At 39.8% G+C, this 115343-nt stretch carries 77 protein-coding genes, 6 rRNA genes, 3 pseudogenes and 3 riboswitches; of the genes and pseudogenes, 67 read left to right on the forward strand and 19 right to left on the reverse strand.

Going from position 1 to position 115343, the window contains the following annotated elements:
* The first annotated feature begins 266 nt into the window (after positions 1-266).
* From JNUCC41_RS10645 to JNUCC41_RS10660, 4 genes are all read left to right on the forward strand, one after another.
* A complete protein-coding gene (locus JNUCC41_RS10645) occupies positions 267-2672 on the forward strand; it encodes an HsdM family class I SAM-dependent methyltransferase (protein WP_228467595.1) in 2406 nt (801 codons plus the stop codon).
* 2 nt (positions 2673-2674) lie between these two features.
* Entirely contained in the window at positions 2675-3403 is a 729-nt protein-coding gene (locus JNUCC41_RS10650) for a restriction endonuclease subunit S domain-containing protein (RefSeq protein WP_192207553.1), read from the forward strand.
* Positions 3404-3736: 333 nt separating this feature from the next.
* Positions 3737-4486, forward strand: coding sequence for a spr1630 family ClpXP-sensitive toxin (locus JNUCC41_RS10655; RefSeq protein WP_192207554.1), 750 nt, complete (start codon positions 3737-3739; stop codon positions 4484-4486).
* Positions 4487-4518: 32 nt separating this feature from the next.
* A complete protein-coding gene (locus tag JNUCC41_RS10660) occupies positions 4519-5700 on the forward strand; it encodes a spr1629 family repressor/antitoxin (protein WP_192207555.1) in 1182 nt (393 codons plus the stop codon).
* Between the two features lie 320 nt (positions 5701-6020).
* Here the strand turns inward: JNUCC41_RS10660 and JNUCC41_RS10665 are convergent, their stop codons facing one another.
* The 4 genes from JNUCC41_RS10665 to JNUCC41_RS10680 form a co-directional block, all read right to left on the reverse strand.
* Entirely contained in the window at positions 6021-6269 is a 249-nt protein-coding gene (locus JNUCC41_RS10665; protein ID WP_192207556.1) for a hypothetical protein, read from the reverse strand.
* Between the two features lie 409 nt (positions 6270-6678).
* On the reverse strand, positions 6679-8562 hold the full coding sequence (locus JNUCC41_RS10670; RefSeq protein WP_192207557.1) for a pLS20_p028 family conjugation system transmembrane protein: 1884 nt from the start codon (positions 8560-8562) through the stop codon (positions 6679-6681).
* Between the two features lie 76 nt (positions 8563-8638).
* On the reverse strand, positions 8639-9100 hold the full coding sequence (locus JNUCC41_RS10675; protein WP_192207558.1) for a hypothetical protein: 462 nt from the start codon (positions 9098-9100) through the stop codon (positions 8639-8641).
* Between the two features lie 27 nt (positions 9101-9127).
* Entirely contained in the window at positions 9128-9307 is a 180-nt protein-coding gene (locus JNUCC41_RS10680) for a hypothetical protein (protein ID WP_192207559.1), read from the reverse strand.
* 716 nt (positions 9308-10023) lie between these two features.
* On the opposite strand from JNUCC41_RS10680, the gene JNUCC41_RS10685 reads away from it, so the two are divergent.
* Positions 10024-10731, forward strand: a complete 708-nt coding sequence (locus JNUCC41_RS10685; RefSeq protein ID WP_192207560.1) for an SH3 domain-containing protein — start codon at positions 10024-10026, stop codon at positions 10729-10731.
* A gap of 2666 nt (positions 10732-13397) precedes the next feature.
* On the opposite strand, the pseudogene JNUCC41_RS10690 reads toward JNUCC41_RS10685, so the two are convergent.
* Positions 13398-14536, reverse strand: a pseudogene (locus tag JNUCC41_RS10690) (FtsW/RodA/SpoVE family cell cycle protein).
* A 742-nt stretch (positions 14537-15278) separates the two neighbouring features.
* Here JNUCC41_RS10690 and JNUCC41_RS10695 point away from each other — a divergent pair.
* From JNUCC41_RS10695 to JNUCC41_RS10710, 4 genes are all read left to right on the forward strand, one after another.
* The gene (locus JNUCC41_RS10695) at positions 15279-15518 is read left to right on the forward strand and encodes a hypothetical protein (protein WP_101225802.1); all 240 of its coding nucleotides are present in this window, start codon (positions 15279-15281) and stop codon (positions 15516-15518) included.
* 116 nt (positions 15519-15634) lie between these two features.
* The gene (locus JNUCC41_RS10700) at positions 15635-17827 is read left to right on the forward strand and encodes a transglycosylase domain-containing protein (RefSeq protein ID WP_228467596.1); all 2193 of its coding nucleotides are present in this window, start codon (positions 15635-15637) and stop codon (positions 17825-17827) included.
* Between the two features lie 1168 nt (positions 17828-18995).
* The gene (locus JNUCC41_RS10705) at positions 18996-19331 is read left to right on the forward strand and encodes a hypothetical protein (protein WP_192207562.1); all 336 of its coding nucleotides are present in this window, start codon (positions 18996-18998) and stop codon (positions 19329-19331) included.
* A 188-nt stretch (positions 19332-19519) separates the two neighbouring features.
* Positions 19520-19927 carry a hypothetical protein gene (locus JNUCC41_RS10710; protein WP_192207563.1) on the forward strand — a complete coding sequence of 136 codons (408 nt, stop codon included), beginning with the start codon at positions 19520-19522 and terminating at the stop codon, positions 19925-19927.
* Between the two features lie 98 nt (positions 19928-20025).
* On the opposite strand, the pseudogene JNUCC41_RS27425 reads toward JNUCC41_RS10710, so the two are convergent.
* Positions 20026-20659, reverse strand: a pseudogene (locus JNUCC41_RS27425) (DNA cytosine methyltransferase); the annotation flags it as partial.
* Between the two features lie 153 nt (positions 20660-20812).
* Here JNUCC41_RS27425 and JNUCC41_RS10720 point away from each other — a divergent pair.
* The 8 genes and pseudogenes from JNUCC41_RS10720 to JNUCC41_RS10755 all read left to right on the forward strand — a co-directional run.
* Entirely contained in the window at positions 20813-21385 is a 573-nt protein-coding gene (locus tag JNUCC41_RS10720; RefSeq protein ID WP_192207565.1) for a TetR/AcrR family transcriptional regulator, read from the forward strand.
* A 132-nt stretch (positions 21386-21517) separates the two neighbouring features.
* Positions 21518-22639: an ABC transporter permease gene (locus JNUCC41_RS10725; protein ID WP_192207566.1), complete on the forward strand. Its 1122-nt coding sequence runs from the start codon at positions 21518-21520 to the stop codon at positions 22637-22639.
* Positions 22639-23361 carry an ABC transporter ATP-binding protein gene (locus JNUCC41_RS10730; protein ID WP_192207567.1) on the forward strand — a complete coding sequence of 241 codons (723 nt, stop codon included), beginning with the start codon at positions 22639-22641 and terminating at the stop codon, positions 23359-23361. The genes JNUCC41_RS10725 and JNUCC41_RS10730 overlap by 1 nt, the downstream gene beginning before the upstream one ends.
* Before the next feature lie 589 nt (positions 23362-23950).
* Positions 23951-24136 carry a hypothetical protein gene (locus JNUCC41_RS10735; RefSeq protein WP_034306238.1) on the forward strand — a complete coding sequence of 62 codons (186 nt, stop codon included), beginning with the start codon at positions 23951-23953 and terminating at the stop codon, positions 24134-24136.
* Positions 24133-24639: a hypothetical protein gene (locus JNUCC41_RS10740; protein ID WP_192207568.1), complete on the forward strand. Its 507-nt coding sequence runs from the start codon at positions 24133-24135 to the stop codon at positions 24637-24639. The genes JNUCC41_RS10735 and JNUCC41_RS10740 overlap by 4 nt, the downstream gene beginning before the upstream one ends.
* A gap of 954 nt (positions 24640-25593) precedes the next feature.
* Positions 25594-27327, forward strand: a complete 1734-nt coding sequence (locus JNUCC41_RS10745) for an amidohydrolase (RefSeq protein WP_192207569.1) — start codon at positions 25594-25596, stop codon at positions 27325-27327.
* 217 nt (positions 27328-27544) lie between these two features.
* A complete protein-coding gene (locus JNUCC41_RS10750; protein WP_192207570.1) occupies positions 27545-27796 on the forward strand; it encodes a stalk domain-containing protein in 252 nt (83 codons plus the stop codon).
* Positions 27797-27956: 160 nt separating this feature from the next.
* Positions 27957-28040: pseudogene (locus tag JNUCC41_RS10755) on the forward strand (L-lactate permease); the annotation flags it as partial.
* A 498-nt stretch (positions 28041-28538) separates the two neighbouring features.
* Here JNUCC41_RS10755 and JNUCC41_RS10760 read toward each other — a convergent pair.
* The 4 genes from JNUCC41_RS10760 to JNUCC41_RS10770 form a co-directional block, all read right to left on the reverse strand.
* Positions 28539-30944, reverse strand: coding sequence for a M14 family metallopeptidase (locus JNUCC41_RS10760; RefSeq protein WP_192207571.1), 2406 nt, complete (start codon positions 30942-30944; stop codon positions 28539-28541).
* A gap of 869 nt (positions 30945-31813) precedes the next feature.
* Positions 31814-32056: an IS3 family transposase gene (locus JNUCC41_RS27255; RefSeq protein ID WP_353618324.1), complete on the reverse strand. Its 243-nt coding sequence runs from the start codon at positions 32054-32056 to the stop codon at positions 31814-31816.
* Entirely contained in the window at positions 32016-32909 is an 894-nt protein-coding gene (locus tag JNUCC41_RS10765; protein ID WP_192207572.1) for an ROK family protein, read from the reverse strand. The genes JNUCC41_RS27255 and JNUCC41_RS10765 overlap by 41 nt, the downstream gene beginning before the upstream one ends.
* 86 nt (positions 32910-32995) lie before the next feature.
* On the reverse strand, positions 32996-33427 hold the full coding sequence (locus JNUCC41_RS10770) for an AAA family ATPase (protein ID WP_192207573.1): 432 nt from the start codon (positions 33425-33427) through the stop codon (positions 32996-32998).
* 329 nt (positions 33428-33756) lie between these two features.
* On the opposite strand from JNUCC41_RS10770, the gene JNUCC41_RS10775 reads away from it, so the two are divergent.
* From JNUCC41_RS10775 to JNUCC41_RS10785, 3 genes are all read left to right on the forward strand, one after another.
* Entirely contained in the window at positions 33757-35673 is a 1917-nt protein-coding gene (locus JNUCC41_RS10775; protein ID WP_192207574.1) for a glycosyltransferase family 2 protein, read from the forward strand.
* Positions 35674-35776: 103 nt separating this feature from the next.
* Positions 35777-36193, forward strand: coding sequence for a hypothetical protein (locus JNUCC41_RS10780; RefSeq protein ID WP_192208361.1), 417 nt, complete (start codon positions 35777-35779; stop codon positions 36191-36193).
* A gap of 309 nt (positions 36194-36502) precedes the next feature.
* A complete protein-coding gene (locus JNUCC41_RS10785) occupies positions 36503-36706 on the forward strand; it encodes a hypothetical protein (protein WP_192207575.1) in 204 nt (67 codons plus the stop codon).
* 523 nt (positions 36707-37229) lie between these two features.
* On the opposite strand, the gene JNUCC41_RS10790 is transcribed toward JNUCC41_RS10785, so the two are convergent.
* Positions 37230-38288: a YkvI family membrane protein gene (locus JNUCC41_RS10790; RefSeq protein ID WP_192207576.1), complete on the reverse strand. Its 1059-nt coding sequence runs from the start codon at positions 38286-38288 to the stop codon at positions 37230-37232.
* A 133-nt stretch (positions 38289-38421) separates the two neighbouring features.
* On the reverse strand, positions 38422-39300 hold the full coding sequence (gene proC / locus JNUCC41_RS10795) for a pyrroline-5-carboxylate reductase (RefSeq protein WP_192207577.1): 879 nt from the start codon (positions 39298-39300) through the stop codon (positions 38422-38424).
* A gap of 304 nt (positions 39301-39604) precedes the next feature.
* Between proC and JNUCC41_RS10800 the strand changes: the two genes are divergently transcribed.
* From JNUCC41_RS10800 to gnd, 7 genes are all read left to right on the forward strand, one after another.
* A complete protein-coding gene (locus JNUCC41_RS10800; RefSeq protein ID WP_192207578.1) occupies positions 39605-39859 on the forward strand; it encodes a hypothetical protein in 255 nt (84 codons plus the stop codon).
* A gap of 499 nt (positions 39860-40358) precedes the next feature.
* A complete protein-coding gene (locus tag JNUCC41_RS10805; protein WP_192207579.1) occupies positions 40359-40856 on the forward strand; it encodes an LURP-one-related/scramblase family protein in 498 nt (165 codons plus the stop codon).
* A gap of 275 nt (positions 40857-41131) precedes the next feature.
* On the forward strand, positions 41132-41362 hold the full coding sequence (locus JNUCC41_RS10810) for a hypothetical protein (RefSeq protein WP_192207580.1): 231 nt from the start codon (positions 41132-41134) through the stop codon (positions 41360-41362).
* A gap of 253 nt (positions 41363-41615) precedes the next feature.
* A complete protein-coding gene (locus tag JNUCC41_RS10815) occupies positions 41616-42347 on the forward strand; it encodes a GntR family transcriptional regulator (protein WP_192207581.1) in 732 nt (243 codons plus the stop codon).
* Positions 42340-43884: a gluconokinase gene (gntK, locus tag JNUCC41_RS10820; protein WP_192207582.1), complete on the forward strand. Its 1545-nt coding sequence runs from the start codon at positions 42340-42342 to the stop codon at positions 43882-43884. Before JNUCC41_RS10815 ends, gntK begins: the two co-directional genes overlap by 8 nt.
* Positions 43885-43902: 18 nt before the next feature.
* Entirely contained in the window at positions 43903-45249 is a 1347-nt protein-coding gene (locus tag JNUCC41_RS10825; protein WP_192207583.1) for a GntP family permease, read from the forward strand.
* A 79-nt stretch (positions 45250-45328) separates the two neighbouring features.
* Positions 45329-46732 (forward strand): decarboxylating NADP(+)-dependent phosphogluconate dehydrogenase, encoded by a 1404-nt coding sequence (gene gnd, locus JNUCC41_RS10830; protein WP_192207584.1) that lies wholly within the window; start codon positions 45329-45331, stop codon positions 46730-46732.
* Positions 46733-46971: 239 nt separating this feature from the next.
* On the opposite strand, the gene JNUCC41_RS10835 is transcribed toward gnd, so the two are convergent.
* Positions 46972-47319, reverse strand: coding sequence for a hypothetical protein (locus JNUCC41_RS10835; protein ID WP_192207585.1), 348 nt, complete (start codon positions 47317-47319; stop codon positions 46972-46974).
* A 314-nt stretch (positions 47320-47633) separates the two neighbouring features.
* On the opposite strand from JNUCC41_RS10835, the gene JNUCC41_RS10840 reads away from it, so the two are divergent.
* Both JNUCC41_RS10840 and pbp4b read left to right on the forward strand, forming a co-directional pair.
* Complete coding sequence (locus JNUCC41_RS10840; RefSeq protein WP_192207586.1) at positions 47634-47834, forward strand: hypothetical protein; 201 nt, start codon at positions 47634-47636, stop codon at positions 47832-47834.
* Positions 47835-49152: 1318 nt separating this feature from the next.
* On the forward strand, positions 49153-50526 hold the full coding sequence (gene pbp4b, locus JNUCC41_RS10845) for a penicillin binding protein PBP4B (RefSeq protein ID WP_192208124.1): 1374 nt from the start codon (positions 49153-49155) through the stop codon (positions 50524-50526).
* A 95-nt stretch (positions 50527-50621) separates the two neighbouring features.
* Here pbp4b and JNUCC41_RS10850 read toward each other — a convergent pair whose 3' ends face one another.
* Positions 50622-50819, reverse strand: coding sequence for a hypothetical protein (locus JNUCC41_RS10850; RefSeq protein ID WP_192207587.1), 198 nt, complete (start codon positions 50817-50819; stop codon positions 50622-50624).
* A 381-nt stretch (positions 50820-51200) separates the two neighbouring features.
* On the opposite strand from JNUCC41_RS10850, the gene hutP reads away from it, so the two are divergent.
* The 3 genes from hutP to JNUCC41_RS10865 all read left to right on the forward strand — a co-directional run bounded on the left by hutP (position 51201) and on the right by JNUCC41_RS10865 (position 55005).
* Positions 51201-51650, forward strand: coding sequence for a histidine utilization transcription antiterminator HutP (gene hutP, locus JNUCC41_RS10855; protein ID WP_192207588.1), 450 nt, complete (start codon positions 51201-51203; stop codon positions 51648-51650).
* 115 nt (positions 51651-51765) lie between these two features.
* Positions 51766-53283 carry a histidine ammonia-lyase gene (gene hutH, locus JNUCC41_RS10860; RefSeq protein WP_192207589.1) on the forward strand — a complete coding sequence of 506 codons (1518 nt, stop codon included), beginning with the start codon at positions 51766-51768 and terminating at the stop codon, positions 53281-53283.
* Between the two features lie 324 nt (positions 53284-53607).
* Entirely contained in the window at positions 53608-55005 is a 1398-nt protein-coding gene (locus tag JNUCC41_RS10865; protein WP_192208125.1) for an amino acid permease, read from the forward strand.
* A 597-nt stretch (positions 55006-55602) separates the two neighbouring features.
* Here JNUCC41_RS10865 and JNUCC41_RS10870 read toward each other — a convergent pair.
* A complete protein-coding gene (locus tag JNUCC41_RS10870) occupies positions 55603-56556 on the reverse strand; it encodes an acetyl-CoA carboxylase carboxyltransferase subunit alpha (protein WP_192207590.1) in 954 nt (317 codons plus the stop codon).
* On the reverse strand, positions 56553-57350 hold the full coding sequence (gene accD / locus JNUCC41_RS10875; protein WP_228467647.1) for an acetyl-CoA carboxylase, carboxyltransferase subunit beta: 798 nt from the start codon (positions 57348-57350) through the stop codon (positions 56553-56555). The genes JNUCC41_RS10870 and accD overlap by 4 nt, the downstream gene beginning before the upstream one ends.
* A gap of 1918 nt (positions 57351-59268) precedes the next feature.
* Here accD and JNUCC41_RS10880 point away from each other — a divergent pair.
* The 11 genes from JNUCC41_RS10880 (at position 59269) to JNUCC41_RS10930 (ending at position 72913) form a co-directional block, all read left to right on the forward strand.
* Positions 59269-60474 (forward strand): quaternary amine ABC transporter ATP-binding protein, encoded by a 1206-nt coding sequence (locus JNUCC41_RS10880; protein ID WP_192207592.1) that lies wholly within the window; start codon positions 59269-59271, stop codon positions 60472-60474.
* A 4-nt stretch (positions 60475-60478) separates the two neighbouring features.
* The gene (locus JNUCC41_RS10885) at positions 60479-62206 is read left to right on the forward strand and encodes a glycine betaine ABC transporter substrate-binding protein (protein WP_192207593.1); all 1728 of its coding nucleotides are present in this window, start codon (positions 60479-60481) and stop codon (positions 62204-62206) included.
* A 691-nt stretch (positions 62207-62897) separates the two neighbouring features.
* Complete coding sequence (locus JNUCC41_RS10890; protein WP_192207594.1) at positions 62898-63179, forward strand: hypothetical protein; 282 nt, start codon at positions 62898-62900, stop codon at positions 63177-63179.
* A gap of 14 nt (positions 63180-63193) precedes the next feature.
* Complete coding sequence (locus tag JNUCC41_RS10895; protein WP_144553213.1) at positions 63194-63535, forward strand: thioredoxin family protein; 342 nt, start codon at positions 63194-63196, stop codon at positions 63533-63535.
* 362 nt (positions 63536-63897) lie between these two features.
* Positions 63898-65097, forward strand: coding sequence for an NAD(P)/FAD-dependent oxidoreductase (locus JNUCC41_RS10900; protein ID WP_428834119.1), 1200 nt, complete (start codon positions 63898-63900; stop codon positions 65095-65097).
* 50 nt (positions 65098-65147) lie between these two features.
* Positions 65148-66560 (forward strand): MBL fold metallo-hydrolase, encoded by a 1413-nt coding sequence (locus JNUCC41_RS10905; RefSeq protein WP_192207596.1) that lies wholly within the window; start codon positions 65148-65150, stop codon positions 66558-66560.
* A 238-nt stretch (positions 66561-66798) separates the two neighbouring features.
* Positions 66799-67974, forward strand: coding sequence for a MalY/PatB family protein (locus JNUCC41_RS10910; protein WP_192207597.1), 1176 nt, complete (start codon positions 66799-66801; stop codon positions 67972-67974).
* Positions 67975-68029: 55 nt separating this feature from the next.
* A complete protein-coding gene (locus tag JNUCC41_RS10915) occupies positions 68030-69475 on the forward strand; it encodes a sigma-54 interaction domain-containing protein (RefSeq protein ID WP_192207598.1) in 1446 nt (481 codons plus the stop codon).
* A gap of 181 nt (positions 69476-69656) precedes the next feature.
* The gene (locus tag JNUCC41_RS10920; RefSeq protein ID WP_192207599.1) at positions 69657-71135 is read left to right on the forward strand and encodes an amino acid permease; all 1479 of its coding nucleotides are present in this window, start codon (positions 69657-69659) and stop codon (positions 71133-71135) included.
* 91 nt (positions 71136-71226) lie between these two features.
* Complete coding sequence (locus JNUCC41_RS10925; protein ID WP_192207600.1) at positions 71227-71604, forward strand: RidA family protein; 378 nt, start codon at positions 71227-71229, stop codon at positions 71602-71604.
* A gap of 316 nt (positions 71605-71920) precedes the next feature.
* The gene (locus tag JNUCC41_RS10930) at positions 71921-72913 is read left to right on the forward strand and encodes a D-cysteate sulfo-lyase (protein ID WP_192207601.1); all 993 of its coding nucleotides are present in this window, start codon (positions 71921-71923) and stop codon (positions 72911-72913) included.
* Between the two features lie 371 nt (positions 72914-73284).
* On the opposite strand, the gene JNUCC41_RS10935 is transcribed toward JNUCC41_RS10930, so the two are convergent.
* Entirely contained in the window at positions 73285-73467 is a 183-nt protein-coding gene (locus JNUCC41_RS10935; protein WP_192207602.1) for a hypothetical protein, read from the reverse strand.
* A 379-nt stretch (positions 73468-73846) separates the two neighbouring features.
* Between JNUCC41_RS10935 and JNUCC41_RS10940 the strand changes: the two genes are divergently transcribed.
* The 7 genes from JNUCC41_RS10940 to essA all read left to right on the forward strand — a co-directional run bounded on the left by JNUCC41_RS10940 (position 73847) and on the right by essA (position 85272).
* On the forward strand, positions 73847-74761 hold the full coding sequence (locus JNUCC41_RS10940) for a nucleoside hydrolase (RefSeq protein WP_192207603.1): 915 nt from the start codon (positions 73847-73849) through the stop codon (positions 74759-74761).
* A gap of 580 nt (positions 74762-75341) precedes the next feature.
* Positions 75342-75632, forward strand: a complete 291-nt coding sequence (locus JNUCC41_RS10945) for a WXG100 family type VII secretion target (protein ID WP_034306171.1) — start codon at positions 75342-75344, stop codon at positions 75630-75632.
* A gap of 96 nt (positions 75633-75728) precedes the next feature.
* Positions 75729-75968: an ESX secretion system protein YukD gene (locus JNUCC41_RS10950; RefSeq protein WP_053537134.1), complete on the forward strand. Its 240-nt coding sequence runs from the start codon at positions 75729-75731 to the stop codon at positions 75966-75968.
* A gap of 71 nt (positions 75969-76039) precedes the next feature.
* A complete protein-coding gene (gene essB / locus JNUCC41_RS10955) occupies positions 76040-77371 on the forward strand; it encodes a type VII secretion protein EssB (RefSeq protein WP_192207604.1) in 1332 nt (443 codons plus the stop codon).
* Between the two features lie 30 nt (positions 77372-77401).
* The gene (essC, locus tag JNUCC41_RS10960; RefSeq protein WP_192207605.1) at positions 77402-81883 is read left to right on the forward strand and encodes a type VII secretion protein EssC; all 4482 of its coding nucleotides are present in this window, start codon (positions 77402-77404) and stop codon (positions 81881-81883) included.
* A complete protein-coding gene (gene esaA / locus JNUCC41_RS10965) occupies positions 81876-84803 on the forward strand; it encodes a type VII secretion protein EsaA (protein ID WP_192207606.1) in 2928 nt (975 codons plus the stop codon). The genes essC and esaA overlap by 8 nt, the downstream gene beginning before the upstream one ends.
* Positions 84790-85272, forward strand: coding sequence for a type VII secretion protein EssA (gene essA, locus JNUCC41_RS10970; protein WP_192207607.1), 483 nt, complete (start codon positions 84790-84792; stop codon positions 85270-85272). The genes esaA and essA overlap by 14 nt, the downstream gene beginning before the upstream one ends.
* An 837-nt stretch (positions 85273-86109) precedes the next feature.
* On the opposite strand, the gene JNUCC41_RS10975 is transcribed toward essA, so the two are convergent.
* Both JNUCC41_RS10975 and JNUCC41_RS10980 read right to left on the reverse strand, forming a co-directional pair.
* Positions 86110-87060 (reverse strand): ABC transporter substrate-binding protein, encoded by a 951-nt coding sequence (locus JNUCC41_RS10975; RefSeq protein WP_192207608.1) that lies wholly within the window; start codon positions 87058-87060, stop codon positions 86110-86112.
* Between the two features lie 3 nt (positions 87061-87063).
* Positions 87064-87609 (reverse strand): hypothetical protein, encoded by a 546-nt coding sequence (locus JNUCC41_RS10980; RefSeq protein ID WP_192207609.1) that lies wholly within the window; start codon positions 87607-87609, stop codon positions 87064-87066.
* A gap of 157 nt (positions 87610-87766) precedes the next feature.
* Positions 87767-87986: riboswitch (cobalamin riboswitch) on the reverse strand.
* 188 nt (positions 87987-88174) lie between these two features.
* Here JNUCC41_RS10980 and JNUCC41_RS10985 point away from each other — a divergent pair.
* The 17 genes from JNUCC41_RS10985 (at position 88175) to JNUCC41_RS11065 (ending at position 115310) form a co-directional block, all read left to right on the forward strand.
* A complete protein-coding gene (locus tag JNUCC41_RS10985) occupies positions 88175-89131 on the forward strand; it encodes an AAA family ATPase (protein ID WP_192207610.1) in 957 nt (318 codons plus the stop codon).
* Between the two features lie 32 nt (positions 89132-89163).
* Positions 89164-90324 carry a DUF58 domain-containing protein gene (locus JNUCC41_RS10990; RefSeq protein ID WP_192207611.1) on the forward strand — a complete coding sequence of 387 codons (1161 nt, stop codon included), beginning with the start codon at positions 89164-89166 and terminating at the stop codon, positions 90322-90324.
* The gene (locus JNUCC41_RS10995) at positions 90321-92513 is read left to right on the forward strand and encodes a DUF4129 domain-containing transglutaminase family protein (protein ID WP_192207612.1); all 2193 of its coding nucleotides are present in this window, start codon (positions 90321-90323) and stop codon (positions 92511-92513) included. The genes JNUCC41_RS10990 and JNUCC41_RS10995 overlap by 4 nt, the downstream gene beginning before the upstream one ends.
* 36 nt (positions 92514-92549) lie before the next feature.
* Positions 92550-92651: riboswitch (purine riboswitch) on the forward strand.
* Between the two features lie 142 nt (positions 92652-92793).
* Positions 92794-94350 carry a glutamine-hydrolyzing GMP synthase gene (gene guaA / locus JNUCC41_RS11000; protein WP_286182404.1) on the forward strand — a complete coding sequence of 519 codons (1557 nt, stop codon included), beginning with the start codon at positions 92794-92796 and terminating at the stop codon, positions 94348-94350.
* 227 nt (positions 94351-94577) lie between these two features.
* Positions 94578-94679: riboswitch (purine riboswitch) on the forward strand.
* 106 nt (positions 94680-94785) lie between these two features.
* Complete coding sequence (locus tag JNUCC41_RS11005) at positions 94786-96117, forward strand: NCS2 family permease (RefSeq protein WP_063235528.1); 1332 nt, start codon at positions 94786-94788, stop codon at positions 96115-96117.
* A gap of 153 nt (positions 96118-96270) precedes the next feature.
* Complete coding sequence (gene glcT, locus JNUCC41_RS11010) at positions 96271-97113, forward strand: glucose PTS transporter transcription antiterminator GlcT (protein ID WP_192207613.1); 843 nt, start codon at positions 96271-96273, stop codon at positions 97111-97113.
* Between the two features lie 215 nt (positions 97114-97328).
* A complete protein-coding gene (gene ptsG / locus JNUCC41_RS11015; RefSeq protein ID WP_192207614.1) occupies positions 97329-99398 on the forward strand; it encodes a glucose-specific PTS transporter subunit IIBC in 2070 nt (689 codons plus the stop codon).
* 362 nt (positions 99399-99760) lie between these two features.
* Positions 99761-101311, forward strand: a 16S ribosomal RNA gene (locus JNUCC41_RS11020).
* Between the two features lie 177 nt (positions 101312-101488).
* Positions 101489-104419, forward strand: a 23S ribosomal RNA gene (locus tag JNUCC41_RS11025).
* Positions 104420-104482: 63 nt separating this feature from the next.
* A 5S ribosomal RNA gene (gene rrf / locus JNUCC41_RS11030) occupies positions 104483-104598 on the forward strand.
* A 509-nt stretch (positions 104599-105107) separates the two neighbouring features.
* A 16S ribosomal RNA gene (locus tag JNUCC41_RS11035) occupies positions 105108-106658 on the forward strand.
* Positions 106659-106835: 177 nt separating this feature from the next.
* Positions 106836-109768: ribosomal RNA gene (locus tag JNUCC41_RS11040) — 23S ribosomal RNA — on the forward strand.
* A gap of 63 nt (positions 109769-109831) precedes the next feature.
* A 5S ribosomal RNA gene (gene rrf, locus JNUCC41_RS11045) occupies positions 109832-109947 on the forward strand.
* The 16S, 23S and 5S rRNA genes sit together here, the layout of an rRNA operon.
* Before the next feature lie 898 nt (positions 109948-110845).
* Entirely contained in the window at positions 110846-112057 is a 1212-nt protein-coding gene (locus JNUCC41_RS11050) for an MFS transporter (protein WP_192207615.1), read from the forward strand.
* A gap of 59 nt (positions 112058-112116) precedes the next feature.
* Positions 112117-112878: a type I 3-dehydroquinate dehydratase gene (gene aroD, locus JNUCC41_RS11055; RefSeq protein WP_192207616.1), complete on the forward strand. Its 762-nt coding sequence runs from the start codon at positions 112117-112119 to the stop codon at positions 112876-112878.
* A gap of 60 nt (positions 112879-112938) precedes the next feature.
* On the forward strand, positions 112939-113823 hold the full coding sequence (locus JNUCC41_RS11060; protein WP_192207617.1) for a quinate/shikimate dehydrogenase: 885 nt from the start codon (positions 112939-112941) through the stop codon (positions 113821-113823).
* A 278-nt stretch (positions 113824-114101) separates the two neighbouring features.
* The gene (locus JNUCC41_RS11065) at positions 114102-115310 is read left to right on the forward strand and encodes an MFS transporter (protein ID WP_192207618.1); all 1209 of its coding nucleotides are present in this window, start codon (positions 114102-114104) and stop codon (positions 115308-115310) included.
* The last annotated feature ends 33 nt before the right edge of the window (positions 115311-115343 follow it).

Genomic DNA, 115343 nt, shown 5'->3' on the forward strand with positions numbered 1-115343 from the left:
CTTGATTAAAAAACCAAGATCCTTTCTTTATTTTAAAAGTCAACTAATTAAAGAGTTGATGGAAAAGACACTTCCTATTTAACAGGAAGTTTTTTTGTGAATTGATATTTTTTAGCATTAATAAAATTTTTTATTAGAAAAATTCACAAACAATATTAAAGGAAGAATTAAAAATTGTTTACTTTTAAATTTCTTATTTTTTAACTATAAAATTTACCTTTGCAGAAAATTAAATTATTTCTACTTAAGGGAAAGGAAAATGAGCTATGCCTCTTACAGAAAAGGATTTAACTTGGTATATACAAAAAATAGAACAAATAGATCCGGAAGAAAAGGTCGTTAAGATTGAGGGTGAATTAATAAAATATTCTAATTTATTGCGTTCTGATGAAAGCTCATCAAAGTCTCTAAATCCGGAAGAAATGGTTCACGCTTTGGCAATAGCACTCCTAAGTAGTGAAAAGTATAAATATGATGTCAATTATTTATATCATGAGCAATACTTTGCACATGGTAGTTCAGGTTCTTTATCCGATGAAGTTGATTTAATGATATCAGATGAAGATGGTCTTCCTTATGCGTTATGGGAATTTAAAGCGGCAGATAAATACATTGGGCAACAAGAAAGAACAATACAATATCAATTATTTGGAACTGCCCCGCTAACGAAAGGCCCTAAGCTTCTAGTATATGCAACTATTCTACCTAATGGAAATGAACCTAAATTGACGCTTAAATGCATCGATTATACAAAATATAAATCATATGAAAGTTGGGTTGATGCAGGAAGACCGTATTCAGATGAATTTCCTGTTGATTATCAAGATATTGACTACAAACCATATGTGAATTCTGGAGAGAAAGATTTAAAACTAGATTGTACTCAAGCCGATTTTAGAGCAGTCGCCTCGAGTTTCCATAATGAATTTTTCGGTGAGCATCCTGATAATTCCTTGTTTGTTAACTTGGTTAAATGTCTGTTAGCAAAAATTTATGATGAACGAACTACTAAAAAGGGAGAAGAATATAGCTTTCAGGTTTTGTATAAAAATGGAAAAGCTCTAAATGCTGATAGAGTCTTTGAAGGTGTTAATGAACTTTATAAAAAAGCTTACTTAAGATATATCGATCCAAATAGTACTCAAGCAGACGAAATAGACCCCAAAGAGTTTTCGAAGGAAAAGGTTAAGTCAGTGGTAATGTCCTTAGAAGTAATGTCTCTCACTAGAGGGGCTGCACTACATGGGGATATTATTGGTGCTTTTTTTGAAGAAATACTAAGAGTTGGATTTAAACAAGATAAAGGAATGTATTTTACGCATTCAAATATCGTTAAGTTTATGATAGAAGCAATCGGTTTAGAGTCCCTAACTAAAGAAATTTGGCAAAAAGCTACTCATCCAGAAAATAGGTTGCCTTATATAATTGACCCATCATGCGGGTCAGGCACATTTTTACTTCATTCTATGCACGCCGTAACACAAGCGATAAAGAAAAATGAGGAAGAACTTGTCGATGATGATGATTCAAAACAGTTTTATAATGCCCGTATGTCAAATACAACACCAAATTATTGGGCAGAAAATTTCATTTATGGATTTGATCCGAAGTTCATTATGGCTATTACTGCAAAAGTAAATATGGTTTTGCATGGTGATGGTGCAGCACATGTTCTTAAAGAAGATGCCTTTAATTCTCTTTCAAAGTATTCTGATACAAAATTAAGAATTGCCGGTGAAAAGATTAGAAGTATTGACAAGTTAAACTACGAAATGGATATTTGCGAGACTTTTGATGTGATTTTGTCAAACCCGCCGTTTGGGGTAACATTATCAAATGAAGTAACAAGGGCTTTATCAAAAACTTTTTTACTTCCTCAAACTTTGCCTAGTGAAGCCCTTTTTATAGAAAGATGTTTCCAGTTATTAAAACCCAACGGAAGATTAGGGCTTGTACTTCCTGAGTCAATTTTTAATGCAATTGATTTAATGCCGGTAAGAATCTTCCTTTATAGAATGTTTGAAATTAAAAGTATTGTTGCGCTACCAAGAAATGTTTTTATTGACACTCCTACTTTAACTAGTCTCTTATTTGCAAGGAAAAAAACTGGTGCTGAAATATTGAGTTGGGATAAAGAATGGAAGAAATATAATGAGTTTGCATACGAAAAGGTTAATCAAGCTAAGTCTTATCTTACTAAAAATGCTATAAAATCTTTTTCTAGTCCCGAAAAGTTACAAGAAGCAATTTTAACCGAAATCAAACCAATAATTCCTGAAAATGAATGGATAATTAAGAAAGGTAAGAATGCAGAGATTATCCCTTTATTATATCAAGGCAGTGATGTTTCTTTCGAAAATATAGTAAATCACTATAAAGCAATATTTAAATCTTCAGGCATGTCTAAGTATATTGTTCGATATGTTTTTCAAGAAACAGTTAAAAAATTTAATTATGAGTATCCAACCTTCAATGTAGAGGAAGTTGGATATAAACTAAGTAAAAGAAAAGAAAAGAATAAACCGAATCAATTGTCTCTATTTAGAGGAGTACAAACTGGAGAAGAAATAAGTAACTTACATTTATGTGCTGAAGATTATGAAGTTGTTATTGATAAGGAAAACCCTAAAACAGTTTTAGATTATATATCTAAAGAAGTGAGTTGGAGCTAACTATGTTCGAGAAACAAAAATTTCCTTTTTATAATAAAGCTAGCTTAATGAAAATTGCCTCTTCTCACTCACTACGTTGTGACTCTAAGCAATTCGAAGAGCGCTTTGAGAAGCTTGATAATTTACTCAACAAAAATGAAACATTTTATCTTGGAGAACTTTTACCGGATCCTTTGATTAAAGGTTCTCAGCCTGTCTATATAGAAGGTACTGAAGGGGTGCCCGTAATTAACACTTTGTCGATTCAAAACATGGAAATTAATACTAAGGATTGCAGATATATTTCTGATGAGGATTACACCGTGGTATCAGAAAATAGAAAACTTATATTAAATGATGTTCTGCTTACAATGGATGGAGGTACTTCGATAGGAAAAGCAGCTCTTTTTAACAAAGAAGGAGATTTTACTGTAGATAGCCATGTTGCTATATTGAGACCGAAAGGAATATCCCCAAAGGCACTTGTTTATTTATTAGCATCTCCGATAGGACAATTACAATTTCAAAGAGCTGAGTCAGGTGCAAGTGGACAAACGTCTGTAATCGAAGAGGATTTAAGAAGATTTAAATTCCCCAAAAGTTTATTAGATAAAATTGGTGATATTGTAGAAGAACTTGATAAGAAAAATAACAAAATAAAACGAATAAAAATAAAACTACAGCACCAAGAGAAGAAAATATGGGAAGATTTTTCATTTAAAGCATTAGGTATTGAGGAAACAGAAAATTGAGGATAAACTGGTGACAACCTTTACGGAAATGATATCAGTATTAACCTCTACTTATAAAAACCCTTACATGTTTTGAACACAGAACATCGGGCCCTCAACTTGTTGAGGGTCTTTTTTATCATATAAAAATGCTATTAACCACCTCAATTCTTTTGAAACTTTTCAGCAATAGGGAACATATAGATTAGTTTGTCATTATTTCTTTTAGATATTTTTCAACATCTATTTATCTAAGGAAAATGGGAAATTATCTTCCATTTATTACATATTTTATTTAAGATATAGTGTAAAATTAACTAAAACTTTTATTTTATAATGAGATGGGGTAATCATATGGAAAACTTTAAATTTTCAGATGAACTTAACTTAAAATTAGTAAGAGGAATTGAAAAGGGCTACAGCAGTTATGCAGAAGAAAGAAGAGCAAAAAGAAAAGAAATGAAAATTAGCTCTGCGTACGCTTGGGTTAAAGGAAATCATATAGATCATCATGTTGCTGAAGAGCTTGAGGAAATCGAAATAGACTTTATAAAATCAAAAGCAGGCTATACTTGGGGTTATTTACAATTTAATGATTCCAAAGAAAAAAATTTATTTTTGATAAAGAATGCTAATGTTATCAAAAATAAGTTAGGAAGACATTCCTTAGATACGCAAAATTCTGATCATTATATTGTTAAACTAACACATGTAAATACGAACGTTGATTTCAAATATTTAAAAAAAGAAGAGCAAGGGGCATTAGAGTTTCTCGATCTCTCACCGGTTATTAAATCCATTGATGACTTAGAGGTGGAAGAACTAAAAATGAAATTCAATAAATTTTACATTCTAACTTACTCAATAGATGATGAGAACCGCATGTTGTCTGACATTAGTCTGTGGATGCCTGAGTTTCAAGGAGATAGCAAAGTAGAATTATATAAAGTTGATTCTTTGAATGATTATTTAGGTAATAGTGGTATTTCTGTTAATGAAGAAGCAATTAAAGAGCTTCAAGATATACCTGAGGAAGAGTTTTCGGGTAATGCTGAGCAATTTGGGTATACTGTTATTGATGGATTAAAGGAAAATGAAGAATAAGATAGATTTTTCATCAGAAAGAGGGGTGTATTATGTTTGTTGGGAAGAAATTAACAGACATTCGATTACTCCATGGATATTCAAGAAATGAGTTGGCTCAGATATTAGAGGTAAGTGAACAGTCAGTTTGGCAATATGAGAATAACTATAATGGACCTAAACTTGAAATTGCAAACAAACTAAAAAATATTTTTAACGTTAAAACTAAGTATTTTTACAACGAAAAAGAATTCAAATCAAATATTGAAGCTGATTTAGTTGCTTATAGATCTAAAGAAATAAATAGTACTGTAACAACGAAGTATGAGGCAGTTCATTTAGAGTTTATAGAGGGTCTTTTAAATATATTTGAAAAATATATTGTCTATCCCGAGAATAAGCTTTTATCCATGAGAGAATATAGCATTAATTATATTATTGAAAATAACGAATCTTTAAGTAGGAATGAACTAATAAACCATCTTGCTATATTTGCGCGAGAACAACTGGGATTAGGAAAGAATAATCAAAAACTTTTATTTTCATTGGAAAAAAACGGTGCTTTTGTTTTTGAAAAGTCACTAGGTAAAAACATAGATGCCTATAGTACTTGGAGTGAAAAACATAACCCAATAATCATGTTGGGTAATTTTAAAAAATCAGCTGTCAGAAGAAATTTCGATTTAGCTCATGAACTTGGACATTTACTGCTACATTATAAAGTCAATTTAAGTGAACTTAATAAACAAGAGTATAATCAAATTGAAAACGAAGCACACACTTTTGCATCCTGCCTTTTGCTTCCTGAACAAGAATTTCTTGAAGATTTGGGGGGAATAAAGAAATTATCGAATCCAAATGAATATGTTGAATTAAAAGAAAAGTGGTCTGTATCAATAGCTGCAATGGGGCATCGGGCACATAGCTTAAATAAAATGAATTATGATCAATATAGATACTTCAATGCTTCACTAAACCGACTGAATTACAATCGAAATGAACCACTGGATAAGACAATAAAAATAATTAAACCAGGTAAGGTTAGAAGTTTACTTCAGTTCTTATTTGAAAAAAAGTTAATTTCTTTAAATCAGTTAACGGATTATACTTATTATAATGAAGAATTAATTGCTAAAATTTTAGGACTAGATGTAGATTTTTTAAACCATTATTTAGAAAACAAACAAACATATTTTGATGTCAGTCAGATTAGCGAGAAACGAAATATAAAGTAATATTTTCATTTTGAATATCAGCTATCTTGAGGACACATAAACAACTCGCCAGGTGAGTTGTTTATATGTCCTATTTCTATTACTTATTTTTAGTGCAAGCTTCAAGCCATAAGGTGAAAAATGAGTAATCCATTTGTAGTTATTAGAAGTAGATAAGATAACTAATATTAATTCAATGTATATTCAAAGATAAAGACGACAGTCAAGTTGGTGAGCTCACCTTAGGTACCAAAAAATCCCAGGATACTTTTTTGGTAAAGAAAATTTAATACACCTTTTAAAAGATACTTTAAGAAAAAAGTAAATAACTTTACATTAGTTTATTCCTCCATCAAATCACTCAATAGTATTTCTAAACGATTAACAGCTTCTGTCATTAATTCCATAACCAAAATGTTTTTTGAAATAATCATTTCCATTCGCATGTCTTTTTCATTTTGTTCTTTTTCATATGCTACCTTTTCAATGACTGCTTTTAATAGTTCTTGTCTCGAAATTGTTTTTTTCTTTGCCATTTCATCAAATTTTTTTACTGCGATTGGGTCTATGTTTCTTAAAAATATATCCATGGTTTATCTCTCCTTTTGGACGAAACCAAAAATTAGTTTAAAGGGATATAGAGTTAGTAAGAGCATAAGGAAAAACTGATATCACCTAGGGTGATATACTAGGCGAAGCCTAGTGTTTTATATGATATCGTTAATTTCTTTCAGGTGGGCTGACGTGGGTCTCCTGATTGGTAAAGATGGGCTGACGTGGGATACCTGAACTTTCTCAGGTGGGCTGATGTGGGTCTTAAATGAAAATTAAAAAACAGTTATTTAGTGATATCTCTAAATGTTAATCAATGTCCCCTTTAAGTCCCCTTTTTTAGAAGTAATGTCCCCGTTGTGTCCCCCTACAAAACTATCAATGTCCCCTTCACGTCTCCCACTTTTATTGATTGAGAGAAGGGACCTTCTCTTTTTTTAAACTTTTTTATTGATCTTTTCGACGAAACTTAGCGATGTTGTTTCTTAAACTTTCGCCTGTATTTTGACCAATTTGATAGGTGCGTTTAACCGTTTTTACTGATTGATCGTTTCGCACATTATCAGAAATTATGCTTCCAACATGACGAGTTTCTCGATCAGTTCTTTTTTCTTGTAGTGATGTTTCCATATTAGGTTCTTCTTGCATTTCAGAGGAAACCGAATGATAATTTGATTGTGAAAATGAAGGTGATGAAGGACTGGCACTGTCATAGTCACCTGACATTTTCTCATTCTTTTGTAAATCGTCATTGTTCATTTGGTTTGGCGAACCAGACGAAATGGAGTGTGGACTATTTACAGCTGCACTCTGTTTTCCATTATTGGAGGCACCATTCAAATCCATTTGATCATGCAACCCTATTACTTTCCCTATTCCTTTGTGTCCTTCTTCTTGTTTTTGCTGAGCCATTTCTTGTTCAATTGAGGAAGCAACTTCTTGCGTTCCAGTTTCAATTTCTCTAGAACCCTTCGAACCATTTGGACTTTGTTTTTCTTGATTTTGATCTTGTGCCTTTAAATCTGCAGAATGACCACTTTCAGAACCATACGAAGTCTGTTCTGTGGATTGGTCCTGTCCTTTTGATCTAAGGCCTTGTGCCATTCCTGCAACTCCTGCAATACCACTTACACCCTTCAATGCGGCTGATTTACCTTCACTTGATAATCCTTTCAAAGTATTTGCAGTACCCTTTGTTGTACCCGTTACGCCTTTTGCAACAGTATAACCACCGGCCACGGCACCCCAGCTAGATTTCAGTCCTGCATCAATACCAAATAACCGTTCAACGATATTGGGACCGTCAATTACAGCAAGAGAGAAAGCAAATAATGCAATTAAATAGGCGACACCATCCAATTTATCAGTAATAAACTCTGTACCAATCAGATAGATTTTCATTGATAGGAAAATCATAATTGTCACTAGAAAAGTATTTAGGATACTTTGAAGGATTTGCTTTGTCTTTTGCCCTGAATGAATATCAGCAGGGGCTATAATGATTGCTAATACGTAGTTGAATGTTAATTCAAAGAAAAGTTTTGCTAACTTAATAGCAATTGTCAGCATAGTGAATGCTGTAATAGCTAATGTTATGGCGATTGTCCAAAAGTTCCAATCCCAACGGTAATACTTTTCTTTAAACGCAGTGAACCAACCATCATCTAATTCAACTTTCTTTGGATTACCTAAATCGTCATACTCTAAACGATTAGAAAAAACCCCAAGTCCTATTTCAGACATTTCTTTAGCTTCCCCTGCGGGATCAAAATCCTTATCAATCGCTTGTGTAATATTAATTTTTAAAATTCGATCTTTTGGAACTCGGTTTGGATGTTTAAGTTCAGTTGTTCTCCAACCCGTTGTATCAAATTGAGCAAGATCAGTCATATTGTCTTTAATAACTTTTTGACTAATTGAACCTTCTTCAACAACATCAAGAGCATCGATAGCTTTATCTGTGAATTGGTTTGCTTTTTCCATACCTTCTTGTATCAAAGCGAAAAAAAACATTATCATAAACACATTCACTATCACGGCTTCGCGATCCAACTTTTTTTGAAAAATGAGCTGATATCCTGTATAGAGAAGCGAAAACCCCATCAATATCGCAGAAAGAGGAATAAGGAATTCTACAAAACTTGTAATTTCAACACTGTCATAAAACATTTTTAATCCCAGGATTGAATCTGTTATGTTTGATAGGGAATCAACAAGCCATGCCAAACCTTTTATAATGACCCACCCGATCAAACGCAGCATGTACGAGATCGGATTGGTCATTTCGAGAAAGTCAGAAAATTCTTCAAGTATCCTTTCTACTTCATCCATGGAACCCCTCCTAGTTAACTCATAATCCCTAATATATCAATGGTTAACCGCACTATTGTGGTTAACCTTATTTGGATTAATCATGCTTCATATTTTGAACAAATTTTTCAACTTCGCTAGAAAAATCATCTTCTAAAATATCCGTAAAATCCAATTCCTCTTTCATTTCACCCTCTTGATAAAAGGCAAAGGTTCCTGAATTTTGCTCAAGAGTACGTTTTGAAGTATCCTGTTCGTAAAGTTCTGAAGTAGGCAGTTCTTTTGCATCAAACACATAAAAATCAATCTTTTCAGCCTCGGCAACACGTTCAATTTCGCTTAACTGCAATTGATCGCTTTCTTTATCAGAATCAGAATCAAATGCTGATTTCACATATAAAAACCCTGTTTTTTTATCATCCATAAATGCTTTAACTTCCTTCAAATCGAGTTCAGTTGCTTTTCCAATCCTTCCTTTCACACCATCACTCTCACAAGCTGATATAACCAATACAAGCAATAAAACAAGACAGCCACTAAAAACCTTTTTTAAACTCATTTACAAAACTCCTTTGTATTAATTGATCTATATAAAAACTGCACCTTTCACAGTTTTTTTCGGAGACACAAATCCGTATAAAATCATGCCTGGATCACCATCAATCGTGAAGGCTTCAGTTAAAACACCATCTTTTTCTTCAAATTTATTTATGTGTTTCTTTAATAACGCAGCTTGAATTGGATTTAAGGTTTTTCTCACTTTCATGATAATCTCTCCTTCTACAAGGTTTAGAATGATTTAATAATGCTCTCTCTGTAAGGGGGGGGGCTTGAATTTTTTTCATATCGTCACCTTCCAGGGTTGCTAACTTTTTTGCTAACCAAATTTTTATTTTTCATTCCAACGTATACAATCTCCATTCTTAAAACCAAAGTTGATACAAAGGTTTTGCCAACCCATAAAAGAGCAAAAAAACACCTCTTAGATGGGCGGCATGATGTAATCATTGCTTAAATCCCTTGAAAAATATAGGGGTTTAACGAGGATTTAGAAATGGATGCTCACCTAACATGTAAATATTTTTAAAGTGAAGGTCTTCCATCAGTTTATTGAACTGCTGGGAGGCTTTTTCTTTCATGTAGTCAGTCGTATAAGCATAGAAGTTTATTGTTGTTTGAATATCTGTATGTCCTAATCGTTGTTGAATTTCTATCAACCCCACCCATGCTTGGCACGGGGCAAGGCGCCAAGACCGACCAGATGTAACACAAACAATGGATAAGGATAGCTAGGAGATAGCGGCTATGCAAGAGAAGGAAGGTAATCGAATAGATGATCTAAACGTATATGGAAGTAGAAGAAAGGAAAAGGAAATCTTATCGGTATCGCTAACAACTTCTGGATAGGCTAAACTTATCTAGACAGAAAATTTAAGGTCAGGTAGACTACAGATACAACTAGTTATAGAAAAGAGGTCCGATATGCGACGTGATATACAACCGAATGAACGAGCTTTCTCTTCCAAGGAAGTGGCAGAAGAAGTGGGGATTGCAACTCCCACTGTTCGAAAGTATGGTCAAATCTTAGAACGGAATGGATATGAGTTTTTGAAAGATGGAGATCGACGTATCTTTGTTCAATCTGACATCGGAGTGCTTATAGCGCTACGCGATACGGACAAGCCCCTAGACGATACAGCTAAAGACCTTGTATTTCAACAAAAAGAAAGATTAGAAGGCTCCAATGAAACAGAGATAGCGATACCCGATACATATGAAAATTTACCCCACGACCCCAATCAATTAAAAGAGGTCTTAATGTTTTTAGTCAATGAACTCGCAGCCACACGTGAAATGAATGTCCAACTGACAAACGATATGTCAGAGCTTAAAACAAAGGTTTCCCGGCTCCAGCAAGATCATCATGTTATAAGTTCTAGTATTGGAAATTCAGCGCAAAGAACTAATACTAAAATTGAACAATTAACTGAACAACAAAATATCCATTACGAAACATTGCTGCAACAAGAAAAACAAAAAAGTGAAATCTTACAAAAAGAAATACAAAATATGCGGGACGAACAGAAAAAAGACTGGAGTTCACAAAATGAATTTAATAAACGTTTAGAAGAAGCTATACAAAAACGTTCAGAAAAATGGTGGGGGCTTTTCTCCATATTCAGAAAATAAGGTGACTGTCATGTTTTTTTTGCCTAACTGATTAATGATTTGTGGAAGCAAATTATTGATGTAGAAACATTTGATAAATCTTTTTTATATATATAAGGATGGATAAAAGCATAGTGACATATATGATTCGCGTAGCTGAAACTCAGAATTAAGAAAGAGCATTTCAACTTTACAGGATTTGGTGCCTACTATGTAAGAGCTCGGCGATACCAATGTTTCGCAAGTTCTACCAAAGGCAAACAGAGGCTCAATTGAAATTCATTGGAGATTTGTTTAAGCGATATGCATCTAAAACAAAATACACAATTTGAGGCAAGCAAAAAAGGCATGTTTGATAAAATGGGAGTTGAGGCGGTTGAAAACTTGCATCCAAAAAAAAGAGTCATCCTTAATAGAGTTGCTCCAGACAGTGTTGATCGGTTCCTTTTTTGTGTGTTTCGTATCGCTGGGCGATATAACTTGCAAATAAATTCAAAACCTTTTGGTTTAATAGAAAAGCTACGTTCGATATGCAAAAACATGATATACATCCGAATAAACGAGTATTCTCTTCTAAGGTAGTGGAAGAAGAAATGGGGATGCAACACCCACTGTCAAAAGTATGGTCAAAACTTAGAACGAAACGGATATGGGTTTTTAAGATGGTGATTGCCTATCTTTATTCAATCCGACATCGAAGCGGTCATAGCGTTACGCGATACGGACAAGCCCCTAACTTGTGTACCTACAAAAAGATAGATTAGAAGAAACTAATGAAACAGAGATAACGATACCCGATACATATGATAATTTAACCCATAATCCCAAACAATTAAAAGAGATTTTAATTGTTTTAACCAATGAACTCGTAGCTACGCGTAAAATGAACATCCACTGACAAACGATATGTCTCAGCTTAAAACAACGGTTTCCAGCTCCAGAAAGATCCATGTCCTTAATAGTGTTCCTCAAGAAAGGGGCTGATCGGTTCTTTTGTGTGTTTCGTATCGCTGGGCGATATAACATACAAATAAATCCACAGAACCTTCATCTTTAATAGAAAGGGAGGTCCAATATACGATAGGATATATCCGAATGAATGAGCAGCCTTTTCCAAGGTAGTGGAAGAAGAAATTGGGATGCAACACCCACTGTCAAAAGTATGGTCAAAACTTAGAACGAAACGGATATGGGTTTTTAAGATGGCGATTGGCATATCTTCGTTCAATCCGACATCGAAACGCTTATAGCGTTACGCGATACGGGCAACCCTCTAAACGATAGAGCTAAAGACTCTTGTATCAAGAAATAGAAAGATTAGAAGGAACCAATGAAACAGCGATAGCGATACCCGATACATATGACAATATATTTAACCCATGTTCTCATTCAATTAAAAGGGATCTTAATGTTTTTAACCAATGAACTCGCAGCTACGCGTGAAATGAACCTCTAACTGACAAACGATATGTCACAGCATAAATCTGAACAACAAAAAACATTAGGCAACCAAATCAAAAGAAGAAATTCCTTTGTTCCAACTATTCGGAATCACCATTTTCAAGTTTAAACAATTTCCCGAGAAATATCTACAAATTCTGAGTAGATATCGACAAAATTAGGCTTTTAAAAGAGACAGCGATACCCGATATATATGACAATATATTTAACCCATGTTCTCAAAAGAGATCTTATTGTTATTAACCAATGACCTCGCAGCTACGCGTGAAATGAACCTCTAACTGGCAACCGATATGTCACAGCTTAAAACTGAACAACAAAAAACCCATTACGAAACATTACTGCAATAAGAAAAAGGTTTCATTACCTTTTTTTAATCTCCTTTAAGATCCTCAGTTGTTAATTTTCGTTAATAACTATCTAAACCTAAGGCAACCAAATCAAAAGAAGAAATTGCTTTGGTCCAACTATTCGGGATCACCATTTTCAAATTTCAACAATTTCCCGAGAAATATCTACAAATTCTGAGTAGATATCGACAAAATTAGAAGCTTCTAAAGGGAGAAGTGTTTTTGTTGATAAGAAAGTAGAATTACTTTAGAACTCAAACTCTACCGGGTGTTTTTTAATTAAAAGAAATAAACTCTTCTAAGGAAAGAGTTTTTATAATTATGCTAAAGGTGATAAAACACATGTGTAGTCTTCCTTCGCTGGAATAATAACTGAACTTTTATTATTATTACTGATATGGGGCAAAGGGTCCTCACATATTTAAATCAGATGCAAAAAAGTTTATAACCGCATTTTCACCACGAATATATGGAACTATATATTATTATTTTTTCTTTTTCGATACTAAACGTACCGAAAGTTTGCAATCAAAATGGTTTAATGTGATTTTTCTTCTGTTTTCAAATATTTTGAGTGAAAGGGGAAAAAATAAGACTCCAGAGTTCGCTGGCGTAGAGCATGTCAGCAATCATACCTTACCGAAAACGTTTGGCTATTGGTTTTACAAGGTCATGAAGACTATTGCCATGTTGCAACGAATCCTTCATCATTCGCACCCATCAGTTACCCTATGCTATATTGGGATTACAGAAGAAGAAACCCACAATGTATTAAAGTCATTTAGTGTCTTTAATAATTCATAACAAATAAATGGCCTCTTTTTAGTAGGTTTCTTTTGATAACTTCACTTTTGAAAAAATTATTGTTATTTCAAATTAGCCAAACATAAATGCTCTTTTTCGATAGCTTATTGAAAAAATTAATCCTATTGCTAACATATTCCCCATTAATGAGCTGCCTCCGTAACTTATAAAAGGTAAGGGTATCCCTGTTATAGGTAGTAAACCTATGTTCATTCCAATATTCTCGAAAATATGGAAAAAAATCATTGAAACCACACCTACACATAGGTAAGATTCAAAACTATTTTTGACATCTAACGCTAACTTCACCATGCCCGAAATAAGGAAGAAATAAATTGTTATTAAAATACTAGATCCTAGGAAACCATATTTAGAAGCAATAACGCTAAATATAAAATCTGTGTGTGCTTCAGGAACGTATACCCCGCTTCCTTTATAACCAGAAACTCCACCTGATCCTATGGCAAGCAAGGCTTTGATTAAGTTAAAACCCTCTCCTGATTTATAAGACTCTGGATCAATCCAAGCATAAATCCTTCCTAATTGAAATATTTTTATCCCCATTAAACGGAGAATTTCAGGGTGAAGAAAAACTAAGTACAAAATACCACTCACAATTGATCCTCCAATAATAAAAATACCACCAATTATTCTCCATGATATGCCTGAAACAAATAATATCCCTATAAAAATACACATTAATACTAAAGATGTACCTAAATCTGGTTGTTTCATAATTAAAAGTATTGGAAGAAGTGTTGCAGCCCCCATTTTAATTAATAGAAAAAAATCCGTTTTCAAAGTTTTGTCTCATATTTATTATGATGTTTTTGTATTAAGTAACTTAAACAAATTATTAAAGATATTTTAGTAAACTCAGCTGGCTGAAGAGACCCAATCCCAGGAATTTGAAACCAACTTTTGGCTCCATTTATTTCTCGTGCTATTGACTCAGGCGACAAAATTAATGCAATTAATAGAAATAAACTAAGCGAGTAAAAAAACCAATTCAAGCGAAATATTTGTTCAGAATCCAAATACATAACTCCTAAAATCATACCGAAACCTATAAACTACCAAGTTACTTGTCTAAATAAAAAATTCCCTTCGTATTGACCAAATTCTTGAGCAGTGTGAATAGCTATACAACTAGTTATAAATAGCAAAAGTAAAAGTGTAACTAGGTTGTAATCAAACTTTGAATTTTTCATATTTTTCCCCTTGTAAAATATTTACTCATGTTATAATTCAACTCTGTTTTACTAAAAATGTAAATTCGTTAATTCCATAAGACGGGTTGAAAATCCAGCTCTCTTTTAAGTCGCTCTTGAGAAATATTATTCAGCTAAGAAAAGTAAAAAAAAATCCATACTTGAAAAGCTTCAAGGATGGATTCAGACAAACACCAAGATCCTTAGGGTGTCTCTTGGATGCCCTATAGATAGGTAAGTTATCCAGGTTATTACGTAAAACGAACATAAAATATAGAAAAAGAGAATGTGCTTGAACGGGAGCAAAAGTCGAAGATCCAGCTGCCATAATTGGTGGCTTTTTTTATTGACTAAGGTGCAGATTTGGACTTTATATAGAGGGGGGAATCGAGGATTAAATATTTTGCCCCCTTAATACTAAGGTTCAATTCGAATTAATATAAATGGACTTAAAAAAATGAAATTTTCTATACACGCTTTGATATATATCTTTTTAGGCTGTATCTATGGTATTCATGAAATATATATTGATGGTACACAAAGGTATTTTTCAAAAATAAGGAATGCTATCCATCATTTATCAACATGGGTATTTGTTTTATGTATAACGTCTTTGAAAGACAAAGCTGGTCGATAATTGCATTCTTATTTAGTTCATAAATTTAAGACTATTCGCTTCAAATAAGTAGACGTGTTTCCCTACTTAAGACAATCAGAAGTTGTTCTCGAAAGGGGGATCTAATTGAAGAAATTTATTGTTTGTTATACCTTGGATAATGATATTAAACGAGAAAAAATAATAAAAGGGCCAGATGTAAAGAAGGAAGACGTTCTAAAAGATGTATTAGATAAGATAGTACGAAGTAATTACTTTATTGCAAAAACCGACCAAGGAGAGTATAGGATAAATTCTTCCTTAATACGTTATATACAGGTTTTGAATGAAATGCATTGTTTTAAATACCATACTGATCATCAATGACTAGTGAGTAAATAAAAGGTTATTTGCATAGTTTTCTTCAATTTTGTTGAGTAACTTGAATATGGGAGAGAAGATTAATGTCAGAAACGTATCGTTCTCGTCAGGAACGAAAACAAGTGGAAAAAACAAAACAAGATCGAAAAAAAGGTAAAAACTCCCCTAAAAGAAGGTCTTTCTTGAAAAAAGTTTTACTTTGGTGTTCATTATTAGGTGTTGTTTCAATTGGAATAGGGGTAGTTACGGTTGCAGCAATGATTAAGGATGCACCCAAAATAGATGCTTCAAAACTGGTCGATCCGCTTTCTACCAAATTATACGATAAAAACGGGAATTTCATTTACGAATATGGTAAAGAAAAGCGGACAAAAATTAAGTATTCTCAAGTTCCAAAAATGTTGGAACATGCTTTCATCGCCACGGAGGATGCACATTTTTATGAACACAATGGCATTGATATAAAAGGAACTTCTAGAGCAATCTTCAAGAACCTAAAAGGGGATTTCGGATCTCAAGGCGGAAGTACGATTACGCAGCAGGTCATTAAAAACTCCTTTTTGTCACCTCAGAAAACAATAAAGCGAAAGGTACAGGAATGGAGCTTGGCCTATCAGCTTGAGCAAAAGTATTCCAAACATCAAATCTTAATGATGTATTTAAATAAGATCTACCTTGGAGACGGGGCATATGGTGTAGCAGCTGCCGCCAAAAATTACTACGGAATTGATGCCGATCATCTAAATAAATTAACGCTTCCGGAGGCCGCTATGCTGGCGGGGCTCCCACAGAGTCCAAGTTATTACGATCCCACTGAACCCGAACATGTGAAAGCTGCAACAAATCGTCGTAATATTGTTTTAGAAGCTATGTATAAACAAGGGTATATTACGAAAAAGCAATTGGAGGATGCAAAGAAGGTTCCAGTTACAGCAGGACTTGTTCCAAAAACGAAACAGCAAGGAATGCCGTACGAGGCGTTTTTGGATGCTGTTGTAAAAGAAGTTGAAAGAAAGCTGAAAAATGTAGATATCAGTTCGGATGGATTATCTATTTATACGACGCTAGATCCAAAAGCTCAGACCTTTGCGGACAAAATAATGAACACCGATACGATTATTTCTTATCCAAATGACAATTTTCAAGGAGCCTTCGTATTTTCAGATACAAAAACAGGAGAAGTTCGAGCTATTGGAAGCGGTCGAAACCAATATAAAGCTTCCTTCCGAGGCAACAACTTTGCGGTTGATATTAAACGTCAACCAGGATCTACTTTCAAGCCAGTCTTTGATTATGGTCCGGCTATTGAAAATTCAAAATGGTCTACAGCACACCAAATTAATGATCATGAGATAACCTACTCAAATGGTCAGTCTATTTCTAACTGGGATCATCAATATCACGGAATGATGTCGATTAGAACAGCACTTCAATGGTCATACAATATTCCAGCACTTCTTACCCTTCAAGATGTGGGGATGGATAAAGCACAAAATTTTGCAGAAAATCTGGGAATTACTTTTAAAAATAATAAGGTGTACGAATCATATGCGATTGGAAGTAATACGGTTAATCCATTAGAGTTGGCAGGGGCATATAGTGCTTTTGGAAATAACGGTGAATACAATACACCACATTTTGTTCGTAAAGTTGTCTATCCTGAGGGCAGAGTTGTTAATTTAACTCCAAAACCAAAACGTGCTATGCATGATTACACAGCTTATTTGGTGACGGATATGTTACGGACAGTTGTAAAATCTGGTACAGGAAAAACAGCAAATGTCCTTGGACTAGATGTGGCTGGAAAAACTGGCACAACCAATTTTGACAGTAAAACCAGAGCACAATATGGATATCCATCCGGTTCGGTAAATGATAGTTGGTTCGCTGGTTATACACCGCAATACACTATGGCGGTCTGGACTGGATATACTAAAAATGGTCCAGGTAATTATATGGATGGAAATACAACTAAAATCTCGCACCAAATGTTTAAGGCCATGCTGGGAGCGTTTGGAACAGACAAAAGTAGCTTCCAACAGCCTAGTGATGTATACCGGGTGAATAATGAACTGTTCATTAAAGGTGGAGAAGCTCCACCAGTTACAAAAAAGAATAAAAAACATAAACAAAAGGAAGAGAAGCATAAACAACAAGAGGAAACGAAACATAAACAAAAGGAAGAGAAGCATAAACAACAAGAGGAAAAGAAACACAAACAAAAGGAAGAGAAGCATAAACAACAAGAGGAAAAGAAACACAAGCAAAAGGAAGAGAAGCATAAACAACAAGAGGAAAAGAAACACACACAATAAAGTTTTTTAGGATGGGATTGCATTGGTTCCATCCTTTTTTATGATACACGTAAGAGAATGTGAAGGTTTATACTTAAACTATAGGGTGCGTTAGTTGAAGATTGATCGGAGCTGTCTTTAAGGCAGCTTTTTCTTTATGCAACTAACGGGGAAGGATAATAAGGGGATGAAAAAATTACCGAAATATACCTTTTTTTATGTTGGAATCTAAGAAACATAACTTTTCAAAGGGGCTTATTGTGCGAAAGACAATTATTATTGTTTCTTATTTATTATTCCTTGTTCCTCTAATGTTCATTGTGAATTTTCTGTTTGATATTGTTACACTTGAAAAGATCCAAGGATTTCCTATATTTTTTCCTTTAGTATTTTGTCCTATTGGTCTTTTCTTCGCTTCAAAAAGCACATAAAATGCAAAAGGATTTTTTGACACTTTGTGCTATCATTTTAAATTCGGTCTTATTAATATTTCCTTCAGTAATATGATTTTAGGAACAGTTAGATAATACTGATAACCTTTCTTCAATTAAGTGGTGCTTTACTTCAATAAGAGAGTTGCTTTGGCAGCTCCTTTTCTTATGGAACTATTGGGGCAGTTTAGTTGAAGAACAAACTGGGGTTTTTTATTTGTTTTACTAGTTTGGAGAGTAGCCTATAATTGTTTTTATATAAGAAGTAGTTAGAAAGAGGTTTATATGTTTCAAAATTTTTTTGAGAGAACGTTTATTTTAATATTACATATAGTAAAATTGTTAATTATATTAGTATTGTGCTGTGCTGGTATTATTATAGGTGCTGTAATATTAGGTATTATGGGAATTGATGTACCTAATATACAACTAATCTTAGATATAGCATCAGTACCTTTTATGTTTTTCGACCATAAAATTGTCGAAAGAATAATAAGCATAATCTGCTTTTTTCTTTCTTTTTTAATATATTTTCAATTAAGAAAGATGAAGAAATAATGCAATGTTAAGCTAACGAGTTAAACATTTTTCTTGTTCAACTAAAGGGTGCGTTAGCTGAAAATCGGAGCTGTCTTTAAGGCAGCTCTTTCTTTATGCAACTAACGGGGCAGTTGAGTAACAAATTTTTAAAGAAACATAGTTTTAGGTGTGGTAAAATATGTTATTAATACAAGCTCGAACCATTAGGAGGTTTTTAAATGAAATGGAAATTAGTTTTGACCATAGGGTTTGCTGGTGCTTTAGCTTTATCAATCGGTTTTGCGAAGGACCTACAAAGTACAAAGGTATTTGCACAAACTGGACAGTCAAAAGTAAAGGTTGAACAAACTGCCACTAATAACGGAGATCAATACAGAGTTATATCAGTAGAAGAGCAAAATCGTAGAGAAGGTAATGTAGCTGAAGGAAAAAATGTTACCACAATTATTTCAGTAGAAGAGCAAAATATGGTGGAAAATAGTTCAGCTCAACAAGGGTTTGTTCCACAAGAAAATGGGACAGGTTTCTATTTCGAAAAAGAAAATAAAAATTAAGTTTAGTTGTTAAACTAACAGGTGCGTTAGATGAAGATCGGAGCTGCCTTTAAGGCAGCTTTTTCTTTATGGAACTATCGGGGCAGTTTAGTTCAAGAAGCGTAACTTATTCGTACTGTGAATTAATTGCAATACATTTTGCTACCACTCTTTATGAAATGGTAATATTTAATGCTGAGGTGGTGTTTATGAAAAAATTATATTTGATCCCTATTTCTATACTTCTTGCAGCTCCATTGTCATCGCTTCTTAGTGCTTCAATTGATAGTTTAATATCTTTAAATGAAGATCTTCCAAAAGATGAATATTTCCCTTTTTTAAATGGAGTAATTATTGGCACAATATATGAATTAGCAATATATTGCATTATTGGTATTCCTGTAACTCTAATTATTGATACCATAACTTATTTTTTGGGTTTACATACAAACTTAAAAGTATATCTTTTACAATTTTCTTTGTATACTATTTCTGCAATCACTCTTGCCTACATATTAGACTCTGATAATTTTTGGGCTTATTTAACGGTAGGAATAGCAGTACATCCCTATTTTAATATATTGTTTTTTTTGAAAAAAACTAATAGCAAACCTTAAACAGAATCTATGACGAAATATTGGTCAACTCTTCTTATAGAACTAAAGGGTGCGTTAGCTGAAGATCAGAGCTGTCATTAAGGCAGATGTAATTGGATGGGAAACCCTAATTCATGAGGTTGTAACATGTGTAAACCGATATCCGTAATTTTGGCGATGTACCGTAACTAAACCAAACCGATCTTTGGTTGGTATAGTATGAATAGGCTCATTAATATCTTCCCCAATCCCTTGTCCATAGTATTTCGTTAAAAATGCTGTGACTAAAGCGAATCTATTTCACCCTGCAGTAATCGTATGCAATGGACCATCTAAAGAAAGCCCTCTGACCTCATTCTTTGAAGTCTCTGTATAATAACTGGATGGAAACGCTGCTTTATATTCCTGACCTGGTACTATAAAAGGTTTTGGATTATCCACCACAAACCTTTGGATCCCTTTTTTAATTCTCCTTAGTGTATTGTAGGACAAATCCTTTTTACGATTAAAAATGCTAGGTGCTCCAATATCCCAATCCATAATTTCGGAGGAAGATACCCAAGCCTTACGTTTTCCGACCTGTACTTCTAAACTGTTTGGATCACCATAAGTCGGTTGTGGCCATGTTATCAGTTTACCATCGCAACGAGCAATCATGAAAGATCTCTTTCGAATTGTAGGCGCTCCGTAATCACAAGCACGTGGCTCCTTAAATTCAACTTGATAGCCTAGTGATTGAAGCGCCTTTATGAATTAAAAACCTTAACAACATGAAATATTAATGGATACTGTGGTTTTAGAATACTATGAGTGATAACATAACACTATCTTAGATAATTTGTTTTGAAATCGAGTGATTTTTGCCTATTCTATAAGCGAAAATCTGTCTTAGAATGAGGTGGTTTAATGGCACGTGAGAAAAAATTTTCTACACAAGAAATTTTTAAAGCGACCAATTCGCTTTTATTAAAGCATGGTTACGAGGGATTTTCTTTTAGCCTGTTAGCAGAAGCCTTACATGTTTCTAGAGCGGCAATTTACAAGCATTATATGAATAAAGAAGAACTTATTATTGATTATATGGTAAGTGAAATGGAAAAAATATTAAGTGATCTACAAGAGATCGACAGCACAGCTGATTTCCCGTCACAATTAGATCAACTGCTAACGCTAATTTTTGCCTATTCGGATATTCATCAAATTTTAGGGATGGCACACCAAATTCAAGAAAATAGCTCGGATATTTCAATGAAAAAGAATCAGCTGCAAAAGCTGCATTTAGATATGTATTCACAACTCCAGTCATTAATCAATCTAGGAAAACAGGAAAACCTACTTAGTGAAAAACTTCCTAATGACGTGATATTGGGTTTCATCTTCCAAAGTATTGCAATTCCAAACCATAGAGGGATTCCACAAGAGGAATGGTTGCATTACATAAAAGAAGTTGTTGGTCATGGAATTTATAAAATTAAATAAGTGACACTAGTGTAACTTTAATCTATAATCAAAGTTACACTAGTGTTATTTTGTTTGTACAAACATCTTTTTCTCCAGAATGTGATGATTTCATTTTGGATTTTACTTTTAAAAGAATGAGGGTGTTCGGATATGTTTTTAGCTTTAAAGGAGTTAAAGAAAGGAAAACTTCGCTTCACGATGATTGGCCTGATCATCGTTTTAATAGCTTGGCTTGTGTTTATTCTTTCTGGTTTGGGTAATGGACTATCAACGTTAAGTGCAGCATCTATAAAAAATATGGATGCTGATTATGTAGTGTATGAAAAAGGTTCGGGTTCCACATTCAGCAAGTCTTTACTATCAGAGTCACTAATATCTGATATCGAAAAACAATCTAATGTAGAAGAGGTTTCTCCATTCGGTTCTGCGATGGGAGCCATTTTAAATGAAGATGGATCTGGAAATGAAGACAAAACGGATATAGCGATTTTAGGGATTAATCCAGGAACTTTTTTGGAACCGAAAGTGATCGAAGGTAAACAGTTAGATCAAGGTAACCAATTAGGTGTTCTAGCTAATGATGGATTAAAAGATCAAGGCTACAAAATTGGGGATAGCCTGGCTTTAGATGGCTCAATGGAAAAACTAAAAATCATCGGTTTTGTTGAAAACGAAACATATAATCATTTACCTGCTTTGTTTACAACGATGGATAAATGGCGTTTATATAAATTTTCCGCTCCTGGTTCTAATAATGGAATGGAAGATGCAGTCAATGCATTTGTTCTGCAAGGTCCAGATGTAAATACTGAAACATTAGACAAAGAAATAAAAGGTATCGAAACGGTATCCAAAAATAAAGCTATACAAGGAATGCCAGGGTATACAGCTGAAAATGGGACCATTATGATGATGCTTGTATTCTTGATCGTTATATCGACTTTTGTGATTGCTGTATTCTTCTACGTATTAACGATACAAAAAACAAACCAATTTGGTGTGATGAAAGCCATTGGCGCAAGTAATAGCTTTATTGCAAACGCCATTGTATCACAAGTATTCTTATTGTCTTTAATTGGTATTTTAGTAGGAATTGCTTTAACCTATGGAACAGCTTTGATTCTTCCGGAAGGCATGCCATTTAATTTAGATGTAAAACTTGTTGTCATTTATGGTGTTCTGCTTTTATTAATCAGTGTGCTTAGTTCGCTCATTTCCGTTCGGAAAATAACAAAAATCGATCCACTTACTGCACTTGGGAGGGTAGAATAATGGCTGGACTTCAATTAGAGAATGTATCAAAAATATATAAAGAAGGAGACAGTCAAGTCATTGCTCTCAATAATGTCTCCATAACTGTCGAACCAGGGCAATTTGTAGCAATTATTGGACCTTCTGGTTCTGGAAAAAGTACCTTTTTATCCATTGCTGGAGCGCTTTTACAAGCTTCAAAAGGGAAAGTCATAATTGACGGTGTTAATATTGCCAACCTATCAGAGAAACAACTTTCCCAAGTTCGTTTAAATGAAATAGGCTTTATTTTGCAAACGTCAAACTTAATTCCTTACTTAACAGTTCTTGATCAACTGCTAGTTGTTAAAAAAATGGCTGGAGCTTTACGTGCTGCAGACAAAGCATTTGCAAAAGAGTTACTTACGGAATTAGGCTTAAGTTCTAAGTTAAATAAGTTTCCTAATGAATTATCTGGAGGAGAACGCCAACGTGCTGCCATTGCCCGTGCATTTATGAATGATTCTAAAATCATTCTTGCAGATGAGCCAACAGCTAGCCTTGATTCTAATCGAGCACATGAAGTGGTAAAATTGATTTCAAAAGAAGTCAAAGCACGGAAAAAAGCTGCCATTATGGTAACGCATGATGAGCGTATGCTGGAGTACTGTGATCGTGTTTATCTTATAGAAGATGGCGTATTGATCCCTCTAGAAGACCATTCGTTACATGCGGTAAAACATAAAGGGGAAAGTAATCGTTAGTAAAAGAGACTTTTCCAAAGTAATCCGGCTAAATAGCCTTCGATAGTGTCAAATGAATAAGCTTCCTCTAAATTAAATCGTTTAGAGGAAGGATTAAAAGCTGCCTAGGCAGGATCATTGCAAGAAGGAATAGAGCCTCTGTCTTTTCCTTCACTACAAATAGAGGCAGCAGAAATGCTGCCTCACTTTATTGTGATTATCATCTGTAGTAAGTATCAATTTTCTTTTCTATTTTATGAAAAGAAATGTCTATTCCTATAAAAAGGAATAAGTCTGCTATTCGTGTCTCTTCTTAATGGATTACTCCTTTAATAGCATTACGTAAGGCAACCTTTCTGGATAAAGGAGCGTAATATGATGATTAAACTCACTCCTTGTATATTATGAGTCAAGAAAAAGGGGAGTACATATTATACATGGCTAATATGTACTCTCCTTTATTTATTAAGGTTTTTTATAATTAAATCTAGAAAATTTTGGAATACTAACAAACATTAAAGGACCGTCAATAGACCTGTTTTTTGTACGAAAGAAGGATGACCACCAAGTTTCGACGAATATATCAATATACTTTTTGGAGGTGTTGGATATGGGGATTTGTTGTGGAGAGTGTCACGTTGAATTAAAGAGTGATGATTATGTCACATTGGATGAATTTAGCACACTGAGGCACACATATTGCGGTTATGATCTTATTGCCGAGCTGATCAAAGACATTGGGACCTATCGAAATATCAAAACAAAGTATTGGTTTTCCCGTGAGCGTACTAAATGAAAATCGGTAAAATCTTGGAGTTAATTAAAACTGATACACCAGCGAATATTGCCAAAAGGGCTGATGTTCATCTTTCAGAAAAATTACTAAGAAAAGCATTGAATAAAGCCGGTTATGAGTCTAGAAATGCAGACGAAAAAGGCTGGTATTTCGTTGGTGAAGGTGACGAGGAAACGGTAAAAGAGCAGCTTATTTATGACTTTGCAACAGCAGGAAAGGCAATGGCGGACGTTTCAACTAATGTAAATAAAGAACCTATTAACGATACCAACCAACGTTTTAACGTTGGCATAAAACGTGGTAAAGAACAGGTCAAACAAGCGAACGAACAATCAGCACCAACCATGGAACGAACCAGCGTTATAAGAAAACGTTCTTCATTCGATATGGATGTTGAACTTATGAAGGAACTAAAAATACAAGCAATCATTCATGATAGGACGGTTTATGAACTAGTTGAAAGTGCCGTAAGGCACTATTTAGCTGAATTAAAGGGAAAATGATGTGGCATTGAAATAAAGTCACGATGTTTATAATAAAGTTGCACCGTTTTACCCCTTTGGATACTAACCTCTAAAGGGGTGTTTTTATGTCCAAAAGATAAAGTACATCTGAAATTCAAAAATGGATCAAGGGAATTTTTGAGTGGTAATAGAGTTGTTCCGTTAAAGGGAGCGATTCTTTACTCGTATGTAATAAAAGGGTGAATGAGGGCCAACCTACGATAGTACTGAAAGCAGTAAATCATCGCGAGTAGCAACCTATCACGCTCGGACAGCACAACAAGACTACAAGCAAGCCAAGGAGGACAGGGCTATGGTAGAGACAAAGAGAAAATCCCAAGAAGTAAAAAACACCCCTTTTAAAAGGAATGCCCTCTTGTTATATAATTCCAGGGTAATAACTATCTGGAATTTCCTAAACCCAACATAACTAGGAAAGTTATCTAACCTTGTTGGGCCAAAGTAACAGAATCAATCGCCAATTTTGAAGCTGTTTCGGGAAGTTGATAAGGAATAACTTGATCGTTTTCTTTGTCCTCTTCTTAATAATATCGCATAGATTTTAGGGAAGCTTCAGACATCGAAAGGTTCAACTTTTTTGCAAGCATAGTTAGTATTTTAGGGATATCGTTGCTACTCTTTTTCTTATGGAGCTAAAGTCAGGTTAGTTCAACAGTGCTATTTGATTTTTGTTCAACAATTGGATCATCCTAATGGTTTTTAGATAAAATAACCTATTTTTAATTAATCCCTATATAAAATTCAGAATATTTAGTATAATACATTTATAATTGGTACGGACATCACGATGTTTATGAATCTTTTTCAACAGCATTTAGGAGGGGGGCTCTTTCAAGTTGTTTAAATGAAATATTTCTTAGAAAATCTTCGGTGTATATGGCAAAAACAAGAGGTGTTATGGATAGGATCTTAAATCAGAAAAGGGGTTTTTTCTTGAAAAGGAATTTTTTAAGTAAAAGAAATTTGTTTATCTTCTCCCTAGTTTTTGTGCTTGCATTAGTAGGCTTTTCTTCAGGTACACTTCCAGACCATCTTGATTCTCTTGCACCTGACACTGTTTACTTTAACGGAAAAGTTATCACCATGGACAAAGGTGCTACCATTGCCGAAGCCGTAGCAGTCAAGGACGGAAAAATCATTGCCGTTGGTTCAAATAAGGAAATTGGTAAGTTAAAGGGACGGCACACGAAAGTCGTTAATTTAATGAATAAAGTGTTATTGCCGGGATTCTATGATGCCCACAGTCATTTTCCGAGCTCCGGAATGGACGGGACTGTTCAAGTTAATTTAAATAGTCCTCCGGTAGGTCCTATTAAAAATATTGATGATCTGATCATTGCCTTGAAAGATCGAACTATGGAAACCCACGAAGGTGAATGGATACTCGGGCGAGGGTATGATCAGACACTTTTAGCGGAAGGACGTCACCCGACACGTGAAAATCTGGATAAGGTATCAACGGAGCATCCAATCTATATCGGACATACTTCAGGACATTTAGCAGTAGCTAATAGTGTTGCACTTAAAATGGCAGGAATTACAAAAGATACTCCCGATCCACCTGGTGGAGTAATCGTAAGAGATCCTAAGACAGGAGAACCGACTGGGGTATTAGAGGAATCTGCTATAGGTCTTGTAAGCAAGCATATTCCTGTTGTTACAGAAGAGGAAAATCTTGCAGCGTTTAAAAAGGCTGTCCAGGATTATATCTCAAAAGGTGTAACGACCTCAATTATAGCTGGTGCAAATAAACAGGGTCTTATTGATTTACAAAGATATCAGAAGCAAGGTTTGCTGCCGTTAAGGATTACAGCCATGGGTGCCGGGTTTGGTGGCGCTATAACCTCTGGTGAATTAGGTGGTATTGTAACAGGTTTCGGCAGTGATATGCTGAAGCTTGGACCGGTGAAGCTGTCTCATGATGGATCTATTCAAGGGTACACCGGCTATTTAAGTAAACCGTACCACGTGCCTCCGGGAGATGATCCAAATTATCGGGGATATCCGGCGACAAGTCGTGAGGACTTAACGAAGCGAGTAGTGGATTTGCATAAGGCTGGATACCAAATTGCGATTCATGGTAACGGAGACGCAGCGATTGATGATATTCTTTACGCCTTCCGTACTGCCCAGGAGGAGTATCCGCGTAAGGATGCCCGTCATCGTATTGAGCATGCTCAAATGGCTAGATTAGATCAATTGGATGAAATGAAGAAACTGGGTGTTACACCATCATATTTTGTTTCCCATACCTTCTTTTGGGGCGATCAGCACAGAGATATATTCATGGGGCCTGAACGTGCAGCTATGATGAGCCCTCTTAAATCTTCCATTGATCGTGGTATTAAATTTAGCATTCATCTTGATTCTCACATTACTCCAATGGACCCGCTGCAGGCAGTATGGTCTGCTGTTAACCGGATTTCAAGAAGCGGAAAAGTAATTGGTCCGGAGCAAAGAATTACACCATTAGAGGCACTTCGCGCAGTAACAAGTGATGCAGCATGGCAAAACTTCGAGGAAAATGAAAAAGGCTCAATCGAAAAAGGAAAATTTGCGGACTTTGTTGTTCTGGAAGAAAATCCGTTAACAGTTGACCCTATAAAAATTAAAGAAATCAAAGTACTTAAGACAATTGTGAACGATAAGGTTATCTACGAAAATTAATTTAGGATAGGATGCACGGGGACGGTTCTACTGCTTCATCCACTTGCTGGTGAAGCACAAGAACCGTCTCTTTGCTTCCTTCGTGCCCAGCAAGCCGTTAATTGCTAGTTGTCGAAAGTCCAACCCGAGTAAGTGCAATGACGCTCGGTAGGAGGAGAAAAAAGGACCTTTCACCCTTAAAGTAAACGGTTATGTTTACCCTTACCAAGCTAATCAGATGAAGATAATAGATGGAAAACCATACATTCAATCAGAAAAATTATTACTTGGTCTAGGTGTTATTTACTCAAGGGAATTAAAGACATATAAGACAAATAAAAATTCTTATTTATCTGTTATAAAAACGGCAAAGGCATTAGGTTATAAAGTAGATTGGAATAAGAAGGATAAAGTTATACTTTTAGAAAAGGACTTGTATAATTATGACAATCCAAATGATGATGAAGACGGTGATATTATTACAAACTAATAATTGGTTCTAATGCGAAATTCATTTTTTAGAATTACAGCATGTCATCTTTTATAGTATAGAAATAATTAGTGAAAAGGGTTCTGGTGCAAGTACTGTATTTGTTAAAAAAAGGCATATAGATTCTTAACTGAGTGATATTATCCCATCTAAGTAGACTGCAATTTTAGTAACTGGCATTACTTTTGCAGTAACACAATTCTTAAGCTCTAACTTTCTTGGACCGGAACTTCCGGATACTTTAAAGGGATGAAACCGAAGGCAAAAGAAAAGAAGCCTTCTGATACTGCTCTTGTTTTGCAAAATGATGGATCGATTGGATTTGGATTTGCTAAATCAAAAAAACAAACTTAAAATCCCTATCACATAGATAGGGGTTTTTTGCTGTTGCTTATATATATTCAACGAAAGGCGGAATGCGTAGCTTAACCGTACTATAATAAATAATGGTTACTATATTCAATATGACAATTATTTGTTTATTTATTCTTGTTTTATGTCTAAAAGTTAGTCTGTTATTTATAGTATAAAAGATTTAAGACTTATGGACAGAGGATGATATATATTGTTAATTAGTTAGGCGAGGGCTTCAACTACTGGCCAAGATTTAGTGACGCAAAAGGAAATATTAACGATAACACGATTCTGGTTATTTTGTATCCAAAAATAATAGAAAGTCTATCAGTTCAAAGGTACCAATGAAAAAAGAGTTGGCCCCGTAAGGCCAACCCCTTGCAAACCGTCATTTTATTGTAAGCGTTACAGAATTATAGTTTTTCCCATTACCAAGTGGATTGTAGTTTTTCTCAATGTTTCCTGCGGCGTCCACAGTGAAATAATTAATGGTTGTAGTCTTTTCAATTTTTAATGTTTCTGCAAATTCACGGGTGCCGCTTAATTTAATTTTAGCTGATTGGAAGGTTGGGCGGCTGCCGTCAAGCGTATAATAAATGGTGGCTGGCTCACTTGTTTCAATCTTAACATCAACCGGACCTGTGTATTTACCGTTTCCAGGTGTAGCTTTTGAGGAAGGCGGCTGATGGTCTTTTGCACTGTTGTAGGCTACTTTAATTAAGCCAATCAACCCATTGGCAAATTCCATTGCTTCTTCATGGCCTTCTACAAAGGCTGGCTGGAATCCAACTGCCTGCCATCTTTTTGTATCCTTATTCCATAAATCTGCCCCTACTTCGAAGTTCCAGGCATAAATCCCCTTTTCATACCATAGGTAGTCCGCAGAGTTACCTGCAGCAGAGTATAGTACGTCAGGAATTGGACCTGTACGGCTAGGTAGAATGACCGTTCCGCGGTGGTCTTGAATATCATTTAAGATGTTATCAGAAGCTGCCCAGTAAAACGCTTCTTCACCAGCTGATGGGCGTGGCAGTGTTGTACGTTTTGAATCGTAAGCACCAGGGGACCACATGAAGTAGCCGCCATAACTATGAATATTCATCGCAAACTTAATATTTGGGTTTTTATCAGCAAGCCAGACAAGGTTTCTTCCTTCAGGCTCAGAGTTTTCAGCTGGTCCAGCGTAAGTGTCTCCCGTACAACTTGTACCTCCGCCAATATAGCCATCAAAAACGGAACCAACAGAATGGTTGCGGTTAAGGTCAACTCCCCAATTATTACGGTACCCAGGATCAGAGGCAGTGGGACCACAGTGATTGGTCATATTCTTACGCTGCATATTGTAATCATTTAAGCTGTAATTGGCACCATCAGGGTTTACTGAAGGTACAAGGAATATATCAAGATTATCGACAAGCTTTCTTGTCTCACTATCTTGACTATAGTTTCGCAGTAGTCTTTCCGCCGTTTCGATTGTTACGAGCGGGGTCACCCATTCACGGGCATGCTCCTGAGCATATCCAAGAACACCTGGTTTAGAACCATCACGATGCTTGCCGATTCGGATCGCTTTTACTGTAAAAGGATCTCGGGAAACGTCTGCCCCAGCTTTCAAGCCGTCAGTTAATATCGCAGCATTTGTAGTTGGTGCGACAACACCGGCACCAGAATTACCGCGGTATGTAGTCGCAGTGACAAGTTGGCTAGCATTCTCATTCAGTGCTTTCACCACTTGTGCGGCAGTACTTGTTGCCTTTCCTGACGAATCAGTAGCTAAATCTACTAAAATCTTTGTACCATCCACAGTCACTTTTAGTGGTGAATTATTGGTTCCCGGATTCTTGAATTCTACCGATACATCATTCCCGCCCTCATGCCCCCATGCTTTTGAGGAAACAACAACTGCGAGATTGGTCGTGCCGCCGATAGTTGCTTGGGCAAGACGTCTGTAACCATTTGTTTTATTTGGCATATCAATGATTTCTACCAAGTTCGGGAATTCTTTTGCAAGTTTTTCGGCACGTTCATATAATTCATTTGGTGCCATATAGTGATCAACAAAATCGGTAACATAATCTGTTTTTGGATGTTTCGGCTCTTTCCCTAACCATTCAGTAATTGTGCTCGTAGCTGTTCCTCCAAGATTACTTTCAATTTTAACAGATGAAGGAATGGCGCTAACTGGTAAAAGCAAATAGTGATATAAATATTCACCGTAATCTACCAATCTGGAAAGTGTAGCAGATTTTTCCTCACCGTTCTCGGTCCAAGTTGCTTTAAGTGCTGTGCTAGCAGTCGCACCGGCGCTTGATTTCACTTCGAGATATAGGAAGGTGCCTGATTGATTGGTAAAATGGTTTGCCCTAAGGACTTTAAGTGTATCCTCGGAAGCTGCCAGACTGGCTTGCAGCTGGACAGTAGATTGCCGCTCTGCCACGCGTGTGTCCCATTGGTTTTTGGTGATCAGGGTCTCTTTTACATTGATGCCAAAGGTCTTTAACATGGCAATTTCTGTTGGTGTGACAACGGCATCCACTTCATAGACTCCGTCGTGTGCTTCGATTCTGTGGGTAAGGTCAATTCCAAGCTCAAGAAGCTTCTCCTTTGCCTTATCATTTGGCACTACAAGTTGGACAATTGATACCGATTCTTCCTTAGGAATCGGCTGGTCAGGCTGTTCGACCGCTGCAACCGGAATACTTAGGCCTGGATAAAATATAGAGAACACCAGTCCGGTTATGGCAGTCATCACCACTAAATTCCTTTTCCATTTCTGCTTTTTCTGTTTTGTCAAAAACTGCACCCCCAAAATGCTAGAAATTTTAATACAAGCTTATTGTAAATTGAATGTACTTAATATCTTGTCGTAAAATCAGGGGCAGTTAAAAATCCACTCAACAAAAATTTTATTAATACTTTATTTTAGAAGAACAAATTTTAGGTTGTTTTTCCTGTTTAAAAAGTACTGTGCTACTCAAAAGATCTAGTAATTAAGGAGTGCGAAAGTACTAGATTTTATTCCACTATAATTCCTATAAACTGTATATTGATAATCAACTGTTTTCATTGTTTAATATTGTTGCTTTTTGTTTAATTTTGTAGAAGGAAAGTTGTAATATATTTCATGTGAATTACGACTCTATAGTTAAAAACCATTAAATGCCTATCAACCTTTGTGCCAGTCCAACCTTTAATAAAGAAACAAGAATTATTATGAATAGGAATGATGGGGAATGGCAAAAACAAATACTCAACTGAAACAAAACAGGGTATTAAGAAAGTGCAAGAGCAAATAAATGAAATAGTAACAAATGTGGAAGAGAAGATACATTTGGAGAGGCTCTTTTTTAAAGTATGCCTAGAATGCTTGCAATGACTATTTCTCCATATGGTCAAAACTCTTTAAAAATCAATGAATGCTTACTGAAATATTTGAAAAACGGTGGTATGAGTGAAAACGCAGTATGGCTTGGGGAATTGATATTCATTTGAACGGGGAAGTCGAGTAGAAGAGGAAAGCACGGACTTAGACGATATGATTGCACTTTATAATCAAGCAGATCCAGCGAAATATCCATTGATTATGATGCTAAAATCAGAGATGTTCGCAGGCGGATGCATCGAACGTTTTGAATGGTGTATTGAGGTTATTTTACAAGGCAGCTAGCAATGTCGAAATAAAAAAAAACGCTGGTAATCTGAACTATGCCCCATTTTTCGGACAGTAAAAAGTTCCTTAACGGCTAATAGGTGGTCCCGGTATTGTACCGGGGCCATTTTCTTTAGTCCCCATTGGTAACGACTCATATTGTATTCTTCTATAACTCTATAAACTAAGGTGAACCGTAACTTAAATAATAAGTTTTTATAATCTTTGTTTTTGAATAAAATGATACATGGCCCCAATCATTCCTGCGTCATTTCGATATTTACATAGTTCAACAGGAATCTTAATATCATTCCACCAAGGGAGATCGTCTAGTTGTTTTTTTATAGTAGATAACAAGTCCTGTTGGGAGGATACTCCGCCACTAATTAAAATTTTTTGTGGGTTTAAAGTTGCTGCTAGGTTGAAAATTCCATAACTAATATTTCTAGCCCATCCGTCAATAAGTTTTTTTACCGATTTACTTTTAGCAGCCTCTGAAAAAACGGTCTCCCCTTTAACATTTTCATATTCACTTATTCCCTTAAGTTTTTTATAGCTCCTAATTAAGGCAGAAGTTGAACCTGTGGAGTGCCATATATCACCGAAATTTTTCCCATTTGCTTGAGTAATCATAAAACCAAATTCACCGCCTCTAAATCTATGACCATGTAAAAGTTTACCGTCAACAAAAATCCCCCCTCCTATTCCAGTGCCAATTGTGACACATATAAAATCGGTGCAATTTTGGGCATTACCGCTTGTTTTTTCTGCTATAGCAGCACAGTTTCCATCATTTTCAATTTCAACCCTTAGAGGAACTTTTGCTTCTAATAAATTCTTTAAGTTCTGATTAATCAACGCGGTAACAGCACCACCTTGTTCTGAGTAACCTGTATTCGGGTTAATAAAGCCTGGTAAACTTATAGCTACACCCAACACATGATTATTTCTTAAGTACATATTAATTGTTTCTACCATTTTTATTATAAATTTATCTAGATTTGTACACGGGGTACTGTAACTGCCTTGTGAAAGAATGGTTCCGTTCTCTAATAAGAGCCCGTGTTTTACTTTTGTCCCGCCGACATCAAAACAAATATACTTTTCCACTTACATTCCCCCTATACACCGTCGTTTTTATAAGAATATTAAGTAGGCTCGAGGAATTATCACCTCATTTATATTGAATACGATTCCTAATTTACCATAATAATAGTTCCCTCATCCGATGTCGGTTTTTGGTATTCTTTATGAATTTGTTTTAATACATCTTGAGGTAGTCGCATTAGATCTTTGTTCCTTGCTTTACATATTTCATAATCTGTATCCACTTGGTAAATTTCTAACGTAAGCCCAAATTCTTTAGCCACACGTCTCCATTGTTTACGACGCTTTCTTGTTCTGTTTGTGGTATCTACAATTACTTTATGACCACTTTTTAGCAACGACCTGACCATAAGTTCAGCTGTTTTCCACACTTGTGGTTCAGCCTCTGCTTTATAAATTTGACCATGTAAGGAAAGCCTGAGGTCATCAATAGATACACGTACCCATCCGTCGCTCTGTAGAACTTTAGCATATGTTGATTTACCACTTAATGGGATTCCGCACATGATACCAAGTTTCACATTACATCTCTCCAAATCAGAAATTGCCCCGCCCACACTCAGATACTCTAAACCCATCTGAAAGCATGAATCAGTACATTACATTATAAAATGCGAACGATAGTTGATTTGAAAGGGGCAAATCAATCAATTATGTGAATAAAAAAAATTTATATATAGGAATTTTGATTTAATATTATTTCCAACTATACCTAGGGATTTAATGGTGGATAGTAAACGATTTAGAAAGGTTTGATTTAAAGCTGTGTCAAACTTGCTTCAAATTACGTATAGTATCATCAGCATTTGGATGGACCTTTTTATTAATAACAAGGTAGGTGAGTAGAATTTTGTTAGAAAAGGTTTCAATAATCATACCTTTCCAAACAGACAATGGCCCAAGAGCGGAAGCATTTAAATGGATTAAACAGTATTATGAACGTATCATGCCCGAAGCTGAATTATGCTTGGGTATAATCGATAACGATAAAATTAATAAATCCAAGGCTGTAAACTTAGCAGCTAAAAAAGCAACAAGGGAAATTTTTGTAATAGCTGATGCGGATATCGTTTATGACCCTAAACTTATTGTTAAAGCTATAGAGGTACTTAATGAATCAGCATGGGTAGTTCCTTTTACTGAAATTTATGACATTGAAAGGTCAGGAACAGAAAGACTGATTCAAACAGAACCAACGTGGCCTTTTGATGTTAAATCTGAAGAATGTACCAAAGCAAATTGGATTTACACAGGTTTTGCGGGAAAACTTATTGTCATACCCAAAGTGAACTTTGAGGCAGTCGGAGGTTTTGATGAACGGTTTAGTGGCTGGGGAGGCGAAGATGATGCTTTTTCACTTTCTGTCCAGACACTTTGTGGTAAATTAGCGAATGTTACAGGAGAAATTTACCATGTATGGCATCCTGTTTCAAACTACGGAACAAATCCAAACGGTAAAGCGAATCTAGAACTTCTCAACCGTTATAAACGCGCAAGTGGAAATAGGAAGGAAATGACCAATCTTATTTCTGAACGAAAGAATAATATAGAAAAGATACAAATTAATAATATTGAGGTTTTAAACAGCAATGAAAATGCATATATGACATCACCTAAAAGCAAAATTTGTTTTGCCATCCTTGTTCATGAAAAGAGAGAGTTAGTCGAGCAACTAATTAAAAATGTCCGTTCTTTTTGCCCTAACAGTGCAATCGTCTTATACAACGGGGGATCTGATAGGACGCTTTGTGAAGGTCTAGGTGTTCCCGTTTGCCCCTCCAGTCGTAAATTAAAGTATGGGCATACTGCCATTTATTTTCTTGAAACGATGGAATGGTTGGAGCAATTAGGGACTCAGTATGAATATTTTATTAATATTGACTCAGATGCTTTGTTTATCAAAAAAGGATATGAAGAATTTATTCAAAATGAAATGAAAGATACGGATTACATGGGAGTGGACTTTAGGATTCCAAGTAAAGATTGGTATATTGGAAGGGAACTTAAGAAAGACGTTAATAGATGGAAGAAATTATTTAATATTAATCCTTTGTATGGAGTTTTCAATGTTGGACAGGTAATTTCGAGACCTATTGTTAAAGCATTACTTGAACCAGAAAGGATGGGAAAGTTAAGAAAAGCTTTAATGGAAACCACTTCCTGGGGGATGGATGAGATTATCTTTGTAAACATGGCCAAGGAACTTGGATTCAGGCAAAAAAAATATCCAAACCCCCTGGACTCAGAGATGATACGTTATCGCCCTTACTTTACATTGGAAGAAATGATATACTACCATACTAAAAATAGCGGTTATCTATGTCATCCCATTATTCGAGACAAAGCTGACCCTGTCAGGAAATTAATCCAACATTTTGAAAAGGGTCATGATTCAGAACTATATACAAACAAGGAATATCCATGGCATGAAGACAATCCAAATAATTATTCCATTTCGCTTCCGATAAAAGGAAAATTTGGTATTTTAGAGCTTGTCGTTCGCTCTGGTTCTGCTTTGACACACTATTGGCAACCCCCGGGGGGGGAATGGTATAAATCTGAGATATTCGCTAGAGGTGTTATGGGAATTCCTATATTATTCGAAACTCATTCAGGTGTATTTGTGGTAGTATGCAAATTAATAAATGGTGAAGTTTGCTTTTGGTGGAGAGACAGCAATGCCCAGAACAGCCCTTGGTATGGACCATCTGTTTTTCAGCTTGGGAATGTAAATCCGATAAAAGGAAGTGAATTTATTAAAGAGTAAATGTATTGAGTATAAGTCGTGCACTCGATACTCGATCAACATAATGGAGCTATTATAGTTTCATGGACATATTTTAGTTAAGTCCTTACAAAAAGCTTTTAATATGGATCAGGTTAAGGAAAAGTTCCTTACCCTGATTATGAAAATGCTCATAATTTTGCTCAAAGCCTTTTTCTCTTTTTTATTGGCTCTTTTTGTAAAGATTGTTGTTTTTAAAATGAAACGATTTAAGTTGATTGGAGCGGAAGTGCGAGACTCCTGCGGGAGCAGCGGGACAGGTGAGACCCCACAGGCGTTTACGCCGAGGAGGCTCACCGCCCGCCCCGCGGAAAGCGAGCATCTGGAGGGGAAATCAACCACACCGCACTATTTGGTAAATAGCAACAAAGTAAGCGGAAACGGAAACGGAAACAGAAACAGCCTTTTTATTAAAACCTATTTTTTATTATTATTTATCTTAATGAATGGGCGGCATGATCCGCTAAATCCCTTAATAGAGGGGTTTAGCAAGGATTCTTAAATGAGTGCTCACCTAACATGTGTATATCTTTAAAGTTGAAAGCTCCCCCACAGTGTGGGGGGCTTTTTTCTTTGTTGAAAGGTAAAATAAATGCATTTTTATCATCGAGGATTTATTGGCTCTGCTAATTTTAGTTTCGGGAGCAATAACAATTACGAGTGCGGTGTTACTATTGATAATAAAGAAATTATTTCAGATATTAGAAAGTTTTACTGTGGGGAATTGCTTGAAGAAAGTGAGTTTACAAATGTCCCGGAATGTTCGGATCCATTTGAACTTTTGCCACATATATGAATTGTGGTTGAAGAATTGAGCAAAGTAGCAAATAAGGAAGAACCAGAATTACTCTATTTAGATGGCATAGTAAAACATTTAGGCAAACTGGGTTATCCAGTACCAATCCATTTTGATTGGTATCATTTTTATATGCAACTTTATGACGAAAAATATGTTCCTAATATTGCTTTTATTGAATTAGTAAATTATCTTCATAAACTGTCTTCATATTGTTAAGGTAAGAACCTAAATTAATGCTGGCATCAGCTCTTAGTATGTTAGTTTGTCCGAAGTATACAGGGAAAAGGAAAGTTTTTTCCTCAAAAAAAACCTTTCTACTCATTAGTAGAAAGGTTGGTTAAACAAATGGTTAAATATTCCGGGTGGTGAGGCAAAGTTCAGTAGTTTATTTTTCGAAAGGAATGTATATATTGGATAGTTTTATATTGACATTAATAAAAACTCTAAATGAGGAAGTATCCCCGCACCTTACTGCAATCCTTTTTCTTGTATGCTTCATTAGCAATAATCGTTATTCACTTAATAAATGGCAAAGGCTTGATGCTCGTGGAAATAAAAAGGGAATAGATGCCCAATTTTTCAATTAATGAAGAAAGCTGGTTATACAACTCAAGAGAAATATGACGAAAAGGATTATCCTATTATTTATATGAGGCCACATCCAAAAATAATAGCTGTGTAAGAAGAACATACAGATAAATTAGAATATCATTTACTAGAGAGCTTATAGTTATTCCATTTAATTTTCTTTCGTTAATCGACTCATTCGGAATGGAGTAATGATGAGAACGATAATAAGAACAATTCCCATATAGCCAAAGATTGGATAGAGAGAGGAAACAAGTTTAGTGAAGCCAAAGAAGCTTGCTATAAATCCTATCAACAGTGATGAAATGATGATTACTTTAAATTTTGTGGTATGCGGATTTGAAAAGCGTGTTCCAAATGAGTAGAACATGCTGACTGCCGAGTTGAAAATCATAGCGAACAGAACGAGAGAGTACAGAATACCTAAGAGAGGTGAAACACTGTTGGCGATTCCCAGCATTGGCATATCTAAGTGCGATACAGTATGAATATGTGAGAAAATAGTAAGGTTACTAATCATAACAAGTAGACCTAAAGCAGCCCCTCCGATAAGTCCTCCAATGGATGATATCCTTTCATCAGGTTCATTTCCACCCATAACAAGTGTCATGGAAGCCCCCATTGCTATGGTTATTGAAATATAGTTTATTGCAGATATAAGCCAATGTCCCGCAGCTGAATTTTGTTCCAGTGCATGTGGTTCAAGTGACGTAAACGATGAATTCATTGTTAACATACTATAAATAAATAAGAAAAGTACGACAATAATCAGAAATGGTGTGACGGATGCAATTACCTTAATCACACGGTCAACTTTCAGCATAACTGTTATCATAACAAGAACAGTCATAAGAATGGTGCCTATAAAAGAAGGTAATCCGAATTGCTGATTAAAGATTGAGCCTGACCCCGCAATCATGACAATTCCGATACCTAGTAGGATGGCGTTCAGAACATAATCAATGATACCGCCGAGAAAGCGACCACAAATCTTATAAATTGCTTCCTGATGCGAATCTGTTTGTGTACGACTGCCAAGCTTCATCAGAATCATTCCAAGGTATGCAAAAATAACGACTGAAATGATAGCTCCAATTGTGCCCAATTTCCCGAAGCTTACAAAATAAAGCATGGTCTCTTGTCCTGAGGCGTACCCTGCTCCGATAAGGATTCCGATAAAAGCACTAGCGATCTTAAGGATTCTCTTCATGTTGTCCTCCGTTTTTCTTACGTTTTTATTTATTCTAACTATTTGATAGGATTATCATTTTATAACCATATCTTTTGATACATATATTTACTAAGGAGGATCCATGGTAATAGTTAACTTGGACACCTTCCTCTTATGGTACTGAAGTGCCACAATACTCTCGGGGAATAGCCGATTTCCTGTACGCTACTGACATCTCTTCATTCAGCTCTTTCGAACGTTTCGCTGCATGATGAATCGCCTGTGAAATGGCTCTGCCGCCATTATTTTTCCGTAAAGCCTCAAGTCCGGATGCTGTCGTTCCATTTGGTGAAGTGACTTTCTCTCTTAGACTTGCCGGTGCCTCGTCGTTCACCATAATCATCTTGGCTGCCCCTAAAATCGTTTGGGCGACAATCTCACGGACCATCGCTTCATCCATACCCTTTTTAACGCCGGCATTTTCCATATGTTCCATTAAATAATAGAAGTAAGCAGGTCCGCTTCCTGCAATTCCTGTAAAAATATCCATTTGCTCTTCTTCAATTAAGAACACTTTTCCCAAACAGCCAAACAATTCCTTCACTGCTATCACATTGTCCATCGCTGTATGTCTTCCCGGACATAACGCAGTTGCCGACTCCTGGATCATGCTCGACGTATTTGGCATCAACCGCACAACCTGCTGTCCAAGCTGTAGATGACTTTCCATGAATTCAGTTGAAATGCCCGCTAAAACAGAAATTACAACTTGATCCACTTTTATTTTATCTTTCAATGCATCGAGAGCATCTGCTGCTCCCTGGGGCTTCATTGCCAAAATAAAGAAATCAATTTCTTCATATGGCAATGCATCCTGATGGACCGCCTGAACTCCATACACGTGATTCATTTCCTTGAGTCGTAATTGATTCCGGCGATTTGTCACATAAATTCTCTCTGATGGTATGCTCCCCATCTGCACAATTCCTGAAATCATCGACTCTGCCATCGAACCGGCTCCTAAAAATGCCACAGTTTTATCTTTCAACATTATGCCCTCCTAAAAGTTCATCGTTCGTATTTCCGTTCGTATTTTTCAGCCATTTTATCGTAACATGCTGAGATTCAGATTCAAGGGAAGAGAGGACATTCACAAGGAAAAGGCCGAGATAGTGAAGGGAAGCGTTATCATTTGGTGCTTACATTATAATCAAGCCATTTAATCATGGATAATCGGCTGTAATCGGAGTATTTGCGGATATTTTAGGAAGAAAAATGAAATAAAGCAATTCATGTCGTTACAGGTTTTGTCCGTATTTTTTGTCTGTAAAATAACCTCTTAATAAGCTCTCCCATTGTATCTAAGACTTGACCTTAATTTATTGAGGGGAGAAGCACATGAAGATGAATATACAACTTTATTAGTGCAAGGTGTTGATGAGGACGGGGTATCTTCAGAGTCAACTTCAAAGGTCATTACAGATATTAATGAAATACAAGCTTTTATAGAAAAAGTGAACAAATTGGAAGTTTTGCAACTTCCTAATAAGGAGTTATTGGAGAAGAGTAAAGAATTAAATAAAAAAGGGAATTACTTTTTTATAGGCTGATTTCGCATACTTTGTTGCTATTTACCAAGTAAAGCAGTGTGGTTGATTTCTCCCTCCAGATGCTCGCTTTCCGCGGGGCGGGCGGTGAGCCTCCTCGGCGTAAACGCCTGTGGGGTCTCACTTGTCCCGCTGCTCCCGCAGGAGTCTCACACTTGCGCTCCAATCAACCTTAAATCGTTTAGTTTTTAAACACAAAAAAATCTTTTTAGTGATGGGAGGGTTATGTTTCAAGAACGGATCCGGGGCAGCTTTTTCTTATGGAATTAAAGGGTCAGGATAGTTCAAGAGCACATAAAGAGTTGTTCAACAATTGGACCAGATTGCGAGGGAAGAATTGCTGACTTTACAAAAGGTAAATTAGTTAAGGATAAATAGTGGTGAACCGAAAAGAAGGCGCTTTTGAGTGGAACTATTATTTGGAATTTAATGCATAAGATTGGAACCAAGGTCCATTTCAAACGTAAGTAATGTAAAAGACTTAAGGTTGGGAGGCATAAGTATGAGGCAGCTTTATATAAAGCAGAAGGTGTTCAGTCTTAGCGGGAAATTTACAGTAAAGGATCAGCAGGAGAAGGATATATATTACGTGGAGGGAAGTTTTATGCAAGTTCCAAAGACTTTCTCCATTATGAATACAGCAAGGGATGAAGTAGCACTCATTACGAAAAAGGTGTTCAGCTTTTTACCAAAGTTTTTGGTTGAGGTGAATGGTCGAGAGGTATTAACAATAAAGAAGGAATTTTCCTTCTTTAAAGCACGATATACAATTGATGCGGCAGGCATTGAAGTACATGGTAATTGGTGGGATATGGATTTTCGAGTTTTACAGCATGGTAAAATCGTAGGTGAAGTGGGCAAGGAGTGGTTCACTTGGGGTGATAGCTACAAGGTTGAAATAATAGATGAAGAGATGGAAACCATTATTATTGCACTCGTTGTTGCAATTGATTGTGTGAAGGCTGATCAAGCAGCTGCTTCCTCAGCAGCGTCGATTTAAAGTAGAAGTGTAAAATTAAAAGGCTGACAGTTTTAAAAAAGTCACTTGAATAGGTGCGGTGAACCGTATCATTAATAAATGACATGGCCATTTGTACCAAGTTTTTATATTCGTTCTTCAGTAATCGAGCGCGATTCTTGAATAAGGTTCACTTTCCTTATAGAACTGACAGGCTGAAGATCGGAGCTGTCTTTAAGGGAGCTTTTTCTTTATGCAACTATAGGGGCGGGTTAGTTTAATTATAAATCTTATAAAAGCTCACAGGTGGTGGGAAGGTGACTTTAAAAGAGTTTATTGAGTTCCAAGAAGGTATAGCAATCGGGGAAGAATACTCATTTATATATCAAAATGAAGAATATTGGATAAGCCAAAATCCAGGTGCATATTATCTTACACGAGTCAGAGGTGCCTATACTCAAGAGTTTGAAACTTCTGAGGCTCTTTTTAAATATGGAACAATCGAAGAAAGACTTCTTTCAGAAATTTATATGGATTTTGAGTGGTAAAATAAATCGTTGATAGATTCTTGTTGAACTAACAGGTGCATTAGCTGAAGATCGGAGCTGTCTTTAAGACAGCTTTTTCTTGTGGAACTAACGGAGCAGGTTAATCCGTTTCATTATTTTCACCAGAACCTTATATCATTTTGACTTATAGTAACGAGAATCCGGTTACATTCAAAATGCTTGCATTATTCATTATTATTATTATAAAATACTTGTATACAAGTGTACTTGAACTCTATTGGAAGGTGAATTTATGGCTGAATCAAAGGAGTTTCTATATCCTGTAAAATGGCTTTCAAAAGCCTCAGCAGGTGATCGTGTAACATCCGAGCTTAGAATGCGCATTATTTCGGGGATGATTGAAAGCGGTGCCATCCTATCTGAAAATAAAATAGCTGCCGATTTCGGTGTAAGCCGCTCACCAGTTCGTGAAGCGTTAAAAATATTGGCCTCTGAAAATATCATCCGATTGGAAAGAATGGGTGCGGTTGTCATTGGTTTAACAGAAAAAAAATATGCAGAAATTTATGATGTGCGTATACTCATCGAAACGTTTGTATTCGAACGGCTAGTAAGGATGGAAACGAATGAATTAGTGATGGAACTTAGTAAAATACTGGAAATGATGAAAATTTCCATAAAATACCGAGATGCTGATGAGTTTTCCTATCAGGATGTCCTATTCCACGAAACGATCATTCGGTCCATCGATCATTCCTACATCCTGATGATTTGGGATAATTTAAAACCTGTAATGGAAAGTTTGATTCTTCTATCCATGCGCAGTCGTTTTAAAGAAAAGTATGAAGACTTTACACGGATCATAAATAACCATCAACTTTATATTGATGCAATCAGGACAAAAGATCGGGACCTCATGATTAAGTCGCTACATGAAAACTTTGATGATGTTCAAGAGAAAGTTGAAGACTTATGGACGGCCCAACAGATGCTTTCAAAAGGAGTCGAACAAGAAAATGACTAGCTATATGTTAGGTGTAGACATCGGTACAACAAGTACAAAAGCGGTATTATTCACGAAAAAAGGCGATGTCATCGAGCAGGAGAATATTGGTTATCCTCTTTATACACCGGATATGACAACAGCGGAACAAGACCCTGAAGAGATTTTCCAGGCCGTTTTGAAAGCCTTTACAAATATAACGAAGCAGCATCCAGATAAACAGATATCATTTATTTCATTTAGCAGTGCGATGCATAGTGTTATAGCCATGGATGAAAATGACCAGCCGCTGACACGTTGTATCACTTGGGCAGATAATCGCAGTGAAGCTTGGGCCCATAAAATAAAAGATGAATTAGATGGGCATGAAGTTTACAAACGGACCGGAACGCCGATACACCCGATGTCTCCATTATCCAAAATCGCCTGGATCGTGAATGACCGCCCAGATATCGCAACCCATGTTAAAAAGTATATCGGGATTAAAGAATATATCTTTAAAAAGTTCTTTGATCAATATGTTGTCGATTATTCTCTTGCTTCATCGATGGGCATGATGAATCTCAAAAACTTGGATTGGGATGAGGAAGCCTTAAGAATTGCCGGAATAACGCGTGGGCAATTATCTGAGCTCGTACCAACAACAAAGGTCTTTAACAACTGTGACCCGGATTTAGCCAAACAGATCGGGATTGATCCACAAACCCCCTTTGTCATTGGGGCAAGTGATGGAGTCCTTTCAAATCTAGGTGTGAACGCTATCCGGAAAGGTGAAATCGCTGTCACGATTGGGACAAGCGGTGCGATTCGGACGATTATAGACGAGCCGAAAACTGACGAAAAAGGAAGAATCTTTTGCTATGCATTAACGGAAAAGCATTGGGTGATTGGCGGGCCGGTAAACAATGGCGGGATGGTCCTTCGCTGGATTCGCGATGAATTTGCTTCCTCCGAGGTAGAAACGGCTAAAAGGCTTGGCATCGATGCTTATGAAGTCTTGACCAAGATTGCCGAACGTGTAAGGCCAGGCGCAGATGGATTGTTATTCCATCCATATCTCGCAGGTGAACGTGCACCATTATGGAATCCGGATGTACGGGGATCATTTTTCGGATTAACACTCTCGCATAAGAAAGAACATATGATTCGAGCGGCTCTAGAAGGGGTCATTTACAATTTATATACAGTATTTTTAGCCTTAACCGAATGTATGGACGGTCCCGTTACCCGAATTCAAGCTACGGGTGGCTTCGCAAGGTCGGCTGTTTGGCGGCAAATGATGTCCGATATTTTCGAATCGGAAGTCGTGGTTCCAGAAAGCTACGAAAGTTCGTGCCTGGGTGCTTGTATATTGGGGTTATATGCCACCGGGGAAATTGATTCCTTCGAAGTAGTTTCTGAAATGATAGGCAATACCCACAAGCACACACCGAAAGATGATTCTGTAAAAGAATATAGGCAACTACTGCCGATTTTCATTAACCTATCAAGGGTATTGGAAAACGAATATACACAGATTGCTAATTATCAAAGAAACTTAATAAATGCTACAAAGTAAAGACATGGAGGAATTACAATGCCATTAGTTATTGTCGCTTTAGGAATTGTCGCTTTATTAATTTTAATAATGGGTTTAAAATTAAACACCTTTATTTCCTTGATCATTGTATCGTTTGGAGTGGCTTTAGCGCTTGGGATGCCACTTGATGGAATTGTCAAAACCATTGAAGCTGGGTTAGGCGGAACACTCGGTCACTTAGCGTTAATCTTTGGACTTGGAGCGATGTTAGGTAAGCTGATTGCGGATTCAGGCGGCGCGCAGCGCATTGCCATGACCCTTGTTAAAAAGTTCGGTGAAAAGAATATTCAATGGGCAGTCGTTGCAGCATCATTTATTATCGGTGTCGCATTGTTTTTTGAAGTGGGATTAGTATTATTAATTCCAATCGTATTTGCAATTTCAAGGGAATTGAAAGTTTCGATATTGTATCTTGGTATTCCAATGGTAGCGGCATTATCCGTAACACACGGTTTCTTACCGCCGCATCCAGGGCCAACCGTCATCGCTGGTGAATATGGTGCAGACATTGGCCAGGTTTTACTTTACGGCTTCATTATTGCGGTTCCAACCGTTATTTTAGCTGGACCGGTATTTACGAAGATAGCTAAAAGATTAGTACCTGAATCATTTACGAAAACAGGCAGCATTGCCTCTTTAGGAGAACAAAAATCATTTAAACTTGAAGAAACACCTGGATTTGGGATCAGTGTATTTACTGCATTACTTCCGGTTATATTAATGTCAATTGCTACGATTATCACTTTGATGCAAAAAACAATGGGATTTGAAGATAATGGTCTACTAGCAGTTATCCGTTTTATTGGTGAGGCCGGTACTTCCATGCTGCTTTCCTTATTATTTGCGGTCTATTCAATGGGATTGGCAAGAAAGATTCCAATGAAAGATATTATGGAATCCTGTACATCAGCAATCCTGCATATCGGGATGATGCTTTTAATCATAGGGGGCGGAGGAGCCTTCAAGCAAGTATTGATCGACGGCGGTGTAGGTGACTATGTAGCTGAATTGTTCAAAGGAACATCATTATCACCGATCTTGCTTGCCTGGATCATCGCGGCAATCCTGCGTATTTCCTTAGGATCTGCTACCGTTGCTGCCTTAACGACAGCTGGTTTAGTAATTCCGATGTTAGGTCAGACGGACGTTAACCTTGCTCTAGTTGTGCTTGCTACAGGAGCGGGAAGTTTAGTCGCTTCACACGTTAACGATGCTGGTTTCTGGATGTTTAAAGAGTATTTTGGTTTAAGCATGAAAGAAACATTTGCAACGTGGACCTTGCTTGAGACGATCATTTCAGTAGCTGGATTAGGATTTATTCTATTACTAAGCTTATTTGTATAGGTCTTTCCCGGCAGTAAATCCCCCACTTATGGCAGGGATTTACTGCCTATTATTCTTACATAGAAGGAGCAGAAATAAAATGAACAATACAATTGGTGTCATTGGTTTAGGGGTAATGGGCAGTAATATCGCGTTAAATATGGCTAGTAAAGGGGAACAAGTGGCTGTCTATAACTACACAAAAGATTTAACGGATCAGCTTGTTGCTGAATTGGATGGTCAGTCGATCCATCCGTATTACGAAATCCAAGACTTTGTTCAGTCACTTGAAACCCCAAGAAAGATTTTTCTAATGGTGACTGCGGGTAAAGCGATCGATTCGGTGATCACTTCATTACTTCCTTACCTTGAATCAGGTGATATTATCATGGACGGTGGTAACTCCCATTACGAAGATACTGAACGCAGATATGATGAATTGAAATCTAAAGGATTCAGTTATGTAGGAATTGGTATTTCCGGTGGAGAAGTCGGGGCGTTAAAAGGACCTTCAATCATGCCAGGCGGAGATAAGGAAGCCTATGAAAAAGTAGCTCCAATCCTGACAAAAATCGCAGCCAAAGTAAATGATGATCCTTGCTGTACCTATATCGGACCAAAAGGAGCAGGTCACTTTGTGAAAATGGTACATAACGGGATTGAGTATGCGGATATGCAATTAATCGCCGAAGCTTATACGTTTTTAAGAGAAAAACTGCATTTAGAAGTTAATGAAATTGCTGACATCTTCGAAACATGGAATCAAGGCGAACTGAAAAGTTATTTAATTGAAATCACAGCCGAAATTTTAAGGAAGAAAGATGAAGTAACAGGCTTACCCTTGATCGATGTGATTCTTGATAAAGCAGGACAAAAAGGCACAGGAAAATGGACCAGCATGCAAGCTATTGATAACGGAATACCAGTTTCGATTATTACAGAGTCTTTGTTTGCTCGTTACATTTCCGCTTTAAAAGAAGAACGGGTTAATGCAGAAAATATTTTAACAGGCCCTGAAAACGATCAGCAAAAATTGGATAAAAATGAGTGGATTGATTATATTAGACAAGCGTTATATATGGGAAAAGTTTGTGCATACGCGCAAGGTTTTACTCAATATAAAATGACTTCTGAACTTTACGGCTGGGATTTGCCTTTAAAGGATATTGCGCTGATTTTCCGCGGTGGTTGCATCATTCGTGCCGAATTTTTAAACGTCATTAGCGAAGCCTATCAAGAGCAGCCGAATCTGGCTAATTTATTAATCTCACCGTATTTTACCGAAAAGGTTACGGACTATCAGGTAGGATTGCGAAAGGTTGTCTGTGAGGGAATAAATTCCGGTATCTCGTTTCCATGTTTAAGCGCTTCACTCACTTATTACGATAGTTATCGAAAAGGCATCTCTAATGCTAACCTTTTGCAAGCACAACGTGATTACTTTGGTGCACATACCTATGAACGACGTGATCTGGCAGGAGTCTTTCACACAAACTGGCAGTAATAGAAAGTGACAAAGACACAGTCATTCTTCAATAATCGTTCGTATTTTACTTCAATAAGGGTGCTGCTTTGGCAGCTCTTTTTCTTATGTAACAAAAAGGTGGTGTGAGGGGGGGGGAGCGAAACTCCGGGCGGGAAAGGCTTGTCCAGGGGAGACCTCAAATGCTGTAGACAAACTCGATTTTCATCGAGTTTGTCTACAGTCTGGAAGCCTCTAATTAAAGAGGGTGGAAATATTAGTTATGGCATTCTAATTGGTGTATTTAATTGATGATAATCCCTATATGATCGATAAGATACAATTTTTTTATCCTGATAATGTCCATCCAACTGCAAAATTTTAGATCTATTGGTTTCTAAATAATAATTATAACCGTTTGTTTCTAAGTTATGGAAGGTATAGGGAATTCCAAGCATTTGTTTCTTGGCGACTTTTACATCAGGGTGATGTTGTATATAATAGGCCAATTGTTGTACAGATGTTGATGGATTGTCTGTGATATTAAATAATGTTTCCTTAATATTAGTTTTTAAATTATTCAAAGTAGTTTTTGCTTTATGTTTGGTTTTGTTGGAACGCCTTGTCATAAATATCACTCCCTACTCTGATTTATAGTTAAAAGATGTATTATGTTATTACCAATCAGCAAACGGAGTAAACACAAACCTGGGGGAAAGATAAAGTCTTGGTAGAAAAGATAATGTTTTTTGGTAGGTTTAATGCCTATTTTAAGTGGTATATAAAGGATATAGTTTTATAGCAGTTTATTCCCCTTGCTCCCTTGATTATGTTAGGGATTTTTTACGAAAGTGTATCGTTTCAAGAATAATGTCGACAAGTAGCACGTATTCTTCTTTTGATTATTACTAATTATTTCTGCATATTAAAGGAGTGATATATCATGAGACAAATGTGTATTTACTGTTTTAAATGGGCTGACATAGATACGATGACACCAATTTTTGAACAAGGTAGGGAGTTCGTCAATTATTATTGCGAAGATTGTGTTACTGCTGTTATGGATAATTTGTTTAAGCTCCCATACAAACATGGTCGTTCCTATTCCGATGTATGCGAACAATCAAGAATACACTTGCATTAAGCAAAGCCTTTTAAAAGTTAAGCGATTGCTCATAGGCCATCTCAATAGAGAAGGGCTTTTTTTGTTCTTTTCTTAATAATATTGCATTTGCTTACTTTATTTAATATAAATGGGGGACATGATACAAACGTCGCTCAAATCACTTAATACAGGGGGCGAGATTCAGAAATGAGTGCTCACCCAACATATGAATATCATTAGAGTTGAAGGCCTCCCACAGTTTATATGGGAGGCCTTTTCATACTCAGTTATTGTATTTTCATGGTTGCCGTTTAATCGCTCGTTTTCACTTACAACATGTAATGCAAGAAGCCCATATGTGTTCATCCTGAGGGGCATATTCACTGAAGTACATTTTGCAACGGAAAACTAGATTTTGATTTGATCTTACTTTCTATTTTAATAAGCGGCATAGGAGGCAAAATTCTCGCTGTTCGATAGGCACTTTCCACAATGCCAACCAGACGAAACGCTGGAATTTCGCCTGCTGTCTTTGTTTCCAGTGTGTTGCTTGCTTTTCCTTTACTGATGTGATGAGCGCAAGATCAAGTAATTATTTCAAGCCATACGATTTTGCAAGACTTTCACTGATAACAATCACTTTCATATGGTGAGCGGTTAAGGGCTATTCACTTCTCATCAATGATAATTCACGAGTCATTTGAAGGGGGGAATCTCCCGTTTGAGAAACATTAACATAAGCTTTTTTTGTGGTCCGGCTTGTTTCGTTGTTGAACTTGCTACTTGTTCTTATGCAGTGAAGGTAAAGGCCATTAGCCGCTTTACATCAACTTAAACTTAGATTGAGCTATGTAGTAAAAGTGTTTGAATATGTGTGGGAGAGAAGGGGGAGAAATCGATTCTGGGACTTATCCGAATGATTATAGTGAGATTTAATGAACATGTATCGTGAACAATTGATTGAGATGTTTTTAGAAAGAAAAAAAGGGGGTGGTTTTTATCGGTGCTTTTACAGGGTATTTTAATTAATGATTTTAATAATCGATTTTACCTCTTTGAAATGTAATTTTAAAAATATAAATATCAAATTGAAATGATGCTCGAAATCATATATACTGAAAATTGAGAATTATTGGTAAATATTAGCTAGGTTTGGAAAATATCCGCATTTATCAGCTTTAGAGTAAGATAACCAATCGCTACCCAGAACGGAAAAGGATACACGATGATCGCATTATGGGATTGCGATGCCTGGTGAAAAAAGAACGGAATGAATGAGAAATTATCTTTCGATAGGAATCAAAAGACAAAGTTGTTCCTTAGTTACTAAAGTGCGATTTTAAAGGGGTGGAAAATGATGAATATATGGACAAGCTGCACACTTAGTACAATTCTGGCTCTTTCCTTACTAGCGCCATCCGTGTCTTTCGCTAATGAAAATCCAAATCAGGAAGCCGCTGTGAGTAAGGAGACCGCCAGCCAGTATCCCGTGTTAAAGAAAGCCAAAAAACCTGAAGAAGCGGGCTTTTCGTCTGAAAAGCTGGAAAAGGTGGATCAGCTTATTGAAATGGAAGTGGCTGTGGGTTTCCCTGGTGCTGCCCTGATTGTCATAAAGGACGGAAAAATCGTTAAAAATGAAAGTTATGGGTACAAACAGAAATATAATGAACATACACCTCTTAAGAAGTTTAAGAAAATGGAAAATGAAACGTTATTTGACCTTGCTTCAAACACGAAGATGTATGCAACCAATTTTGCCATTCAGAAATTGGTCAGCGAAGGAAAGTTAAATATCCAGGCAAGAGTCCAGCAATACATTCCTGAATTCAAAGACACAAAGGAGGATGTGATCAAAGGAAAGGACAATCTGAGGATTATTGATGTTCTCCATCATACAGCAGGCTTTAGACCTGATCCGCAATATCATAATCCAAAGGTTTCGAAAGAACTCTACTCCCAGGAACGGGATAAAACCATCCAGTTCATTTCTAAAACACCGCTCACATATGTACCCGGGACACAGAATGTATACAGTGATGTCGATTATATGCTGCTTGGCGCCATTGTTGAAGAAATAACAGGTAAGCGGCTTGACACCTATGTTGAAAATGAATTGTACAAGCCGCTTGGTTTGAAAAATACAAAGTTCAATCCTCTTCAAAAGGGCTTTAAGCCAATGGATTTTGCTGCAACTGAATTGCTTGGTAACACCCGGGACGGCGTGATAGATTTCCCTAACATCCGCACATACACACTTCAAGGGGAAGTACATGATGAAAAAGCCTTTTATTCGATGGGGGGAGTTTCAGGGCATGCTGGTCTTTTCTCCAATACGCAAGATATGGCCGTTCTCCTGCAGGTGATGCTGAATGGCGGGGGATACGGTAAACATATGTTGTTTGATCAAGAAACCATCGATGAATTCGTCGCACCTTCCGCAATGAATCCTACATATGGACTTGGGTGGAGACGAAATGGCGATGCTAGCATGGAGTGGATGTTCAGTCCTTATGCGAGCGACAGTGCCTACGGTCATACTGGATGGACTGGGACGGTCACGATCATTGATCCGGAGAAGGATTTAGGGATTGTGCTACTAACTAATAAAAAGCACTCTCCGCTCGTTGACCCTGTAGCCAATTCCAATCAGTTTTTTGGCGATTTATTCAAAACAGGAAGCTATGGAAGTGTTGTGACTGCGATTTATGAAGCATTGGAAACGAATGAATGAATATCTCCATAAAGTAAAGGCCTCCGATTAAAGTCGGGAGGCCTTTATTCTTGTTATATGAATGTGTGGATTTCTTTTAGACAAACTTTAATTTTTTACACAGTTTGGGCAAGGATTAGATTTTTGTATGCTCCGTCTTGATGGAGCAAATTATCATGGGCACCTTGTTCGATGATTGCCCCATTTTGTACAACGATTATGCGGTCGGGGTGTTTAATTTCAGGAGCGATCAGGCAGGGGATGACTATAAATCCATTGGCATCACCTAATGGGTGTAACGGTGCGGGCTTCATTTTTAATTGAGGTTCTCGTGGATATACCAGGTGTAAATTACCTAGGTTTAATGATGTTCTCTTTTGTAGGGGCAGGTTTAGGTGCTGCATTGGTTTTCGGGATTACGTCGTTTTCTAGAGGTGGCCTTATATCTGTAAAGCTCGCGTTGGCGGGCTCGGCCACTTAGTCCTTGCTTAGCTCACTTTCTACCGCTTTTTTGCATTCACTGGTTTTCAAAGAATATTGATGAGAGCTGTATAGGTAGAAAGCTGCATTGGGGAGTGATGAATCATCCCCTGAAAGATTTATTTTCAAAAAATATATTGACTGAATGGCTTGTATCCGCTTACAATAATATTTAGTTATTAGTGTATTTAGAAAATTGTAAAAGAGGTACTTGCATGACAAATGAATTCGACAGAAGAATCGGGCGCCATGCAATCATGTACGCGTTTGCGGACGAAGAGGAAGAAGCCATATTGACGAATGATCTAAAGCGGATGGATTGGCTTTATGGAAAAGGTAAAGTCGGTTCAATGGAGCTGCAGAAAATAGTTGCGGCCATTGAGACATCAGCGAAAAGACTTGGATTAGTCAATCCCGATATGTATCGTGAAATGCATGCGCTGTATCATGCGATCATCGAAGCACTCCAAGGAGTGACACGCGGCCAAGTCGAGCTTGGCGGCCTTTTGAGGACTGCGGGCCTTCGGTTTGCAATCGTTCGGGGCAGGCCGTTTGAAAACGGGGACGAAGGTGAATGGATTGCTGTCGCCGTGTATGGAACGATTGGAGCACCGGTTCGGGGATTTGAACATGAAGCCGTTGGCTTGGGAATTAACCACATTTAAATAATTAAAAGCCTATAGTTATTTTAGTGAAATAGGGGGCTGTATTGAAAGACTGGATAAGTCTGTCAATATGGCCTCCTTTTGTGTGTTTAAAAAAAGAATAGGGGTGCAGGAAATGATAATGTTAACGGGTCAAACTTTAACGATTGAAGAAGCGAAAAAAGTATTGTATGGAGAGGCATTTGTCTCGGCTTCTGCCGAAAGTGTTAAGAAAGTGGAAAAAAGCCGGGAAGCGGTTGAAAATATCGTGAAACAAAAGAAAGTCGTCTATGGCATCACAACAGGTTTTGGAAAGTTCAGCGATGTTTTGATTGAGTCTGAGGACGCAGAGCAGCTACAGTGGAATTTGATTCATTCCCATGCTTGCGGAGTCGGGGAACCGTTTCCAGAGGTGGTTTCGAGAGCTATGGTCCTTCTCCGTGCCAATGCGCTATTAAAAGGGTTTTCAGGCGTCCGTCCTGTCGTCATAGAACGTTTGATCGATCTTTTGAATGCTCATATCCACCCGGTCATCCCTCAGCAAGGTTCTCTTGGAGCAAGTGGGGACTTGGCGCCGCTTTCCCATTTAGCGCTAGTATTGATGGGAGAAGGGGAAGTGTTTTATAAAGGAGAGCGAATGGAGGCCATCGTAGCTTTATCGAAGGAAGGCATTCTTCCAGTGACACTTAAAGCAAAAGAAGGTCTTGCATTAATTAACGGAACACAGGCCATGACGGGGATGGGCCTAGTAAATTACATCGAAGCTGAACAGCTGGCCCATCAAACTGAAGCGATTGCTTCACTGACTTTAGAAGGATTACGCGGCATTGAAGATGCCTTTGATCCGGATGTCCATCTAGCACGCGGTTACCGCCAGCAAACAGAGGTCGCGGAACGGATCCTTCGCATGATCAGCGGCAGCCAGCTCATCACCAAGCAAGGAGAACTGCGGGTACAGGATGCTTATTCGCTCCGCTGCATCCCGCAAGTGCATGGTGCATCATGGCAAACTCTTGATTATGTAAAAGAAAAATTGGAGATCGAAATGAATGCGGCGACGGATAATCCGCTTATTTTTGACGATGGGGAAAAGGTTATTTCAGGGGGTAACTTCCATGGCCAGCCGATTGCATTTGCGATGGACTTCATGAAAATCGCTGTTGCCGAGCTTGCGAACATTTCAGAGCGCCGCATTGAGCGACTCGTCAATCCTCAGCTGAATGATTTACCGCCATTCTTAAGTCCGTCACCTGGCTTGCAGTCGGGAGCGATGATCATGCAATATTGTGCAGCTTCACTCGTCTCTGAGAATAAAACACTCGCACATCCTGCAAGCGTGGATTCCATTCCATCTTCAGCGAACCAGGAAGATCATGTAAGCATGGGAACGATTGGGTCCCGACACGCACATCAAATCATTCAAAACGTCCGCCGCGTTTTGGCGATTGAACTCATTTGTGCCCTGCAAGCGGTGGAATACCGTGGAATAGAAAAGATGGCTCCGTTTACAAAAGAGTTTTATACGGAAGCAAGAAAGCTCATTCCAAGCATTACACAAGATCGTATCTTTTCAAAAGACATCGAAGCAACGGCAAGTTGGTTACATCAAATCGATTGGAATTCATTTATTAATAGGAGTTTGCCTACAACTTAATATGAAGTGCGGAATATCCGAATAAACGTTAGGCTTATAGCCCTTTGACTTGGGTTTTAGGCCTAACATCGTTATGTAAATGCAACATAGATCCCAGAAATCCAAAAAGGTCCCGGCATTAGAGAAAATGACTTTGAAATTGTAATAAATGCAGGAAATGACCATTGATGGAATAATCGGCTTTACCTATTCGTGCTCGATTAAATATGCACTTTTGGAGGGTAATCTAATTTGGAAAATCGGCAATTGCAACCACCTGTCATAAATGAACAAAACCAGCCGTCAAATACTTTACAAAGGAAGCTAAAAGCGCGCCACCTTACGATGATTTCGCTGGGCGGTGCAATCGGAACAGGACTGTTTCTCGGAAGCGGGCCGGCCATTCACTCTGCCGGGCCTGGCGGTGCTCTGGTCGCCTACGCCGTAATAGGTATAATGGTGTATTTTATTATGACAAGCCTCGGGGAACTGGCATCATTTATGCCAGTCAGCGGAGCTTTCAGTACCTATGCTATACGTTTCATTGATCCGGCATTAGGGTTTGCGCTTGGTTGGAACTATTGGTTCACTTGGGCGATGACTCTTGCCGCAGAACTATCTGCGGCAACGATGGTAATGAAGTTTTGGTTTCCTGACAGCTCGTCTTTTTTATGGAGTTCTTTGTTTCTAGTTTTGATATTCTTATTGAATTACGTATCCGTTAAAGGGTATGGCGAAGGGGAATATTGGTTTTCCCTCATTAAAGTCGCAACCATCATCATTTTTATAGTTGTCGGAATATTGATGATATTCGGAATTATGAATGGGGAAGCGATTGGTTTTAAAAACTTCACAGTTGGTGACGCTCCGTTTGCCGGTGGTTTTTTGGCAACATTGGGTATTTTCATTGCTGCTGGATTTTCTTTTCAAGGTACAGAAATAGTCGGAGTTGCAGCAGGTGAAAGTGAAGACCCGGCAAAAAATGTACCTCGTGCAGTTCGCAGCATTTTTTGGAGAATCTTCCTCTTTTACATCCTGGCCATAGTTGTTATTGGATTGATCGTTCCCTATACGAATGGCAATCTGCAGGGACACACAATCATGGTTAGCCCGTTTACGATGGTGTTTGAAAAAGTGGGACTGGCATTTGCTGCTTCCGTGATGAATGCCATCATTTTGACAGCCGTATTATCCGCTGGTAATTCAAGCCTTTATGTGACAAGCCGAATGTTGTACTCAATGGCAAAAGAAGGCCTGGCACCGCAGATTTTCGGGAAGCTTAACAAGCGTGGCGTTCCCATTTGGGGACTGATTGTCACTTCACTTGTAGGGATGTTGGCCTTTTTTGCTTCCGTTTTCGGTGATGGAGTTATTTATATTTGGCTTATGAATGCGGTTGGAGTCACTGGATTTATATTTTGGCTGGGTATAGCGGCAAGCCATTATCGGTTTAGAAAGGCTTACATTGCCCAAGGGTACTCGCTGGACGATCTTCCCTATAAATCAAAATGGTTTCCTTTCGGACCGATATTTGCCTTTACTCTTTGCTTTTTCGTTTTATTGGCGCAAAACTATCAAGCCTTTCTTGGCGATGGCATAAACTGGGCAAGTGTGATTGCTGCCTATCTTGGCATCCCATTCTTTTTGATAATGTGGCTTGGTTATAAGTTCATTAAGAAAACAAAAGTAATTCCGCTGGAGGAATGCCAAATCGATTTTGATGAACATAGGAATGCAAAATAGACATAAGACTTCTTTAATAATTTGTTTGGGTTAATTATTGAAAAATACAACTTTCTTTGTTAAGAAAGTTAGCAGCCCTGAAATGACAAGGTTCCTTACCGCCAAAGAAACAAAATAAACAATAATTTGAAGTTGATGCCAGTTGATTGAGCCGAAGTAACTGTTGGAGATGATTGAATCAATACGCATAATCTCAATTTCATTTAAGGGATATGCCTTTTTTATCCCCTCCTAGGTAGATTAAATAATCTACCTAGGAGGGGATTTTTTTATTGATGAAAAGGGACAAACATTTAAAACGTGAAGTAGTTCGATTAAAGTTGGAGGAGGTTCATTGAATTTATGCTTTGTTAAAAAGGCAAGAGATTTCCTTGATATAGCCTAGTTAACGGTTTTGGAAAACAGAGATAAACCCTGCTAAAAGGGTTTGGAGGGTTATTTGGCGTGGCCATGAATAATGTAACAAAAGGATATAAAATAATTCAGGTGTAATTGGGGAGGAAAGAATGGACACTATAATTTGCATTACAAAATGTTTGAGTCTAACGTCTATATGAAATGGTCTATGAACATGTTCGGAAATAATGGTTCATCTACTTATTTAAATGTCCTTTCTTCTATATACTCACCGATTTTTCGGAACTTATCAAAACGTTGTTGGCGTAGAATGCCTTTATCTAATTGACCAAGTTCTTTTAATGCTTTTCGTAAGGTTTCTTTGATAAAGTGCGATTGAAGTGGGATGTCAATATGTGCTCCTCCTACAGGTTCTTTGATGATCTCATCAATCACCCCTAGTTCCATCAAGTCCTTAGCCGTAATTTTCAATGCTTCAGCCGCTCGTTTTGCTTGTGTGGCATCCTTCCATAATAATGCTGCTGCTCCTTCAGGTGAAATAACCGAATAAAATGTGTTTTCTAGCATGTAGATTCGATTGCCGATACCAAGAGCCAATGCACCACCACTCCCACCTTCACCAACTACAAAACAGATGATAGGCACTCCAAAACTTGCCATTTCACGAAGATTGAGGGCGATAGCTTGAGATTGTCCGCGTTCTTCGGCTTCACGACCTGGGTAGGCTCCTGCCGTGTTGATAAATGTTACGATGGGGCGATTGAACTTATTGGCTTGTTGCATAATTCTTAGGGATTTCCTGTAGCCTTCAGGTTGCGACATGCCAAAACGACGATAGATATTGTCTTTAGTATTTTTACCTTTTTGATTTCCTAAGACAGTTATAGGCATTCCTTCGAAGGTAGCTATTCCTGAAACCAATGCAGGATCTTCCCCATAAAGTCTGTCCCCATGAAGTTCAATAAAGTCTTCAAAAATATGGTGGATATAATCTAAAGTAGTAGGGCGTTGTTGAATTCTGGAAAGTTGAATTTTATCCCAAACTTCCATATTCTCGTTAAGATGAATTTTGATTTCATTGACTTTTTGTTCAAGATTATTTATTACTTCGTTAAAGTCAAGATTGTGCTTTGTGGACACCTCTTTCAATTCAGCAATTTGATTTTCCAGTTGTTTTAATACTTGCAAGTTCATCGTTTAAAACACTCCCTGAAGTCGAGATGATGGATTTTTAAAATGGTTGTTAATGATTGTTTTAATTCACTCCTATTTACAACCATATCCAGTTGCCCATGCTCCAATAAAAATTCGGAGGTTTGGAAATTTTCCGGAAGTTCTTCTCTTATCGTCTGTTCAATTATGCGTCTTCCTGCAAAGCCAATTAAAGCTTGTGGTTCGGCAATATTGATATCACCTAATGAAGCGAAGCTAGCAGAAACTCCACCCGTTGTAGGATTCGTTAAAACGGATACGAAAAGGATTTTTTCGTAGTTTAGTTGTTCTAAAGCAACACTCGTTTTCGCCATCTGCATGAGGCTAAGAATTCCTTCTTGCATACGAGCTCCGCCGCTTGCCGAAAACAATATAAATGGTTTTCGTGTTTTTAATGATTCCTCAATGGCTCTTGTGATTTTTTCACCGACTGCTGAGCCCATACTTCCCATACGGAAACGAGAATCCATGACACCAATCACAATCGGATAGCCACCTATGGAAGCTTCCCCGGTAATAACCGCATCATTTAATGCAGTCTTATTCATATCAGAAATTAATTTATCTTTATATTCAGGGAAGTTCAGCGGGTCAACCGAAATTAAACTTTTATTGAATTCCGAAAAAGAACCACTATCTGTAAGCATTGAAATGCGGTCATAAGCTGAAACCGGGTAGTGATATTGGCATTTCGGACATACATTCAATTCTATTTTCATAAGAGATTCATCAAAGGTTTCCCCACATGATTTACAAGTAAAAGGGAGTGGAGTCATGCTTTTGTCTATTTCAAAAAAAGAATTCGATTCTATTTTTTCTCTCTTTAATGGATAAATCTCCATCAATCCTCCTTTGGTAAGAACGCTTTTTACAAGTTACGCTCACCGTTGTGTTTTTTAGCTTTTCATTAAAAAGTTTTATACAATCAGCAATCATCCTAGAGAATGAAGATTTTATTTGGTGGGTCTTCATTATGAAATTATCTATTCCTGTATGAGTGCATTTTTACATGGAAAATCAGAAACGATTTTATCAGGTAAAAACATAGGCTTGTATACAAATCGAGTAAACAAACATTAAAAAACGCTTATTATCTTCTATATGGAGAATAAAGGTTATCGATGGCTTCACTATTGCTCCAGTTTTTGGAAATAACGATTTACCAAATAGCAAGGCGTCATTTAATAAAGCGAATACTCCCATTTGTTGGTGTAAGCTCATAATATGCAATTACTAATATAATTGAATGGGGCATTCTTCCATGGATAGTATTTTATTGACACATAATATTCAAGAGGACAATCTTAGAATGTAATTGAAACTTTAAGAGCTATATATTTGTATAAATTGATAGAGATTTAATTGAAAGTGGAATTATCAGGCTAATGGAAATTAAAGGAGAAATGAACCAAATGTTTAAGAGGTTTATGGCTAAGTTAGGGAAAGGTGCAGCAACTTTGATTTACGCAATGAAAACCGTGCTTATTATGCTGGTTCATCCATGCTCCTGAGAATCGTTTCTTAGTGATCCAGGATGTCAGCCAGGGGCTGCAGGTATTTCATGTGCATGGTTTTTCCCTGCTGTTAGATTAGTGATGATATACAAAAAAAAGCGACTGATTATGTCAAATTGTAGCCGGTTTCACCAAACGAGCCAACGATTCTGTCGTACCGCGCGCTTCACGCTCTTTTTCGTACTTCGCAAACGTTGTTTTTGTCCTTTTTTTCGTTAATTTTTAAATTTTTTCTTTGCAACCTGGAAAGCTTGTACAGCCAAAGAAGCTATGAATGGGTTAATAGAAAGAAGGCAATCCACTAACTAAAGTAGCCATATTTTTTGCACCTCTGGTTTTGTTCGTATTCAATTGTGAGATAATTTCACATTTATAAAAAAATGATAAATCGTGTGTCTAGAAATATATTTTCAATGTCGCGTTTTTTGCTTTAACCGTTGATAAATCAATGTTTATAGAAGGATGGTGCCACTTTCATATGAGGCACCATCAAAACATATGTACTCAACAATTCCGCCGCACATCATTTGAATTTATATTCATTGTTTGTTAAGGTAATGAAGTGCTTTAGAGAGAACGGTTTATTCCATGTGATGGGGATGGCCAAAACTCTAAAAAATAAAAACCATTATATTTCAGTTGATATATGCTGTGCCTGTTAGTTTCCTCAGTTGTATTGCACCCTCTTTCCCTACTTGAAATGCTCAAATTAGACACATTGGGAACCCATAATCATATTTCTATGCGTTTTGGTGTTATACTGCACTGCAAGTATCATTCTACCTGGTTAAGGAAATGAAGTACTTTAGAGGGTAGTCGTATGTCCATCATCCGGACAAAACTCTAAGTGGAAATCGTTTATATTACAGTTGGTATAGGTTGTGCCTGCTAGTTTCCTCAGTTGTGATTGCACCTCTTTTTCCCTACTTGAAATGCTCAATTAATCACACATATATAATCCAAGTAAAGAACTGCTTCTTGGGAATAATAAATATAGATTATTTTTTCTATGCACGTTATGCCCTGTGCCACTGAGTAAGTGTCACTTCCGCTTTTAAAAAGATAGGGGTGGAATTTCGTTTTTTCAAGGTACTTGTGCATGAATAATCCACTCGCATAAAACGGGGGAATTCAGCAAAACTGAATATCATATGGGCAACTATTAGAATGAGGTGAATTGATGAAGCCGTATGTAGAAGTCAGAAATGTCTCGAAAATTTTTGGTAAATCTCCAAAAGCAGCAACAGACTTATTGAAGCAAGGCAAAACGAAAAAAGAAATCTTGAAAGAAACAGGACAAACGGTCGGAGTGAATAATGTTAATTTCGAGATTTATCCCGGCGAGATTTTTGTCATCATGGGCTTGTCAGGAAGCGGAAAATCCACTTTGATCCGCATGTTCAATCGTTTGATCGATCCGACATTGGGTGAAATCTTAATTGATGATGAAGATATCGTGAAGATGAACGCGGCCCGCTTAAGGGAAGTCAGACAAAAGAAAATAAGCATGGTCTTTCAGAACTTTGCTTTATTTCCGCATAAAACAATATTGGAAAACGCCGAATTCGGGCTCGAAATTCAAAAAGTGGATCCAGCGAAACGTCATGAAAATGCGATGAAGGCTCTTGAGGCCGTTGGATTGAAAGGCTACGAAAATCAACTGCCATCACAGCTTAGCGGCGGTATGCAGCAAAGGGTTGGGTTAGCCCGGGCACTCGCAAGTGATACGGACATATTATTGATGGATGAGGCCTTCAGTGCCCTTGATCCATTGATTCGCAAGGATATGCAGGATGAACTGATTCAAATCCAAGATCAGTATAAAAAAACGATCATTTTCATTACACATGATCTTGATGAAGCATTAAGAATAGGGGATAGAATTGCCCTCATGAAAGATGGAAGTGTAATTCAATTGGGAACCCCTGAACAAATCATGATGAATCCAGCCAATGAATTCGTCGAGAAGTTTGTGGAAGATGTTGATCTATCAAAAGTATTGACAGCATCTCATGTGATGATACGCCCAGAGAAGATCGCGGTGGACAGAGGTCCGAGGGTTGCCTTGGAAATCATGCGTAAACAAGGGTATTCCAGCATTTTTGTTGTGGATAGAAAGCAGAAGTTATTGGGGGCCGTGACTGCTGAACAGGCTCGTCAGGCAATGAGCAATAACCAATCGATCTCAGAAGTGATGTCAACTGATATCCCAACTGTAAAAGAGGATGAATTACTTGGAAACCTCATGGATGTGATGGCGACTTCAAGCTTGCCAATCTCAGTCATCGATGATCAAAACAGAATTAAAGGAATCCTTCTTCGCGGTGCCGTTATTGGTGCTTTGGCCGGGAATAAAGATTCCTTGAATGAAATGGAGAGTGAATAATTCAATGAATATGCCGAAAATCCCACTAGGAGCTTGGGTCGATTCTTTAGTGGATTGGATAACTATTGTATTTGCTGGATTATTTACATTTATTACGGATGTAATCGAGGGTCTTTTGAATATCTTGGTCGATGTAATGAGTGCAGGACCTTCGATTGTTTTAATCATCGTCCTGACCCTTTTAGTTACTTATACAAGCAAATGGCCATTAGGGGTATTTGCATTCATCAGCTTGCTATTGATTGATAATCTGGGTTATTGGGAATCAAGCATCCAAACTCTGGCAATCGTTATATTGTCAGGAGCTTTAACGATAGTGATCGGGATACCGATCGGAATATGGTGTGCCCAAAATAAAACCGTGCGCAATATCGTAACCCCAATCTTGGATTTCATGCAAACGATGCCTGCATTCGTTTATTTGATCCCTTCGATATTATTTTTTGGAATAGGCGTAGTGCCTGGGATCATTGCGTCATTCATTTTTGCTATCGCACCGACGATCCGAATGACCAATCTTGGGATTCAGGAAGTGCCTAATGATTTGATCGAGGCATCGGATGCTTTTGGTTCCACCAGCAGCCAAAAGTTATTCAAGGTACAAATACCATTGGCTACTCCAACGATCATGGCAGGAGTTAACCAAAGCATCATGCTCGCACTGTCAATGGTTGTTACAGCCTCATTGGTTGGGGCACCCGGACTTGGTGCTGATGTCTACAGGGCTGTCAGCCAAATTAATGTTGGGCAAGGATTTGAAGCAGGATTATCCATCGTAATCATTGCAATCATTTTAGATCGTATCACGCAAAACCTTCGTAAACCAGCTTACGAACATATCGTTAGCAGGAAAATCATTTTTACAATATTGGCTTTACTAGTTGTGGGTACGGCACTATTCGGTGTTTTTACAAAAGAAAAAGCTGTGAACGGGGATGAAAACAGTCTTGCTGCCAAGGTAAATTATGAAATCATCGGAATTGAACCTGGAGCAGGGATAATGAAGTTGACTAAAACGGCAATGGATGATTATAAGCTGGATGATTGGAAAGTGGTTGAAGGGTCATCGGCAGCAATGGTTGCAGAATTGAAAAAAGCAATTGATAAAAAAGAACCAATCGTCGTTACAGGATGGTCACCGCATTGGATGTTCTCGAAATATGACTTGAAATATCTCAAAGATCCGAAGGAAACCTTCGGCAAGGCTGAAAATATTAATTCGATTGCCAGAAAAGGCCTCGAACAAGATGCCCCTGGCGCTTATAAAATTCTTGATCAATTCTTCTGGGATACTAAAGATATGGAAGATGTAATGGTCAAGGTTACTGAAGGTATGACTCCTTCAGAAGCAGCAGAAAAATGGATAAAGGAAAATCAGAACAAAGTATCCGAATGGACCAAGGGTGCTGAATCAGGAAATGGTGAAAAAATCAAACTGGTTTATGTTGCTTGGGACACTGAAATCGCCAGTACGAATGTGATTGGCAAGGTACTGGAGCAGAATGGCTATGATGTAACATTGAGTCAGGTCGAAGTGGGGCCAATGTTTGCTGGCGTTGCAAACGGAAGTGCGGACGCAATGGTAGCTGCATGGCTCCCGGGAACACATCTTGAATACTATAATAAGTATAAAGATGAAATGGTTGACCTTGGACCTAACTTAAAAGGAACAAAGCTTGGTCTGGTCGTACCGGATTACGTCGATATTGATTCGATTGAAGACTTGAAATAAGAAAACGCGGGAAATTTGTATGATCCCCTACAGGTAGACTGTTCTTAACAGTTTACCTGTAGGGGATTTTTCTATGGAAAAAAGCAGCAAAGAATTTATGCGAGATGTCAAACGTTTTAAGTTGGATGAAGGGTTAGTCATATAGTCAGCTTCGTGAGCGATAAAGAGTGATACCAAAAGGAAGATGTCCAATAAAGCTTTTTGAAGATAAAGGTGATGTATGGAGGCACGTCAGAAGTTAGCCGCAAATTTTGTTCATGTAAGACCTATCCAGCTCAATTTTGGCCTGGCTTAGGATGGAACTGAAGGACGACAGTATACATCCAGCTTTAAAATCTATAATACCAGAACGTTGAATCGCCTGAATAAATTGAGGGCGATTTTTTCTTTCATCAGAAGTAACACAATAACATTTTATATGTATCCTATTTCAGTTAAACGATAACCGATATGTTAATGAACCATTTTATACAAGTTGATTTTATTACAGGTGCAAAAGTAGTTCCCATTCTTAAGAAGGCATCAAGCTTGATGAGAAAGTCTTTTTAAGGGGAATGGTGGCAAAATTGAGAATTAATAAAGTGCGGGGTGTGTAAAACAAGCGGTTTTACAGGAGAAATTAGTTGGCATGGTTTTTGCTTATATAAATAAGAGTAAATCAAAAAGGAGGAAGAGCTGAACAGCCAACTATTTGGTAAGAGTCTTGGAGAGAAGGACGACTATTAAAGTACTCCTCTCCATTGTTTCAGGAACTATTGTCAGATTCGTACTAGGTTTGCTCGGCGGATATGGATCAATTTACGGACGATATGGAATATATCATCGTGAATCCTGGTACAAGATCATAAATACGGCCATGCAATTACTGCTGCAGGAAATGGTTGTATGGCTGCTCCGGATTGTGAATGATATCTTGATGCAAGAGCGATCAAGTAATGGAGACAATCTGTATAACATTGAGAACAAAATATAGGGAGGATTGTATTTATGAAAGAGATCAAAACTGAGCAAGAGTTTGATGAGGCGATTTTATCAACAAAACCAGTTGTTGCCAAATTTTATGTTGAATGGTGCCCGGACTGTCAGAATACCAATTTATTCATGCCAATTGTAGAAGAAGCGTATAAAGAAAAAATAGATATGATTGCAGTAAATCGAGACCATTTTCCAGAACTATTAGAGAAGCTAGATGTGTATGGAATCCCAAGCTTCATTGCTTTTCAAGAAGGGAAGGAACTTAATCGCTTTGTAAGTAAAATCGGAAAAAGCCAGGAAGAGGTTGAACAGTTTCTCAATCAAATCGTAGAAAGTGGGAAATTAAAAAGATAATTGTTTATTAGTATTTAATTGGAGGCGCCTATCCAAAAAGATTTCCGTGCCGCCTCTATGCAAATCCAATACTGAAACTCAATAAGAGCTGCTCTACTTTGTAACGTTAATCAGAGATCCGCGTTAATCTGAAGCCAATAAATATTGAGTAGTTACCTTATTTTTTTTATAGGAACTTATACAGTGTTCAGGGCTAGAAGAGAAGAATAGATAACTTTTAATATAACTTTTTTGCATTAGGGGATTATGCTCGCATTTGTTGGAGGGGGAGCTGTCGGCGAAACAAGCTAATCATTAATGCTGAAGCGTTAGATTGGTGAGCTACTTTATAAAATTGAGATGAGGTGCTTAGAATGGCAAAGATGAAGGATGAAAACCATTACAAGATTTTGATTGTAGGGGGTGGCAGTGCCGGGATTACGGTCGCAGCTCGTCTCTTGCGTGAATCACGTACTCTGAGCGGAAACATTGCTATCATTGATCCTGCGACGAAACATTATTATCAGCCATTATGGACACTTGTGGGAGCTGGCGAAGCTGACAAAACCGTAACACAAAGGGAGGAAGCATCCGTTATTCCGAGCGGAGCAGTGTGGGTACAGGATGCGATAACCACTTTTGAGCCCGATGAAAATGCTGTTGTAACAGCATCCGGAAAGAAACTGCACTACGAATATCTAGTTGTCGCAGCCGGGATTCAAATTGACTGGCATAAAATCAAAGGTTTAAAAGAGAGTATTGGAAAGAATGGTGTATGTAGTAATTACTCTTATGATTATGTTGATGGCACTTGGGAGGCAATCAGAAACTTCAAGGGGGGGACTTCCATTTTCACCAACCCGAACACGCCGGTAAAATGCGGTGGGGCTCCTCAAAAAATTATGTATATGGCAGAAGACTATTTCAGAAAATCAGGAGTTCGCGAGCAATCTTCAGTTATTTTTGTTTCAGGGAACCCATCCATATTCAATGTAAAAAAATATGAACAGGCACTAAATAAAATAATTGAACGAAAAGAAATAGAGACATATTTTATGCATCATCTTATTGAAATTGATGGTGAGAAGAAGCGAGCGACATTTGAAAACCTGAACACGGAAGAGCGCGTGATTATGCATTATGACATGATACATGTGGTACCACCGATGAGCGCTCCTGATTTTATCAAGAATAGTTCGCTCGCGGCAAGTAGTGGGTGGCTGGATGTTGACAAATATACTCTTCAGCATCAACACTATGACAATGTATTTGGCATAGGGGATTGCACAAACCTGCCTACATCGAAAACGGGGGCTGCGATTCGCAAACAAGCGCCCGTGCTTGTGAAAAATTTGCTTCATCGGATGCGTGCCAAACTTATGGTTCATAAATATGATGGCTATACATCATGTCCGCTTGTTACCGGATATGGGCGGCTTATACTGGCTGAGTTCAATTATGATTTACAGCCGCAAGAAACCTTTCCAATCGATCAATCCCGTGAGAGGTTCAGTATGTATTTATTGAAGAAAAACTTGCTTCCCCTTATGTATTGGAACGGAATGCTTAAAGGAAGGATGTAAAAGCCATAACAAAACATCAGTATCCGAGGTGCTTGAAAGGAGAAAGGTTTATGCTATTAAAGTATTTTTATGATGAGAAACTGGCTCAAGCTTCCTACCTTGTGGGATGTCAGGCTACCGGGGAAGCGATCATTGTCGATCCGTCACGAAATATAGAACCTTACATAAAAACGGCAAGAGCACATGGTGTGAGAATCGTGGGCGTAACGGAAACACACATCCATGCCGATTTTTTGTCTGGTTCGCTGGAGTTGGCTTCCAGGCTTGAAACGACATTGTATTTGTCTGATGAAGGGAGGCCGGACTGGAAATATGAGTACGCAACTGGGTATGACCACCGCTTTCTAAGAAATGGAGATGTATTTGCCATTGGAAATATCCATTTTGAGGTGGTACATACGCCAGGACACACACCTGAGCATATATCGCTGCTCGTAACAGATGGGGGTGCATCTACCAAGGATCCGCTCGGCATATTTACCGGGGATTTTGTATTTGTGGGTGATGTGGGGCGTCCCGACTTATTAGAAAAAGCCGTAGGGGTACATGGTTCTTCAGAAAAAATGGCACGCATGATGTATCGGTCATTGCAACAATTTAAAAACTTTCCAGATTATTTGCAAGTATGGCCAGGGCATGGGGCGGGCAGTGCCTGTGGTAAAGCGCTAGGTGCGATCCCGTCGTCAACCATCGGATATGAAAAACGGACAAATTGGGCACTGCAATATAATGATGAAAATCTCTTTGTTGAAGCGCTGTTGGCTGGGCAGCCTGAGGCACCCCCTTATTTTTCAATGATGAAGCGGTTGAATAAAGATGGAGCGCAACAAATCCGGAGGATAGCAGCGCCACTTCCTATGGTGGGGTCAATAGATATTGTGCAGGAGTGGTCGGAACAGGGAATAGTCTTGGATACGCGCCCGGCCAGTGCATTTGCCTCCAAGCATATACGGGGCTCAATTAATATCCCCTATAACAAATCATTTGTAACGTGGGCGGGGTGGCTGTTGGATTATGACTTGCCTATATATCTTCTGGCAAGCAATGATGATGTTGCAGATATTGTAAAAGATCTCCAGTCTATTGGCTTGGATCGCGTCATTGCGACATTGGATCCATATATCATTGAGCAGGCTGGCGAATCTGATTCACGTGTTATGAAATATGAAGAAGTGACAATGGACATGATAGATGACGCCATTCAAACAGAAAGCATCTATGTGCTAGATGTCCGAAGCATGGCCGAATGGCAGGAAGGCCATTTTCCACAAGCTAATCATGTCATGCTTGGCCATTTACAAGAACAGGCACCTAACCTTCCGCATGATAAACCAATTTTAGTTTATTGCAAATCCGGAGGAAGATCAGCCATCGCTGCAAGCCTTCTGCAAGTTCATGGTTTTAAAGAAGTACAAAGCCTTGTAGGTGGGTATGAGGAATGGCAGAAACGGAAGAAGTTGTGACCTACCAGAAATCTTGTGAAATGTTTTGATTTTATCATCTATAAGAAAATATTTCCTAAGATCGTAAAAGTGCTGATGTTTAGGCTGAAAGGGTTTAAAAAAAAGACCGCGGTATTGGGGAATTCCATTAAGATATTATTTGAAAATAAGAAGATTTTATAAGAGAAATGAGTTGGCATGACAATTGCTTATATAAAAGGCAGGATACACAAGCAAACATGAGAAGGAGAGATACTCGATGAAATATAACTTTGACCAAGAAATCCGTCGACTGAACACTGACTGCGAAAAGTGGGATGATCTTGAAAATCATTTCGGCGTAAAGGATGTTATACCGATGTGGGTGGCCGATATGGATTTTCAGTCTCCACAACCTATCATCGAAGCATTAAAACAACGTGTGGAGCACGGTGTTTATGGCTACACGCTTAGACCGGAATCATATATAGAATCCATTGTTGGTTGGCTGAAAAGAAGACATCGATGGTCCATTGAGAAAGAATGGATTACCCACAGCCCAGGAGTGATTCCAGCCCTATCGTTGGCGATTCAGTCCTTCACGCAGACAGGGGACAAGATTATTATCCAACCGCCTGTTTACCATCATTTTGCCCGTGTGATCCAAGCGAACGGCCGTGAAATTGTAAACAACCCGCTTAAGCTTGAAAATGGGCGTTATTTAATAGATTTCGAAGACCTAGAGGCAAAGATGGATTCAAAAGTGAAAATGTTGATTCTATGTAGTCCCCATAACCCAATCGGAAGGGTATGGAGCAGAGAAGAATTGACGAGACTGGGGCAGCTTTGTATGAAGCACAATATTCTCGTTGTCGCAGATGAAATTCATTTTGATTTTGTTTATAAAACACATACCCATATTCCTTTTGCCTCTATTTCAGAAGAGTTTGCGAATCATTCTCTTACCTGCATTGCTCCAAGCAAAACTTTTAACCTAATGGGTGTGCAGACGTCAAGCATCATTATTCCAAACCAGCAACTGCGTGAAAGGTATGACCGGGAACTTAATACATTATCCATTGGTTCACCGAACATATTTGGTGTTGTTGCGTTAGAGGCTGCATACCGCCATGGAGAGGAATGGCTGGATCAGCTCCTCGAATATTTGCAGGGGAATCTGGAGTTCACTCTGGGTTATTTCAGCGAAAACATCCCGCAAATCAAAGTCATTCAGCCTGAAGGCTCATACCTTGTATGGCTTGATTGCCGAGAATTGGGAGTTGAAGAAATGGATCAATTTATGTTGCGCCGAGCAAGGGTTGCCATGAATGAAGGGCAGATCTTCGGTATGGAAGGAGAAGGGTTTATGCGGCTTAATATCGCTTGCCCGCGTTCGATGTTGAAAAATGCGTTGGGTGGCATAGAAAAAGCTGTTTCCTCTTTGTGTAAAGCGTAGAAATTTATTTTATTATAGAATTATTTCATACAGCCCTATAGCAGAGGAGGATAATATGGCAGGCTTTACCAGCATACAAAAATTTATTCAAGATTACGCTGAGAACACGGCAGGTATCCTTGGTCTGGATTTAACGGTGCTTGATGAAAAGGGCGTTCGCGTTAGCGGAACCGGCTACTATAAAGACCTCATTGGCAAAACGGCTCCGGAAGGCTCCTTTTTCAGAATGATATTGGAAACAGGGGAGCCTGGAGTGGTTTACGATGTGAAAAAAAATGAGTCGCAATGTAGGAGTTGTAAATTCGTGAATCAATGCAAAGAGCTCGCGACCATTGGGTTTCCTATTGTAAAGCAAGATAAACTGGTTGGCGTCATCGGCATGATTGGTTTTTCCCTTGAACAAAAGGAAAAAATGATTATAGAATCAGAGAACCTCATACAGTTTTTACGCAATGTTAGTACAATGTTGGTCAATAAATTAGCAATGCTGGACCTTGGTAAAGAACAGGGTTGCAAAATTCAAGAAGATATACCGGCATCCCCGAAATCCATTACTTTTGAAAACATTCTTGGTAAAGATTCCGGGCTTCAAGATGTTATTAAAAAAGCAAAAAGGATTGTCAACAGCCCATCCACTGTGTTGATTAGGGGAGATAGTGGTACGGGGAAGGAATTATTGGCTAAGGCGATTCATTTTGAAAGCAAGCGTCGAATGCATTCATTTGTAGCAGTTAATTGCGCTGCCATACCTGAAAGCTTGTTAGAAAGTGAATTGTTTGGATATGAGGGCGGATCATTTACTGGCTCAAGGCGGAATGGGAAAATGGGGAAATTCGAATTAGCGCACAACGGAACCATTTTTCTTGATGAAATTGGAGATATGCCGCTTTTCTTGCAGCCAAAGTTATTACGGGTTTTACAGGAAAAAGAGATTGAAAGAATCGGTGGTAATAAAGCGATCGAGATTAATGTACGGGTGATTGCGGCCACTCACCGTAACCTGGAGGAAATGGTAAAAAGCGGAACCTTTCGCGAGGATTTATATTATCGTCTCAATGTCCTCCCTCTCCATACCAAACCATTGAAAAAGCGGCGTGATGATATTGTTTTGTATCTCGAACATTTCATACATAAACATTGTATGATCATGCAAAGGAATCCACTGAGACTTGACCCCGTGCTGGAGAGGTGGCTCATTCGTTATGATTGGCCCGGGAATATACGGCAATTGGAAAACGCAGTAGAATATATGGTGAATATGGCCGAATCGGATATTGTGGGCTTTCAAGATTTACCTGACTATCTCTTTCAACGGGATCCTCTCTCTGTTGAGTGTGGTGGTTTAAGCTTAGAACAAATGATTTCAGAATATGAAAAAGACGTAATCCAGAGCTATTTCCTGGCTGAAAAATATCGAGATGATAAAGAACAGATTGCCAGGGAACTACAGATTAGCCTGTCTACTCTATATCGCAAGTTGGAAAAGTATAAATTATGTTAACTTCATCTTTACTCAAATAATATTAATGCGGGGAAGTGCTTATAGCATTTTCTCGGCTGAATTATAAGTGGAAGGCAGAGGTATTTTGTTAGTTAACAGAAAATTATAAAAAATAAAAAGAACAACAAGGTGAGCCTGCATACCAATTGTATTTGAACTATGAGTAAACAGGGGGTGCAATATGGGGAAATTAGAAGCGGAGATAAGCAACACCCTAGAAGGGCGAAATCAAAAGTCATCATTACAAAGGAAGCTGAAATCCAGACATTTAACGATGATGGCCATTGGTGGCGCTATTGGAACTGGATTGTTTGTATCCAGCGGATCGACGATTAGCACTGCGGGGCCGGGAGGAGCGCTTGCTGCATATATTCTGGTAGGAATCATGGTCTATTTTGTCATGAATAGTTTAGGGGAGCTATCGGCCTTCTTACCGGTCCCGGGGGCCTTTGATATCTATGCATCAAAGTATATCGATCCTGCGTTAGGCTTTGCGTTAGGTTGGAACTATTGGTATACAACCGCGATAACGGTTCCTGCAGATTTGGTGGCCTCTACCCTTATTATGAAATATTGGTTTCCAGACTCACCTTCCATATTGTGGAGCGCACTATTTCTGGGGTTGTTGCTAATCTTAAATGTTTTATCAGTCAAGGCATATGGGGAAAGCGAATATTGGTTTGCCGGAATTAAGGTCATCTCGATCATCGTGTTTCTCGTTATTGGGGTTGCCATGATTTTTGGAATTATGGGAGGGCATGCGGCCGGGTTCAGTAACTTTACCCAAGGGGATGCTCCTTTCCATGGCGGGCTTATATCTATCTTTAGTGTAGTGCTCATCGCTGGCTTTTCGTTTCAGGGAACAGAGGTGATTGCGACGGCCGCAGGTGAAACCGAAAATCCATCGAAAAACGTGCCGAAAGCGATCCGGTCAATCTTCTGGCGCATCCTTATTTTCTACGTGCTGACGATTTTTGTTATCGGTTTGATTATCCCTTATACGGATCCAAACCTGCTTAAATCCGGCGTTGAAAATGTATCTATTAGCCCTTTCACGCTCGTTCTTCAGAGAGCTGGGTTGGCATTTGCCGCTTCCGTAATGAATGCAGTGCTTCTTACCTCTGTATTATCAGCTGCAAATTCAGCAATGTATGCTTCTTCACGCATGCTTTGGGCTTTAGCAAAAGAAGGGAAGGCACCAAGAATCTTTGCTAGTCTTAATCGGAAGGGAATTCCCATGTTGGCGCTCTGTGCAACGGCAATTATAGGACTAGTCTCTTTTTTGGCTTCCCTTTTTGGAAATGGTTCCGTTTTTATATGGCTGATAAATGCTTCAGCCCTTACTGGATTTATCAAATGGTTCGGGATTGCCGCTAGTCATTACCGCTTCCGTAAAGCATATGTAGCACAAGGTCGAGATCTAAATGAATTGCCGTTTAAAGCCAAATGGTACCCTTTGGGCCCGGTTATCACACTGTTATTTTTTGTGGTTTTCATTCTTGGACAGACTCTTTTTTTCGGACATCAGATTGGCTGGGCGGAAATACTGGCTACCTACATTGGTCTACCTATTTTCTTACTTCTCTGGTTGGGTTATAAAATCATTAAGAAAACAAAAATGGTGCCGCTCATGGAGTGTGATTTTGAGCGAAAAGAATAAGTGGGAAGGCTGTTTCATGTAAGCGTTGCATTTAGAGGGATATTACATTCAAGTCCGTTTTAACGGAATTACAAAAAAAGAGGTGGTTTATATGATAAAAGAAGCAGTCATAACAAAAGAAGCCCCCATGGCTATCGGTCCTTATTCACAAGGTATTAAGGCAGGAAATATAGTGTACACTTCAGGGCAGCTCCCAATTGATCCTGAGTCTGGAGAAATGCCTAATGATATTGAAGGGCAAGCAAGGGTGTCATTGAGGAATCTTGAAAAGGTTTTAGAAGCGGCGGGATCAAGCTTACAGCAGGTAATAAAAACAACGGTTTTTTTAAGCGATATGAATCACTTTGCCGTGATGAATCAAGTATACGGAGAGTTTTTCCCTGATAATTATCCGGCAAGAAGTGCGGTTGAAGTTGCTCGTTTACCTAAAGATGCTTTTATTGAAATAGAAGCGGTGGCTATTATTTAATGATATATAATTGAAAAGGGAAGGCAGATTGATATTTAATGTAAATATGGCCAGTCTTAAACAAAGGCTCTTTTCGTAAAGATTGTTGTTTTTTAAAACTAAACGATTTAAGGTTGATTGGAGCGCAAGTGCGAGACTCCTGCTGGAGCAGCGGGACAGGTGAGACCGAACAGGCTTTTACGCCGAGGAGGCTCACCGCCCGCCCCGCACAAAGCGAGCATCGGGAGGGGAAATCAACCACACCGCTTTACTTGGTAAATAGCAACAAAGTATGCGAAAGCAGCCTAAACAAAAAACATCAGGAGGAGTTTAAAAAATGAATTTAGCACAATTCCCCAGGCAGCGATATACACCAACAAATACACCAATTGAAAGATTAGATCATTTTTCTGAAGTTCTTGGGGGCCCATCCATTTATGTTAAACGAGATGATATGCTTGGTTTGACGGCGGGGGGAAATAAAACAAGAAAACTGGAATTCCTTGTTGCCGATGCATTGGATAAAGGTGCGGATACGTTGATTACATGTGGAGGCATTCAATCCAATCATTGCCGTTTAACATTAGCGGCAGCAGTTAAAGAGAAAATGAAGTGCATTCTTGTGTTGGAAGAAGGTCTTGAAAATTCTGAACCAGATTTTAACGGTAACTATTTTCTCTATCATTTATTGGGCGCTGAACAAATCAAAGTAGTGCCTAATGGAGCGGACTTAATGCAGGAAATGCAGAAAATAGCTAAAGAGGTAACAGAGAATGGACATAGCCCGTACATCATTCCGGTTGGTGGATCGAATGTCATTGGTGCAACGGGATATGTGGCTTGCGCACAGGAGATCTTGGCACAGTCCTTTGACCAAGGGATTGATTTGAAGGCAGTTGTTTGTGTAAGCGGCAGCGGAGGAATGCATGCTGGTTTGGCCGCAGGATTTCATGGGAGTCAAAGTGGAATATCAGTAATTGGGATAAACGTAAGCAGAGGAAAAGCTGAACAAGAAGAGAAAGTTTATCAGCTAGTTAAAGAAACGTTAGCACACATCGGGATTCCACAGTCAATTCCTCGTGAGGAGATTACGTGTTTTGATGAGTATGTCGGACCGGGTTATGCTTTGCCTACACCTGAAATGGTGGAAGCAGTCAAGCTAATGGCAAGAACGGAAGGGATTTTGCTGGATCCGGTATATACGGGTAAAGCGGCAGCGGGACTCATCGATTTAATACAAAAAGGCACCTTTAAGCCTGAGGATAACATTCTATTTGTTCACTCTGGTGGAGCTTCATCGTTATACGCCAATACTTCTCTTTTTTATTGAATTATATGGCGATAGTGTGAAGCAAAAAACAATAGAGTGGAAGGCAAAGGAGCTTCTGGTTCTAAGTAGAGGTATATAGAATCAGCCCAATGAAGCCGTACCAACTAGTATAGGAATGAACTTATCTGATTTGCTATAGACTTTAACAATGCTTTCTCCTGGTGTGGGATAGAATATGATGAAAGTTATCCCGTTAATAGACCATTAAATAAGGTTTGTTATGTTGCATTAGGAAAACATTCACCATAATGTACTGTCCTTTCCTTCCACATATTCAGTTTTTTAGTCGCTGGTTCGATCCCAGCGCCTTCCAAAGGAAAATCTCCATTTGGCTATGCTGCTTACAGCTTAACCAAATGGAGATTTTTAAATCAATGGATGGAAACGAATTTACTCCTCAATTCCTCTTCCGTTACTTCGATCTTTCCTTTCAAATCTTCAGCCAGTAATACATAACTTTTCACGCCAATGAATTCTGAATGTGATATTAAAAAGAAATTTGTTCCTTTTTTATATGCAGAAGGAACATCTTCAATCAACTTAAACATTTTCATCCTTTTTCCACCTTGGATATCATAAATTCGAAACGCGAGTATTCAAACTGCTTTTGTAGTAGACGTAATAGTATTGAACAAGTTGATGAGGAATTGGTCACTACTAGGATATAATTTCTTCTTTTCACTTTTTATATCATTGATATTTATGAGCGGTCAACTATTATTACCGGTCGATACAAGAAGGGGCTAGCATTGTCAATTGTTTGCGAATTAAGAGTATTCCTAACTTTCTGTGGAACTGCCTATCGTTGAATGTTAAAATTCAATTGGAAAACAGTGTTTCGTGATACATAAGAAAGAGAAAAGAGAGGGCAATCAATTTGTTATTTCTTTATTGAAAAACTCTCAAAAAGTGATTTTGGAAGGTGTGGAAATATTGAAACCAATCATATTTGATGTTGATACTGGGATTGATGATGCCATGGCAATGGCATATGCTTTAAATTCTCCGGAATTGGAAGTGCTCGGATTCACCACTTGCTTTGGTAACGTGCCCGTTGTTGAATCGACCCGCAATACACTTGCCGTTTTGGAAAAATTAAATAGGCGCATTCCGGTTTTTGAAGGTGCTGACCAAACTTTGGTGCGCGGAAGGAAGAAGAAATATCCGAAGCATGTTCATGGGGAAGACGGGTTAGGAAATACTCTTCAGTTTGAACCAACAATCAAAGCATCACAAGGAAATGCAGTAGATTTCATTATCGATCAAGTGAAAAGCCGACCGCATGAAATTACGATTATTGCAGTTGGACCACTGACTAACATTGCATTGGCGATTAAAAAAGCCCCAACGATCATGTCATTAGTAAAAGAGGTCGTTATTATGGGCGGTGCCGTAAACGTACCAGGAAATGTAACGCCTTATGCTGAAGCGAACATAATATCAGATCCTGAAGCAGCTGATCAGGTATTTGCTTCAGGACTGCCGATCACCCTAGTGGGCCTTGATGTGACACTCCAAACATACCTGTTGAAATCGAAGCTTGATGATTGGCGGGCCACTGGTAAGGAAAGCGCCAAATTTTTAGCAGAAATGACCGATTATTATATGAAAGCATATGAAAATTCCCATCCAGGCTTGGGCGGTTGCGCCCTTCACGATCCGCTTGCTGTCGGGGTTGCGGTTGATTCAAGTTTTGTGAATACAGAACGGATGAACGTCAAGGTGGTGACCGAGGGTGAAGAAACAGGCAGGACAATTGGTCAAAAGGATGGCGAATCTGGAATCCGCGTCTGTACTACTGTGGAAAGTGGTCGGTTTTTGAAACATTTTTTGGAACGGGTTATATGACTAAGCAACGTAATTGAATCATGTATTATAAAGGCCATCACTTTTCCAAAACCTTTGGGAAGAGATGGCCTGTTTCTGTTGGATAGACCGATTCCCGCTATATGACGTATTCCTCGCCGAAATAAAAGACCGAAAAAAGCGGAATCAGTTCAAAGTATCTTTGTAAAGCAGGTCCCCCGTTCAATCGGATGTCCATTTCTGAATGATTTGGGATCGGTCATTTCTAAAGGCGAACAGTATGGAAACGTTTGTTTTCAGGTTTTAATCAAACGTTTGATTAATTGGCTAAAAGAAGTCTAAAGTCTCTATTATTATGGTGTAAACCATATTATTGGATGATGGTTCTGAAATATTAGGTATAAGGAACTTTTTTTACCATAAAAAAGTAAAAAGTTAAAAAAAAACTAAAAAATGGGTTTGAAGGTTTGGGAAAACAGGTACATAGACTTTCATAATGCCATATTTAGGTTTTTTTTCATAATCATAATTTACCATTTTTCGACTTTGCGCTTATTTATATGGCAGAAATTGTATGGTTCTATTAAAATGTACTATATAAGATAAAAGGAGGGTTTTTTCTATGTCACAAATTCGTGTAACACCTTCGGAACTGAAAGATGTAGCTAGACAATACGATAATGAAAGCCAACAAGTAACGGATATGATTGGTCGTTTAGATAGAATGAGAGATCATTTAACTGGTATTTGGGAAGGTTCTTCCAGTGAGGCTTTCGTAGGCCAGTACGAAGAATTAAAGCCTTCATTCATGGATATGGCACGTTTGTTGAATGAAGTTTCTCAACAATTGAATAAATCAGCTCAAATCCTTGAAGACACAGATAATCAGATTGCTAGTCAAATTCGCGGATAATCATTAGGTCAATGAGATAAAGAATTTTCTAGGAAAAAGCGCCGCGACTCTTTATGAAGATCGTGGTGTTTTTTTGCTTTAAAAGAGGTGGTTTCCATATATATTCAACTGACGATCGATTTAAACAGGTATACAGGGGAAGTGTTTGATTTGCAAGTGTCGAATTACCGCTCCATCAAGAAGGTTGTGGAAATAATATGGCAGGTAAAGGATATTGCCAGTGCACCTAAAGAAGGCTATTGGGTGCGGGTCCAGAATAAAGAGTTCGTATGTTCAGGTTATGAAACCCTGCTTGATAGCGGAATTACGACGGGGGACCGCCTTGAGATCCTTTAATGGGTTAAGTGTGGACTCTTTATAGGAAAAAAGTCTAAAGCCCTTTAGCAGGGGTAAAGGAGTTACATAAAATGGATGAGAAAAAATCCTCATATCTGGAGAAAAAAACAGAAGCTGCAATGATGAGGGATGATAAGGGGCATTCGTTCGTTTTCCAACGGGCAAAACTATCGATGCAAGACCCACTGGAATTACAGCTTATTCATGAAGCGGATGATGCTCTCCGGAAACATATAGAAGTGACAGAGGACGAGGTGCAGATCAGAGTAAATCCACCAGCCTCTTTTTTTGTTTTTTCAAAAGCTAAAGATAAAAATCCATTGAGTAGATGGTTAGCGTCTTATCAAATCTTGAAGAAAACCAAGAATCATGAATTGAGTCGCCTGCAACTAGTCGTCTGTCCAGAAAATATCGTTTTTGATTCAAGCTTGGCCCCATATTTCCTGCATTATGGTGTAAAAGACAGTTTGCCTCCTTATGAGAATGATCAAGATGAGCTATTTAAAGAAACGAAGGCAACGATTTCAGCGCTTGTGGATGGACAGTATACATTCGAAGAGTACCTGCTTTACCATAAAACACTGAAACTATCGAATGAATCACAAAGTATATTGGCATCGGGAACATGGGATGAGCTTTCCACGGTCATTCAAAATCGGATAGATGCTTTAGAGAAGGAAGAAAAAGCATTTGTGCATATCCCTGAAAAGAAATGGAAAACGGGCCGTTATACACTTTGGGGTACGGTGATCGTTCTAGTGCCACTGCTGTTGTTCACGATTTACACACTATTTTTCTCCCACCCTAAGCAGGAAGCATATGTAGCAAGCGGTGAAAGCTTCTTAAAACAAAAATACAGTGAAGTCATTGACCGTTTGGAAAACTACGATCCGAAAAAAATGCCGTATGTCGTTCAGTATGAACTGGCGAAGTCCTACGTCACTTATGAGCCGTTAGATGATGTCAGGAAGAAGAATGTAGAAAATGCAATCACATTGCAAACCGATAGTCAGTACCTCCTATATTGGATTTATATAGGCAGGGGCATGAACGAGGACGCGATCGATTTGGCGAGAATCATGGAGGATCGCGAATTGATTATGTATGGGATGGTAAACCAGAAAGAACAAATTAAGTTGGACGATAACCTTTCTGGGGAAGAAAAGGAAACGCAAATTAAAGAGGTCGATACTGAGTTGTCCCAATATGAAAAGGAAATAAAGGAATTGCAAAAGCAAATGGAGGAACAGCAAGATCAGAACCAGCCTTCAACAGAATCTAATATAGAGGATAAAGGCGCAGCGGAGGAAAAACCTGCTGTAAAAGAAGAAGGGGAAAAGGAATCTGCTTCCAAGGATTCCTCCAATAAATCATCTGAAGAAAAAGAGAAAAGCAAAGAGTGAGCAATGGGCCTTTTGCGGAGGTGAGATTTAATGAGTTTATTATGGATTTATTCTAAGGAGACCTACCAATCCTTTACGATCAAGGACGATCATAACGGTCCAATTACGATTGGCCCATCAAAACAGGATACGATCACGGTTTATTCCATTCCCTTTGAATATGGTTCCATCAAGCTAAAAAAACATGAAGGAATTGATGGATATGGGGTGTTTAGAGAGGGCAAGAAGCTTGGCGATGTAAAGCCATTCCAAAGCTTCACCTTTCATGAAGGAGAAGAAACGGTCGGGATTTTTTATACAGCAGGGGAATTGGAAGAAAGCCTCTATTATATAGGCAATTTGAAGGAAATCACTTTATCGGCCAAGGTGGGAGCGACTATCCGTAAAGAAGGACCAGTTTCAGGCAATGGATTTTCCTTTTTGCTTCATAAAGGGCAGTGGCTTCTCATGCCAAAGGGAAATAGCACGATATTCCTGAATGGTGAAAGGGTGACGAAGACTGTTCCCATTCAAAATGGTGATCTGATTTGCTGGCCGAATATGGTGTTGAGGTTGGTTGAAGGCGACTTATTGATGATTCACTGTGCCGAGAGCTATGAAACATCTTTATCTAAAATGAAGAAGCCAATTTCTGAAATGAAAAAAAACTATCCACAATATCGCAGGACACCAAGGATGATCTACGAATTGCCGGATGAGAAAGTGACAATATCTTTTCCGAGCCAGGAATCGGAAGATAATAATAGAGGGTTATGGCTAATCCTTATGCCACCTTTAATGATGCTAATCGTCATGGGGGTCATCACGATCATTCAGCCTCGGGGCATTTTCATCATCATATCGATTGTGATGTTCACAACGACTTTAGTTACCTCGACGGTACAATACTTTAAAGACAAAAAGAAGCAAAAATCCAGAGAAGAAAAACGTCAACGTGTATATACAAGGTATCTAGAACAGAAGAGGGAAGAATTGCAAGAGCTGTCTGAGACACAAAAGAAGGTGCTGTTCTATCATTACCCTTCCTTTGAAAGGATGAAGCTTCTCACTGAAAGTATCAGCGACCGTATATGGGAGCGAACTTTGGAAAGTGAAGATGCCCTGCACTTTAAGATCGGAACGGCGACCATACCCTCAAGTTATGAGGTATCCGTAAATAGTAGCGATATGTCCAATCGGGATATAGATGATTTACTTGAGCAGTCACAAGAACTGGTGGATGTATACAAAAACCTGGATGATCTTCCGTTATCCATCGATTTATCAAGCGGATCGATGGGCCTGGTCGGAAAGGAATCGATTGTTAAACGGGAGCTGCAACAATTGATTGGGCAACTGGCCTTTTTTCATAGTTATCATGATGTTCGATTTGTGGCCATTTTTCCGGAAAAGGATTACCAAGAATGGGAATGGATGAAATGGCTCCCTCATTTTCAATTGCCGCATGCCTATGCAAAAGGCTTTATATATAATGAGCAATCACGTGACCAGATACTGACCTCGATTTATCAGCTATTGAGGGAAAGGGATTTGGATGAGAACAAAGGGAAAGTGAGATTTACTCCCCATTTTGTCTTTATTGTCACGGATCGTAATTTAATTGCGGAGCATGTCATATTGGAATATTTAGAAGGCAAAACAGACGATTTAGGTATCTCGACGATTTTTGCAGCGGATGCAAAAGAAAGTTTGACTGAAAATGTCCATACGCTTGTGAAGTATATAAATGATCTTGAAGGTGAAATTCTCATCCAGCAAACGAAGGCCGTTCATACTCCTTTTAAACTTGATGCCCATTCAAAAGAAGGGAATGAGCGATATGCACGTACGCTGCGTTCACTAGATCATCAAAAAGGCATGAACAATTCCATACCGGAAACGGTATCATTTCTGGAATTATTGAAAGTTCGTGAAGTGGAAGATCTGCCTATTAGCCAAAACTGGCGGACCAATCAGTCTTCCAAATCCTTGGCAGTTCCCATTGGATTGAAAGGGAAAACGGATAGGGTTGAATTGAACTTGCATGAAAAGGCCCATGGCCCGCATGGATTGGTTGCTGGGACGACAGGGTCGGGGAAAAGTGAATTACTGCAAACCTACATCCTATCATTAGCCGTTCATTATCATCCGCATGAAGTTGCTTTTTTGCTCATTGATTATAAAGGTGGCGGAATGGCACAGCCATTCAGGCAGATTCCGCATCTGCTCGGAGTCATTACGAATATTGAGGGAAGCAAGAACTTCAGTGCAAGGGCATTAGCCTCCATCAATAGTGAATTGAAGAAACGCCAGCGCTTGTTCGATCGATATGAAGTCAATCATATCAACGATTACACGGACTTATACAAAGAAGGCAAAGCGGATGAACCGTTACCGCATTTATTTTTGATATCAGATGAGTTTGCGGAACTTAAAAACGAAGAACCGGATTTCATCCGTGAATTGGTGAGTACGGCGCGTATTGGACGGAGCTTGGGAGTTCATTTAATTCTTGCTACACAAAAGCCGGGCGGTGTAATTGATAACCAGATTTGGAGCAATGCCCGTTTTAAAATTTCCTTGAAAGTGCAGGATGCCAATGATAGTAAGGAAATTCTTAAAAATAGTGATGCGGCAAATATTACTGTCACCGGACGGGGATATTTACAGGTAGGAAATAACGAGGTTTATGAATTGTTCCAGTCTGCGTGGAGCGGTGCACCATATTTAGAGGATACGGTTGGATCTGAGGATGAAGTGGCACTTGTCACGGACCTCGGCCTTGTTCAAATCTCAAATGTATCGGAACAGATCACTGATAAGAAGAGAGAAAAGATTAGTGAAATTGAAGCCGTGGCAGATCGAATTGTGGCGACACAGGAAGTAATGGATATTAAGAAGCTGGCAAGCCCATGGCTGCCGCCTCTTTCAAATCGTTTATCGAGAAATGCTGAAAGAAGCTTGACGAGCAATCAATTCCACTTGGGAATGAAGGATGAGCCCGAATTGCAGAGCCAGACAAATTATGTATATAACTGGATTGAAGATGGGAATGTTGGGGTTTTTGGTTCTTCCGGATACGGCAAATCAACCACCGTTTTGACATTTCTCTTTAGTTTTGCAGATCAGTTCAGTCCAAAAGAGCTGCATTATTATATTTTCGATTTCGGGAATAGCGCTCTATTGCCAATACGACAGCTGCCTCATACAGGGGAATACTTCAGGTTCGATGAGTTAAGGAAAATTGAAAAGTTCATGTTATTCATGAAGGCGGAAATGGAAAGGCGTAAGCAGCTTTTTTCAGAAAAGGAGCTTAGTAACATAAAGCTTTATAATGCATTAGTGGAAGATAAATTGCCGATTATTTATATCGTCGTCGACAATTTCGACTTAGTGAAGGATGAGATGCAAGACCAGGAAGCGCAATTCGTTCAGTTTGCACGTGATGGACAATCACTTGGAATATTCATGATCTTAACGGCAACGAGAATCAATGCGATTCGCCAGCCGTTAATGAATAGTCTTAAGACGAAGGTCGTCCATTACTTAATGGACAGTTCGGAACAATATTCAGTTTTGGGGAGAACCCCTTATGAAAATGAACCTGTTCCGGGTAGGGCGTTGGTGAAAAAGGACCAAACCTATCTAACGCAGGTTTATCTACCAGCCGATGGTGCGGATGATATAGCCGTCTTGGAAGAAATGAAACAAGCCGTGGCAGAACATAAGGTTACATATAAGGAAACAGCCAAACCGCCTGCGATTCCGATGTTACCGGCTCATCTTGATTCCAGCAGCTTCAAGAGTTACTGCTCACAAGCCATTAAGAAGGATTCCATTCCAATCGGGCTTTCAGAGGAAAGTGTTGCACCTGTTTTCGTGGAGTTGAATTCCAATCCATTCCTGCTTGTCGTAGGACAGTCACGTAAAGGGAAAACGAATGTCCTTAAAGTGCTCTTGGAATCGATGCTTACACAGGAAATTGGGGAAATTGGTTTATTTGACGGAGTTGACCGTGGTCTATCCTCTTATGCTATAGAGGAGAAGGTGAGCTATGTGGAAACAAAAGATCAGATAACCGAATGGCTCGATCATATCTCTGAAATCTTTGAAGAACGTGAAAGAAGTTATCTAGCAGCATTGGAAAATAAATCGATGAAGCAACTGGAATTCCCACGGATCATGTTTGTCATAGATAGCATTTCAAGGATCCAGCAAACGATAGACGGCAGGATTCAGGATAGGATCAGCAGTTTGATGAAACAGTACAGCCATCTCGGGTTTAGTCTGATTGTCGCTGGAAATGCCAACGACTTCACGAAGGGGTATGACTCTTTGACTACCGAATTGAAACAAGTCAGACAGGCTGTTTTGCTTATTAAAAAATCGGACCAAAGCTTGTATACCCTCTCCTATTCCAGAAAAGAAGAAGAAATACAGCCGGGTTACGGATACTTTGTGCTGAATGGCCAGGAGAGTAAAATCCAAATACCACTAAGTGAAGAAAGAAGGAGAGTGCAAGAAAGTGTCTGAAAAAATAAAACCGATGCTATTAATCGGTAAAATACTGGTGATCTTAGCGCTGCCGATCTTGTTTTTTTCTTATATTGGACAAAATCCAATGAAAAAGACAGAAACGGCTTCTCGTGAAATCGCCATTGTAAATGAAGATAATGGCACTGAATTTAATAATAATCCTATTTTCGTGGGCTCAGAGCTTGTTACTACATTGGACAAGGATTCTGAATATCAGTGGTTTGTGGTTAATAGAAGCACGGCGGAAAGTGGGCTTGCAAATGAAAAGTATGATGCAGTTATATATTTTCCATCCGATTTTTCAGAGAATATTTATACGTTCGATGATGAACAGCCTGTCAAGGCGGGGATAAAGTACAAGGTACAACCTAGTTTGAATGCAGAGAACATGGAAAAGGTGCAAAAGGAATTAGAGAAGACAAAGAGTAAAATGAATAAGCATATTTCAACACAGTATTGGAGCTATGTTTCCCAATCGGTAGAGGACATCCGTAAGAAGTTCGATAATGTCCTTGCTAAAGAAATCGCTTTTCAAAACACGATGTATGAGTTTTATACTCCAAGCTCAGAAAGCCTTGCCGGCGAAATCAAGCAGCATAAGGACATGCTTGAAGGAGTCTTTACCCAAACGAAGGATGCTGGCAAAACGAGTAATGAAACAATGGATGAAATAGGGAACACCAAGACTCAAATGGCTTCCTTTGTAGAAGATGTAGTTTCTTTTGAGGAATATCAAAAAGCTCAAAGTATTCTTTTTGAGAAGGCTTCGGCTCAAAATCAGCAACTTGTCAACGAGAGTGTTCAATCATATGACAAGGTGCTGAATGAGGGGAACCAGTCGATACCGGAGATTCAGCAAGGGATGAATACGAAATACAGCCTTAATGATCAAGGCATTAGTGAGAATGTTGGTATCATGCAGCAGAAGATCGATTCCAGCAGTAATGAATTGGAACAATTTTCGACAAGCATGAAAGACAAACAAGTAGAACAAATTACGAAAATCACCCAAGAACAACAAAGCTCGATTGAACGATTGAAACAATCGGAAGAGGCGGGTCTTGATAACCTACAGTCTACCTTGCTTGTGCAAAGAGGAAATCTTGCAAGCAGCTCTGGTGATGGGGAGGTCATTGGTGAAGGAACGACGCCTATAGAAGATATCGAAACGGAAACGGGCAAAGATGAATCGGTTGCTGCACCTGAAAAGAAGGACCCGATTGATGAACTGTCGCTACAGGTACTGCTGGATCAAATCACTGGGATTAACATGGCACTTGAAAGTTTGGTGCCGGCAGAAGGAAGTGAAGGAGCTGCTGAACAAATCAACATCCTTACAGCAGAACTCCAAACGGAAATCAATAATCTCAGCGGAACGGTAAACGGAAGGACAGGAAATTATAACCAATTGATAACTGAGTTTAATACACTGGTAGATTCGTATAATGAGCTGCTGGCACAGTTTACGCAATTACAAGCTGATTATAATGAACTCGGCACGAATTATAAGGATTTAGGTGACCAATGGAAAAAGTCACAGGAAGATATTCAAAAATTACAGGACATCCAGAGTATGACAATCGATGAAGCCATAGCAGAAATCAAGACTCTCGAACAGTCACTTCTTGGAAAAGTGGGGGGAGAAAGGCGAGCGGTGCTGGTGAGGGCCTTTGAGAATCCTATCACCAATCGGGATTCAACCACCCTCCTTGCCTATTACGGTTCACTCTCATCTTATGGGGAATTGGCTGAAAGAGTCACGGAAGCAAATGTAGATAAGGTATTTGCAGCCAATATAAAAGAATTGGAAAACTTGAAAAGTGGGGTTTCCGGAAACGTAGATGAAGAAGCGAAACTCGTTAAAGCCAGCTTAGCAGGAGTCAATGAGAACTTCGGCATGTTCTCAGATTCAATTAAGGGGTATATGAAAGAATATGATGCCAACGTAGAAACCGGGCAGAAAGCCACTTTAGCTGAATTAGCCGCAATTACCGGCAAGGCTCAAGAAGTGTCTGCCAATTTGTCTGATCATATGGAAGTTCCTGAAATGGAGGCTGAACCTCCAGTTAATCTTGATGGAGAAATGTTTGTATCACTTCAAGACAATACGGCAACAACTGTCGGCTTCATTTCCGAACTTGTCAATTCTGTAGCGGAACGACAGGACACGGTCACGAAGGATACTGCGGACCTGCAAGCGAAAGTGGGGTCAGTTCAGGAAAGGGCCGATCAGCTTAATGACAATTGGTCCCAAAATGTGGACTCAACCGAAAGAATCAAGACGGACGTATATAGTGTCTTGAACAATACTCTAGTCGATGATCAGCAGAATGGGTATGTGTACGAATATTTAGCGAATCCCGTACAAATCAGCGGGGAAGTCCTTCATCAGGAAAAGGTTAATATTCCGCCGATCGTCATGTTGGTGATCATTCTCATCTCTGGGTTATTGATTGGTTTCTTCCTGCATCATTATGAAACCATTCCAATGATGGTCCATGCGGCCTTGTTTACCTTATTGAACCTGATCGTAGGTTTAATCATCAGCATGTATGGTTTGAAGATCTATCCGCTGGGAGATATGCAGGAGATTAAATGGACCGTATTCACCGTCCTGCTTTTATTCTTCTGTGCAGCGTTTACCAGACTGGCGTTCTCGATTGGGCCGTTTGTCGGTGCTATCCTGGTGATTGGTTTGATCAGTTTCTTTACCATTCCATTATTGGATTTAATCATGCCTAATTTCAATGTAGACCACCCGGTTGCGGACGTATACATGTCCATACAATTCGGTAATCAGTCGGCATTCATTCCGGCTAGTATCATCTTGATTGTGCTGACGCTTATTGCAACGATCATTCCATATATAGTGAAGCGTCTTACAGAAAGAAGAGCAATGGCCCATGAAGTGGAATAAATATGTAATGCCTGTCTTGCTCATCCTGTTTTTTAGCCATGCACCTCATGGCGGGGCGGTAGAGGAACCCATGGTGGAGCCCAATGAATATCAAGAAAAGGAAATTGATATTCAAACGGAGTATTTCCATGAAGAAGGATTGTTGGAACAGAAGCGGAAACTGCCTGAAGAACAAAAGGACCTCACTTTTGAAAGAGGGAAATATGATGCCGTTGACTCGGTGAAGGACTCACTGTTTCTGTCTCCTGTAATGGAGAATCAGAATAATACCATCGCTTCAAAATCAGAACAGCTTGGATTATTCTCGGAAGTCGCCATTCGAACGAGAAGCGAAGAAGAAATAGAGCCTTCCCTTAATTTTGACCTGACGATATTGCTCGGCATCGTTTTGGCACTTTTGGTCGTTTGTTTGTTTTTTATCCTTATCCCGAAAATGGGGAAGCTGAATGGAGATGTTAATCGAAAATGAAAACAGCCCGATTCCTGGCATAAGTTTGGAATCGGGCTGTTTTGCTACATATCCATAACGGTTTTAATAAGCCCTAAAAGAAGGGCGGCTGCGATGATTAAAATGAAAAATTTTTTATACATGATCAGTACCTCTTATATTTTATGAGTGGATTGCGTTCATTTTAGCATAAACAAGACAGAAATGAGGTTTCCTTAAAATGTACAGATCGGTGGGGCGTGGCTTCAATGTCCAGATATCGGTGCGGAAAATTATGAAAAGGTGGACCATTTATTGAAGTTTGCCTGCCGTTTTTTTATGGCTTGTACAATTTGGACATTGATTTCCGCTAAGGAAACTCGCTTTTCGCGGGTGGTCAGGGAGCCTCCTCGGCTTGCGCCTGCTGGGTCTCCTTAGGCGCGCATTTCTAAGCAGGAGTCTCGTACCTTATAACATTTAGATAGTAACCATACCTGAGGACTGGCGGGCGTATGTTTCAGATGCATATCATCTGCGTAATCATCATGGTGTAAAAAATGGATATCCGAAATACAAAAAACAATTTGGCATGTATTCGCAGATGCAAATGAAAAGCATGGTATTCGTTGGATTACATTAAGGGGACTTAAAAATAGTCGATACAGACGATGCTCATTTCGCTTTCAATAATTAAAAGAAGATGGCCCATAGGACATGGCAAGGTTCAAAAATGGCTTAACATAGTCGATGTAGAGCCTAATTCTCTTAAACCTGGCCCAAATTGGTGTTTCTAAAAGGGGTTCAGAATTTTTTAATTCCGAACCCCTTTTGACTACAAACTTAGATGCGCCGATTAATTGGCGCATCCCTCTTATCGTGTTATTTGAACAAGTCAGGATAGACAGTCTTTGCTGCGAGTTCAACAGCTTCCCCAATCCTTGGTCCAGGACGTGACATGATATTTTCATCAAGTAAATGGACTTCATCGTTCTTCACCGCATCGATATCTACCCAGCCCTTACGCGATTTAATTTCACCAATGGCATCATCTGCATACGTGGCCGTGGTGATGATGGATTTAGGGTTCCTTTTGACGATTTCTTCATCGGATACTTTAACCCAGCCTTTTTGGTCATCAAAGATGTTTTTTATGCCGGCAGTGTCCAGGATTTCATTTTGGAAGGTCTCCGATCCTGTTGTATAGATTTCCGGAGCAGGGCTAATTTCAAAGTATGTTTGCTCCTTTTCATCTACAGTTTTCACTTTTTCTTGGACATTTGTAATTTGGGATTTGATATCTTTCACTAATTCATCCCCTTTTTCGGCTACACCCATCACTTTAGCAATCTGCCCGATATCACCATATACATCATCGAAATTTGCCGCAGATTTAATGATGAATACAGGGATGCCGGCATCTTCAAGTGGTTTCAGTGCCGTTTCATCCCCAATGGAATAAGCGATGATGGCATCAGGTTTCAAGGCAATGATTTTTTCTGCATTGATGTTAACGGAGTCTGAAACATGTTCGATATCCTTCGCTTCCTCTGGATAATTATCAAAGTCGGTCACGCCAACGACTTTATCACCCTGTTCAAGGGCAAATAAGATTTCCGTATTGCTTGGCTGAAGTGAAACGACCTTTTCCGGGATTTTCTCGAATTTTATTTTTTTACCAGAATCATCCGTAACGGTATAGTCCTTGATATCTTCGACCTTTTTACTATCTTTATTATCCTTTGAGGATTGATCATCGTTCACTCCGCATCCGGTGAGGAAAAGCGTAAGCATCAGCATGGAAATCCAACTGAATCCTAGGGTTCTCTTCATTATTTATTCCTCCGTTTTCTTTTTCATTGGTTTGGTTGGGTATGATTTACTTATAAAAGGAATCTCCTCGATCCCCTGTTGCTTATTGACGTAGACTGCCATCACAAATAATACATTTGCAAGCAAGTGAGCGTAATCAAAAAGAATTCCTGGAATTTCCTTTTCTAGACTTACCTTGTGTAAAGCGCGCACGGACTTTTTGGCCTCACTGCGGCAAGTATGCAAAGTACATGCTGCGGTTGATCCTTGTGGAAGGACGAATGTTTCGATTCGATCCCTCACTTCAGCGACATATCGGTCGTAGATTGCACTTAAGCGGTCGAGATCATCGCCGGTAATGGCTAAAACCCCACGGACTGAGCCGTTTAAATGGTAAACCATGGGCAATAATTCCATTAAGTCATAGTATACATCGGGGACGTCCTCAGTAAGTGAGGCGGCCAAGCCGATCTGTGTCGTCAATGAGTCTGTGCGGATTTCAAAATCGACGGTCGATACTGACTCACGCATGTATGGGTAGCATAAAAAACGAAAGTCTTTCTTTGCCATAAATCTTCCTCCTTTTACGTATTGGGTGAATGACCTCCGTATTGCTTTTCCCAGCAAGACAAATAGCCGACCAAGAGTTTTGGTCGGCTTCGGGCATCTATATATCTGTAGTAGAAAAAGATGGGAGAGCCGTACAATCTCCTATCTTCCGAAGAGCATAATACGATGAAAAAAGGCAGGTCTCCTGGCTTGTGCGTCATTTTACTCTAAGAACCTTCCCATTTGGGTTAAATGGCCGGTAGTCGGCGAGCGATTACATCCTCAAATAGTGGTAAACATCTTATTTCATTAGCACTTACAGTTGCGGAAACAGCTTCGGTTTTAAACCGAATTCCCTATTAAGCTGACAATGCAGCACCATTTTCTGCAAGATTCATATTCACTTAGCAACAGTTTACCATACCTTTTTCAATAGACTGCATTAATATTTTTAGACAAATTCGTTTATGGTTTACCGAATATCTAGTAAACTTACAATGTAAGGTTTAATTGGTGCTTAATGTAAAATTTTGATATAGAAAAGGTATGAAATAATGGTGATACTGTGAATCCCGGGAGGTAGAGAATGAATTATAAGCAAGTCAATCAAAAACTGGAAATCGTTCTGGGGAATATCGAAAAGGTGATTATCGGAAAACGGGATATAGCAGAACTAAGTATCGTGGCACTCCTTTCCGGTGGACATGTTTTATTGGAGGATGTTCCGGGCGTGGGGAAGACAGTCATGGTAAGGGCACTGGCAAAATCTATAGGTGCAAGCTTTAAGAGAATTCAATTCACACCTGATTTACTTCCTTCTGATGTTACTGGTGTTTCGATCTTCAATCCTAAGGAACAAGAATTCATTTTTAGGCCAGGTCCGATAATGGGACATATTATTTTAGCCGATGAAATTAACCGGACCTCGCCGAAAACTCAGTCTGCATTACTTGAAGCCATGGAAGAGGCAAGCGTGACGATTGATGGTGTCACAAGGAGATTGGAGAAGCCGTTCTTCGTAATGGCGACACAAAATCCGATCGAATACGAGGGGACGTATCCGCTTCCGGAGGCTCAATTGGATAGATTCCTATTAAAAATGAAAATGGGCTATCCGGGTGTGGGAGAAGAGATAGAGGTTCTTAATAGAGCTCAATACACGGTACCGCTTGATGAGCTGGAAGCCGTCATCACCTTGGATGAATTGATAGAATTACAGGCTGAGGTAAAAGCTGTGATAGTGGATGACACAATAAAACGATATATTGTTGAATTGGCGAATCGAACACGTACGCATGAAGGGGTCTATTTAGGTGTAAGCCCGCGTGGATCGATAGCCTTGATGAAGGCAGCCCAGGCTTACGCGCTGGTCCAGGGCAGGGACTATGTTCTGCCGGACGATGTTCAATATTTGGTTCCATTCGTATTTTCCCACCGGCTTATTTTGAAACCTGAAGCGAAGTATGATGGCTTCGATGCTGGAATGGTGATACATGAAGTTGTGGCGACAACACAGGTACCTGTAAAGCGGGCTATGACCTAATGCGCAAATTCATCAACATTTTAAGGGGAAATATGAGTGTGGTCGGACTTGTATTACTCATGACCGTTTCCTTTTGCTATGCAATGTTTCAAGGTGGTTTTGTCAGTTGGTTCATTTTTTATTCATTTTTGCCGTTTTCTGTGTACGCTTTGATTCTGCTGTTTTATCCGCTGCATGATTTGATCGTTGAGAGAAAGGTCAATAAAAGGGAATGTCAGGCCGGCGAATCTGTTGAAATAGCATTGACGTTTATCCGTAAAAACCGGCTGCCCCTATTATTTATGGTGGTAGAGGAGGAATTCCCTCAGCGTCTGGAAGATAGGGGATTCCAAAGGAAAGTCATTATCTTTCCGGGATTCAGGCGTACCTTCAGCATGTCATATACCTTGGAAGACATGGAGCGTGGAGAGCATTCATTTCAATCGATCCGCTTTTGGGTTGGGGATTTTTTCGGGTTAGTCGAAAAGGAAGCGATATATAGTTCACCTCTGAAAATAACTGTTTTTCCTCGTTATCATGAGCTTGCCTACAGTGGTATTGATCGAGTGTTCAATCAGGGGGCAGTGGTTTCAACAAAGAAAACACAACGGGAACATTCAGTGGTATCCGGAGTAAGGGAATATCAGCCAGGCGATCAGTTGTCATGGATTAATTGGAAGGCGACGGCCAGAACGAGTGAAATCATGACGAAGGAATTCGAAGTGCAGAAAAACCGGGATGTATTCATCATGCTTGATGTAAAGCCGTCGGATTTATTCGAAGAATCCATTGTAATGGCGGCTTCCGTTGCTCACGCCATGTTAAAGAAAGGCATGGAAATTGGGTATGTGAGTATGGGGTCGAGGATGATCATACCGGCAGCAGCAGGCAATAACCAGAAACGAAAGATTTTTTACAGACTTGTTAAAGAAGAGCCGAGTGTTGTAAACGCATTAAATGAAAATGTCAGGAAGGGAATTCTTCCGGCAAACGCTGCTGTGATATTCATCGTTTCAGACTTAACTTTAGAAAAGGTGGACATATTGAGTGCTTTCCAGCCTAATCAGGGATTAATGTTATGTGTTAAGAAACAGGCAAATCTTACTGATGAGGAAAGGTTATCAAGTTCTACAGCTGTTTCGAGGGGGATGAAGGTTAGCTTTTTTGAACAGGGCCAACTAAAGTTTGATAGATCAGAGGTGATGGCAAAGTGAATGTCACTACCGAAAAGTTGGAAGGATACATGCATGTCTTGATGTATGTATTTGGTCTGTTGTTGATTACTGAATGGTTAAGGCCTGTCGATAAACTCACCGATACAGGTAATATCATCATTTTTATTTTATTTTTGCTCTTTTCCCTGCTGCTGCATTATTTCCGCCTACATTGGTCAATCCGAGTTATTCTCAATAGTGCTTATATAATGATTTCATTACAGTTCCTCCATTTAAACGACGCTTTATTTCAATTGTCATGGCTGAAAGGATTTCTAGCGGATTTTAAGGGCAATCTTGGTTTCATATATGATGGGAATTGGGAGTTGATCACAAATCCATTTCGAACGTTGTTATTTTTTGTCCTTCTTTGGCTTGTAACATACTTGATCCATTACTGGGTGATGGTGAGGCAAAGCATCTTTTTCTTTTTTATGTTAACGGTGATTTTTATATCTGTACTAGACACATTCACTCCTTATGCGGGGGATATGGCAATGATTAGAATAATCATCATCGGCTTCTTGATGCTAGGCCTGCTGTCCCTGCTGCGTCTGACGATACAGGAGAGGATCAAGTTTCAGATGGCTTCCATCAATAAGTGGATCTTGATGCTGACCGGCATGATATTGGTAAGTGTCCTTGTTGGTTTCGCTGCCCCGAAGCTCTCTCCGCAGTGGCCGGACCCGGTGCCTTATATTACTTCTTATTCTGATAAAGCGGGGAAAGAAGAAGGCGGTTCGAAGCGTAAAAGTGTGGGATATGATGAAGACGATTCGGCGCTTGGCGGTTCGATAGAGCCGGATAGTTCCATCGTTTTTTATAATAATGCTCCTGCAGGACATTACTGGAAAGTCGAGAACAAGGATATTTATACCGGTAAAGGGTGGGATTCCATACTGGAAACGGACTTTCACACTTTTTCCAACGGACAGGATATGGCATCTTTAGGTCTTCACGACGTTACTGAAGTGGTGAGGACAGAAGGAATGACGGCAAATGTGTCCATGATGGAATCATATTCCCATATCCTTCATCCGCAATCCGGGTATTTAAAAAAGATTGAGGCCAAAAACGGGAAGGATTTCAAATATTATCAGGGAATGGACAAAGTTATTTCCGAACAGGATAATGGCGAACGACTTTCCCTGAAAGAGTATGAGCTTAGCTATGATATGCAGAGTTTTGATATAGCTGAGTTAAGGAAGGTAACGGATCCCGACGGGTCGATGGATTTAATAATGGAAAAAAACACTCAGCTTCCAGAGGGTTTGCCAAACCGGATATATGAATTGGCATCCCGGCTTATAAGAAATGAAACGAATTGGTACGATAAAGCAAAAGCCATTGAGGATTATTTTGACGGACCTGAATTCATTTATTCTAAGGATGATGTTCCCTATCCGGAGAGCAATCAAGATTATGTCGATCAATTCTTATTCGAGACACAGATAGGGTATTGTGATAATTTTTCAAGTGCAATGGTCGTTTTACTAAGAGCCGCCAATATGCCTGCAAGGTGGGTAAAGGGTTATACGGAAGGGGAAAAATCAATCCTTGATGGCGAATCCGTTTATAAGGTGACCAATAATAATGCGCATTCCTGGGTCGAGGTTTATTTTGCAGGGATAGGCTGGGTTCCCTTCGAGCCGACAAAGGGTTTTGATGGGGAAGTTGAATTTTACGATTCGGAATGGAAACAGGAAGTGAAGAACACTGAAGAAACCCCAATTAATAAAGAGCAAACAAGGAAAGAGGCCAAGGAACGTCATGATACACCTGATAGGGAAACTCGATCCCCCTTGAAAACAGGGAACATGGAATGGTTCTTAAAATGGACTGCCATCACACTGTCAGGTGTAATGATACTTGCTTCTATTGGTTATTTCTTCAGAAGGAAGTGGATTCCCCATCTGCAGATTCTTCGTTATAGAAAGAAAACCGGTGCTCATTTCTCGACTGCCTATTTAATATTATTGAAACAGTTAAAACGAGCTGGTTTGGTTCGTCCGGAGGGGCAAACTTTAAGGGAGTACGCCGCCTATGTGGATGCAGTGTACGATACGGATGAGATGAGTGAATTAACGGCTAAATACGAGATAATGATATATCGTGGAGACGTGGAAGATGGCGAATGGAAACACTTTCAAAAGGGTTGGGAAAGTTTAATGAGAAAAACTAGCTCTTGACCAGGTTTTTATTATATTGATACAATAACAAAAACTAACTTAAACTAATATATCCTTCATATATCCTCGATAATATGGATCGAAAGTTTCTACCGAATCACCGTAAATGATTTGACTATGAAGGCGGATTTTAACAGGAAAGCTGAAAATCTGCCTTCGTCTATACTTTTTCTGTATTTTTGAGGGTGGATTTTTAGTTTTTCTTTTTTTATGATAATATTTTTTATAAGAAATTATCACTCGATTTTATGAGTGAATTACATTGATAGAGGTGACGTTTGTGCCGGGGAAAACAGAATTGCAAAAAAACCAGGAAATGATCGTAGTACTTGATTTCGGAAGCCAATATAATCAATTGATCACTCGTCGTATCCGCGAATTTGGTGTGTACAGTGAGCTTCATCCTCATACAATTACTGTAGAAGAAATCGAGAAAATGAACCCAACGGGAATTATTTTCTCAGGTGGTCCGAACAGTGTTTATGATGCAAATGCATTTGGTTGTGATGAACGCATATTCGAAATGGGCCTTCCGATTTTCGGTATTTGTTATGGAATGCAGCTTATGACTAAACATTTTGGCGGTAAGGTGGAGCCAGCGAAAAACCGTGAATACGGAAAAGCGACACTTTCCATTCAAAATGAGTCTAAGTTATTCAGCGACCTGCCGAAAGAACAAATCGTCTGGATGAGCCATGGTGATTTAGTGGTGGAAACGCCTGAAGGTTTCAAAGTTGATGGGACAAACCCGTCTTGCCCAATTTCGGCTATGAGTGACGAGTCACGTAAATTGTATGCCGTGCAATTCCATCCTGAAGTCCGTCATTCGGTTTACGGTAATGACATTTTGAAAAATTTCGTATTCGGCGTTTGTGGCTGTAAAGGTGACTGGTCAATGGAGAACTTCATTGAAATTGAGATGGAGAAAATCCGCCAAACGGTCGGAGATAAAAAAGTATTATGCGCATTGAGCGGCGGTGTGGATTCATCCGTGGTTGCTGTATTGATCCATAAAGCGATTGGCGATCAGCTGACATGTATTTTCGTTGATCATGGATTACTTCGTAAAGGGGAAGCTGAAGGTGTAATGGAAACATTCAGTGAAGGCTTCAATATGAATGTAATCAAGGTCGATGCAAAAGAACGTTTCCTATCGAAACTTGCTGGCGTTTCAGATCCGGAACAAAAACGGAAAATCATCGGTAACGAGTTCATCTACGTATTCGATGACGAAGCAACGAAGCTCGAAGGAATTGATTTCCTTGCACAGGGTACACTTTACACAGACATTATCGAAAGTGGTACGGCCACTGCACAAACAATTAAATCGCATCATAACGTTGGCGGTCTGCCGGAAGATATGCAATTTAAATTGATTGAGCCTTTGAACACTCTATTCAAGGATGAAGTGCGGGCACTTGGAAGTGAAATGGGCATTCCGGATGAAATCGTTTGGCGTCAACCATTCCCGGGTCCAGGTTTAGGTATTCGTGTATTAGGCGAAATTTCAGATGAAAAACTTGAAATCGTTCGTGAATCTGACCATATCTTACGTGAGGAAATTAAAAAGAATGGTTTGGAACGTGAAATTTGGCAGTACTTTACGGTGCTTCCTAACATTCGAAGCGTTGGGGTAATGGGCGACGCGCGTACGTATGATTATACAATCGGAATCCGTGCGGTTACATCCATTGACGGAATGACGTCCGATTGGGCAAGAATCCCATGGGATGTACTTGAAATCATCTCAACGAGAATCGTTAATGAAGTAAACCATGTAAACCGCGTGGTGTATGACATTACGTCTAAGCCGCCTGCAACAATCGAGTGGGAATAGAAGATTAAAATCATCCAATCAGTGAAGGAATTAACCTTCACTGATTTTTTTTGGTTAAAAATAATTTTTTGAATATGTAGATTACTTACATTTCCCGTATGTTGGCGAATATATAGCCATAATAAGTAAGAGATATATAGCGAAAAGCGAACATTTCCTAAAATTGCATAAAAAATATTCGTTTGGTATATTGACGATTATTTTAGTGATTGGTACACTATACCTATAATAATAAAAAACATAATTGTCGTATAATATTGGGGATATGGCCCAAAAGTTTCTACCAAGCTGCCGTGAACGGCTTGACTACGATGTGTATGGATTGGCGAGTATGGATAAACCGCCACTTCTTTACATGACTGCAGTCAAGCCCCGTTCAAAAGTGAATGGGGCATTTTCTGTTGGCTTATGATTTTATGATAGGGGAGACTCATAATGAAAAATTATTTTCGGTTTAACGAGCTGGGGACTAATTATCGCCGTGAAATACTTGGCGGACTAACTACATTCCTTTCAATGGCATATATCCTGGTTGTTAACCCTGTGATGCTGACTTTACAAAGTATCGAGGACTATCCGGATGAATTGAGAATGGACTACGGAGCGGTTTTTGCAGCTACCGCCTTAGCAGCCGCAATTGGCTCGATATTGATGGGACTTATAGCCAGGTATCCAATCTCGCTTGCCCCGGGCATGGGATTGAATGCTTTCTTTGCTTTTACAGTTGTACTTGGTTTTGGGATTCCTTGGCAGACGGCTTTATCAGGGGTATTGATTTCAGGTATAATCTTCGTTTTGCTTTCCCTATCGGGAATACGTGAGAAAATCATTAATGCAATTCCGGTCGAATTGAAATACGCAGTTGGAGCCGGTATCGGTTTGTTCATTACCTTTGTAGGGTTTCAGAATGCTGGAATCATAACGAATGATGACAGCGTTCTTGTCGGACTGGGCGACTTGACATCAGGAAATACTTTATTGGCTGTGTTCGGAATTGTCGTAACCGTCATTTTGATGACGAGAGGCGTCAAAAGCGGCGTGTTCATAGGTATGGTCATCACGGCCATTGCAGGAATGATCTTTGGACAAGTTCCGGTGCCGGAGAAAATAATCGGTGCCGTTCCTAGCATAGCGCCAACATTCGGGGTTGCGTTCGATGCCTTCGGAAATCCCGGTGATCTCTTCACTGGTCAAATGCTAATCGTGATATTGACCTTCTTGTTCGTAGCTTTCTTTGATACAGCCGGTACGTTAGTGGCCGTTGCGCAACAAGCTGGACTAATGAAGGATAATGTTCTTCCTAGAGTGGGAAAAGGATTACTTGCTGATTCATTATCCATCGTTTCAGGTGCAATTCTTGGTACATCCACCACGACATCATATGTAGAGTCTACATCAGGTGTTGCTGCTGGTGCTCGAAGCGGTTTCGCTGCTGTGGTGACAGGCTTACTGTTTGTCCTATCCCTTTTCTTCTTCCCGCTTCTTTCAGTTGTGACATCTGCGGTGACTGCGCCGGCATTGGTTATAGTCGGAGTATTAATGGCATCATCACTTAAAAATATTGACTGGCAAAAGTTCGAAATTGCGGTTCCGGCCTTCTTTACGGTCATCATGATGCCTATGACATATTCAATTGCGACAGGTATAGCTTGCGGATTCATATTCTATCCAATCACCATGTCGATGAAAGGTAGAGCTAAAGAGGTTCACCCGATCATGTGGGGTCTTGGAGTCGTCTTCCTGCTATATTTCATTTTCTTGAAGTAATAATGCAAGTAAGAAAGAAGAGTCCTGATTTCGGGGCTCTTCTTTCATGTTGTAAGAGAAAGCTCATATCGTGTATAGTAAAAGGACTAAGTACTAAGTACTTTATCCTGTATGGGGCATAGAGATGACTTTGAGAAAAAAAGAGGGAGAAAAATGAATGGTTTTATCGTTGAAAAGGTTTTGAACAATAACGTGGTGATTGCCACTCATCCGTCGTATGGAGAAGTCGTTTCTATTGGAAAGGGCTTAGGCTTCAACCGAAAGAAAGGCGAAGAGTTAAGTCCGAAACTTGCGGAAAAAACGTTTGTCCTGAAAAATGTTAAGGAACAGGAAAGTTACAAAAAACTTTTGCCGCAGATCGATCAAAATCTTCAAGCTGCCATTATAGAATCCATTCATCTCATTAACGACCGGGTAACTGGGAAACTCAATGAACATATACATGTCGGTTTAACTGATCATTTATTGTTCGCCCTTCAGCGAGTTTCGCAAGGAATGACTATCAAAAACCCATTCTTGAAAGAAACGATAACCCTTTATCCTTTTGAACATGATATTGCTGTTGATGTAATCGAATTAATCCAAGATAAGACAGGCATAGGCCTGCCCCAAGGGGAAATCGGTTTTATTACGCTTCATATTCATAGTGCAATATCAAATAAAGACTTATCGGAAGTCAATCAGCATTCGCAGTTAATCTATCATCTTATCCAAATCGTTGAGGAACAGCTCAACGTACAAATTAATAAGGATAGCATAGACTATTCACGTTTGGTCCGTCATTTAAGATTCATGATAGACAGGGTGTTGGCTGGGGAAAAAGTTGAGGAACCCGAAAAAATAGCAATGCTATTGAAAGAAGAATATCCTCTGTGTTACAATATCTCTTGGAAGCTAATAAAAATTATGCAGCAGAAATTAGGCAAACCGGTTTGTGATGCGGAAGCTGTCTATTTAACGATGCATATCCAACGATTACAAAAGAAAATAAAATAAAAGAACATTAACTTACGTGTTACTGATTCGATCAGGCATAAGTGAGGAGAATGATTGTTATGAAAGAGGGTATTATATACCTGAATTTTCATTTCAATCCTATCTTTGCTTATGCCTTTTTTGTATTTGAATTCTGATGCGTGGGAAGATGAATACCATCGTTTAATGTAACCGTTTTATTAGCGTGGAAAAAGCAGTAAAGAGGAGGAAAGCCTATGTTTAAGAAGTTGTTTGGTGTTTTGCAAAAAATCGGAAAAGCTTTGATGCTTCCTGTAGCTATTTTACCGGCGGCCGGAATTTTGCTTGCATTTGGTAATGCATTGCAAAACGAAACTTTGTTGGATATCGCCCCGTTTCTTGCGAGTGGCGGAGTGGAAATGGTTGCATCGGTAATGGAGAATGCCGGAAATATTATTTTTGGGAATCTTCCCTTGTTGTTTGCTGTTGGGGTCGCGATTGGGTTAGCTGGCGGAGAGGGTGTTGCCGGCCTGGCTGCGATTATCGGGTTCTTGATTATGAATGTAACGATGGGAACCGTTCTTGGGATTGACGCTGCCGACATTGAGAACAATGGTGCGGTGTATAGCAATGTTCTAGGAATTCCGACGTTAGGGACGGGTGTGTTCGGCGGTATTATTGTCGGTGTCATGGCTGCTGTTATGTATAATAAATTTTATGAAATTGAACTGCCTTCATATTTAGGGTTCTTTGCAGGTAAACGTTTTGTACCAATTGTAACGGCCGCAAGCGCAGTTATTCTTGGGTTGTTGATGATTTTGGTTTGGCCGACGATTCAATCGGGGTTAAATTCATTTTCCGAAAATATGTTGGGTGCTAACCTGACTCTGGGAGCTTTCGTGTTTGGGGTTGTAGAACGTGCGTTGATTCCCTTTGGATTGCATCATATTTTCTATTCGCCATTCTGGTTCGAATTTGGCAGCTACATCCCTCAAGGTGGGGGGACGCCAGTCAGAGGAGACCAAGCCATCTTCATGGCACAAATTAAAGATGGTGTACAGAATTTAACGGCAGGTACCTTCATGACTGGTAAGTATCCATTCATGATGTTCGGGTTACCAGCTGCGGCTTTGGCCATTTATCATGAAGCAAGACCGGAAAGAAAGAAAATAGTCGGGGGCTTGATGGCTTCTGCGGCACTTACATCTTTCTTGACGGGGATTACTGAGCCACTTGAATTTGCATTCTTATTTGTTGCACCGGTACTTTTCGGGATTCACTGTTTGTTTGCGGGTCTATCATTCATGACCATGCATTTACTGGACGTAAAAATCGGGATGACGTTTTCAGGTGGGTTGATCGATTACGTACTGTTCGGTTTAATTAATCCGCAAACCAATGCATGGATCGTTATTCCGGTTGGTTTGGTCTTTGCGGTTATCTATTACTTTGGATTCCGATTTGCGATAAGGACGTTTAACCTTAAAACTCCTGGCCGTGAAGTGGAAGAGGATGAGGAAGCTGAAGGATCTGCAAGTACAGCTGGAAGTCTTCCTGGAGATATCTTGGATGCTATGGGCGGAAAAGAAAATATTTCTCACTTGGATGCATGCATTACCCGTCTTCGTGTATCAGTCAATGACATCGGTAACGTTGATAAAAATAGGTTGAAGAAACTTGGTGCCGCTGGAGTTCTGGAGGTGGGCAATAACATCCAGGCAATCTTCGGACCGCGTTCAGAAACTATCAAGGGACAAATGAAAGATATCATCGATGGAAAAAGGCCTCGTAAAGTTGAAGCATCTCCTGAAGTAGGCGTGGAAAAGCAAATTGAGGATGTCGTCCCGAAACCTTTACGGACGGATGAAGTTTCCGAGCGTTTTGTTTCTCCTATTAAAGGGGAATTAAAACCGATCACAGAAGTGCCTGATGCAGTTTTTGCTGAAAAAATGATGGGTGATGGGTTTGCAATTGTACCTGAGGAGGGAGTGGTTGTTTCTCCTGTAGACGGTACTATCGTTAACCTATTCCCTACTAAACATGCAATAGGTATCGTTTCCGAAGCTGGACGTGAAATCTTGATACATGTCGGGATCGATACAGTTAAGTTAGAAGGCAAAGGTTTCGAAGCGCTTGTTGCTCAAGGAGATAAAGTGACAAGTGGACAGCCGCTGCTTAAAGTTGATATAGAGTATGTCAAAAACAATGCCAGCTCTATCATTACGCCAATCGTCTTTACTAACCTTTCCGAAGGTGAAACTGTGAAGATTGAAAAGGCGGGAAATGTAAATAGGGAAGAAGCGGACGTAATTTCCATCATTAAATAATCATTAATAAAAGGAGGGCAGCTATAATCAGCTGCCCTCCTTTTTTGATAATTCATTAGCAGAGTCCGGCTTTTATAGAAAGAAAGTGGTTCATGAAAAAAATGAACGGAATTTTAAAAGATTAAATTGACTTATCTATTTGCGAGTGCTAATATATTAAATACACCACTTGAGACAAAAAGGATAAACAAGTAAATGATAACTTGTTGTTGACTTTATGTTTGAAAGGTGTTATAATTAAAAAAGTCGCTAAAGAAGCGATGGGAAATATTGCTCTTTGAAAACTGAACAAAACAAAGCGCCAACGTTAAATTTTAAGTGAGCACACACTATCAAAAAAGCAAATGAGCAAGTCAAACATTTCTTCGGAGAGTTTGATCCTGGCTCAGGACGAACGCTGGCGGCGTGCCTAATACATGCAAGTCGAGCGAATCGACGGGAGCTTGCTCCCTGAGATTAGCGGCGGACGGGTGAGTAACACGTGGGCAACCTGCCTATAAGACTGGGATAACTTCGGGAAACCGGAGCTAATACCGGATGCGTTCTTTTCTCGCATGAGAGAAGATGGAAAGACGGTTTACGCTGTCACTTATAGATGGGCCCGCGGCGCATTAGCTAGTTGGTGAGGTAATGGCTCACCAAGGCGACGATGCGTAGCCGACCTGAGAGGGTGATCGGCCACACTGGGACTGAGACACGGCCCAGACTCCTACGGGAGGCAGCAGTAGGGAATCTTCCGCAATGGACGAAAGTCTGACGGAGCAACGCCGCGTGAACGAAGAAGGCCTTCGGGTCGTAAAGTTCTGTTGTTAGGGAAGAACAAGTACCAGAGTAACTGCTGGTACCTTGACGGTACCTAACCAGAAAGCCACGGCTAACTACGTGCCAGCAGCCGCGGTAATACGTAGGTGGCAAGCGTTGTCCGGAATTATTGGGCGTAAAGCGCGCGCAGGTGGTTCCTTAAGTCTGATGTGAAAGCCCACGGCTCAACCGTGGAGGGTCATTGGAAACTGGGGGACTTGAGTGCAGAAGAGGAAAGTGGAATTCCAAGTGTAGCGGTGAAATGCGTAGAGATTTGGAGGAACACCAGTGGCGAAGGCGACTTTCTGGTCTGTAACTGACACTGAGGCGCGAAAGCGTGGGGAGCAAACAGGATTAGATACCCTGGTAGTCCACGCCGTAAACGATGAGTGCTAAGTGTTAGAGGGTTTCCGCCCTTTAGTGCTGCAGCTAACGCATTAAGCACTCCGCCTGGGGAGTACGGCCGCAAGGCTGAAACTCAAAGGAATTGACGGGGGCCCGCACAAGCGGTGGAGCATGTGGTTTAATTCGAAGCAACGCGAAGAACCTTACCAGGTCTTGACATCCTCTGACAACCCTAGAGATAGGGCTTTCCCCTTCGGGGGACAGAGTGACAGGTGGTGCATGGTTGTCGTCAGCTCGTGTCGTGAGATGTTGGGTTAAGTCCCGCAACGAGCGCAACCCTTGATCTTAGTTGCCAGCATTCAGTTGGGCACTCTAAGGTGACTGCCGGTGACAAACCGGAGGAAGGTGGGGATGACGTCAAATCATCATGCCCCTTATGACCTGGGCTACACACGTGCTACAATGGATGGTACAAAGGGCTGCAAACCTGCGAAGGTAAGCGAATCCCATAAAGCCATTCTCAGTTCGGATTGCAGGCTGCAACTCGCCTGCATGAAGCCGGAATCGCTAGTAATCGCGGATCAGCATGCCGCGGTGAATACGTTCCCGGGCCTTGTACACACCGCCCGTCACACCACGAGAGTTTGTAACACCCGAAGTCGGTGAGGTAACCTTCATGGAGCCAGCCGCCTAAGGTGGGACAGATGATTGGGGTGAAGTCGTAACAAGGTAGCCGTATCGGAAGGTGCGGCTGGATCACCTCCTTTCTAAGGATAATTACGAGAGCGCTTTTGTTTTGTTCAGTTTTGAATGAGTAATTCATTCAAATAGGAAAGACAAGCATCACGATGTGATGACATTCTTTCTGCATTGTTCCTTGAAAACTAGATAATAGATAGAAGGCAATTAATTTTTTTCAAAGCATCTGTAAGATCTTTTTTAACGGTTAAGTTAGAAAGGGCGCACGGTGGATGCCTTGGCACTAGGAGCCGATGAAGGACGGGACTAACACCGATATGCTTCGGGGAGCTGTAAGTAAGCTTTGATCCGGAGATTTCCGAATGGGGAAACCCACTGTTCGTAATGGAACAGTATCTTTACCTGAATACATAGGGTACTGAAGGCAGACCCGGGGAACTGAAACATCTAAGTACCCGGAGGAAGAGAAAGCAAACGCGATTTCCTGAGTAGCGGCGAGCGAAACGGAATTAGCCCAAACCAAGAGGCTTGCCTCTTGGGGTTGTAGGACACTCAACATGGAGTTACAAAGGAACGGGGTAAATGAAGCGACCTGGAAAGGTCCGTCGAAGAAGGTAAAAACCCTGTAGTTGAAACTTCGTTCCCTCCTGAGTGGATCCTGAGTACGGCGGGACACGAGAAATCCCGTCGGAAGCAGGGAGGACCATCTCCCAAGGCTAAATACTCCCTAGTGACCGATAGTGAACCAGTACCGTGAGGGAAAGGTGAAAAGCACCCCGGAAGGGGAGTGAAATAGATCCTGAAACCGTGTGCCTACAAGTAGTCAAAGCCCGTTAATGGGTAATGGCGTGCCTTTTGTAGAATGAACCGGCGAGTTACGATTTCATGCGAGGTTAAGTTGATGAGACGGAGCCGCAGCGAAAGCGAGTCTGAATAGGGCGAATGAGTATGAGGTCGTAGACCCGAAACCAGGTGATCTACCCATGTCCAGGGTGAAGTTCAGGTAACACTGAATGGAGGCCCGAACCCACGCACGTTGAAAAGTGCGGGGATGAGGTGTGGGTAGCGGAGAAATTCCAATCGAACCTGGAGATAGCTGGTTCTCTCCGAAATAGCTTTAGGGCTAGCCTCAAGATGAGAGTATTGGAGGTAGAGCACTGATTGGACTAGGGGCCCCAACGGGTTACCGAATTCAGTCAAACTCCGAATGCCAAATACTTATTCTTGGGAGTCAGACTGCGAGTGATAAGATCCGTAGTCGAAAGGGAAACAGCCCAGACCACCAGCTAAGGTCCCAAAGTATACGTTAAGTGGAAAAGGATGTGGAGTTGCTTAGACAACCAGGATGTTGGCTTAGAAGCAGCCACCATTTAAAGAGTGCGTAATAGCTCACTGGTCGAGTGACTCCGCGCCGAAAATGTACCGGGGCTAAACGTATCACCGAAGCTGTGGATTGACACCATTGGGTGTCAGTGGTAGGAGAGCGTTCTAAGGGCGTTGAAGTCAGACCGGAAGGACTGGTGGAGCGCTTAGAAGTGAGAATGCCGGTATGAGTAGCGAAAGAAGGGTGAGAATCCCTTCCACCGAATGCCTAAGGTTTCCTGAGGAAGGCTCGTCCGCTCAGGGTTAGTCGGGACCTAAGCCGAGGCCGAAAGGCGTAGGCGATGGACAACAGGTTGATATTCCTGTACCACCTATACATCGTTTGAACGATGGGGGGACGCAGAAGGATAGGGTAAGCGCGCTGTTGGATATGCGCGTCCAAGCAGTTAGGCCGGAAACGAGGCAAATCCCGTTTCCATTAAGGCGGAGCTGTGATGGCGAGGGAAATATAGTACCGAAGTTCCTGATTCCACGCTGCCAAGAAAAGCCTCTAGTGAGATGTAAGGTGCCCGTACCGCAAACCGACACAGGTAGGCGAGGAGAGAATCCTAAGGTGTGCGAGAGAACTCTCGTTAAGGAACTCGGCAAAATGACCCCGTAACTTCGGGAGAAGGGGTGCTTTTTAGGGTGAATAGCCCAGAAAAGCCGCAGTGAATAGGCCCAGGCGACTGTTTAGCAAAAACACAGGTCTCTGCGAAGCCGCAAGGCGAAGTATAGGGGCTGACACCTGCCCGGTGCTGGAAGGTTAAGGGGAGAGGTTAGCGCAAGCGAAGCTTTGAACCGAAGCCCCAGTAAACGGCGGCCGTAACTATAACGGTCCTAAGGTAGCGAAATTCCTTGTCGGGTAAGTTCCGACCCGCACGAAAGGTGTAACGATCTGGGCACTGTCTCAACGAGAGACTCGGTGAAATTATAGTACCTGTGAAGATGCAGGTTACCCGCGACAGGACGGAAAGACCCCGTGGAGCTTTACTGCAGCCTGATATTGAATTTTGGTACAGCTTGTACAGGATAGGTAGGAGCCTGAGAAGCCGGAGCGCTAGCTTCGGTGGAGGCGTTGGTGGGATACTACCCTGGCTGTATTGAAATTCTAACCCGCGCCCCTTATCGGGGTGGGAGACAGTGTCAGGTGGGCAGTTTGACTGGGGCGGTCGCCTCCTAAAGAGTAACGGAGGCGCCCAAAGGTTCCCTCAGAATGGTTGGAAATCATTCGTAGAGTGTAAAGGCACAAGGGAGCTTGACTGCGAGACCTACAAGTCGAGCAGGGACGAAAGTCGGGCTTAGTGATCCGGTGGTTCCGCATGGAAGGGCCATCGCTCAACGGATAAAAGCTACCCCGGGGATAACAGGCTTATCTCCCCAAGAGTCCACATCGACGGGGAGGTTTGGCACCTCGATGTCGGCTCATCGCATCCTGGGGCTGTAGTCGGTCCCAAGGGTTGGGCTGTTCGCCCATTAAAGCGGTACGCGAGCTGGGTTCAGAACGTCGTGAGACAGTTCGGTCCCTATCCGTCGCGGGCGCAGGAAATTTGAGAGGAGCTGTCCTTAGTACGAGAGGACCGGGATGGACGCACCGCTGGTGTACCAGTTGTCTTGCCAAAGGCATAGCTGGGTAGCTACGTGCGGACGGGATAAGTGCTGAAAGCATCTAAGCATGAAGCCCCCCTCAAGATGAGATTTCCCATGGCGCAAGCTAGTAAGATCCCTGAAAGATGATCAGGTTGATAGGTCAGAGGTGGAAGCGTGGCGACATGTGGAGCTGACTGATACTAATAGATCGAGGACTTAACCAACGCTTTAAAAAAATGAAATACCTTCTTATTATCTAGTTTTGAAGGAACAACGTTCCTTACATGTTTGGTGGCGATAGCGAAGAGGTCACACCCGTTCCCATTCCGAACACGGCAGTTAAGCTCTTCAGCGCCGATGGTAGTTGGGGGTTTCCCCCTGTGAGAGTAGGACGCCGCCAAGCCATTTAAAAAGATCAGCCATCCGGCTGGTCTTTTTTGTTTCATAAGGTCGTGAAAAAAGATGAAAACCTTCAGCTCTGTCCCACTAATGTGTGTATTTTCCTTAAGCAAAACGGACCCTTGAAGCCATTCTTGATCTCACTTTGAGAGAGGGAAATATTTATTGTGAAATGTGTTGACTTTATGGCAGGAAAAGATTAATATAAATAAGCACCAACTAAGAGAAACGAAAAACTTCATCACTTTCGGCAGATTGCTGAAAGAAATAACTATTGACTTCTTACTATGAAAATGATAAGATGAAATGGTCGCTGAAAAACACAGCGATTTAAAATAAGTTAAAAACTTCGCAGAAGTTGACAACTAATCAATAAGGTGTTATGATGAATAAACAGCCGTTCGAAAGAACGATTGTGAAATTGCTCTTTGAAAACTGAACAAAACAAAGCGCCAACGTTAAATTTTAAGTGAGCACACACTATCAAAAAAGCAAATGAGCAAGTCAAACATTTCTTCGGAGAGTTTGATCCTGGCTCAGGACGAACGCTGGCGGCGTGCCTAATACATGCAAGTCGAGCGAATCGAAGGGAGCTTGCTCCCTGAGGTTAGCGGCGGACGGGTGAGTAACACGTGGGCAACCTGCCTATAAGACTGGGATAACTTCGGGAAACCGGAGCTAATACCGGATACGTTCTTTTCTCGCATGAGAGAAGATGGAAAGACGGTTTACGCTGTCACTTATAGATGGGCCCGCGGCGCATTAGCTAGTTGGTGAGGCAATGGCTCACCAAGGCGACGATGCGTAGCCGACCTGAGAGGGTGATCGGCCACACTGGGACTGAGACACGGCCCAGACTCCTACGGGAGGCAGCAGTAGGGAATCTTCCGCAATGGACGAAAGTCTGACGGAGCAACGCCGCGTGAACGAAGAAGGCCTTCGGGTCGTAAAGTTCTGTTGTTAGGGAAGAACAAGTACCAGAGTAACTGCTGGTACCTTGACGGTACCTAACCAGAAAGCCACGGCTAACTACGTGCCAGCAGCCGCGGTAATACGTAGGTGGCAAGCGTTGTCCGGAATTATTGGGCGTAAAGCGCGCGCAGGTGGTTCCTTAAGTCTGATGTGAAAGCCCACGGCTCAACCGTGGAGGGTCATTGGAAACTGGGGGACTTGAGTGCAGAAGAGGAAAGTGGAATTCCAAGTGTAGCGGTGAAATGCGTAGAGATTTGGAGGAACACCAGTGGCGAAGGCGACTTTCTGGTCTGTAACTGACACTGAGGCGCGAAAGCGTGGGGAGCAAACAGGATTAGATACCCTGGTAGTCCACGCCGTAAACGATGAGTGCTAAGTGTTAGAGGGTTTCCGCCCTTTAGTGCTGCAGCTAACGCATTAAGCACTCCGCCTGGGGAGTACGGCCGCAAGGCTGAAACTCAAAGGAATTGACGGGGGCCCGCACAAGCGGTGGAGCATGTGGTTTAATTCGAAGCAACGCGAAGAACCTTACCAGGTCTTGACATCCTCTGACAACCCTAGAGATAGGGCTTTCCCCTTCGGGGGACAGAGTGACAGGTGGTGCATGGTTGTCGTCAGCTCGTGTCGTGAGATGTTGGGTTAAGTCCCGCAACGAGCGCAACCCTTGATCTTAGTTGCCAGCATTCAGTTGGGCACTCTAAGGTGACTGCCGGTGACAAACCGGAGGAAGGTGGGGATGACGTCAAATCATCATGCCCCTTATGACCTGGGCTACACACGTGCTACAATGGATGGTACAAAGGGCTGCAAACCTGCGAAGGTAAGCGAATCCCATAAAGCCATTCTCAGTTCGGATTGCAGGCTGCAACTCGCCTGCATGAAGCCGGAATCGCTAGTAATCGCGGATCAGCATGCCGCGGTGAATACGTTCCCGGGCCTTGTACACACCGCCCGTCACACCACGAGAGTTTGTAACACCCGAAGTCGGTGAGGTAACCTTCATGGAGCCAGCTGCCTAAGGTGGGACAGATGATTGGGGTGAAGTCGTAACAAGGTAGCCGTATCGGAAGGTGCGGCTGGATCACCTCCTTTCTAAGGATAATTACGAGAGCGCTTTTGTTTTGTTCAGTTTTGAATGAGTAATTCATTCAAATAGGAAAGACAAGCATCACGATGTGATGACATTCTTTCTGCATTGTTCCTTGAAAACTAGATAATAGATAGAAGGCAATTAATTTTTTTCAAAGCATCTGTAAGATCTTTTTTAACGGTTAAGTTAGAAAGGGCGCACGGTGGATGCCTTGGCACTAGGAGCCGATGAAGGACGGGACTAACACCGATATGCTTCGGGGAGCTGTAAGTAAGCTTTGATCCGGAGATTTCCGAATGGGGAAACCCACTGTTCGTAATGGAACAGTATCTTTACCTGAATACATAGGGTATTGAAGGCAGACCCGGGGAACTGAAACATCTAAGTACCCGGAGGAAGAGAAAGCAAACGCGATTTCCTGAGTAGCGGCGAGCGAAACGGAATTAGCCCAAACCAAGAGGCTTGCCTCTTGGGGTTGTAGGACACTCAACATGGAGTTACAAAGGAACGGGGTAAATGAAGCGACCTGGAAAGGTCCGTCGAAGAAGGTAAAAACCCTGTAGTTGAAACTTCGTTCCCTCCTGAGTGGATCCTGAGTACGGCGGGACACGAGAAATCCCGTCGGAAGCAGGGAGGACCATCTCCCAAGGCTAAATACTCCCTAGTGACCGATAGTGAACCAGTACCGTGAGGGAAAGGTGAAAAGCACCCCGGAAGGGGAGTGAAATAGATCCTGAAACCGTGTGCCTACAAGTAGTCAAAGCCCGTTAATGGGTAATGGCGTGCCTTTTGTAGAATGAACCGGCGAGTTACGATTTCATGCGAGGTTAAGTTGATGAGACGGAGCCGCAGCGAAAGCGAGTCTGAATAGGGCGAATGAGTATGAGGTCGTAGACCCGAAACCAGGTGATCTACCCATGTCCAGGGTGAAGTTCAGGTAACACTGAATGGAGGCCCGAACCCACGCACGTTGAAAAGTGCGGGGATGAGGTGTGGGTAGCGGAGAAATTCCAATCGAACCTGGAGATAGCTGGTTCTCTCCGAAATAGCTTTAGGGCTAGCCTCAAGATGAGAGTATTGGAGGTAGAGCACTGATTGGACTAGGGGCCCCCAACGGGTTACCGAATTCAGTCAAACTCCGAATGCCAAATACTTATTCTTGGGAGTCAGACTGCGAGTGATAAGATCCGTAGTCGAAAGGGAAACAGCCCAGACCACCAGCTAAGGTCCCAAAGTATACGTTAAGTGGAAAAGGATGTGGAGTTGCTTAGACAACCAGGATGTTGGCTTAGAAGCAGCCACCATTTAAAGAGTGCGTAATAGCTCACTGGTCGAGTGACTCCGCGCCGAAAATGTACCGGGGCTAAACGTATCACCGAAGCTGTGGATTGACACCATTGGGTGTCAGTGGTAGGAGAGCGTTCTAAGGGCGTTGAAGTCAGACCGGAAGGACTGGTGGAGCGCTTAGAAGTGAGAATGCCGGTATGAGTAGCGAAAGAAGGGTGAGAATCCCTTCCACCGAATGCCTAAGGTTTCCTGAGGAAGGCTCGTCCGCTCAGGGTTAGTCGGGACCTAAGCCGAGGCCGAAAGGCGTAGGCGATGGACAACAGGTTGATATTCCTGTACCACCTATACATCGTTTGAACGATGGGGGGACGCAGAAGGATAGGGTAAGCGCGCTGTTGGATATGCGCGTCCAAGCAGTTAGGCCGGAAACGAGGCAAATCCCGTTTCCATTAAGGCGGAGCTGTGATGGCGAGGGAAATATAGTACCGAAGTTCCTGATTCCACGCTGCCAAGAAAAGCCTCTAGTGAGATGTAAGGTGCCCGTACCGCAAACCGACACAGGTAGGCGAGGAGAGAATCCTAAGGTGTGCGAGAGAACTCTCGTTAAGGAACTCGGCAAAATGACCCCGTAACTTCGGGAGAAGGGGTGCTTTTTAGGGTGAATAGCCCAGAAAAGCCGCAGTGAATAGGCCCAGGCGACTGTTTAGCAAAAACACAGGTCTCTGCGAAGCCGCAAGGCGAAGTATAGGGGCTGACACCTGCCCGGTGCTGGAAGGTTAAGGGGAGAGGTTAGCGCAAGCGAAGCTTTGAACCGAAGCCCCAGTAAACGGCGGCCGTAACTATAACGGTCCTAAGGTAGCGAAATTCCTTGTCGGGTAAGTTCCGACCCGCACGAAAGGTGTAACGATCTGGGCACTGTCTCAACGAGAGACTCGGTGAAATTATAGTACCTGTGAAGATGCAGGTTACCCGCGACAGGACGGAAAGACCCCGTGGAGCTTTACTGCAGCCTGATATTGAATTTTGGTACAGCTTGTACAGGATAGGTAGGAGCCTGAGAAGCCGGAGCGCTAGCTTCGGTGGAGGCGTTGGTGGGATACTACCCTGGCTGTATTGAAATTCTAACCCGCGCCCCTTATCGGGGTGGGAGACAGTGTCAGGTGGGCAGTTTGACTGGGGCGGTCGCCTCCTAAAGAGTAACGGAGGCGCCCAAAGGTTCCCTCAGAATGGTTGGAAATCATTCGTAGAGTGTAAAGGCACAAGGGAGCTTGACTGCGAGACCTACAAGTCGAGCAGGGACGAAAGTCGGGCTTAGTGATCCGGTGGTTCCGCATGGAAGGGCCATCGCTCAACGGATAAAAGCTACCCCGGGGATAACAGGCTTATCTCCCCCAAGAGTCCACATCGACGGGGAGGTTTGGCACCTCGATGTCGGCTCATCGCATCCTGGGGCTGTAGTCGGTCCCAAGGGTTGGGCTGTTCGCCCATTAAAGCGGTACGCGAGCTGGGTTCAGAACGTCGTGAGACAGTTCGGTCCCTATCCGTCGCGGGCGCAGGAAATTTGAGAGGAGCTGTCCTTAGTACGAGAGGACCGGGATGGACGCACCGCTGGTGTACCAGTTGTCTTGCCAAAGGCATAGCTGGGTAGCTACGTGCGGACGGGATAAGTGCTGAAAGCATCTAAGCATGAAGCCCCCCTCAAGATGAGATTTCCCATGGCGCAAGCTAGTAAGATCCCTGAAAGATGATCAGGTTGATAGGTCAGAGGTGGAAGCGTGGCGACATGTGGAGCTGACTGATACTAATAGATCGAGGACTTAACCAACGCTTTAAAAAAATGAAATACCTTCTTATTATCTAGTTTTGAAGGAACAACGTTCCTTACATGTTTGGTGGCGATAGCGAAGAGGTCACACCCGTTCCCATTCCGAACACGGCAGTTAAGCTCTTCAGCGCCGATGGTAGTTGGGGGTTTCCCCCTGTGAGAGTAGGACGCCGCCAAGCCATTTATAAGATCAGCCATCCGGCTGGTCTTTTTTTGTTATAAAACCAATTATGAGGCCCCATTATTTCTCCATATACAGAAGTTGTTAGATCATCCTTGATAGAGGATGAAATCGAAAGGCGGTTCTCATTTTATATTTAGAATCGTTTTGACCCATCCTCAACTTAGGATATAAAGCGAGATGTTCTTCCAACCTTACTTAGATACGAGTTATTCAAATCGATTGCAAATACCTGGACAATTGGATTTAAATAAGCAGCATTGCATATATTTTAGCTAAAAAGAAATTTATTCAGAAACAGGTAACTTATTCAGAAACAGGTAAATAAAAAAGTGGTGAATATCGAAAAAGAAGGGAGCCTTCATAAATAATAAAATAATTTGCGCCACTGTAAATAAAAGTGTTCTTCATCTTGTATGAACACTAACAAATCAAAGGTATGGCTGAACTTTTAAAGTGAATAGGTTCCAAAATGAGAACCTTTGGAATTTAAAAATAATGAGTATGAGGGATGGCTTCATGAGTTTGACACAATTAAATTAGCGCAGTATAATAGTTTGGTAGAACGATATACTAAAGAAAGTTAACTAAAAACTTTAGCGTAAGAGTTTATTCAATACCTTTTGAATTTAGAAACTAATCGTTAAGCATTAGTATAACGATATACCAATTTTATTGGTAGAACGATGTACTAATATAACCAAGGTTAGTAGAACGATATACTAGTTTGCGAAAAGTTAGTAGAACGATATACTAACTTAACTTAATGAAGTTTATTGTTTTTAATTAGTTCGTAACTTGTTTCTTAAATTTATGGTATGGGGCAAGGGGGAAACTTCTAAAAGGCTTAAGAGTCAAATTGCATTTCGATAACTTTTTTAATAGGGGTGTGTTTCATGAAAAATCCATTTATAAAAATGGCAACAGGTTTATATATTAGCTATTTTATTTTAGGCATGATCAATATTATCATTGGGTCAAATATGGAGAATTTATCCGAACAAATAAATACAAGTGCCTCAGGGATAAGTTACTTGGTCTCTGCAATAGGAATCGGTAAGTTAGTTTCATTGTTTTTCGCCGGTAGACTGTCGGATAAGTTAGGAAGGAAGCCGTTTGTCGTTTCAGCATCTTTTATCTACCTGATCTTCCTCATAGGTATACCATTGGCTCCTAACTACACATTGGCATTTATATTTGCTGTGTGTGCTGGTGTTGCAAACTCATTTTTGGATGCTGGTACGTATCCAGCACTTATCGAGGCTTTTCAAAAGAAAGCGGGTTCCGCTACTGTATTAATAAAAGCATTCGTTTCAGTCGGGGCCGCACTTCTACCATTTATCATGGCGTTCTTTATGGCTAGAGATATGTTTTACGGATATACATTCTTCTTAATGGCTGCTGTTTATCTTGTTAATGGGCTTTTCCTCCTTAAGGTTTCATTCCCGGATCATAAAGCTCAACGCCAGAATCAAGATGATGAACAAGCTGTACCGGTTCAACACCAATTCCTCTCAAAACCGAAGTTTGCCCAGGAGGGGGTTGCCGTCATACTATTAGGCTTCACATCAACTGCTTTATTCATGCTGGTTCAAGTCTGGCTCCCGAACTTTGGACAAGATGTGTTGGGGCTAACCCAGGCTAAGGCTGTTCAATTGCTTAGTTACTATAGCATTGGCTCCCTTGTTTCTGTCATATTACTAGCGGTTCTATTGAATAAAGTAATTAAGCCCATTACCGTCATGATTATTTATCCGATCATTGCAGCATTATCTTTATTGTCACTCCTATACATCCAACAACCATTTATAACTGTTTTGAGCACTTTCTTCATTGGGCTTTCAACTGCAGGGGTATTCCAATTGGCCATGACAATAATAACAGAGTTCTTCCCTGCCAATAAAGGGACGATTACTTCATATGTAAACATTGCAGCCAGTTCAGCCTTTATTATCATACCTTTCGTTACAGGCATCATTTCTAAGAGTGCTGGTTTATCTGCGGTCTTCTTGTTTGATGTGGCAATTGCGTTAGTTAGTATTTTATTGGCCGTATTCGTTGCCTATCGATACAAAAAGGTAATTAAGGTTTCCAATTATACGGTTTAGCCGAAAATCAGCGGGGCATGAATCTCCACTGAAGATAATGATAAAAGGGGGAAACATCCATGAAAACAATCACGATCAAAGACGTAACGATCGGAGAAGGGGTACCAAAGATCATCGTTCCACTGATGGGAACAACTGAAGAAGAACTGCTTAAAGAAGTTGAAACGGTAAATGCACTACAGCCGGATATCATCGAATGGCGAGTAGATGTCTATGAACAAGTTGAAAGCTTAGAAGCCGTTTCGGATATGATTTCTAAACTTAGGAGTGCTGTACCCAATACTTTGCTGCTTTTCACTTTTAGAAGCCATAAGGAAGGCGGGAATAAGGAAATCAGCGATGAATATTATTTCAAACTTCTTCATGCAGCAATTGGCACGAAGAAGATTGATCTTGTCGATGTGGAGTTATTTTTTGAAGAATCATCAGTGAAGGAGACTGTAAAGGTAGCTGAGGATAATGGCGTATACGTAGTAATGTGTAACCATGATTTCGATAAGACACCAGCAAAAGAAGAAATCATTTACCGATTGCGTAAAATGCAGGAATTTGGAGCCCATATTCCAAAAATCGCTGTAATGCCCCAGACGGTTGGTGACTTACTCGTTTTATTAGATGCAACTTACACGATGAAAACAAAGTATGCCGATCGTCCATTCATTACGATGTCAATGTCGGGCACAGGCCTGGTCAGTCGATTATCAGGTACGGTGTTTGGTTCTGCTTGTACATTCGGTGCCGGAAAAGAAGCATCTGCCCCAGGACAAATTCCTGTTGCTCAATTAAAAGCTGTATTGGAGATTATTGATCAAAACATTTAACTCATAATTCCTTTCAAGAAGGAACTTATATAAGATTTTAAAAAACAGGGGGAATAGAACATGGAAAATCTAGGACGAATTAATGGAAAAACGGAATTAGTAGGATTGCTGGCAACACCTATCGGACATTCTTTATCACCTGCCATGCATAATTTGGCTTTCGATAAATTAGGCTTGAATTGCGCTTATTTAGCATTTGAAGTTGGAAATGAACAGCTGGAAGATGCAGTCAAAGGGATGCGTGCATTAAATGTAAAAGGATTCAACGTATCCATGCCAAATAAAATGAAAATACTTCCATATCTTGATGAATTGGCAGACAGTGCTAAATTTTCCGGAGCCGTTAATACAGTTGTCAATGTCGATGGAAAGTTCGTAGGTCACAGTACCGATGGAATGGGATATACTCGGAACCTAAAAGAACATGGTATAGATATTAAAGGCAAGAAAATGACTCTTATCGGTTCTGGCGGGGCTGCTACTCCAATTGCCATTCAATCTGCGCTGGAAGGAGTGGCGGAAATCAGCATTTTTGCTCGTGATGATGCTTTCTTCCCGCAAGCAGTAGAGAATGTACGGATCATCAATGAAGGTATGAAGCACTTAAATGTGAAAGCCAATGTATATCCTCTTGAAAATGTTGAACAACTAAAGGCTGAAATCGCAACTAGTGATATTTTGGCAAATGGAACCGGCGTTGGCATGAAACCACTTGAAGGTTTAAGTGTCATTCAAGACGAATCAATGCTGCGTCCTGATTTAATCGTAACCGATGTTGTATACATCCCACGTAAATCAAAACTAATGGAACAAGCTGAGGCTGCTGGTGCTACAGCCATTAATGGCCTTGGGATGATGCTTTGGCAAGGTGCATTGGCCTTTGAATTATGGACAGGTCAACAGATGCCTGTTGATTACATCAAAGAGCAATTGTTTGCAGAATAAGATGATCCCACTCTGGAGATTATTTTCCATTTTATCGTAATAGAGGTTTAGTCATAATAGATGTGCATCATCATTATATGATTCCCATCAAATGAGTGCAGTAACCTCGGAGCTAAGAAAATGCAGGGAGTGAAATCCCTTGTTTTTCTTAGCATTTTTTTTTCAAAAGTGGTTTTCATATAAATGGATAACATAAAGGGGAGGCTTTAGCGTAATTACATTTGCATTAAAGTGTTCTAGGGGAGAAACACAACCGGATTTATTAGAGGGGTGTAATAATGAACAATCAGTATTTTAAAGCGGCATCTGGCATGTATATTAACTATTTTCTGCTGGGGATGGTAAATATAATTCTCGCCTCAAACATGCCCTCTTTAACAGAACAATGGGATACGGACTCTACTGGCATCAGTTATCTTATTGCAGCTATAGGAATAGGCAGATTACTCACGTATGGTATCTCGGGAGTATTATCGGATAAATTTGGAAGAAAGCCATTGGTCATTGTCTCTTCGGTTATAATGGGAGTTTTTTTAATTGGGATTCCATTTTCCCCCACATATGAAATGGCCTTTGTATTTGCTTTACTTGCGGGAATTTCCAACTCAGCCATGGATGCTGGTACATATCCGGCGCTAACTGAAATGTTTCCTGAATCTGCTGGTTCCGCCAGTGTTATGGTCAAGGCTTTTGGTTCACTTGGTGCAACAATCCTACCATTCCTCATACTGCTTCTTGCTAGGAACCAATTATTTTACGGGTTTGCATTTTTATTACCGGCTGTCATCTATTTCATGAATATGTTTTTTATGTTGTCCGCTTCATTTCCAAAAAGCAAATCCGACGCTTTCAGTCATGAGGAGGTTTTGCATATGAACAGGTTCATAACTGAACCAAAATTTTGGAGCGAAGGAGTCGCGCTAATCATAATTGGGTTTACATCAACTGCGTTATTTACAGTTTCGCAAATCTGGTTACCGAGTTTCGGCCAGGAAGTTGCAGGGATGTCATCTTCAGGTGCAATTAAATTATTGAGCTTTTATAGTGTTGGATCACTAATTTCCGTCCTGCTATTATCCATTTTATTAAACAAATGGATTAAGCCCGTGACGGTGATATTGCTTTACCCAATGATTACTTTACTTACGGTAATCATCATATTAACGATACATTCACCTATTGTCTTGAATATTAGCTCCTTTTTCCTTGGAGCATCGACAGCTGGGATATTTCAATTAACCATTGCAATAATGACTGAACTTTTCTGGAGGAAAAAGGGAACTGTAACGGGGATCGTTGCGACGGCATCCAGTGTGGCGAGCGTCATTTTACCAATTGGAACGGGCTTGATCGCTAAGAGTGGGGATATGTCCCATATATTTCTATTCGATTGCTTTATTGCAACGATAGGAATCCTAGCTGCAGCTTTTGTTTATTACCGGTATAAAAAATTGACACAGCATCAGACCATATTTAACCATGGCTAAAATATTGAAGGATTATTAAAACACTATATTGTA

Origin of the sequence: Brevibacillus sp. JNUCC-41 (genome assembly GCF_014844095.1) — a bacterium.
Taxonomy (GTDB): Bacteria; Bacillota; Bacilli; order Bacillales; family DSM-1321; genus Peribacillus; species Peribacillus aracenensis.

Bases quoted from the DNA above. Each gene is read 5' to 3' on its own strand.
- JNUCC41_RS10840 (WP_192207586.1), top strand. From the start codon at position 47,634: ATGAGACAAATGTGTATTTACTGTTTTAAATGGGCTGACATAGATACG.
- JNUCC41_RS10885 (WP_192207593.1), top strand. From the start codon at position 60,479: ATGAATATGCCGAAAATCCCACTAGGAGCTTGGGTCGATTCTTTAGTG.
- JNUCC41_RS10910 (WP_192207597.1), top strand. From the start codon at position 66,799: ATGAAATATAACTTTGACCAAGAAATCCGTCGACTGAACACTGACTGC.
- JNUCC41_RS10680 (WP_192207559.1), bottom strand. From the start codon at position 9,307: ATGAAAGTGAGAAAAACCTTAAATCCAATTCAAGCTGCGTTATTAAAG.
- JNUCC41_RS10865 (WP_192208125.1), top strand. From the start codon at position 53,608: ATGATTTCGCTGGGCGGTGCAATCGGAACAGGACTGTTTCTCGGAAGC.
- JNUCC41_RS10790 (WP_192207576.1), bottom strand. From the start codon at position 38,288: ATGAAGAGAATCCTTAAGATCGCTAGTGCTTTTATCGGAATCCTTATC.
- essC (WP_192207605.1), top strand. From the start codon at position 77,402: ATGAGTTTATTATGGATTTATTCTAAGGAGACCTACCAATCCTTTACG.
- JNUCC41_RS10985 (WP_192207610.1), top strand. From the start codon at position 88,175: ATGAATTATAAGCAAGTCAATCAAAAACTGGAAATCGTTCTGGGGAAT.
- JNUCC41_RS10735 (WP_034306238.1), top strand. From the start codon at position 23,951: ATGGGGATTTGTTGTGGAGAGTGTCACGTTGAATTAAAGAGTGATGAT.
- accD (WP_228467647.1), bottom strand. From the start codon at position 57,350: ATGACTCCACTCCCTTTTACTTGTAAATCATGTGGGGAAACCTTTGAT.
- JNUCC41_RS10685 (WP_192207560.1), top strand. From the start codon at position 10,024: ATGCGACGTGATATACAACCGAATGAACGAGCTTTCTCTTCCAAGGAA.
- JNUCC41_RS10660 (WP_192207555.1), top strand. From the start codon at position 4,519: ATGTTTGTTGGGAAGAAATTAACAGACATTCGATTACTCCATGGATAT.
- proC (WP_192207577.1), bottom strand. From the start codon at position 39,300: ATGTTGAAAGATAAAACTGTGGCATTTTTAGGAGCCGGTTCGATGGCA.
- JNUCC41_RS10945 (WP_034306171.1), top strand. From the start codon at position 75,342: ATGTCACAAATTCGTGTAACACCTTCGGAACTGAAAGATGTAGCTAGA.
- JNUCC41_RS10780 (WP_192208361.1), top strand. From the start codon at position 35,777: ATGGATCAGGTTAAGGAAAAGTTCCTTACCCTGATTATGAAAATGCTC.
- JNUCC41_RS10710 (WP_192207563.1), top strand. From the start codon at position 19,520: ATGAAAAAATTATATTTGATCCCTATTTCTATACTTCTTGCAGCTCCA.
- glcT (WP_192207613.1), top strand. From the start codon at position 96,271: ATGAATGGTTTTATCGTTGAAAAGGTTTTGAACAATAACGTGGTGATT.
- ptsG (WP_192207614.1), top strand. From the start codon at position 97,329: ATGTTTAAGAAGTTGTTTGGTGTTTTGCAAAAAATCGGAAAAGCTTTG.
- JNUCC41_RS10835 (WP_192207585.1), bottom strand. From the start codon at position 47,319: ATGACAAGGCGTTCCAACAAAACCAAACATAAAGCAAAAACTACTTTG.
- JNUCC41_RS10670 (WP_192207557.1), bottom strand. From the start codon at position 8,562: ATGGATGAAGTAGAAAGGATACTTGAAGAATTTTCTGACTTTCTCGAA.
- JNUCC41_RS10930 (WP_192207601.1), top strand. From the start codon at position 71,921: ATGAATTTAGCACAATTCCCCAGGCAGCGATATACACCAACAAATACA.
- JNUCC41_RS11005 (WP_063235528.1), top strand. From the start codon at position 94,786: ATGAAAAATTATTTTCGGTTTAACGAGCTGGGGACTAATTATCGCCGT.
- JNUCC41_RS10665 (WP_192207556.1), bottom strand. From the start codon at position 6,269: ATGGATATATTTTTAAGAAACATAGACCCAATCGCAGTAAAAAAATTT.
- JNUCC41_RS10900 (WP_428834119.1), top strand. From the start codon at position 63,898: ATGAAGGATGAAAACCATTACAAGATTTTGATTGTAGGGGGTGGCAGT.
- JNUCC41_RS10920 (WP_192207599.1), top strand. From the start codon at position 69,657: ATGGGGAAATTAGAAGCGGAGATAAGCAACACCCTAGAAGGGCGAAAT.
- JNUCC41_RS10990 (WP_192207611.1), top strand. From the start codon at position 89,164: ATGAGTGTGGTCGGACTTGTATTACTCATGACCGTTTCCTTTTGCTAT.
- JNUCC41_RS11050 (WP_192207615.1), top strand. From the start codon at position 110,846: ATGAAAAATCCATTTATAAAAATGGCAACAGGTTTATATATTAGCTAT.
- JNUCC41_RS10980 (WP_192207609.1), bottom strand. From the start codon at position 87,609: ATGGCAAAGAAAGACTTTCGTTTTTTATGCTACCCATACATGCGTGAG.
- JNUCC41_RS11060 (WP_192207617.1), top strand. From the start codon at position 112,939: ATGGAAAATCTAGGACGAATTAATGGAAAAACGGAATTAGTAGGATTG.
- JNUCC41_RS10645 (WP_228467595.1), top strand. From the start codon at position 267: ATGCCTCTTACAGAAAAGGATTTAACTTGGTATATACAAAAAATAGAA.
- hutP (WP_192207588.1), top strand. From the start codon at position 51,201: ATGACAAATGAATTCGACAGAAGAATCGGGCGCCATGCAATCATGTAC.
- JNUCC41_RS11065 (WP_192207618.1), top strand. From the start codon at position 114,102: ATGAACAATCAGTATTTTAAAGCGGCATCTGGCATGTATATTAACTAT.
- JNUCC41_RS10725 (WP_192207566.1), top strand. From the start codon at position 21,518: ATGTTTTTAGCTTTAAAGGAGTTAAAGAAAGGAAAACTTCGCTTCACG.
- JNUCC41_RS10650 (WP_192207553.1), top strand. From the start codon at position 2,675: ATGTTCGAGAAACAAAAATTTCCTTTTTATAATAAAGCTAGCTTAATG.
- JNUCC41_RS10915 (WP_192207598.1), top strand. From the start codon at position 68,030: ATGGCAGGCTTTACCAGCATACAAAAATTTATTCAAGATTACGCTGAG.
- JNUCC41_RS10880 (WP_192207592.1), top strand. From the start codon at position 59,269: ATGAAGCCGTATGTAGAAGTCAGAAATGTCTCGAAAATTTTTGGTAAA.
- JNUCC41_RS10935 (WP_192207602.1), bottom strand. From the start codon at position 73,467: ATGAAAATGTTTAAGTTGATTGAAGATGTTCCTTCTGCATATAAAAAA.
- JNUCC41_RS10740 (WP_192207568.1), top strand. From the start codon at position 24,133: ATGAAAATCGGTAAAATCTTGGAGTTAATTAAAACTGATACACCAGCG.
- JNUCC41_RS10895 (WP_144553213.1), top strand. From the start codon at position 63,194: ATGAAAGAGATCAAAACTGAGCAAGAGTTTGATGAGGCGATTTTATCA.
- JNUCC41_RS10720 (WP_192207565.1), top strand. From the start codon at position 20,813: ATGGCACGTGAGAAAAAATTTTCTACACAAGAAATTTTTAAAGCGACC.
- aroD (WP_192207616.1), top strand. From the start codon at position 112,117: ATGAAAACAATCACGATCAAAGACGTAACGATCGGAGAAGGGGTACCA.
- hutH (WP_192207589.1), top strand. From the start codon at position 51,766: ATGATAATGTTAACGGGTCAAACTTTAACGATTGAAGAAGCGAAAAAA.
- essA (WP_192207607.1), top strand. From the start codon at position 84,790: ATGAAGTGGAATAAATATGTAATGCCTGTCTTGCTCATCCTGTTTTTT.
- gntK (WP_192207582.1), top strand. From the start codon at position 42,340: ATGACTAGCTATATGTTAGGTGTAGACATCGGTACAACAAGTACAAAA.
- JNUCC41_RS10730 (WP_192207567.1), top strand. From the start codon at position 22,639: ATGGCTGGACTTCAATTAGAGAATGTATCAAAAATATATAAAGAAGGA.
- essB (WP_192207604.1), top strand. From the start codon at position 76,040: ATGGATGAGAAAAAATCCTCATATCTGGAGAAAAAAACAGAAGCTGCA.
- JNUCC41_RS10815 (WP_192207581.1), top strand. From the start codon at position 41,616: ATGGCTGAATCAAAGGAGTTTCTATATCCTGTAAAATGGCTTTCAAAA.
- JNUCC41_RS10705 (WP_192207562.1), top strand. From the start codon at position 18,996: ATGAAATGGAAATTAGTTTTGACCATAGGGTTTGCTGGTGCTTTAGCT.
- JNUCC41_RS10905 (WP_192207596.1), top strand. From the start codon at position 65,148: ATGCTATTAAAGTATTTTTATGATGAGAAACTGGCTCAAGCTTCCTAC.
- pbp4b (WP_192208124.1), top strand. From the start codon at position 49,153: ATGAATATATGGACAAGCTGCACACTTAGTACAATTCTGGCTCTTTCC.
- JNUCC41_RS10975 (WP_192207608.1), bottom strand. From the start codon at position 87,060: ATGAAGAGAACCCTAGGATTCAGTTGGATTTCCATGCTGATGCTTACG.
- JNUCC41_RS10825 (WP_192207583.1), top strand. From the start codon at position 43,903: ATGCCATTAGTTATTGTCGCTTTAGGAATTGTCGCTTTATTAATTTTA.
- JNUCC41_RS10750 (WP_192207570.1), top strand. From the start codon at position 27,545: ATGAAGATAATAGATGGAAAACCATACATTCAATCAGAAAAATTATTA.
- JNUCC41_RS10870 (WP_192207590.1), bottom strand. From the start codon at position 56,556: ATGAACTTGCAAGTATTAAAACAACTGGAAAATCAAATTGCTGAATTG.
- JNUCC41_RS10850 (WP_192207587.1), bottom strand. From the start codon at position 50,819: ATGAAGCCCGCACCGTTACACCCATTAGGTGATGCCAATGGATTTATA.
- JNUCC41_RS10655 (WP_192207554.1), top strand. From the start codon at position 3,737: ATGGAAAACTTTAAATTTTCAGATGAACTTAACTTAAAATTAGTAAGA.
- gnd (WP_192207584.1), top strand. From the start codon at position 45,329: ATGAACAATACAATTGGTGTCATTGGTTTAGGGGTAATGGGCAGTAAT.
- JNUCC41_RS10805 (WP_192207579.1), top strand. From the start codon at position 40,359: ATGAGGCAGCTTTATATAAAGCAGAAGGTGTTCAGTCTTAGCGGGAAA.
- JNUCC41_RS10925 (WP_192207600.1), top strand. From the start codon at position 71,227: ATGATAAAAGAAGCAGTCATAACAAAAGAAGCCCCCATGGCTATCGGT.
- JNUCC41_RS10675 (WP_192207558.1), bottom strand. From the start codon at position 9,100: ATGAGTTTAAAAAAGGTTTTTAGTGGCTGTCTTGTTTTATTGCTTGTA.